This window comes from Cupriavidus sp. CPT47-8839-RL05A (assembly GCF_058792255.1).
In genome coordinates this window covers 226,251-337,230 of the sequence record NZ_JBYTEG010000004.1, presented here as the reverse complement: position 1 = coordinate 337,230, position 110,980 = coordinate 226,251, and the positions used below count along the sequence as shown (strand labels likewise).

Below are 110,980 nucleotides of genomic sequence, written 5' to 3'. Positions count from 1 at the left end.
AGGCCGGCCAGTATGACGGCGACGGTCATTGCCTTGGGGCGTACGCGCAGCACCGCGCCTTCCTGGATGGCTTCAAGCAGCGCGGACAGGCTGGCATCGCCCTGGTTCGCGCGCGCGGTCCATGCCTGCTTGAGGTAGAGCAGCATGATCACGCCGAATTCCGCCGCCACGCCCGCTAGCGCAATAAAGCCGACCACGCCGGCAACCGACAGGTTGTAGCCCAGCAGGTAGAGCAGCCAGAAGCCGCCGATCAGCGCCAGCGGCAGCGTGCCCATGATGAGCAGGGCTTCATCGAGACGGCCGAACACCAGGTACAGCAGCACGAAGATGATCAGCAGCGTGAACGGTACCACCACCTTCAGCTTTGCGGCGGCCCGCTCCAGGTATTCGAACTGCCCGGACCAGCTCAGCGAATAGCCGGCCGGCATCGGCACCGCTTTCGCGACGGCAGCCTGCATGTCCCGGACGGCCGAGCGCAGGTCACGCCCGCGGATGTCGACATACACCCAGCCCGACAGGCGCGCGTTTTCGCTGCGCAGCATCGGCGCTCCCTGCACCACCTGGATGCGCGCCACGTCGGACAGCACGATCTGCTGGCCCTTGTCGGTGACGATGGGCAGGCTGCGCAGTTGCTCCACCGAGTCGCGGTAGTCGCGCGGGTAGCGTACGTTGATCGGGAAGCGCGCCAGCCCGTCGACGACCTCGCCCACATTGTCGCCGCCGATGGCCGACGACACCACGCTCTGCACATCCGCGATGTTCAGCCCGTAGCGGCCCGCCGCCACGCGATCGATGTCGATATCGACATAGCGCCCGCCGCTCAGCCGCTCGGCCAGCGCCGACGTCACTCCCGGCACTGTCCTGACGGTTTCCTCGATGCGCGTTGCCAGGCGGTCGATTTCCTTCAGGTCCGCGCCCGCCACCTTGATGCCGACCGGGCTCTTGATGCCCGTGGCAAGCATGTCGATGCGGTTGCGGATCGGCGGCACCCAGATGTTGGACAGGCCCGGCACCTTGACCACGCGATCGAGCTCTTCCACCAGCTTGTCGGTGGTCATGCCGGCACGCCACTGGTCGCGCGGCTTGAACTGGATGGTGGTCTCGAACATCTCGAGGGGTGCCGGATCGGTCGCGGTATCGGCGCGGCCGGCCTTGCCGAACACGGTCGCCACCTCGGGCACGGTCCTGATCAGGCGGTCGGTCTGCTGCAGCAGCTGCGCCGCCTTGCCGGCGGAAAGGCCTGGCAATGCCGACGGCATATAGAGCAGGTCGCCCTCGTCGAGCGGCGGCATGAATTCGGCGCCGGTACGCAGCATCGGCCACGCCGTCGCGGCCAGCAGCACCGCGGCGATCGCAAGGGTGGTCTTCGGGTAGGCCAGCACCCGTGCCAGCACCGGCCGATAGGCGCGGATCAGCCATCGGTTCAGGGGGTTGGACTTCTCCGAAGGAATCCTGCCGCGGATCAGATAGCCCATCAGCACCGGCACCAGCGTCACCGACAGGCCCGCCGCCGCGGCCATGGAATAGGTCTTGGTAAAGGCCAGCGGCGAGAACAGCCGGCCCTCCTGCGCCTCCAGCGTAAAGACCGGGATAAACGACAGCGTGATGATCAGCAGCGAGAAGAACAGCGCCGGCCCGACCTCGGTGGCGGCCCGGCCGATCACGCCCCAGCGCTCGTCCCCTGCCAGCGCCCGGCCGGGGTTGTCGGCATGCCAGTGTTCCAGCTGCTTGTGCGCGTTCTCGATCATCACGACCGCGGCATCGACCATGGCGCCAATGGCGATGGCAATGCCGCCCAGCGACATGATGTTGGCATTGATGCCCTGGTAGCGCATCACCAAAAAGGCGGCCAGCACGCCCAGCGGCAGCGACACGATCGCCACCAGCGCGGAACGCAGGTGGAACAGGAACAGCAGGCACACCAGCGCGACCACGGCGAACTCTTCGGCCAACTTGTGCGTCAGGTTTTCCACCGCGCGCTTGATCAGCGCGGAGCGGTCGTAGGTGGTGACGATCTGCACACCGGCAGGCAGGCTCTTCTGCAGCGTGGCTAGCTTTGCCTTGACCGCCTCGATGGTTTCCAGCGCGTTCTTGCCTGAGCGCATCACGATCACGCCGCCGGTAACCTCGCCCTGGCCGTCAAGTTCGGCGATGCCGCGCCGCATCTCCGGCCCAAGCTGCACGACTGCGACATCGCCCAGCCGCACCGGAATGCCGGCATCGCTGGTCACCAGCGAGATCTGCCGGAAATCGTCGAGCGTCTTCAGGTAGCCGCTGGCGCGCACCATATACTCTGCCTCGCCCATTTCCAGCACCGACCCGCCGGCTTCCTGGTTGGCGCCCCTGAGCGCCGCCAGCACCTTGCCCTGCGACAGGTTGTAGGCGCGCATCCGGTCCGGCAGCAGCACCACCTGGTACTGCTTCACCATGCCGCCCAGCGAAGCGACCTCGGCCACATTGGGCAGCGATTTCAGTTCGAAGCGCAGGAACCAGTCCTGCAGCGCGCGCAACTGGCCGAGGTCATGCTGGCCGGTCTTGTCCACCAGCGCGTACTCGTAGATCCAGCCGACGCCGGTGGCATCCGGGCCCAGCGCCGGCCTGGCCGCGGCGGGCAGGCGGGACTGCACCTGGTTCAGGTATTCCAGCACGCGCGAGCGCGCCCAGTACAGGTCGGTGCCATCCTCGAACAGCACATAGACGAACGAATCGCCAAAGAAAGAGTAACCCCGGACCGTCCTGGCGCCGGGCACCGACAGCATGGTGGTGGTCAGCGGATACGTGACCTGGTTCTCGACGATCTGCGGCGCCTGGCCGGGGAAGGGCGTGCGGATGATCACCTGCACATCGGACAGGTCGGGCAGGGCGTCGAGCGGCGTGCTCCGCACCGCCCACAGGCCCCATGCGGTCAGCATCACCGTGGCCAGCAGGACCAGGATGCGGTGGCGGATCGAGGCGAGGATCAGGCGCGCGATCATGGCCTGGCTCCCTGGGCGGTGCCGGCGGGCTCGACTGACGACAGCATGGCCGCGCCGTCGCGGTCCAGGCGGAAGCGGAAGCGGATGCGGTCGCCAGGCTTCAGTCCCTTGGGCAGGCCTGTCGGCGGCGCGGCGAAATCCATGGTCATCGCACCCCACTGTGCCGACGGGATCGGGCCGTGCGAGATGGTCAGGCTCTCGCTGCCGTGCACGGCTTCGATGCGGCCTGTGCCTTCATGCTCGGTCGATGGTGCGGCAGGTGCGGAGGCCGCAGGCGGGGCGGACATGCGTTGCGCGCTGCCGCGCAGGCTGGCTTCCGAGTCGATCAGGAACTGGCCGGACGTGACCACTTTCTGTCCCGGCGCCAGTCCGTCCAGCACCTCGACCATGCCATCGGCCTCGCGGCCGGTCTTGATCTCGGTGGCAACGAACCCTGCCTGGCCGGCATCGACCATGACGATACTGCGCTGACCGGTGCGGATGACCGACTCCGACGGGATCAGCAACGCTTCCTTCTGCGCGCCACTGTCGAAGCCGACCGTGACAAACATGCCCGGCAGCAGGCGCCTGCCTGGGTTTGGCAGCACGATGCGGGCCTTGACGGTGCGGGTCGCCGGGTTGACGTCGGGAAGGATGGCGTCGACCTTGCCGCCAAGGGGGCTGGCCGTGCCGCCCTGCAGTACCGTGGCCGCCGCGCCGGGCCGGATGGTGCCGGCCTGGCCCTCTGGTACCTCGGCAATCACCCACACCTGGCTGAGATCAGCCAGGCGGAACAGCGTCATGCCCGGCGACACGGTCATGCCCTCGCGCACCGCCACCTCGGTCACGAGGCCATCGACCGGGCTGGCGATGGCAACACCGGGCTGCAGCTTGCCGGATCTTTCGACCGCACTGACCTGGCCCGGTGTCATGCCCGCCTGCAGCATGCGATTCCTGGCAGCACTGCGCAGGTCGCCCAGATGCTCGCTTGCTGCCATGCGCGACACGGCCAGGTATTCCTCTTGCGCCGCGATCCAGTCGGGCGAGTACAGGGTGACCAGCGCCTGTCCGCGCCGGACCGGGTCAAGGGTCGCGCGGACCGCGACGTGCTGCACAAAGGCGTTGGTGCGCGCCTGGATGACCTGCACGCTGCGTTCGTCGATGGCGACATTGCCGGGCACCTGCAGCATCGCGGCCAGCCGCCCAGGCTTTGCTTCGGCGGTGCGAATGCCGAGGTTTTGCGCGACATGGCTGTCGACGGTGACATTGCCGCCGCCGCCATCGTCCGCGTAGACCGGCACCAGTTGCATCTCCATGAAGGGCGACTTGCCCGGCTTGTCGAAGCGCTGGCCCGGCACCATGGGATCGTGCCAGTACAGGATCTTCCTGCCTGTCTTCGGGTCGATGTCGCCGGCCTTGAGCATGGTGGATTGCGCGCCAGCCGTGCTCGACGGTTGCGCAGTCTGTGTGCCGCGCGTGAACCCGAAGTGGTAAGCGCCGTAGAGGGCGATGCCGGCGACGACCAGCCCGGCTGCTGCTGCAATGATGTGCTTCTTCATTTTGCCTCCCTCACTGCGGCTTCGGTCTGGGCGGTCGGCAATGGCACCAGGTAGTTCAGGTCCGCCCACAGCTTCGCGGTCTTTGCCTCAAGCAGCAGGCGATCCATGGCGGTGTCGATGGCGCGATGGTTGGCTTCGGCGACGGCCGCCAAGCTGCCCGTGCTGGCGCGGTAAGCCGTCAGTGCCGCATCCGCCTGTGCCCGCGCGAGCGGCAAGGTCTTGTCGTCGTAGCGCCGCAGCCGGTCAAGGTTGCGCTGCAGCTCGGCCAGCCTGGCGCCGACCATGGCCTGGGTATTGCGCCGGATCACTTCCAGCCTGGCCCGCGCGTCGTTGGCCTGCGCCAGCCGCGCGCTGATTTCACGGTCCTGGCGGTTGCCCCGGTCCCACGGCAGCGGGAAGCTGACGTTGAGCGAGCCCATGTTCGAGTAGGCCGAGCCGCGCTGGCTGTACATCAGCTCGACCGTCACGTCCGGCTTGCGGGCTTCGGTTGCCACCTGGATTTCCGATTCGGCCAGCGCCACGTCGCGCTGCGCAGCCGACAGTTCGGGCACGGCCTCGAACTCGCCCCGGGCGAGTTGCCGGGCGCCTGGCGGCACTTCAAGCGGTGGCCGCTCCGACAGCGGGCGCCGCGCAGCGGCGCCGACCCAGCGCTCCAGGTTCAGCGTGGCCGTTGCCAGCGCGGCGCGGTTCTCGTCCTCGCGGTCGTGCAGCTTCTGGATTTCCAGCTCCATCGCCAGTACCTCCGCACGCGAGCCGCGCCCGCTGCGGTAGGCCGCGGTGGCGGCCTGCAGCGCCAGTTCAAGCGGATCGCCGTGATGGCCGAGCAGCACGCCGGCCTGCTCCGCATACCACCGGTCGAGCCAGGCATTGACCGCATTGCGCTGCACGCCTGCCAGCCCCAGCGCGCGCTGCGCGTCGGCAGCGGCGGCTTCGGCTTCGAAGCGCGCGGCCCTGGCGCGGCGCTTGTCCGCGCGCGTGAATTCCTGCATCACCGAGATCGAGCGCATGGTCATGGAATCCCGGCTCAGCGAGAACGCGTCCGAGCCGTTGACCGGCACGTTGTTGACGCCGAGCTTGACCACGGGATCCGGCAGGCGGCCGGCGGCGACCGCCATTTGCCCCGCGGCCTCCACGGCGCCGCGCGACGATTCGGCGTCGCCGGCATGGGCGCTCGCGATCGCGACGGCTTCCTCAAGGGAGAGGGACGGGGCGGATGGTCCGGGCGCGCCTTGCGGCGCAGCCAGGCCGATTGCGGGCGCGCTGAGCAGCGCCACGGTCAGGTGACGTAAAAAAAGCATAAAACCTCCAGGGACGACGACTGCTGCCCGCATGGAAGCAGGCAGCACCAGGTGACGTCGAGCCGGAGGCTAAGTCTGGAAACTGCAGTGAAGGACGGTGAGGGGAGGCGGTGCGCGCGCCTCAGCCTCGGCGCGCAGCGCAACGCGAACCTCCGCCAGGACCACGCGCGTTGGCTCAAGCACGCGCATCAGCACCGGCATGAAGGCCGGAAGCTGCGGCGAAGCATGGTCGGCGTTCTTGGAATCGGCCTGGCAATGCGCCAGGCAAAGCCCGCCCTGGTCAATGCCCTGCTGGGTGTCGCTGGCGGCCATATCGGCGCAGGATTCGGTCATCGCCGCCATCGTGCCGCTGTGTTCCGCCTGGTAGCGGCTGCCGGTACAGGCGTACGCCGCCACTGCCAGCTGGGCTGCCAGGAAGACAACGAGGAGGAAGCCGGCGAACCATGGCCGGCGATGCGATTTGCCCACGAGAGCGGTGCCTGTTTTGGCGACAATATATCAGTGTTCGGCGCCACCAGGCAGCATCGCTACTGCGGCAGCTTGCCGCACAGGTGGGCCGTTCGCGAACATAGCGAACGGCCTGATGCTGCACTTTCGCATGTTTGCCTGCAGCGGCAACGTTGCCGTCCTGTGACACGTCACGGTGCCGAAATATTCGTCGTGCATCCTCCCGCCAAAACCAACGGGGAGGAAATATGAGGCGTCTTTCAATACTGGCAGCCCCGCTGCTGGCGCTGGCCGTGGCGTCGTGCGGCAGCGATGATGACAACAATGCGCCGGTCACGCAGCCGCCGGCTGCCGGCAGCACCGCGCCCACGAAGAACGTCGTGTTCTTCCTTGGCGACGGCATGGGCATGACGACCATGACCGCGGCGCGGATCTACAAGGTCGGCGAGGATGGGGACCTGACCATGGACACGCTCCCCGAGAGCGGGTTTATCCGGACCTATTCGAACAACGCGCAGGTGACCGACAGCGCGCCGTCGATGGCGGCCTACATGACCGGCGTCAAAATGAACAACGAAGTCATCTCGATGACGCCGGAGACCAATGCCTTCGACGCCAGCGGCAAGGACTACCTGTCCGGCGCGGACAGCACCTGTCCGGCTTCCGGCAACGGCCAGAGCGTGCCGACGCTGCTCGAGCAGATGAAGGCGGCAGGCTACGGCACCGGCGTGGTCACCACCACCCGCATCACGCACGCAACCCCCGCCACGACCTACGCGCACGTGTGCCACCGCGACGCCGAGAACACCATCGCCGCGCAACTGGTGCCGAACGGCGCCGGCTACAACAGCGCGCTTGGCGATGGCGTCGATGTGATCTTCGGCGGCGGCCGCAAGCACTTCCAGAACAAGGCCGCGGGCGGCGCCCGCACCGACGGCCGCGACCTGGTTGGCGAACTGACCAAGGCCGGCTATACCTACGCTTCCAGCAAGGCCGAGTTCGACAAGATCGACGCCGCCAGCGCGAAGAAGGTGGCAGGGCTGTTCACGTCCAGCCATATGGCCTACGACCTGGACCGCGTGCCCGGCGATGAACCGAGCCTGGCGGAGATGACCGGCAAGGCCATCGACGTGCTTGCCGCGAAGAAGAAGGGCTTCTTCCTGATGGTGGAAGGCGGCCGCATCGACCACGCATTGCATGAAACCACCGCGCGCAAGGCGCTGCAGGACACCGTGGCCTTCGACACCGCGATCAAGACTGCGATCGACAAGCTCAACGTGATCGACCCGGGCCTGAAGAACACGCTGATCGTCGTCACCGCCGACCATGACCACACGCTGGTGCTGAACGGCTACGCCAAGCGCACCGGCCCCACCAGCGACAGCAACCCCGGCGTGCTGGGCCTGCTGAAGAACTACGTGACCGGCGCACTGTCCACGGACTCCGGCGGCAATCCCTTCACCATCATCGGTTTCGGCACCGGCGAGAACCGCCCGGCCACGCGCACCGCGCTGACCGATGCACAGGTCTACGACAAGAGCTATCACCAGGAAGCGGCGATCCCGATGGCGGCGGGTGGCGAGACCCATGGCGGCACCGATGTCTTTATCGGCGCACTGGGCAACGGCGCCGAATCCTTCACCGGTGTGATGGACAACACCGACGTGTTCGGCCTGATCAAGACGGCCATCGGCCTCTAAGCCACTATCGCTGACGGAATAACGCCATGAAACTCATCATTCGTACCGGCCTGTCCGCAGCCGCGGCTGCCTGCGCCTGCATTGCCTTCCCTGCGCAAGCCGCGGGCGAGGCCAAGAATGTCATCTTCTTCCTGGGCGACGGCATGGGCCCGACCACCGTCACCGCTTCGCGCATCTACAAGTATGGCGAGACCGGCAAGCTCAACATGGAGTCGCTCAAGCGCACCGCGCGCGTGAAGACGTATTCGAACGACGCGCAGACCACCGACAGCGCGCCGTCGATGGCGGCCTACATGACCGGCGTGAAGATGAACAACGAAGTCATCTCGATGTCGGCCGATACCAAGGCCAGCGACGGCACCGGCAAGGCCTATGTGACCAGCGCCGGTGACAGCACCTGTCCCAGCGGCAACGGCGCGCCGGTCGTGACCGTGCTGGAACTGGCCAAGGCCGCCGGCAAGTCGGTCGGCGCGGTGACCACCACGCGCGTGACCCACGCAACGCCGGCGGCCACTTTCTCGCACGTCTGCCACCGCGACGGCGAGAACAATATCGCCGCGCAGGCAACGCCCGGCAACGCCGGCTACAACACCGCGCTCAAGGACGGCCTGGACGTGCTGCTTGGCGGCGGCCGCCGCCAGTTCCTGCCCAGCGCCTCGGGTGGCAAGCGCACCGATGGCGTCGACCTGACCACGCAGTTCCCGGGCTACACCTACGTGACCACCGGCACCGCGTTCAAGGCCGTGGACCCGGCATCGACCAACAAGCTGCTCGGCCTGTTCAACATGGACCACCTCAACTACGAGCTGGACCGCGTCAAGAACAATGTCGACGAGCCCAGCCTGGCCGACATGACCGAGAAGGCCATCCGTATCCTGCAGAAGAACGGCAACGGCTATTTCCTGATGGTGGAGGGCGGCCGGATCGACCATGCGCTGCATGGCACCAACGCCAAGCGCGCGCTGGAAGACACGATCGCGTTTGACGATGCCATCAAGCGTGCGCTGTCGATGGTGGACCTGTCGAACACGATGATCGTGGTCACTGCCGACCACGACCATACGATGACGATCAACGGCTACTCGCATCGCGGCAACCCGATCCTGGGCACGGCAACGGACATCAAGACCAGGCAGCCGGCCACGGCGGCCGACGGCCTGCCTTACACCACGCTGGTGTTCGGCAACGGCGGCGGTCCGCGCAAGACCCCGCGCGACAACCCCGCGCTGGTGGACACCACGGCCGACGGCTACCTGCAGGAAGTTGGCGTCAACCTTGGCTCGCCGGGCTCGGAAACCCACGGCGGCGGCGATGTGATGCTGTTCTCGACGGGGCCGGGCAACGCCGCGCTCAAGGGCACCATCGACAACACCAAGGTGTTCAGCGTCGTGAAGTCCGCGCTGGGCCTGTGATGCCGGCCGCGGCCTTGCTGCACGACTGAGCACAGGGTCTTTTGATGCCATGCGCGCGCCGGTTGCCGGCGTGCGCATTTTCGCTTTCTGAACGGATTTCATGAAAACCAAGCAAGCCACTCCCGTCCTCGCACTGCTGCTGGTCTCGGCAGCTTTCACCGCCGTGGCGGCAGAGCCGTCCAGGGCCTCCGGCCCGCTGGCGCTGCGCGTGCAGCATGAGTTGTCGGCGCTCGGGGCCGACGGCGTGCGCCGCGACATCTACTTCACCGAACGTGTCTACCGCGAGGGCGGCACGGTCTGGATCGAGCGCGAGATCCCGCACGGGGCGCATGACGAAGCCGAACACGCCAAGGCAGACAAGGGCCACAAGCACATGGACATGTCGGCCGCGGCACGCTGGATCGAGCGGCAGCCGTCCGGCAAGCTGTCGGTGCGGCTGGTCAGCGACGCCATGCGCAAGACCTTCGAAGTCAGCCCGGCCGAATACGGCAACATCGGCTTCGACGGCTCATGGGCGACCGCCTACCACCTGCTGGATCCGGCAGCGCTCAAGACCATGAGCGTGAGCGGTCCTGCGCGCGGCGGTGTGCAGGAGTACCGCGCAAAGCGCGGCGATGAACAGGTGACGGTCCAGTGGGACGTGGCCGGCCAGTATCCGCGCCTGGTCCAGTCGCGCAATGCCAGCGGCACGCAGAAGAAGATCACGCGCGTGACCGCCGCTGCCTTGCCGCAACCCGCTCCGTGGAACCGCACCCGGCCCTATGCGAAAGGTGAGTACACGGATCTGATGGACTAGGACGCCGATGGCGACCTATCCCGCCTCGACCCGCGCGCAGTACGCCTCGATGGTCCGCTTCCATGCGGGCCGAGCCAGGCACCGGTCCCGATACGACGCGACTCCCGGATACGGCGCGATCAATCCCTGGTCCTTGATGCCAGAGAGGAGCACGTGCGCCATCAGGATGTCGGCAACAGTGAAATCCTTGGTCGCGACGAAGTCGCGGTCATCGAACCAGCGCTCCAGGTTCGTCAGCACCCGATTCACCCAGCCGACCAGGAACTCGCGGTGCTTGCCGCAGCTGCCATCCGCCGTCCAGTCGAGCACCATCAGGCTGAGCAGCGGCGGCTCGACCGAGTTCATCGCGGCGAAGCACCAGCGCACCACCTGCGCCTCGCCGGCGCGGTCGGCGGGGATCAGGCGGCCGGACTTCTTCGCCAGGTAGACGAGGATGGCGGCGGATTCGGACAGCACCAAGCCGTCGTCGTCGATCGACGGGATCTGTTCGAACGGGCTGAGCCGGCGATAGGCGTCGGTGCTCAGGTCGTGTGCAGGATGGTCCATGCCGGCCAGCTCGAACGGCAGTTGCATCTCTTCGAGCGCCCACAGCACGCGCAGGTCGCGGGTGTGGCCGCGCGCGCCAGCATTGACCTTCGAAAAGCCGTAGAGCTTGAGCATGGAGACGCTCCTTGGTTGAAGCTGCCGTGCTGCGAAGAGTTGCGACATTCTAACGCGGTGCCGGCAGCGCTTCGCAGGATCAGGCATTGCATCAATCCCATATTCCAGTATTGTAGAAATATGGAAGAGAATGATGTTGTCCGCTCCCTTGCTGCATTGGCCCACGGGCTGCGTCTCCAGGTCTTTCGGATGCTGGTCGTCGCCGGCCCGGGTGGCATGACACCCGGCGCGATGGTCGAGCGGCTGGGCGTGCCTGCGGCCACCTTGTCGTTCCACCTGAAGGAACTGGCGCACGCCGGCCTGGTGACGCAGGAGCGCGACGGACGCAACCTGATCTACCGCGCCGCTTTCGCGCATATGAATGCATTGCTCGGCTACCTGACCGCCAATTGCTGCGAAGGCGTCGAGGAAGCCGCGGTTTCCTGTCACTGCTGATGGAGATGTTCCGATGAAGCGCTTTCACGTTCACGTCCATGTCGACGACCTAGGCAAGAGTATTGCCTTCTATTCGAAGCTCTTTGCCGCTGAACCGACGCGAGTCGAGAGCGACTACGCCAAATGGATGCTCGAGGATCCGCGCATCAACTTCGCGATCTCCACGCGCGGCCAGGGGACGGGCGTCGACCATCTCGGTTTCCAGACCGATGACGCCGCCGAGCTTGCCGAACTGAAAGCGCGCGCCGAGGCGGCCGACATGGCGCTGCTGGACCAGGGTGAAACCACCTGCTGCTATGCGCGCAGCGAAAAGCACTGGGTCACCGATCCGCAGGGCATTGCCTGGGAGCACTTCCATACGCTGGGCAATGTCCCGGTATTCGGCGAAGGCAAGGCCGAAGCGGCGTCCGCCGAAGGCTCCGCCTGCTGTGCCCCGCGTGCCGCGCGCGGCAAGCCGATCGGGATTGCGGTGAACTCCAACTCGTCGTGCTGCTGAGCACGCTCTCTCCATGACCACCAACGTTCTGATCCTTTGCACCCATAACTCCGCCCGCAGCGTGCTGAGCGAAGGGATGCTCAACCATTGGGCCAGCAAGCTCGGCAAGGATGTGCGCGCCTTCAGCGCCGGCAGCGCACCGAGCGGGCGCCTGAACCCGTTCGCACTGGAAGCGCTGACCAATGCCGGCGTCGACGTGAGCGGCTATCGCAGCAAGAGCTGGGACGAATTTGTCGGCGACAACGCGCCGGAAATGCGGATCGTGATCACGGTCTGCGACAGCGCCGCGGCGGAACAGTGCCCGTATTGGCCGGGCAGCCCGGTCAAGGTGCACTGGGGCTATGCCGATCCGTCCAACGCCCTGGGCGGCGACGAAGGCAAGCGGCTGGCATTCGAGCTGACGCGCGAGGCCATTGGCTACCGCATGCTGCAACTGCTGGCGTTGCCGCTGCAAGGCATGAGCAATGCGCAGCTGCAGGACGCGCTCAACGCGATCGCGAAGAACTGAAGGCGCCGGAACTCCAATGAATCAGAACGCAACCACCCACGCCCCCATTTCGACGAAGCCCGCCATTGGCTTCTTTGAACGCTACCTGACCATCTGGGTGGCCCTGTGCATCGTCGTCGGGATTGCGCTGGGGCAGGCGATGCCGGGCGCGTTCCAGGCGATCGGCAGCATGGAGTACGCCCAGGTGAACCTGCCGGTCGGCATCCTCATCTGGATCATGATTATCCCGATGCTGCTGAAGATCGACTTCAGCGCACTGGGCCAGGTGAAATCCCACTGGCGCGGCATCGGTGTGACGCTGTTCATCAACTGGGCGGTCAAGCCGTTCTCGATGGCGCTGCTGGGCTGGCTGTTCGTGCGGCACCTGTTTGCGCCCATGCTGCCCGCCGAGCAGCTCGACAGCTATATCGCCGGGCTGATCCTGCTGGCTGCGGCGCCGTGCACGGCTATGGTGTTCGTGTGGAGCCAGCTCTGCAAGGGTGACCCGTATTTCACGCTGTCGCAGGTGGCGCTGAACGATGCCATCATGGTGGTGGCGTTCGCGCCGGTGGTGGCGTTGCTGCTTGGCCTGTCGTCGATCACGGTGCCGTGGGATACGCTGCTGACGTCGGTGGCGCTGTATATCGTGGTGCCGGTGGCGATTTCGCAGGTGCTGCGCAAGCTGCTGCTGAGCAAGGGCGTGGCGCATTTCCAGCGGGTCGTGGGCAAGCTCGGACCGTATTCAATCGCCGCGCTGCTGCTGACACTGGTGCTGCTGTTCGCCTTCCAGGGCCAGGCCATCATCGAGCAACCGCTGGTGATCGCGCTGCTGGCCGTGCCCATCCTGATCCAGGTGTTCCTGAACTCCGGCCTGGCGTATCTGCTGAACCGGAAACTGGGTGTGGCGCATTGCGTGGCGGGCCCGTCCTCGCTGATCGGCGCCAGCAATTTCTTCGAGCTGGCCGTGGCGACGGCCATCAGCCTGTTCGGCTTCAAGTCCGGGGCGGCGCTGGCAACGGTGGTCGGCGTGCTGATTGAAGTGCCGGTCATGCTGCTGGTGGTCAGCATCGTCAATCGGACCCAAGGCTGGTATGAAGCGGGGCGCAAGGCCTGACGCCCGCCCCAAGGCGCTCCGATCCCAGCGGCCGTGATGCTCAGGCCGCCATGGCTCAGGCCGCTTCGGACGAGACGCCGCGGCGTCTGGTGGCCGCCGGCTTGCATGCCACTTCCGGCACGCCGCAGCCCTGCGGATTGCCTTGGCAGCAATGTTCCGTCAGGAAGGCAATGAGCGCGTTCATCGTCTCGAATTGCGCCCGATAGATCACGAACTTGCCTTCCTGCGTATTCTTGATGAGACCCGCGTGGACCAGTTCTTTCAGATGGAAGGACAGCGTCGCGGGTGCGACACCCAGCGCTTCGCGGATTCGGCCCGCGCTGACGCCGCCCGGGCCGGCCTGGACCAGCAAGCGGAAGATCGCCAATCGGGAATCCTGGGCAAGTGCAGCGAGCGCTGCTACGGCGGTTTCATTCTTCATGGTTCGAACTGTAGAGGTACCGGCACGGCCCGCGCAAGTCAGGTGCTGCCGAATTCAACTATTCTGATTGGATCCTGCTTCCGGCGCCCGCCGCCGCCGCGGCTCCCGCTTCGGGGTCTTGTGGCGCCAACGATTCCTTCAAGGAGAACCACAATGCGTGTCATGGTGATGGTGAAGGCCACGAGCGAATCAGAATGCGGCAAGATGCCAAGCACGGAGTTGCTTGCGGCAATGGGCAAGTTCAATGAAGAACTCGTCAAGGCGGGCGTCATGCTTGCGGGCGAGGGCTTGCACCCTAGCGCAAGGGGAAAGCGGGTGCGCTTTTCGGGCGATCAGCGGACTGTGACGGACGGGCCGTTCCCGCAGACCAACGAACTCGTTGCCGGATTCTGGTTGTGGCAAGTCGAGTCAATGGATGAGGCTGTCGAATGGGTCAGGCGCTGCCCCAACCCCATGGAAAGCGAGTCCGAAATCGAAATTCGCCCGCTGTTCGAGGTCGAGGACTTCGGTGCTGAACTCACGCCAGAACTGCGGGAGCAGGACGAGCGGCTGCGCGCTGAAGTTGAAGGGCTTGCGAACAAGGCGCGCTGACGGCAGCACAAACGCACAGGGCGAGGCGGTTGCCTCGCCGCCCAACGCTGGTTCTTTCGGCGTTGTCCATCTCCACGGCATGGCGCACCGTAGACCTGGGTGTCCTCTTGCGGGGCGCGCCGAATGCAAAAGGTGTGCGCGTCCATCGACCCTAGTCATCTCTTCGGCGGCTGACCTCGCCCCTGAAGGCGACTTCTCATTGGCGGCCAACTGATCCTGGACCCAGGCGCGTTGGCCTTTGAGAACAGTCCCGTTGCTTTCTTGGCCTTGACCTTCCAACGATGGGAACCTCTAAGCTGGGGTCATCAGGCGTGACATGGACGTCCCACCGCGAATGGCCGTCGTCTTCGCATCATGAGCGTGTCATGAAGGTAAAAGGCACGCCGGATGACGCAGTGGATGCCCGGCCGGCAACTGAAGGAAGCAGCCAGGATGAACAGGACAAGCAACGAACGCGATGCAACCGAGCCTGGCCGCCACAGCGCCGGTGCACATGGCTCGACTCAGGACCAGTCCGGTCCTGTTCATCACGAGCATGCGCATCACCATGACCATGTTCATGAACCGGCTGGCACTGGCGCCGGGGCGGCGCAGCCAGCTGCCGAGGGAGCGATTTATACCTGTCCCATGCACCCGGAGATCCGCCAGGATCATCCGGGCAACTGCCCCAAGTGCGGCATGGCGCTGGAACCGTTGTTGCCGGAACTGGATGAAGGCGAGAATCCCGAGCTGGTGGATTTCCGTCACCGCTTCTGGTGGACGCTACCGCTCACCGGTGTGGTGTTCGTCATGGCCATGTTCGGGCATCGCCTTGGCTGGATGGAGGTGTCGACCCAGAGCTGGGTCGAGCTTGCGCTGGCTACGCCTGTGGTGCTGTGGGCGGGCTGGCCGTTCTTCGTGCGGTGTTTCCAGTCGATCGTCAACCGTAGTCCGAACATGTGGACGCTGATCGGAATCGGAACAGGTGCGGCCTATGTCTACAGCGTCATCGCGACCGTCATACCTGGCGCATTTCCGCAGGTGTTCGCCGAGCATGGCCGTATCGGTGTCTACTTCGAGGCAGCGGCGGTGATCATTTCCCTCACGCTGCTGGGTCAGTTGCTTGAACTCAAGGCCCGCTCCCAGACTTCCGCCGCCATCAAGTCGCTGCTGGGACTGGCGCCCAAGACGGCGCGGCGTATCGGTCCCGACGGCGCCGAAGAGGACGTGCCGCTCGCCAATGTCCACGTGGGCGACCTGCTGCGCGTGCGGCCCGGCGAGAAGGTGCCGGTCGATGGCGTGGTAACGGAAGGCACCAGCGCGGTCGACGAATCGATGATCACTGGCGAGCCCATTCCGACCACCAAGCGCGTCGGCGACCGCGTCATCGGCGCCACGATGAACACTTCGGGCAGCCTTGTCATCCAATCCGAAAAGGTCGGCTCCCAGACCGTGCTGTCCCAGATTGTCCAGATGGTGGCGCAAGCGCAGCGATCGAAGGCACCGATGCAGCGGATGGCCGACCAGGTTGCCGGCGTCTTCGTCGTCGGTGTCATCGGCATTGCGGTGCTGACCTTTGTCGCGTGGGGACTCTTCGGCCCCGAGCCGAGCTGGGTGTTCGGGCTGATCAATGCGGTCGCGGTGTTGATCATCGCATGTCCGTGCGCGCTGGGTCTCGCCACGCCGATGTCCATCATGGTTGCAAGCGGGAAGGGCGCTTCCAACGGCGTGCTGTTCCGCGACGCCGCTGCAATCGAGAACCTGCGCAAGGTCGATACCCTGATTGTCGACAAGACCGGGACGCTCACCGAGGGTCGGCCGGCTCTTGAGCGCGCGATCGGCACCAATGGCCATGCCGAGGAGGACGTGCTGCGGTTGGCTGCCAGCCTGGATCAGGGCAGCGAACATCCTCTGGCTGCCGCGATTGTTGCAGCAGCCCGTGAGCGCGGCCTGCAGTTGGAAAAGCCGGAGGGCTTCGAATCGAGTTCCGGGATCGGGGTAAGAGGCAAGCTGGGCGGCAGGAAGGTCGCGATCGGAAACACGGCGCTCATGGAAGCCGAAGGCGTTCCCATCGATCGGCAAGTGGCGCAGGCTGATGCGCTGCGTGCGCAAGGCGCCAGCGTCATGTATCTCGCCATCGAAGGCAAGCTTGCCGGCCTGCTCGCCGTCTCGGATCCGGTCAAGGCCACCACGCCGGAGGCGCTGGCGCATCTCAGGGAAGAAGGTATCCGTGTGGTGATGGCGACCGGCGACGGGATTGCGACGGCGAAGGCGGTGGCCGGGAAACTTGGCATTGACGAGTTCCACGGCGAGGTGAAGCCGGCGGACAAGCTTGAACTTGTCAGTTCGCTGCAACAGGCAGGCGCGGTGGTGGCGATGGCGGGCGACGGCATTAACGACGCGCCGGCGCTGGCGAAGGCGGACGTCGGTATTGCCATGGGCACGGGCACCGATGTCGCGATGAACAGCGCTCAGGTCACGCTGGTCAAGGGGGATTTGCGCGGCATTGCCCGTGCCCGGAAACTCTCGCAAGCGACCATTCGAAACATGAAGCAGAACCTCGGTTTTGCGTTCGCTTATAACGCCTTGGGCGTTCCGCTGGCGGCGGGCGTTCTGTATCCAATGACAGGCCTGTTGTTGTCGCCCATGATTGCGGCGCTGGCGATGAGCCTGAGTTCTGCCTCGGTCATTACCAATGCGCTGCGGCTCAGGAAGGCTGCTACGTGAGGCGTGCCGGCAGTTCTGGGGTGAAGTGGGCCCTACACATGTCATGCAAATGTCATGCATTGCAACATTTCTGCGTAAGCACATGTAAATATAGAGGCGTATAAAGCACTTTTATTGTCATGTTTTAAAGACTTTTTGGGTATGTACCTAGGGATTGAATTAGAAGAAAGCCTCTAGGATTCGCACTCGGATGCTGCGCTGCAGGATTGGTGGCGCTGCCAATCCGGAAGCCAAACCGAGGCGGATTCACGTTGCAAACCTGTTGCGCGAATCCGTTCGATCAATCCACAGGAGATTTTGCATGTCCCCTTTTATGCCCGAGCAATTTGCTGCAGCGCAAAAGTCCAGTCTGAACCAACTGTTCGCGCTGACGAACATGGCTTTTGACGGCTTCCAGAAGTTGACCGAGTTGAACCTGCAGGCAGTCCGGACGACGCTTGCCGAAGGCCAGGGCAATATCGAAGCGGTGCTGGCCGGAAAGGACCTGCGTGAAGTGTTCGCCGTGCAGGGCAATCTGGCACAGCCTGCCGCGGAGAAGGCGGTTGCATATGCACGCCATGTGTACGAAATCGCATCGACCACGCAGGTGGAACTGACCAAGGCAGTCGAGGGCCAGTACGAACAGCACAACCGCAATGTGCAAGCCTTCGTTGACAACTTCGTGAAGAACGCGCCGGCCGGGTCTGAAGCGATCACCGCGCTGCTGCAATCGAGCGTTGCAGCCGCCAGCAGCACCTTTCAATCCTTCCAGGACGCCGCCAAGCAGACGGCTGAAGCCGCCAAGGCCAACTTTGCCAAGACCGCCGCAGCCGCCTCCGGCGCGGCCCAGCAGGCGGCGCCCCGCGCTTCCAAGCAGTAACGGCGTGCGGCTGGCCAAGCAGGCCAGGCCAGCGCGCTGAACATAGATCGCAGGCTTGCAGGCCAGGGGCATCAGCTGTCCTGGCTTGCAGCACTGCGACGCCAATCTTCCCGCATCGGCATACAAGCTGGGCCCGGAGTCATCCAGCCCGGCTCGCCCTCGCTTTGTTCGCGCCAGGGCAGCGGGAATGTGCTCGGGACAATCAGGCAAGAGCCCGTCCCGGCAAGGCAGGGGTCTTTCAACTTTACGAGAATGAAGCAGGCAGGATGATGAAGAGAATTGCACTGGTAACAGGTGGTATGGGTGGGCTGGGAGAAGCCATCAGCATCAAGCTGCACGACGCAGGCTATGCGGTGGTGGTGACGCACTCGCCGGGCAATGCGACCGCCCAGGACTGGCTTGCCGCGATGGCCGCCAGCGGCCGCGAGATGCGCGCCTACGAGGTGGATGTATCCGACTACGATGCCTGCCAGGCTTGCGCCGCGCAGATCCTGGCTGACGTAGGCCGCGTGGATATCCTGGTGAACAACGCCGGCATTACCCGCGACATGGCCTTCAAGAAGATGGACAAGCCGAACTGGGACGCCGTGATGCGGACCAATCTCGACTCGGTATTCAATCTCACCAAGCCGCTTTGCGAAGGCATGGTCGAACGCGGCTGGGGACGCATCATCAACATCTCGTCGGTCAACGCATCCAAGGGCGCCTTCGGACAGACCAACTATGCCGCCGCCAAGGCCGGGATGCACGGCTTCACCAAGTCGCTGGCGCTGGAAGTGGCAAGGAAGGGAGTGACCGTCAACACCGTCTCTCCGGGCTACCTTGCCACCAAGATGGTCAACGCCGTGCCCAAGGAAATCATGGAGACCAAGATCCTGCCGCAGATTCCGGTCGGCCGCGTCGGCAAGCCGGAAGAAGTCGCAGCGCTGGTTGCCTACCTGTGCTCGGAGGAAGCGGCCTACGTGACCGGGTCCAATATCGCCATCAACGGCGGGCAGCACATGCAGTAAGGGCGCTGGGCCAGGCGCCGCCAGGTGAATGCGCGGCCGTAGGCCCCCGCCCCCCGGTAACTGAGGCTTATGCCTCAGTTACTTCTTCTCCGGCATGGCTGACGAGTGATGGCTTGTAATCAGCCATTGCTTGCCATCCCAGTGATAGGTGTAGGTATAGCGGGCCTTCACCACGGTTCCCGTTCGTGCGAAGGTGAAGGTGTAGAGCTCGGAATCCACGGCGGAATTGCATCTCAGTTCAATGCTGCGGAAGTCGATCTTCCCGGATGGACCGTCTTGCAGGAAGTGATGGAAATAGTCTTCTTTCTCCGCGACGGTCAAGCGGGGCTTGTTGGATACCGTCGGCAGAAGAATGGACCGTTGCGCATAGTTGGCCACCACCTTGTGTGGATCGCCTGTCTGCAGTGACCGGTTCCATCGATCAAACAACGCCGCAATCTCCTGCTCCGACGTCACCTTGCAGCTTTCCGTGCGCGATGCCTGCGCCGTGCCTGGCGTGCCCTGGTTCATGGCGCATCCCGCAAGCACGAACGCCAGGGCAGCAATGCGAAATAGCTTCATGGCAGGGCTCCTCAGGTTAGGGGGCGCGAGAGCCAGGGGACACTGCCTGAAGTATGGTACATCCCGCAAGCGTTACCTACCCCGCTTGCTTGCGGAATGCCCAGCGCCCGGCCAGCACCGTGAAACTTGCCACCAGCGCCACCAGTACCCAAAAGCCGTGCGGGTGTTCGGCCAGCGGAATGCCGCCCACATTCATGCCGAAAAAACCGGCCACGATATTGATCGGAAGCGCCAGTACTGTCACCAGCGTCAGCGTGAACAGCGTGCGGTTGGTTTGCTCGTTGAGCTTGGCGGCAATTTCTTCCTGCAACAGCTTGATGCGTTCGACCAGCGCCGCCAGGTCGTTGAGCACCAGCGAGAATTCCTCGGTCGATTCACGCAACTCCTGCAGGTCCGATTCCTGCAGCCAGGCCGGCGGCCGGTTCAGTAGCCGGAACAGGGCGCCGGGCTCGGGCGCCAGCAGCCGTTGCAGCCGCACCAGCCCGCGCCGCATCGAACCCAGGTCGGCGCGGTTGCCTTGCAGGCGCTGCGACAGCAACTGGTCTTCGATCTGGTCGACGTTCACACCGGTCTCGCGCACGATCTGCACCAGCACGTCGGCCTGGTCACGCAGCAGGTGCACCACAAGGTCCAGTGGCGAGCGGAAGGCCTCGCCGCGCCGCACCGCCTCGCGCAGCCGGTCCACGGAACGCAGCGGCCTGGCGCGGGCCGTCACCAGCAGGCGGTGGTCGGCATGGGCCCAGAGCGTGGAGATATCCGTCGAGGTGACGCCGAAGTTGTAGATCACGTCGTTGACCACGGCCAGCAGGGCGGCGTCGAGGCGCTCGATCCGCGTCGAGCGCGAACCTTGCCGCAGGGCCTCGAAGAATTCGTCAGGCAGGGCCAGCTGGCCCTTCATCCAGCGCTCGCACGCGCTGTGCGACAGGTTGAAATGCAGCCACAGGAACGGGCGATGGTGCACGGCGTCCGGCGGTTCTGACGGCATCTGCTGCAGCCATGCCGCCGCGGCACGGGAATCGATCTCGCGCACCGGCCCGCCGGGTTCGAACAAGAAACCGCTGACCAGACCGACCGGGTCCGACCCATAGCCGGCCTCGACAATGCCCGCTTGCATGCAAACGCCCTCCACATCAAATGTGCCTTGCGCGACGTTAGCACAGCACGATGATAGTAGAGGGCCGCCGGATGCCTACCAGCCAAAACGATAGTCCCTGGTCGGATGCAGCCACCACTTTCCGTTCCCGGGCAGTTCCAGCACCTGGTGGTGGAATTTCAGCAGCGTGGGCCGGTGGCTGACGCTGACAAGCGTCGACTGCATGTCGGCGAGCAGCTGGTACATGGCTTCCTCATTGCTGATATCCAGGGCACTGGTCGCTTCGTCCAGCATGACATAGCGCGGCTTTGACAGCAGTACGCGGGCGATGGTCAGCCGCTGCTGCTCGCCAAGGGACAGGACTTTGCCCCAGTCCACTTCCGTGTCCAGGCCGCCAAAGCGGCCAGCGAGGTCCTTCAGGTTGACCGTTTCCAGCAACTTCAGAAGCTCCTCGTCAGGGATTCGCTGGCCAATGTGGTTCGGGTACAGCAACTGGCTGCGCAGGCTGCCGACCACCATGTAAGGATGCTGCGGCAGGAACAGCATTTCCTGCGGCATTGGCCGCACGATGCATCCCGTGCCGTTGTTCCACAATCCGGCGATCGCGCGCATCAGCGAACTCTTGCCGCCGCCGCTGGCGCCGACGATAAGCAGGCCCTCTCCCGGGTTGACCGACAGCGTCAGGTCGGTGACCAGCGTCCGCTCCTGATTCGGCGTGCGCAAGGTCACATGTTCCAGCGCCAGGCGGGAGTCATGGAAGGACTCGATCGTGGTGGCCGGCTTCACGGAGGCTGCTGCCGTACCGGTCAGCGAGATGGAGAATGTGTCCAGTCGATCCAGCCCCGCCACGAAGCGGCTCAGGTCTTCAAAGTTGTCGACGATCACGGTCAGCGCGTTCAGGATGGCGGCGAACGCGCCGGCCGCCTGGATGGCGCTGCCGACTTCAAGCTCGCCGGAAAGCACGCGTGAAGCGACGATGGCGCTGGGCAGCAGGATGGTCAGGAAGCCATAGGCATACTGGAACATGTTCAGGCTCAGCTGCCACTTGATGAGCCGGTCGAAATTCTGGAAGGCCTTGCCAAAACGGCCGCTCACATGGGATGACTCCAGCGCCTCGCCGCGATAGAACGCAATGGACTCGGCGTTCTCACGCACCCGGATCAGGCTGAAGCGGAAATCCGCCTCCCGCCTTAGCTGGAAGAAGTTCAGGCCGATCAGGACGCGGCCGAAGAAGAAGATGGAGATAAATGTACCGGCGATGGCATAAATGACAAGAAAGTAGACCAGCTCTCTTGAGATCGACCACAGGACGGCGCTGAAGGCGATGAGCTGCAGCAGCGCGCCGATACCGATTGAAAGGAAGAACAGGGATTGCCGCGTGAAGGTATTGATGTCTTCGGCGATGCGCTGGTCCGGATTGTCGATCGCGGCATCTGAATTGAGCTTGTAGTAGACCCGGCCCTTGAAATACCCGTCCAGATAGTGATACGTCAGCCAGCGTCTCCAGAGCAGGCCCAGCTTGTTCCTCAGGTAGTAATAGACCGCGTAGATGGGGACTGCCACCATCAGGATATAGAGACACTTCCTGATCGAGGCCCAGAAACGATCCGCGTCTTGCGCTGCCAGGGCCGAGGTGAATTCACCGGTTTGCTGGACGATCAGTACCTCGGACTGGGTCTGGCCCAACAGCAGCAGGATCAGCAGGACCAGCAAGCCGGAGGCTTTCCATTTTTCCCGCGAGAACCAGTAAAGTTTTGCAATGGCCCAGTATCGGGTCCACACATGCCGGGTGGAAGTGACGGGACGTTTCCCTGGGGCCGAAGTGGTGCCGGTGACCCGCGACTCAGGAACGGCGCTCATATCCCATCTCCCAGCACTAACCGGATTGCATACTCGCCACATGCCCGGCGCGGGACACGTGGGAGAACGGCAGAAGACTATTAATAAAATATAGGCTAGCAGAATCGATGCCTGGCTGATTCGTGGTCCCTGCCCGCAGTCAAGGACCCGACCCCGGACAGGCGAGCGGAGATCTGGCTTGACGCGCGCCCGGAACCTGATTCCAATCCGGAAGTGACCTTTCCGCTATGACAGCCCCTCCGCATGGACCGCTTCGACGCGCTGCAACTCTTTACCCGGATCGTGGAACTGGGCTCCTTCACCGGCGCCGCCAGCGCGCTGGACATGCCACGCGCCACCGCCACGCACGCCATCAAGGAACTTGAGGCCCGCGTCGGCGCGCGCCTGCTGGAGCGCACCACGCGCCAGGTGCGCCCCACGCTGGACGGGCAGGCGTTCTATGAGCGCAGCAAGCGCGTGCTGCAGGACCTGGAAGACGCCGAGACCTCGCTCAGCACGCAGGTGGCCAACCCGCGCGGCCCGCTGCGGCTGGACCTGCATGGCACCCACGCCACCATGATCATCCTGCCGCGCATCGGCGAGTTCCGGGAGCGCTATCCGCATATCGACCTGATCGTCAGCAGCGGCGACCGGCTGGTCGACCTGGTCGGGGAGGGCATCGATTGCGTGGTGCGTGCCGGGCGGCCGCGCGATTCCTCGCTGGTGGCCCGGCGGCTGGCGGATATGCCGGAGGTGCTGTGCGCCAGCCCCGCATACCTGGCCGCGCACGGCACGCCGCAACACCCGTCTGAGCTGGCGCAGCACATCGGCGTGGGGTTCTTCTCGCGCAACCATGACCACCGTTATCCCTTCACGCTGACCGTCGATGGCGAGGTGCGGGAGTTCAAGGCGCGCGGCTGGATCTCGGTAAGCGATGCCGAGTGCTATACCAGCGCGGCGCTGGCCGGCTGCGGCCTGATCCAGGTGCCGCGCTTCCGCGTGGAAGAGCACCTGCGCGCGGGACGGCTGGTGCCGGTGCTTGAGGCCTGGCCGTGCCCGGACTTGCCGGTGTCGGCGCTGTATCCGTTCCACCGGCAGCTGGCACCGCGGGTGCGGGTGTTTGTCGATTGGGTGGCGGGGTTGTACGTGGAGCGGTTCGGGCCGCTCCGGGGCGCGGCCTGAGGCACCAACGCGCCGCAATCAGGCCGCCGCGGGGCGCGGCACGGGCCGTGCCGGCGCGGGTGCGGCTTGCGCCGGCTCGCTGACCGGCAGTGTCATGCCGATCCGGATCGCGTCCGCCTGCACCTGCGCGAACACGCTGCCGCCGTGCATGGTGGCGATTGCCTTGACGATGGCCAGAGCGGCTCGCCTTGCAGCGCGCTGGTGAGCCGCTGCGACCACGCATACAGTTCGGCGGTTTCGTTGCCCTTGAGCACGTACTGGTACTGGGCACGCGGCTGTCCGGCGCCGATATTGATGTCCTGCGCTGCGCGCAGGTAGCGCTGGATGCCCGGCACCGCGGCCAGCCTGGGCCGCAGGCGGTCGATCAGGCCGCTGGCCGAGACGTCGCGGTCGGAACGGTCCTTGAGCACGATCCAGAAGCGGCCGTTGGCCAGGGTCTGGCTGCCGCCGGTCATGCCGACCGAATGGTTGACCGTCAGCACGGCCGGGTCGGCAGCGATGATGTCGGCGAGGGCGCGATGCTTGGCGACCGTGTCCGCATTGGGGATATCCGCCGCCGCCTGCGAGGTGCCCAGCACGAATGCGGTGTCCTGCAGCGGGAAGAAGCCCTTGGGGATCAGCACGAAGCCGGCCTGACGCGGAACACATTAGGCTGGTCCTGTTCGCCGTAGCGCAGCACGGCGGGCCGCGCCGCCAGCGCATCGCGCAGCAGCCCGGTCTGCAGCCGCACCGCGACAAACTGGCCCGGCCACAGCTCGCCGGCGCGGTTGTCGAACTCGGCCTTGACCCGGACCGCGCCATTGCCGGTGCCCACGCGGCTGTCGATCACCCCAGCAGGCGCCCCTGCGCCAGCGGCGCGCCGCCGTCGCGTGCATGCGCGTGCACGGCCGCGTTCGCGCCGCCGGCGCTCAGGTGTTGCAGCACCGGCAGCGCCGACTGCGGCATGGTGAATTCCACGGTGATGGGCGACAGCTGCGTGACGGTGAAGATCCCGTCGGCATCGCCGACCCGCACCAGGTTGTGGCTGCGCCGGACCAGGCCGAGCGTGCCGAGCGCGAGCACGCAGAGCGCCGCGGCTGCAAACCACAACCGTCGGGCATAAGGGCCGAGCGCCGTGAGCAGATAGGAGGTGAGGGAGAACGCAGGCATGGCAGTCGGACCCGCCGGATCCACAAGCCATTGGCATGCTGGTTTATAGCCAACGGAGGCGGTTGGAACGGTGACGCCAGCCTGTCAGGGCTGTCAGGAAGGCCGCGGCGCGCGCGTGCGGTAGTCGCGGCGTGTTTGCTGACGGCTTTGCCGGTTGCGCATGGTGGAAAACCCGGGCCTGTCCCGCGGCGAAACAGCCTCTAACATGAAGTACCCGCCGCCAGCGCGGCGTACAACGATAACGCGGAGACTTCATACATGGATCGTCGACAGTTCCTGAGCGCCGCGGCCATCGCGGCGGCCGCCGGCGTCGCGCCGCACGCCATCGCGCAGCAGTGGCCGGCGCGCGCCATCCGGCTGGTCGTGGCCTATCCGCCTGGTGGCGGCACCGACGTGGTGGCACGCTTGTTTGCCGACTACCTGACGCGCGTGACCGGGCAGTCGGTGGTGGTGGAGAACAAGCCTGGCGGGGCCACCATTCCCGCCACGCAGGATGTGATCCGCGCCAAGAATGACGGGCAGACGCTGCTGGTGACGCTGGGTTCCTCGGCCACCTCGGGCGCGCATATCAATCGCGTTCCTTACGACCCGTTGACCGACCTCACCGCGCTGGCGGAACTTGGCCGCGCCCCGGTGCTGCTGGCGGCCAACAAGGATGCGCCGTACTCCACGCTGAAGGAACTGATCGCCTATTCCAAGGCGAACCCGACCAAGCCGATCCACTCGGCCTCGTACGGTCCGGGCACGTCGTCGCACTTCGGTCCGCTGCTGTTCAACCGGCTGGCCGGCACCAACCTAGAACCGGTGCTGTACAAGGGCTCGGCGCCGGCCACGCAGGACCTCGTGGGCGGCGTGGTGCCGCTGATGATCGACGGCCTGACCACCGGCGTGCCGCTATACCAGGCCGGCAAGACCAAGGCGCTGGCCACCACCATCCCGGAACGCTCTGATCTGGCGCCCGGGGCGCCTACCTTCCGTGAGCAGGGCTTTCCTGAGATGGAGCAGCTCAGCGGCTATTTCGCGCTGTTCGGCCCCAAGGCCATGCCCAAGGCCACGGTCGATGCGGTCTCTGCTGCGGTGCGCAAGGTGCTGGCCGACCCGGCCTACCAGAAGCGGCTGGCAGGCGTTGGCGTGCTGCCGCCGCAGGCGGTCACGCCTGAGGCCTTCGCCGCGCAGATCCGGACCGATCATGCGCGCTGGGGGCAGTTCATCAAGGATATCGGCTTCAAGATCGATGGGTGAGGGGCGCCGCGGCTGCGTTGGCGTGCGCAGAGGCATCGGCGTGGGTGGCGAGAGGCGGATTCTTGTCCATACTGAACTTTGACTGGCGGGCTGTCGCTGCCCGCCGGGATCAATCGCCCAAGGAGAAGAATCGTGTTCAAGCACATCTTGCTGGCCACCGATGGCTCGGAGCTATCAAAAATGGCAATGGATGCGGCCATTGGCTTTGTCAAAGCCGGCGGCGCCAGGCTGACGGCCTATACGTGCATGGAAGAGTATCCGTATGTGGCGTCAGGCGATGCCGGCCATCCCAGGCGCAAGGCCTTCGAAGAGCAAGAGGCCGCCCATGCAAGCGCCAGGCTGGAAGCGGTTGTCGCTGCGGCCAGGGCCGCGGGAGTCACATGCGAAACGGATATGACGACCTCGGTGCCCTACAAGGGCATCATCGATGCGGCGGCAAGGCACGGGTGTGACGTGATCTTCATGGCCTCGCACGGCCGCAGGGGCCTGGAGGGCTTGCTGGTCGGCAGTGAAACCCAGAAGGTACTTACCCACTGCCGGGTTCCTGTCCTCGTCTACCGCTAGACACTGCGCGACGTGCCCCGCGGGTGCTGGCGTACTGTCGAATCCACCTCACGGAGGAACCTGCCATGACGGAAATCGAACAGGAGAAAGTCGTCGCTGTGCTGGATCGAATACTCGAAGCCGAGCTCGCCGGGGTTGTGCGCTACACGCACTATTCGTTCCTGATATTCGGCTTCGGCCGCATTCCCATCGTGTCGTGGCTGCGTGAGCAGGCGAATGAGTCGCTGCTGCACGCGCACCAGGCCGGCGAATGGATCACGACCCTCGGCGCCTATCCCTCGCTTGGCATCGGCGAGCTGCTGGACAGCCACACGACCGATATCGGCGCGATCCTGCGTGAATCGCTTGCGACCGAGATGCAGGCCCTGGACCTGTACCGTGAGCTGCTAAGCCTGGTCGAGGGGCGCTCAGTCGCGCTGGAGGAGTATGCGCGGCAGTTGATCCAGCTGGAGGAACTGCATGCGGGAGAGGTCGAGAAAATGCTGCGCAAGCCCGGCCTTGCGGCGACGGTGCAGCCGCGGCAGGGCTGACCTGGGCCGGCCCGCTGCCTTCTCGTGCGTGCAAAAGCGCGCGTGCCACAAGGTTTCGCCCCCATTGCTTTCGTCCCCGACGCCGGGAGCGCGGCCCAGGCCGCGTCACCGCGCCGGCCATCTACCCCCATCGCGCACCGTACCGACCGAGCCGGTCGCCAGCGCCAATGTCGCTGCGGCGGCGAGCGCCCCGTTATAAGCGTCGGCTGACGCGTTCCGTGCCAGCAGCAACTGGTTCTGCGCCAGGTTGGCTTCGGTGAGGTTCGCATGCGGGCGGCTATGGCAAATGCTTGCCGGGGAGCGCGGGTGCATGCCCGCGCGTGCTGACCGGGCGCGCGCCACGCGGGTCGGCGGCTTGCCGGCCTGGCTTCGCCGTATTGTCCCTGCGCCCGGTGGGCGTGCCGCGATTGCTGTCGGTGCGGTGCGTCGGACCGGAGAACGCGCCGATCCTGACTTCCTCGCCCATCCCCCCGACGACATGCTGCGCAAAGGCGGCCCCCGAGGTGGTAGTCAGCATGGCGATTGCCATCAGCGGGTACGCGTGGATCTTCCTCATGTTTGCTGTTTTTCGTGTAGTGGGCCCCGGGCGGGGCAAGGTTCAGGCAGCGGAGGGTAAATCAAGCGGATGTCCGTGTATGTAAGCTATTGTTAAAACGCCGGCAGCCGGGCAGGGATGCCCGATTGGGGCGAGGTGCTCCAACCATCAGGGATTGGAGAAAAGTGCTCGATATTGCACGCATGGATCGAGGGGTACGTCATGAATCCCAGCAAGCTAATCGTGGCGGCGGCACTTGCCGCGGCAACTCTTCCGGCGCTGGCACAGCCCGAGACGCGCGTGGACACGGTGTCGGGCGTCGGGGCTACCAGGACCACCGGCACGGTCAAGGCTACCGCCACGGTGGTGGCCATCGATGCCGCCACGCGCACCATTTCGCTCAAGAACAAGCAGGGCAAGATCACGGACGTACAGGTCGGCGAGGACGTGCGCAACTTCGAGCAGCTCCGCGTGGGCGACATGGTCACCGTCGAGTACACGCAGGCCTTGTCAGTGGCTCTCGCCAAGCAGAGCGGCATGCGCTCCAGCACCGAACGCGAGACCGCCGACCGGGCCGTTCCTGGCGCCAAGCCCGGCGGCACGGTCGGGCGCGAGGTGACGGTCACTGCCGATGTGGTGGCCGTCAACGCCAAGACCGGCATGGTGACGCTCAAGGGCCCAAGAGGCAAGACGGTGGACGTGCATGTCGAGGATCCGAAGCAGCTGAAGGCGGTTCGACGCGGTGACCAGGTGCAGGCCGTCTACACCGAAGCCCTTGCCATATCCGTCACGCCCAAGCAGGCCCGCTGAGCAAGGCGGACGCCGGGTGGGAGCATGCCGATGGGTTTTCTGCGGTGGTTGCACCGGCGCAATGCGCAAGTCCATGCGCACGGCAAGCAGGAGATTGCCGAGCTGGCCGAGCGCGTGACCCGGATCTATCCGCGCTTGCGGCTGGTGTCACGCTACCAGCAGCGGCTTCGGCCTGCGCTCGAGCAAGCGCAGGACTACGTGCGCGAACTCGTCCAGGGGCTTCCCGCGCCGCGGGAAGCCAGCATGCAGGCATGGGGTGACGATCCCTATGTTCACGCCTTCTTCGGCACGGCGCGTGACGTGCAGCTGGCCTTCAGCCGCTCTCCTGAACTGCGAGCGTTCTTCGAACAGTCGCCCGATGCGCCGCAGGCGTTTGCGGTGCTGGGGATGGCGATGACCGAGCGGCGCACGCTGGGGGTTGCGCTGGAAGGGGATGTCATGCGCACGGAAGTGCCGCAAACCACCGTCAGTTTCGGCGATCACAAGGTCAGGATCATCGCTCGCAGCGAGGCCGCGCTGCGCGAGGAAATTGTCCGGCGCATGTTCGATCAGTTCAGCATGGAGGGTCTCGCCCGTTTCGCTGCCGGCAAGTCACGCCGCGACGTGCTCGCGCGCGAGCAGGCGCTGCTGGTGGCGCGCCTGCGCCTGCTCCAGCAGCAAGGCACTGGCATGCGTTCGGTGCTCGGCGGCGATGCCGACGCAAGTCCCGGCGAGCAGGCCGCCCTGGGCGGGCAGATTGCCGCGAACGAGCAGGAACTTGCGCAGCTCGGCCCCGAAACCGGGGCGCTTGACCGTCAACTGGAATGCCTGGCCGAAGTCCTGGCGGATGCACGCTCCTGCTTTTCCATCGAGCAAAGATACTTGCGGCTTAGTGCCATGAACGTGCTGCTCGCGGCGGACAGCGCGGGGCCGGCATACGACATCGACCTGCTCACTGCCCAGGTCCCGGGCGATCCGCCGCTGGTGCGATCCATCGCACCGGTGCGTTTCGCGCGTGGCGACATGCTGTCGCCCACCGCCCTGATCGAGGAGGCGGAGCGGCTGCTGTGACAGCGGGGATGGTTCTCTTGCGCAGGCCCGGACCCTGCAGTCGCTCCACGTAGGCTACGCGGGCGACGCCCGCAAACCTCCTGATGGCTCCCCCGCAGACCACAGCCCTATAATGCTTCGTTCCCAATGCAAAGCGCTGCCGGGGTGATCAGGCCGGCGCAACCCACACATGTCTTCGCATCATTCAGAGCAGATTGCCGGTACCAAGCTGGTGCCCCCGCGCCTTGCACGGCGGCCGTTGGTCCGCGATGCGTTGGCCGAACGCCTGCTTGAAGCGCGGCATCGGCGTTGTGTGGTGGTCCAGGGGCCGGCCGGATGCGGAAAGACCTCGACGCTCGTGACCTGGCGCAAGGCACTGGTTTCGGTCGGCTTTGAGGTTGCGTGGCTGTCGGTGGCCGAAGAGGACAATGAACCTGCGCGCTTCTTCGACTGCCTGCTCGCCAGCATTGCGCTGGTCGACGCCGATATCGCGGCCAAGGCCGCCGATCTGACCGGGGACGGCAGCGACGCTTCCCGGGTAGAGCATTGGGTGGTGACGCTGATCGAGGCGATTGCCAGCCAACCGCGCGACCTGGTCCTGATGCTTGACGACGTCCACCATATCGAGGATGGCCGCATCTGGCAGGCGCTGCAATGGCTGCTTGACTACGCGCCGCCGCAGCTGCACCTGGTGCTGTGCTCGCGCGGCCAGTTGCCGCTGTCGCTGGCGCGCATGCAGTCGCAAGGGCTGCTTGCCGTCTTCGATTTGCGTGACCTGCGCTTCAGCCTCGAGGAATCGGAGGCCTACCTGCGCGAGCAACTGGGCGAGGTCAGCCCGCGCGACGCCCGGCGGCTGCATGAGCTGACCGAAGGCTGGGTCGCCGGGCTGCAACTGTTTGCCCTGGATATCAAGGCCAAGCACGGCGCCGGCTTCGCGCCGATTGCGCTGCGCGATGCGAGCGCCTTCGCCCAGTATTTCGAACGCGAGGTACTGTGCCAGCTCGACGCCGACGACCAGAAGCTGCTGACCTGCGTGGCCATTTGCAGCCGCTTCAGCGCGCACTTGTGCGCAACGCTGGTGGGCGAGCCGCGCGCGGTGGCGCGCATGATCACACGGCTGGTCAGGCTCGACAGCAGCAATCTGTTCCTGATCCACGTGAGTGGCCACGACCACGAGAGCTGGTATCGCCTCCACCCCTTGCTGCGCGAAGTGTTGCTTGCGCGTGTTGCGGCCATGTCCCGCGCGCAGCAGCAAGCGCTGCACGCGGCTGCCTGGCGCTGGTTCGCGCAGCGCGAGTACGTTGACGAAGCGGTCCGGCACGCGGTGCTCGCCGGCGAGGAAGATGCTGCCGCGGACGCGATCCAGGCCCGCGCGTCCGAACTGCTGGCGCGCGACGGTCTTGGCCGGCTTACCAGCCTGCTGCGCTTGCTCCCCGCCAGGCAGGTCGAGTCGCGCTTTGCGCTGCAAATGATGCAAGCGCACATCGACCTGCGCGCCTGCCATCTCGACGCAGCGGCTGAAGCGATCGGACGGCTGGCGACGCAAGCCGCCGCGCTGGGCGAGCGCGAGCGCTACGCGGTCACGGTGCTGCGCGGCGGCATGGCGCTGATGCGGGATGACATCGGCGCGGCGGCGGCCTTGCTGCCTGAACTGGAAGTGCGTGCCCGCTGATGCGGGCGACTTCACGCTTGACTGATCGCTGTCGCCAGGCGGGGGCGCCCCCTCCCCGTTCCGGGGAGGCCGCGCCTGGCCGGACGGCTGCTAGCCTCCGAGGCTCCAACGTACTGTACGGAAGACCTTCACTTTCATGCTGAATCAGGGGGATCGTTCATGCTTTCCTGTGTAAAAGTTGTCGAGATTTGCGGGATCGGTCCAGGCCCGTTCTGCGCCATGCACCTCGCCGATCTCGGCGCCGATGTGATCGCTGTGGAACGCGCGGCACCGGCCAATGATGCAGCGCTATCCACCGAAGGCTACGTGCTGAACCGGGGCAAGCGCTCGGTGGTTGCCGACCTGAAGACGGCCGAAGGGCGTGAGCTGGTGCTGGCACTGATCCAGGATGCCGACGCGCTGATCGAAGGCATGCGCCCCGGCGTCATGGAGCGCCTGGGGCTGGGCCCGGATGTCTGCCTGCAACGCAATCCCCGCCTGGTCTACGGGCGCATGACAGGGTGGGGGCAGAGCGGCCCGATGGCGCAGGCCGCGGGGCATGACAACAACTACATCTCGCTTTCCGGCGCGCTGTACTACCACGGCACACCGGCAGAGCCGCCATCGTCGGCCATTACCGTGGTGGGCGACGTCGGCGGTGGCGCGCTTTACCTGGCGGTGGGGCTGCTGTCAGGCATCCTCAACGCCCGCGCCACCGGAAAGGGAACCGTGGTGGATGCATCCATCGTGGATGGCTCGGCCCATATGCTGCAGCTGTTGCTGTCCACGCGCCGCAAGGGCTTCATCATCGGCGAGCGCGGCAACAATATCCACGATGCCTCTCATTTCTATTCGACCTACCGCTGCGCGGACGGGAAGTTCGTCACGCTCGGCTCGATCGAGCCCCAGTTCTACGCGCTGCTGCTGGAAAAGCTGGGCCTGACCGAGGATCCGCGTTTCGCCCGGCAATGGGACCGCGAGCGTTGGCCGGACCTGCATCGGCACTTCGAAGAACTCTTTGCCACCAGGACTCGCGCGCAATGGTGCGCTCTGCTGGAAAACACCGACGTGTGTTTCGGCCCGGTGCTGAGCCCGGAAGAGGCCGCCGGGCATCCGCACCTTGCCGCGCGGGGCGTCTACTTCGAAGCGGAGGGCCATCTGCAGGCCGCGCCCGCGCCGCGCTTCGATGGCAAGGCCGTGGCGGCGGGCGCGATTCCACGGCGCGGCCAGCACACTGGCGAAGATTATGGCGGTACTGAAATCCGGCCAGCCCGGCGCATTCTGGACAACTGACTGAGGGTTGATGCGGGGGCGAGGGCCGGGTCCCGCCGCAGCGATTGAGCTTCGGCCATCCGTCGAAGCGCCTTTCTTTCTGTTGACTGCTGCGGCGGCCTCGGCAATGCCGCTCCGCAAAAAAATCCCCCGAGGCTGTGACTCGGGGGAGGTGCGGGTCTGTGGCCGGAGACGCTGAGTCCCGGCCACGAATTTTTTGAGGGGGACACTCTTTTCTGTAGGTCCTTACATGCTGTGGTCAACGAGTCCATCGCGGTTGGTGATTCTCGCGCCATCGGTGTACACGTCGCGCCTATCCGAGACTTTCGCCCCGTCTGAATAGACGTCAAACTTTGTGGTCTTGCCCCCATCGGAATATGGGTCTCGCGGCCCCATCACGCTGGCGCCGTCAGTGTAGACATCCCGCGTCCCGATGCCGGCATAGGCAATTCCGGCACTAAGCGCCGCACCCGCCGCAGCGAGCAGTATGACTGTCTTTACCATTTTTCTTACCTCCACTTCAGGTCGTTGCAAAAACACCGAAACGATTCTTCTTTCGCTTCAGTTTGAGGGTCGCAACTTCGCACAAGTGCAATGAAATGTAGGCCCTGGCGGCAAGCATATGAATCGGGCTTTTTTCCGAAAAGAGGCTAGGGGATTGCCCTAGCCGGTGGGCAGGCAGATTCAGTCCTGCATTACTGCACGGTAGCAATCGAATCCATCCGGCAACTCTTACCGCGCAAGGGAGTTCTGGCGTAGATTCATACGTAGTGTTGTGGCACCATGGTTTTGCAGCGCTTCGCCTTGCATCGATTCGGTGCAGGCTCGTGATTTGCCGCAGGTGCATGGAACATTCACTTTCGCAAGAGTGTCGTCATTCCGTTTAACCATAGAAATGACTGGATGTGACAGTGTCTGTTCCCGGGGGGTTGAAGCGAACCATGTTTATTGTCTCGCGCAACTTAAGGCTCAGACTTTTCGTCCATACCGGATTTGTCGCTTTGGCGTATTTCGCAAGTGCAAAACTGGGACTGGCTTATGCAGTAGTGGGCGGTGCGGTGTCTCTGGTGTGGCCTGCCAGCGGCGTGGCCCTCGTTGCGCTCCTTGTCATGGGTTTCGCAGCTGCCCCGGGAATTGCCATTGGCTCCTTTCTTGCCAATATGTCGGTCGGCGTGCCACTGCCAATGGCCGCGCTGATTGGCTTCGGCGCAACGGCTGCAGCCTTGACGGCCACGTTGCTGTTGACGCGCGTGGCCCGGTTCCGGATCAGCCTCGACCGCATCAGGGACGTATTGGCCTTCATCATCCTGGCCGCGACAGTCAGCACAGCAGTGAGTGCCCTGATTGGTGCGACTGCTCTCCTTGGCGCGGGCCGGGTGTCGGCTTCCGAGTACGGCAACGCAGTCCTGGAATGGTGGCTCGGTGACATGATGGGGGTGCTGGTGGTGGCCCCGCCCCTGCTCAGCCTGCTTGCGAGTCCCGAGCCTGTGCGCTCCGCAAGGCAGGCCATGGAAGCGTGCGGACTGACCGTTGCCATCCTCTGGGCAAGCTACCTCATCTTCGGCGCCCCCGAGCTTGCCGGGCACGGCTACTATCCTTCAGCCCTGGCGATTCTTCCGTTCATCATCTGGGCGGCTCTGCGCTTCGATCACCTGGGCACCACCTTCGCAACCTTGCTGGTCTCGATCGTAGCCATCTGGGGCACCACCAACGGCACCGGTCCCTTTGCCGCAGTGTCTCCAGTGGATAGCCTTGTGAGATGGTGCGCCTTCGCGAACGTCGTGGCAGTCACCGGGCTGCTGCTGGTGGCGGCACATGCCCAGGAGAAGCGCGTCCATAGCCTGCTGCAGGCATCGCACGTCGAACTGGAGCGGCGCGTGCAGGAACGAACCCGGGACCTGCAGCGGGCAAACCATGAACTGAAGCAGGAGATGGCGCGGCGTCGCCTGCTGGAAGCGGAGCTGATCCGGATCGGCGACCAGCAGCAGAGACTCATCGGCCGGGAGCTGCATGACGGCCTCGGGCAGCACCTCACCAGCCTGGGCTTCTACTGCACGACCCTGAATCAAACACTGCAGAAGGCTGGCCACCCGGCCGCGGCGGACGCGGCTACCATCGTCGGACTGGTGAAGCAGGCGTCCTTGATGACTCGCAAGATTGCCCACGGCCTGGACCCGGTCGCCATGGAATCCGGTGGCCTTGCGCTCGCCCTGCAGAGGCTGGCGCAGACGACCTGCGCGCTGGATGGCATTGACTGCACGCTGCGCATCGGGTCGGACGTGGACTTGCTCGATCCGCCGATGCAGATCAACCTTTACCGTGCGGCGCAGGAAGCCGTGAACAACGCGCTGAAATACAGCCAGGGACACCACATCGGGATCGACCTTGAGCGCGAAGGCGGGATGCAGCGGCTTTCCATCAGTGACGACGGGGTGGGGGTGGACCCGGAGCAAATGGAGCGTGCCTCGGGACTGGGACTTCACAACCTGCGTCACCGGGCGAGCCTCCTGGGCGGCTCCTGCACGATCACCCGCAATGCTCTGGGCGGCACCACGGTTGCCATCAGCTATCCGATACCAGAGAGTCCGGGCCATGCAACAGCAGCCATCTAGCCCGGGCCGCGCAACCCAGATCCTGATCGTGGATGACCACCCCATCATCCGGGAGGGGTTAAGCCAAATGCTGAATCTGCATGAGGACCTGCACGTCTGCTGTGCGGCCGGCAGTGCCGAAGATGCTCTGGCGTTGATGGCCTGCCAGCCTGACGTGGCCGTTGTCGACCTCAGCCTGCACTCGAACTCCGGCCTGGATCTTGTCAGGACGCTGCGGCAACACTATCCAAAGCTGGCAATCCTTGTCCTCAGCATGCATGACGAAACACTGTTTGCCGAACGCGCGCTGCGGGCAGGCGCCAACGGGTATCTGATGAAACTCGAGGCCACGGAGCATATTGTGAATGCCATCCGCGAGGTGCTGGCCGGCAATGTCTACCTGAGCGCCGCCATGCATGACAAGCTGGCGCGGGCCCTGAAGGCTCCTCAAAGAAGCCGCGCGGGCTCGATCGCGAGCCTGTCGGAACGGGAGTTCGAAGTCCTGCACCTGATCGGGCTTGGCTTCAGCACCCGCCAGATCGCCGGGAAGCTGAATCGCAGCGTCAAGACCATCGAGGCGCATCAGGCCAACATCAAGGAAAAGCTGGACATTCCCAACGGCAAGGAGCTGATGCGCTTCGCGATTCAGTGGATCGAGAGCCAATAGGCGTTGAGTTGCTTTCGCCTGCTTGAACGCTCGACTGCTCGCCGCCCTGGGCCAGACAGAAGCCTGGTTGCGCGTGTCAAGGGCGGGGAAGGCCACACATAAGCTGCGTTCAGATCGTTTTAGCGGGTCCGGTTTTTTCCCCGAACGGGGCGTTCCGCCCATGGCGGAATTTGCATACACTCGCCCACTTCATGGACCGACGGCCAGCACAGGCATTGCTGTGCGCTCTGGTCATGGTGAGCCATCGGAAGCTGAGATCGGGCCTCACCATCCCGTTGTGGACGCCGGGCATCGACTGGGCCTTCATGACCCTGACCACGGATGCCACCACAGATCTGCGGGCGCTGCGCACGACGCTGGCACCGATGAAATACTTTGCACATTGCCTGCACCATGGCAATGGCGACCATGCCAGCCCCGGCGCGCGAATTGCCTTGGGCGAGAATAGTGAAAGGCCAGGGTGGTGGAGCGGGCACCCTGTGGGATTCCACAGGGGGTGTCGCGGCGCGGGCCCGAGGTTGGGGCGCTTCTGTCCCTTTCCGGTCGATTGATTCGAATCCACGCCTGGCGGCCCGGACGCCGGAAAACAACCTGCTGCGTTTACTTCCCAAACTCACTGAACTTGGCCGCCAGGAACTCCACGAACAGCCGGATCCGGGACGACAACTGGTGCCGCTGCTGGTAGACGGCATAGATGTCCGCCTCCGGCGTCGCGTATTGCGGCAGTACCTGCACCAGGCGGCCACTGCGCAGGAACCGCTCGATGTCCCACTCGGCGCGCATCAGGATGCCGTGGCCTTGCAGCGCCCAGTTGACCGCGATCTCGCCGTCATTGGTGGTGAGGTTGCCGCGCACATGGACCGATTCGGTCCGCGCCTTGGTTCCTTTGCCTGAGGTCAGGCGCCACACGCCATAGGCGTCGCTGCCCTGGCGGATGCCGATGCAATTGTGCTGGCGCAGGTCGGCGGGCGTGTGCGGGGTGCCGTGGCTGCGCAGGTACTTGGGCGAGGCGCATAGCAGGCGCCGGTTCGGCGCCAGCTTCCGGGCCACGATGCGGGCGTCGGGCGGCTGGCCGAAGCGGACGCAGACGTCGAAGGCATCTTCGGTCAGCGGCGGCGGGTCGGCGGACAGCTGGAGCTGGACATCGACCTCGGGGTAGGTGGCGACATACTCGGAAATCACCGGCGCCACATGCATGCGCCCGAACCCCAGCGTGGCATTGACCCGCAGCAGGCCGCTCGGCCGGCCCTTTGAGCGGGTCAGGATCTGGTCCAGGTCGTCGATCTCGCTGAGGATGCGCCGCGCGTGCTCCAGGTAGACCTCGCCCTCCGGCGTCAGGCTCATGCGCCGCGTGGTGCGCGTCACCAGCGGCATGCCGATGCGCGCCTCCATCTGCGCCAGCCGCTTGCTGACCGCGGCGGTAGTGATCCCAAGGTCGCGCGCGGCCGCGCTCAGGCTGCCTGCCGTGGCCACCGACGTGAAGAATCCCAGTTCTGACGGTTGGATGCCGGACGATAGCGCCATTCCATCTTTAATTTGAGGTTAACAATGGTTTAACTCTACAAGCGATCCAAAACCTTGTCCACGGCCCAGAATCCGCCCCATGCACTCAACTCGTATTTGAATCGATCTGGACCAGGAGACACGGATGAAGACGTACTGCATTGCAACGATCCCCGGCGATGGCATTGGCAAGGAGGTGGTGCCGGCCGGCCGTGAAGTGATGGAGGCGCTGGCGGCTGCCGGTGCTGACTTCCGCTTTGAGTTCGAAGACTTCGACTGGGGTGGCGACTACTACCGCCAGCACGGCGTGATGATGCCCGCCGACGGCCTGGATGCGCTGCGCGACAAGGATGCCATCCTGTTCGGCTCCGCCGGCGACCCGCATATTCCGGATCACATCACGCTGTGGGGCCTGCGCCTGAAGATCTGCCAGGGCTTCGATCAGTACGCCAACGTGCGCCCGACGCGCATCCTGCCCGGCATCGATGTGCCGCTCAAGCGCTGTGCCGCGGAAGACCTGAACTGGGTGATCGTGCGCGAGAACTCGGAAGGCGAGTATTCGGGCGTGGGCGGCCGCGTGCACCAGGGCCACCCGATCGAGGCGGCCACCGACGTCAGCATGATGACCCGCGTAGGGGTGGAGCGCGTCTTGCGCTTTGCCTTCAAGCTGGCCCAGTCGCGTCCGCGCAAGCTGCTGACGGTGATCACCAAGTCCAACGCGCAGCGCCACGCCATGGTGATGTGGGACGAGGTGGCCGTGCAGGTGGCCAGGGACTTCCCGGACGTTACCTGGGACAAGGAACTGGTCGATGCGGCCACGGCGCGCATGGTGAACCGTCCGGCCTCGCTGGACACCATCGTCGCCACCAACCTGCATGCCGACATCCTGAGCGACCTGGCGGCGGCGCTGGCCGGCAGCCTGGGCATCGCCCCGACCGGCAATATCGATCCGGAGCGCCGCTACCCGTCGATGTTCGAACCCATCCACGGCTCGGCTTTCGACATCATGGGCAAGGGCCTGGCCAACCCGGTCGGCACCTTCTGGTCGGTGGTCATGCTGCTGGAACACCTGGGCGAGAACGAGGCGGCGCAGCGCGTGATGCAGGCCGTCGAAACCGTCACCGCCAACCCCGCGCTGCATACCGGCGACCTCGGCGGCAAGGCGACTACCGCTGAAGTGACCAGGGCGGTGTGCGACTTGCTTGCCGCTGGCCAGCAAGCGAAGGCCGCCTGAGCGCAAGGGCGGTTTCGTGAGCCTGCAATATTCCGAGCCCAGCGTGTTGCTGCGGCGCATGTTCGAGGCGGCGGTCGCCGCCGCCCAGCCGGCCAGGACCCTGGCGCGGCACCTGCCGCCGCCGCCGCGCGGACGCACCGTCGTCATTGGCGCGGGCAAGGCCTCGGCGGCGATGGCGAGCGCGCTGGAAGCGGCATGGCACGGGCCGCTTGAAGGCCTGGTCGTTACCCGCTACGGCTATGCGGTGCCGTGCTCGCGCATCGAGATCGTGGAGGCCGCTCATCCCGTGCCGGATGATGCCGGGCTGGCCGCTTCGCAGCGCATGCTGGCGATGGTGGCGGGCCTGGGCGAGGACGACCTGGTGATCTGCCTGGTCTCAGGCGGCGGATCGTCGCTGCTGCCGCTGCCGCTTGCCGGCATCACGCTTGACGACAAGCAGCGCGTCAATCGCGCGCTGCTCAAGTCCGGCGCGACGATTTCCGAGATGAATTGCGTGCGCCGGCACCTGTCCGCCATCAAGGGCGGCCGGCTGGCAGCCGCGTGCCATCCGGCGCGCGTGCTGAACCTGCTGATTTCCGATGTGCCGGGCGATGACCCCATCGATATCGCCTCGGGCCCGACCGTGCCTGACCCGACCACGCGCGCCGATGCGTTGGACATCGTCAAACGGTATGCGATTGACCTGCCGCCCAATGTGATGGCCGTGCTGGCGTCCGACGCGGCCGAGACGCTCAAGCCCGGCGACCCGCGCCTGCCGCGCATCCGCACCGAGTTCATCGCCACGCCCCGGCTGGCGCTGGAAGCGGCCGCGCAGGTGGGCCGCGACGCGGGCTTCGCGGTGCACGTCCTGGGCGACGCCATCGAAGGCGAAGCCCGCGATGTCGGCAAGGTCATGGGCGGTATCGCGCTGGCGGCGGCCAGGCATGGCCAGCCGTTTGCGGCACCGTGCGTGCTGCTGTCCGGCGGCGAGACCACGGTCACGGTGCGGGGCGCGGGCCGGGGCGGCAGGAACGTGGAATTCCTGCTGTCGCTGGCGCTGACGCTGCGCGGAGAACCCGGCCTCCATGCGATTGCGGGCGACACCGACGGCGTCGACGGCCAGGAAGAGATCGCCGGTGCGGTGATCGGCCCCGACACGCTGGAACGCGCCTGGCGCGCCGGACTGCGTCCGCAGGATGCGCTCGCCGCCAACGACGGCCATGGATTTTTCGAGGCGCTGGGGGATGCCGTGATCACCGGTCCCACGCTGACCAATGTCAACGACTTCCGCGCGATCTTGCTGACGCGCGCTTCCGGAGCCTCCGCATGAGACGCCTTCGCAATGCCAAGATCGTGGCCACGCTGGGTCCGGCCAGTACCGACCCGGCCATGATCGAGCGCCTCTTTGACGCGGGCGCCGATGTGTTCCGCCTCAACTTCAGCCACGGCACCCAAGCAGACCATCAGCATCGGCTGCAAAGCATCCGCGCCATCGAGCAAGCGCGTGGCCGGCCCATCGGCGTGCTGCTGGACCTGCAAGGGCCCAAGCTGCGCATCGGCACCTTTGCTAACGGCCCGGTGCAACTCGCCGCGCAGGCCGCGTTCCGGCTCGATCTCGATGCCAGCGTGCCGGGCTCCGCGAAGCGGGTCAGCCTGCCGCATGCGGAGATCTTCGCGGCGCTGCAGCCCGGGGGGGAGCTGCTGGTCGACGATGGGCGCGTGCGCCTGCGCGTCGAGCGCTGCGGCCCGGAGTGCGCGGAAACCACCGTGATCAATGGCGGCACCCTGTCCGACCGCAAGGGCGTCAACGTGCCCGGCGTAGTGCTGCCGCTGTCGGCGATGACCGAGAAGGACCGGCGCGACCTGGACTTCGGGCTGTCGCTGGGCGTGGACTGGATTGCACTGTCGTTCGTGCAGCGCGCCGAGGATATCGAGGAGATCCGGCAGATCGTGGACGGCCGCGCCGGCATCGTCGCCAAGCTGGAAAAGCCGGCCGCCATCCAGAGCCTGGAAGCGATCGTGGCGGCATCGGATGCGGTCATGGTCGCGCGCGGCGACCTGGGCGTCGAGATGCCGGCGGAGCAGGTGCCGTCGCTGCAGAAGCGCATCGTGCGCGCCTGCCGCAAGGCCGGCAAGCCGGTGATCGTCGCGACCCAGATGCTGGAGTCGATGGTGGCCGCGCCGGTGCCGACGCGCGCCGAAGCGTCCGATGTGGCAACCGCGATCTACGACGGCGCCGACGCCGTGATGCTGTCCGCGGAATCGGCATCGGGCAGCTATCCGGTGGAGGCGGTGCGGATGATGGACAGCATCATCACGCGCACCGAATCGGATCCGCATTACCACGAAGCCATCCAGGCATCGCACTCGGCCCCGCGCGCGGAAGCTGCCGACGCCATCGGCTATGCCGTCAGGCACGTGGCCAACCTGCTGCGCGTGCCGGCCGCGGTCACCTACACCAGCTCAGGCTACTCCGCGCTGCGGATGGCGCGCGAGCGGCCTGAAGTGCCGATCCTGGGCATGACGCCGCGGATCGGCACCGCGCGCCGGCTGGCGCTGGCCTGGGGTGTGCACGCGGTGCTCTGTCATGAAGTGGTCGATGTGCTGGAGATGACCAACCTGGCGAGCCGTACCGTGCTGAAGGAGCAGTTTGGCGTGGCCGGGCAGCAGATCGTCATCTCGGCCGGCCTGCCGTTCACGGTGGCCGGCACCACCAACCTGCTGCGCATCGCGCAGGTCCAGTAAGGCAGGCATCGGGCAGGGGGACCAAGGAGCCATCAAGGCATCAATCAGCCGAAAAGCGGCTGCAAACATAGAACATTCAGGAGACAAAGCATGCGTGGTACTGAACTCGTGCGTCGTATTTCCGGTGTGGCCGTGCTGGCAGCCGGCTTTATCCTCAGCGGCACTTGCCTGGCACAGGAATGGCCGGCCAAGCCGATCACCCTGGTGGTGCCGTTCCCGTCGGGCGGGACTACCGACGTGCTGGCCCGCGCGCTGGGCGACCAGTTGTCGAAGAGCCTGGGCCAGCCCGTGATCGTCGAGAACCGGCCCGGCGCCGGCGCCACCGTGGGCGCGGACTACGTCGCCAAGGGCAAGCCGGACGGCTACACCCTGCTGATGGGCGCGGTCCACCATACGATTGCCAGCAGCGTCTACAAGAAGCTGCCCTACAGCTTCCAGAAGGACCTGGCGCCCATCGCCACGGTCGCCATGGTGCCCAACGTGCTGGTCATCAATGCCGCCAAGACGCCGGCGAAGGACGTCAGTGAACTGGTGGCCCTGGCGAAGAAGGCAGCGCCGGAGTTTGCCTATGGCTCCAATGGCAACGGCACCGCGCAGCACCTGATCGGCACCCAGTTCCAGGCCGCGACCGGTGCGCCGCTGCTGCACGTGCCTTACAAGGGCAGTGGTCCGCTGACGACGGATCTGCTCGGCGGACAGGTGACGATGTCGTTCGATACTCTGACGCCGGTGCTGCAGCACATCAAGTCGGGCAAGCTGCGCGCCCTTGCAGTGACTACAGCGCGGCGCTCCAGCGTCCTGCCTGATGTGCCGACGCTGGAAGAGGCGGGGCTGAAGGGCTTCGATATCGGCACCTGGTTCGGCGTGCTGGCGCCGGCCGCCACGCCGGCGCCCATCGTGACGCGGCTGAACGCCGAGATCGTCAAGATCGTGAAATCGCCGGACTTCCAGCAGCGCATGGTGGCGGTCGGGGCCGAGCCGATGGCGAGCACGCCGCAGGAGTTTGCCAAGCGGATCCAGGACGAGACGGTCAAGTTCGCCAGGCTGGTGAAGGACGGGAAGGTGACGATCGAGTAGGCGACCCGCCGTCATTCGGTTGCTTGCCTTCTCGCCTATATTGAACTCTGCCCGGCATCGCCTTATGCGTTGCACGGGCGGACTGCGGGTAACGGAGGGAGGGCGCCATGAAGATCGCGAGCATCGAAGCCATCGTCCTGCGCATTCCGTTCACGGTGGGCGGCGTTTCCGCCGCGGGCGTCTGGGGCGGCGCCGGGATGCAGGCCGCCGACTCGCTGCTGCTCAAGGTGACGACCGACGATGGGCTGGTCGGCTGGGGCGAGACCTTCGGCTTCGTGGGGATTCCGGCGGTCAAGGCGGCCATCGAACAGATGCTGGCGCCTGCCTGCATCGGCCGGGACGCAACCCGGATCGATGCCATCGGCCTGGACCTGCAACGCAGGTTCCATGTCTTCGGGCGCAGCGGGGCCATCTTCTACGGGCTGTCCGCGCTCGATATCGCCCTGTGGGACCTTTGCGGCAAAGCGGCCGGGCTGCCCGTTCACCAGCTGCTCGGGGGCGCGCGCCGGGACCGCCTGCCTGCCTATGCCAGCCTGATCCGGTATGCCGATCCCGAAACGATAGCGGTCAATGTCAGGCGCGCCATCGCCGATGGCTACCGGAGCCTGAAGCTGCATGAGGTCGACCTCGCGGTCATCCGCGCCGCCCGCGAAGCGGCGGGCCCGGACATCGAGATCACGCTGGATACGAACTGCCCGTGGCCGCTCCATGAGGCCATCGACATGGCGCGCGCGCTGGAACCCTTGTCGCTACGGTGGCTGGAAGAGCCCCTGTGGCCGCCGGAGAACTACGCCGGACTGGCCGCCCTGCGCCAGCAGTGCGCCATCCCGGTCGCCGCCGGCGAGAATGCCACCACGCTGATGGAGTTCCAGCACCTGCTCAGCGTGGGCGCCGTCGATGTGGTGCAACCCAGCCCGGCCAAGATGGGTGGCATCAGCGCCTTGCGCAACGTCTTTGCGCTGGCCGAGGCGCACAACACGCAAGTGATGGTCCATACCTTCTACGACGGCCCGGGGCTGCTGGCCAGCATGCATGCCACGGCAGCGCTGGGGGATGCCGCGGCCATGATCGAATGGCGCTACTTCGACATGGAGGCGCAGGTGCTTGGCGATGCCGTGGTGCCGCGCGATGGCATGATCGCGGTACCCGCTGGCCCGGGCCTGGGCATCGACCCGGATCCGGAGGTCATCCGGCGCTATCGCGTTGCGTGAGCATCATCCCGGCATCAGAAATCCACCTTCTCCCCCGGCTGCGGCACGATCACGCTTGCCGCGGCGCCAGCGCCCAGCGCCGCCTTGAACGCCTCCGGTGTCCCGCTCAACTGCGGCGAGGTCTGATAGTGGATCGGAATCGCAAAGCGCGGCCGGATCAGGTCGCGCACCGCGATGGCGGCTTCCTGCGGTCCCATGGTGAAATGGCCGCCAATGGGGATCAGCACGAGATCGGGTTTGTAGACCTCGCCGATCAGCCGCATGTCACCGAACAGTCCCGTATCGCCCATGTGCCAGATCTTGAAGCCGTTCTCCAGCTCGATGATGTAGCCGACGGGCTCACCGCCGTAGTGGGTTTCGTCCTTGCCGGTGGCGGGGTTCTTCAGCGCCAGTTCCGACGAGTGCTCGGCATGCACTGCGGTGATTCTGGGGCCGGTCGGGCCAAAGGGCATGACCGTGCCGCTCTTGCCGAAGCGCTGCGCCTGCGCGGCCGGGACCATGCCCAGGCTGACCAGGGCCTGGCCCAGGCCGCCGCCGTTGTAGATCGGCGCGTTGGTCAGCCTGGCCAGGGCGGGGGCATCGCCCAGGTGGTCGCTGTGGGCGTGCGTGACCAGGATCAGGTCGACCTTGCCCAGCGCCGAGAGCTGCTTGAAGCCTGGCGGCGTCTTGGGATTGGTGGTGAGCCATGGGTCGACCACGATGACCTTGCCGCCGGGCGTGGTGATGCGCGTGGCGGCCTGGCCCAGCCACAGCACTTCGGCCTTGCCGGCGGTGGGCTGGCCGGCCGGCATCGGGCGCTGGGCCTCCGCTGGCGGCGTGGGCGCGGCGCAGGCGCCGAGCAGGGCGATGCCGGTGGCGAGGAGAACGGCGCGCAGTCTGGTCATGGTCTTTCTTCCCTGGATGAATTGGCCTGGCAACTTGCAGTACTAGCGGACAAACATGCCCAATCCTTCGTGGTCGTAATACTCCAGCCACACGCGGTCGCTGGAGAACGCCGCCTGCGAGATCGTGCCCGGCGTCGCGTTCTCGCTATTGAGCGTGAAGGTAAAGACGTCGCCGTCCCAGTGGCTCAGCGGCAAGGTGAGAGGGGTGGCGCCCAGCGTCATCACCAGCGTGCCGCCCTGGTCGGTCACCTGCAGCGGACCGTAGTAGTCGTTCTGGTAGGTGCCGGTGTAAGCCGAGAGTGCGCGCGCCGGCAGCGGGTTGGCCGGGGGTGCCTGGCCCACCAGTCGGCCTTCCGGTGCCAGCAGCGGCGCAAGCGCATCGCCGTAGATCTTGCCCCAGTCGCGCCGGATGGCGCCGTACTGCACGAGATCGAAGAATTGTGCGTTCAGGGTTTCCGGGACGCCGATGGGATAGCCATTGGTCAGCGTCACGATGGCCAGGTTCAGCGACGGCACCGCGGTAAAGTTGGTGGCCGCGCCCACCGCGAACGCGCCGGAGTGGCTATAGGAGGTCAGCCCGAGTTCGGTCGTGCCGACATTGAAGCCATAGCCGTAGTAGCCGGCCGGCCGTCCGCTGACGGGCGGACTGCTTTGCATCTGCTGGCCCAGCGCGGGTGCCAGCGCGGCGGCGTCGACGATGCGCTGGCCTGCGAACTCGCCTTTGGCGAGCAGCATCGCCAGCCATTTCGCCATGTCGTTGACGGATGAGCTGACGCCACCGGCGGGCGACTGCGCATCCGGCATCGTGCCCATGCCTTGCACCCAGGCGCCGTTGATCCTGACATGGCCGAGGGCGCGGTTGTCGCGCGCGGCAAAGTCGGCGTAGCGCGAACTGGTGCGCGCCATGCCCAGCGGTTGGTAGATGGCCTGCTCGGACAGCGTGGCCCAGTCGATGCCGGCCGCGGTGGCCACGGCCTCGGCGGCGGCGGTCATGCCAAAGTTGGTGTACGCATAGACCGCCCGGAACGGATGCAGCGGCAGGAAGCGCAGGCGCGTCAGCACCTGCTGGCGGTCGTAGCCCATGTCTTCAAGGCGGTCGCCGGCGTGGTCGGGCAGGCCGGAGCGATGGGCGTAGAGATCGCCAATGGTGACGGCTTCCGTGACTTCCGGTTCCGCGAGCGCGAACCACGGCAGGTGCGCGCGCACCGGCGTATCCCAACTGATGCCGCCGCGGCCGACCTGCCGGGCCACCACGGTTGCCCCGATAGGCTTTGACACCGACGCAAGCTGGAACACAGTGTCGGCATCGACCGGCGCGGGGTCGGTTACCAGCCTGCGGCCAAAGCCTTTGGCGTAAACGGTTTGATTGCCGCGCACCACGGCGACGGCCATGCCCGGCACGCCGGAACTGGCCATCAGGTCAGCGGCCAGCTTGTCGACCTGGGCAATGGCCTGGGTGATCTGGGATTCGGGAACTGGATCGGGCGGTTTGGGCGGATCGTCATCATCCCCGCCGCAGGCGGGCAGGGCAGGGACCAGCAGGCCGCCCAGCGCGGCTCCCAGGAAACGGCGACGCTCTTGCAGTTTGCCCACGGTGGTTCTCCGCAGTTCTTCGGTCAGGCGGCTCGGCCGCGCCCTTGGATAGGAATACTGTAGGCGATAGGGCGGGGAGTGGCGAATGCGAAACGTCTTATCGCAGCACGATGGCGGGAGCGGGAAACTGCAAGCCTCACCGAAGGGTTCGGTGAGCGGGGGTGACAACCCGGCAAAGCAACAATGACCAGGTAAAAAAATCCGCGGGCAGGCCGTTTTCCACGGCGGGCCGGGCGGGGCAGCCTTATGGCTGGCCGGTTTTCCGTCATTGTTGCACCGGCAATGTCACCCCCGTTGTCTGGCCCGCCACCTTCTTCACACTTGGGCAGGCGGGCGTTCTCTAAAGGAGAAAAGCGCGATGCAAATGTCTACTCATCACCCTGCAGATGTCCGGCATATCGTCCCGGCCGGCACCATCGAGTCCTTTGAGCAAATCAGCGCCGGGCTGAGTGCCATCCTGTTGCTGGTTGAAATCGAGAGCGAACGGTCGGAGGGCTGCCACAACGTGTATTCGCTGCTGGCAATGGTGAAGGCGCAGCTGGACCATACGGCGGCAAAGCTGTGCGCGGATGATTGAAGCATTCGCCGCGGCAAAAACAAAAAGCCCGCACTTTCGTACGGGCTTTCTGCTTGAATCTCTGGTGCCCAGGAGAGGACTCGAACCTCCACAGTGTTGCCACCGCTAGGACCTGAACCTAGTGCGTCTACCAATTCCGCCACCTGGGCAAGGTGAGCGCCGGATTTTACAGCGCGCTGCGGATTTTGCAAGCCCCTCGGCCGGCTTTGGCGCAAGAAATCCAGTTGAGCTGCGGTGAGGCCGCTGTTGCTGGTCAATCGGTGGACACGTCAGCGTCGGAAGTGAGGATGTCAAACAGCGCCTTGGCCGCAGGCTGCAACGCCCGGTCGCGACGTCGTATCAGCGCCAGGATACGGTCCACGGCAGGCTCGGTCAGCGCGATGGCGCACAGGCGGGGATGATCGCGTGGCAGTGCCAGGCCCGGCAGCACGGCCATGCCGAGGCGGGCTTCCACCAGCGCCAGCACGCCAACCACGTGGTTGGCTTCGTAATAGATGGTCGGGCGCTGTTCAAGATGGGCGATGGCATTCTCGATCAGGGCGCGATTGCCGCTTTGCCTGGACACGCCGGCCATGCGCTGCCCCGCCAGGTCCGCCCACGCGACCGACTTGCGCTGGGCCCAGGGATGGTCGCGCCGCAACACCAGCCTGTAGGGTTCGATACGGATCGGGCGGAACTCGATATTGGGTTCCTGGGAACCCATGAAGTTGAGCCCGAAGTCCGATTCGCCCGACAGCACGCTGGACAGCACCGCGTTGGCGCTTTCGTCGATCACACGCACGCGCACGCCAGGATGACGGGCGGCAAACACGCTGATGGCTTCGGGCAGCAGATGCACCGCGGCAGACGGTATCGCCGCCACCGTCACCAGCCCGCGCCGGAGCGCGGCTTCGTCACCAAGGCGGAATACGGCGCTGTCGAGAATATCCAGGGCAGTCCGCGCTTCCTCCAGGAACTGCCTGCCGACGTGTGTCATCTCCACGCGGCGGGTGGTGCGCTCCAGCAGGCGTGAGCCGAGCGTCTTTTCAAGCTTGTCGATCCTGCGGCTCAGCGCGGGTTGCGAGATATGCAGGGTCTCGGCGGCCACCCGGAAACTGCCTTTCTCCGCCGTGGCGATAAATGCCTGCAAATCCTCAAGGGCGAAATTGATGCGTGACATGCATGAAACCATCAGAACATTGCAATTCACAGAATAGTGTTACGAGAATACTCTGGCAACGCAGAAGAACGAGGAAGACTGGCGCTCTTGCGGCGCCAGCAACGAGATCACGGAGACGAAAATGAAGCTGACTGCCCTGGCCGCCAGAAAGGCCGCACTGGTTTTCCTGCTATGGCTGGCCGCGCCCGCCTGGGCCGACGATATCCGAGTGATTACCTCGGGTGGTTTCACCGCGGCATACCAGCAACTGGTGCCGCTGTATGAAGCCGCCACGCAGGACCGGATCATCACCGCCTACGGCGCGTCGATGGGCAATGCACCCGATTCCATCCCCAGCCGGCTGGCACGCGGCGAGACCTTCGATGTGGTGATCCTGGCGGACTCGGGTCTCGACAAGCTGATATCGGAGGGCAAGGTGGCAGCGGGCAGCCGGGTGGACCTGGCGCAGTCGCTGATCGGCATGTCGGTCCGCAAGGGCACGCCCAAGCCCGATATCAGCACCGCAGAGGGCTTGAAGCAGACCTTGCTCAACGCTAAATCGATTGCGTATTCAGCCAGCGCCAGCGGAACTTACCTGTCCGGTGAATTGTTCCACCGGCTCGGCGTCGCGGACCAGATCAAGGACAAGGCCCGCAAGATCAACAGCGAGCGCGTCGGCGCCGTGGTGGCCCGTGGCGATGCGGAAATCGGCTTTCAGCAAGTCAGCGAGCTGCTGCCGTTCAGGGAGCTGGATTTCGTCGGCCCGCTGCCAGCCGAACTGCAGCAGCGGGTCTTCTTCTCCGCCGGGATGGTGGCGGGCCACCAGAGCGCGGCGGCTTCGCGGTTTGTTCAGTTCCTGGCGTCCCCGGCGGCAGCCACCATCGTGCGAACGACCGGGCTGGAGCCGGTTGCCACGCCGCTGCCGCCACCGGCGCCGCCGGTTCTGGGGCAGCCGCAAAAACGCTAAGCCGCTTCAATACCGGTTGGCGGCCGCAAAAACAAAAAGCCCGCACTTTCGTGCGGGCTTCTCGCTTTAAAACTTGGTGCCCAGGAGAGGACTCGAACCTCCACAGTGTTGCCACCGCTAGGACCTGAACCTAGTGCGTCTACCAATTCCGCCACCTGGGCAAGGTGAACGGCGCATTTTACCGAAGGTTCACAAATTTGCAAGCACCTCCGGCGGGCACACGCAGCATCGCTGGCCGGACCGCGTTACGGCGATCCGGATGCGCCACGGGCAATCAGAACGACGGCACCATCGCGCCCTTGTACTGGGCCTTCATGAACTGGCGCACGTCTTCAGACTGGTACGCTGCCACCAGCTTCTTGACCCACGGCTTGTCCTTGTCCTGCGTGCGCACGACGATGATGTTGGCGTACGGGCTGTGGATGTCTTCCAGCGCGATCGCGTCCTTGGTCGGCTGCAGGCCGGCGGCGAGCGCATAGTTGGTGTTGATCACGGCGGCGCTGACGTCGGGCAGGGCACGGGCCAGCTGGGCTGCATCCAGTTCCACGAGCTTCAGCTTCTTCGGGTTCTCGGCCACGTCCAGCGGGGTGGCATTGACACCATTGGTGCCGGCGCCCGCCTTCAGCTTGATCACACCTTGCGACTGGAGCAGCAGCAGGGCGCGGTTTTCATTGGACGGGTCGTTGGGCACGGCCACCTTGGCGCCTTGCGGCAGGTCCTTCGGCGACTTCAGGTTCTTCGCGTAGATACCGAGCGGCGAGATATAGGTGTAGCCCACGCTCTGCATCTTGTAGCCGCGCTGCTTGACCTGGCTGTCCAGGTAGGGCTGGTGCTGGAAGCTGTTGGCGTCCAGGTCGCCGGCATCCAGTGCGGCATTGGGCTGCACGTAGTCGTTGAACTCGACGACCTTGACGTTCAGGCCATTGCGCTTGGCCACCTTCTGGACGACTTGCCAGACTTCGGCATCGGGGCCGCTGACGGTGCCGACGCGGATGGTCTGTTCCTGGGCCGAGACGCTGCCGGCGGCGATAAGACCAAGGGCGGACACTGCAACCGCCAGACGCTTGATGAGAGACGTGCTGCGCATAGGAGTTCTGGAAATATTCTGGTTATGTGGCGAGTGAGACAGTCGCCTGGGCAGGGATCGCCTGACCGGGGCGAGGGCCACAGATTAACGCAATTGCGTTCAGATGGCGCAGCGGGAATGAATCTGGCGTCTATTTCTTTTTCATATGCTTATGAATCTAAATGACGCCAGATTGACGGCATTAAATGCTTCTGTGCCACGGCTTAGTCTGCAAAGGCTTCGCGCAATGTCCGCAAGGTGTCTGCCACGAGCCTGTCACTCAGGCCGCCGGCCCGCCTGACCAGCCGGGACTTGTCCACGGTCCGGAGCTGGTCCAGCAGGATCAGGCCAGTTTTGCGCTGAAAAGTTACCGGGACACGAAACGGTGCCGGCCTGCTGCCGGTAGTCATTGGCGCCACGGTGACGGTGCGCAGGTAGTCGTGCATCTCCGGCGGCGAGAGGATGACGCAGGGGCGCGTTTTCTCGATCTCGCTGCCGACGGTCGGGTCAAGCGCAACCAGCCAGACGTCGCCGCGCGCTACCATTTCAGCTCCGCGTCGTCGGTGTTGGGGAAATCGCCCAGTACCAGGCCGTCGTCACCGGCCGCGGCGATGGCCTGGCTGGCTTCCGCCCAGCCTTGCCGCGGTGCTTGCTTGGGGCGCCGGAGCACCAGCGCGTCATTCACGATTTCCATTTCCACTTCATTCTCCAGACCTAGCTGTGCCAGGATTGCCTTGGGGATCAGGACACCTTGTGAGTTGCCCATCTTGCGGATCGTCGCTTTCATGCTTGTCCCTCATGGTGGTGAGCAGTGTTGACGTAAGCACAATGTTATTACAGCGCGGGCGTCAAGGAAACAGGCAAGCGCGATGCCGCATGGAAATGTGACATCCTGGCGACGCCAGGGGAACGCGAATCGTCCGAAGACTCCCGCACCGCCGGCGCCACTGGCTCAGCCGGCCACCGCCCCATATCCCTGGCCCTTCCACTCGATAAAGCACAAGCCATGGCCGAACGGGTCCGACAGCCTTGCCTGCCGTCCCCAGTCAAAATCCTGCGGCCAGTCCTCGATCTCGGCGCCGGCTTCCAGCGCGCGTTCGATGGCCTGTTCCAGGTTGGCCACGACGAAGTCGAGGTGGACCGGGGTCCAGTGGCGGCGGTAGTCGCGCCGGGTATCGGCGCGGGTGGTGGGGCGGGTGCCGGCGGGCTTGGCGAGCAGGTAGATGGGGGTGTTGCCGCCCAGCATTTCGGCAACGGTGCCGTCGAACAGCTTGCGGTTCAGCCTCAGGCCAAGCCCCTGCGCGTAGAAGTCGATGCCGCGCGGCAAATCGTCGACATCGATATTGATCAGCAACTCCATGACAGCCTCCTGGCGGCGTTCCGTGTGAGAGCGGCCGCATTGTGCGCCGGGTCTCCTGACAACTGCTGTCAGGAGTGATGTTTCAGCCGGCCAGGCAGGTGCCAGGAACGGCGCGCTAGCCGCGCAACAGCTCCCGCACCACCGGGCGCAGCGCGTCGCCGAGTGCCAGGTGCGCGTCGGCATCCAGGTGCACGCCGTCGACCTCGCTGCTCTGGATCACGGTGCCGGCGTCGAACTGCGGACAGCCCAGTTGCGTGCAGACCTCGGCCACGGCTTGCGGCAGGCCCGTCCACTTATGTTCGCCGCCGGCAAACTTGGGCGCCAGCGGCCCGCGCGGGGTGCGGATCGGGGGTGGGGTGACGACCAGCACCGGCGGCACCGGCATGCCCGGCTCGATCGGCGCGCTGCGGATCGCCTGCACCAGCGTGGCGATGCCCTGGGCGGCGTGCCAGGCGTTGTGCGGGTGCATCGACTGGAAATCGTTGTTGCCCAGCATCAGGACCACCAGCGCCAGCGGCGCGTGGATTTCAATGCGCTGCGCCAGCCCCTGCAGGCCGTTGCGGCCGGGTTTGAATGGGTCGTCCCAGACCGTGCGGCGGCCGTTCAGGCAGTCTTCGATGACGCGCACCGGGGCGCCGCCGTCGGCGTTCAGGCCCAGCTCCAGCCGGCCGGGCCAGCGCACCGGGAAGGGCAGGCGCCGGCGCGTGCCGGGCACGATGCCCCATGACAGCGAGTCGGCGTAGACAAGGATCTGCAGGGGATCGGTTTCGGCCAGCGGCGCGGCGGTCATGCGGGACTCCAGTTGGCGTGGATATTGGTCGATAAAGGGCAATGGTCCGTGTCAAGCCATGTTGCACCGCGCAGACAAAAAGGTCTCCCGAATACGCGGAGACTTCATAATATCGACTTACTGACGATCGGGAGAATGAAGTTGCGTTTCGAGCACTTGGTTGAGATCAACGATCCAGGCAATCCTCAACTGGATCCGCTGACGCCTGACCAGCTGTGGCAAGGGCTGGTGCTGCGCGCCGAGTCGCCCGAACTCTTCGTGCTGGGGCTGGACCGCGCCGAGGTAGTCGGCCGCGGCGACAACTGGATCGATCGCGTGCTGCATTTTGGCGAGGCGTCGATCCATGACCATGTGGTGTTCGAGCCGCGCCGGCAGGTGCGCTATGAAACCGCGGCCACGGCCGAGCATGCCGGCGGCACGCTGACCATGGCGATCGAGACCCCGGGCCCGGGCGCGCTGCTGCTGCGCTTTGTCTACAACACCACCATGCCGGCGGTCGACGCCAGCGGCGATGACCGCTATGCCGAGATCGTCAAGTCTGCCTACCACGAGGCCGATATCGACACCGTGCGCAAGATCCGCGAGATCGCTGACACCGGACGGCTGGGGTGAGCGAGGGTCCCGCCACGCCGGAGGGTTCCGGCCAGCGGCCGGGTCTGCCGACCCGGCTGGCGCTGCGTGCGCGCTACGGCGAGCGGCTGCGCTGGCTGGTGCTGGTGACGCTGATGCTGGGCACGATCTCGTCGATCGTCTCGTCCACCATCATCAACGTAGCGATTCCGGACCTGAGCCGGCATTTCGTGCTGGGGCAGGAGCGCGCGCAATGGGTGGCGGCCAGCTTCATGATTGCGATGACGCTGTCGATGCTGCTGACGCCCTGGCTGCTGAACCGCTACGGGCTGCGCCGCACCTTCCTGGGGGCCTCGCTGCTGCTGGGCGCGGGCGGGCTCTTTGGCGGCTTTTCACCGACCTACGGAGTGATGATCGCGATGCGCGTGGCCGAAGGCGTCGCCGCGGGCATCATGCAGCCGCTGCCCAATATCCTGATCCTGCGCGTGTTCGAAGAGCGCGAGCAGGGCAAGGCGATCAGCATGTTCGGCTTTGGCGTGGTGCTGGCGCCGGCGCTCGGGCCCAGCCTGGGCGGCTTCCTGGTCGAGGCCTTCGGCTGGCGCTCGATCTTCTTCGTGGTGGTGCCGCTGACGCTGATCGGCGTGCTGATGGCGCGGCGCTTCATGGCGGTGGACTCGATCATGATGGGCGAGCGCCAGCCGCTGGACTGGCGCGGGCTGGGCCTGGCCGGCATTGCCACGGTCAGCCTGCTCAACGGCGTGGTCGAGATGCGCGACAGCGTGCCCGCGGGCCTGGCGCTTTTGGGCTTCGGCGTGCTGATGCTGGCGGCGTTCGTGCTGTGGCAGCTACGCGCGGCGCATCCGCTGATGAATCTGCGGCTCTACAGCTACCGGCAGTTCGCTGCCGGCGCGGTGGTGGCCTTTATCTACGGCGCGGGGCTGTTCGGCTCGACCTACCTGCTGCCGGTCTATATGCAGATGGCGCTGGAATACACGCCGTCGCGCGCGGGCCTGGTGCTGTTCCCGGCGGGCGTGATGCTGGCGCTGACGATTGCCGTATCGGGGCGCTTCACCCACAAGATCGCGCCGCATATCCAGGTGTCGTTCGGGCTGGCGCTGCTGTCGCTGTCGTTCCTGCTGATGGCGCTGGGCTCGCGCTCCACGCCATATCTGGTACTGGTGGCGCTGGCGGTGCTGGGGCGGATCGGGCTGGGCTGCATCCTGCCGTCGCTGACGCTGGGGGCAATGCGGGGAGTGGACTTCACGCTGATCGCGCAGGGCTCGAGCTGCATCAACTTCCTGCGCCAGCTGGGCGGCGCCATCGGCGTGAGCCTGGCGGGCGTGGGCCTGCAATGGCGGCTGGCGGAGCACGGCGCGGTGCTGGGCCAGGCCGGCGACGCCGCCGTGCAGGCGGCGCGCATCCGTGCCTTCGATGAAACCTTCCTGGCCGTGGGCGTGGTGATTGCCAGCGCGATGATCGCGGCGTGGCGGATCCGGCCGCGGCCGGTGCCGGCGGCCTGAGGCCGCCGGGCCTGGCTGCGCCGGCTCAGCTGGCTGCGCCGCTGCGCAGTTCTTCCACCAGTGCGATGTACTGCTCCATCGCCTGTTCGCGCGCGGTGCCGCGCAGGGCTTCCCAGGCTTCAAACTTGTAGCGGCCGACAAAGTCGGTCATGCCGGGCTTGTCGCCGTGGGCATCGCCTTCGCTGCCTTGCTTGAACAGGGCGTACAGGCGCAGCAGGGACATGTTGCTGGGGCGCTCGCTCAGTTGCTTGACGTTGATCTGGGCCTGGTCGAAGCGTGCCTGCAGGTCGCTCATGGGGGTTCCTCCGTGTGTGCTGTCTGGATTGCGAAAGTGCAGGCCGATGATAGCCGCCCGGCGGCGCCGCGCCGTCCGTATAAAACCGAAGAAGCCCTCGATTCCGGGCGTCACCGGATACAATCGCGCCATGTCCTGGATTCTTGCTGTTGAAACTTCTACAGAGTGGTGCTCGGTCGCGCTCGGACGTGCGGTGCCCGGTGCCGGAGTCGAGTGCCTGGTGCGCCATGAGCACACTGGTGCACGCTCGTCGGCACGCGTGCTGCCGGCTGCCGGCGAGCTGCTGGCCGAAGCCGGCATCGCGCTGGCGGACTGCGCCGCGATTGCCTTTGGCGCCGGCCCGGGCTCGTTCACCGGCCTGCGCACCGCCTGCGGCGTGGCGCAGGGGCTGGCCTTCGGCGCCGGGCTGCCGGTGGTTCCGGTCAATACCCTGATGACCTGCGCCGAGCGCGCGCGCGCCGCTACTCCGGCGCTGCCGGACGACACCGCGGTGCTGGTGGCGCTGGATGCGCGCATGGATGAAGCCTATTCCGCTGCTTTCCGCTGGCATGCCAGCGCGCGGGAATGGGCACAAGTCACGCCGATGCAGGTCAGCGCGCCGGAAACCGTGCCGCTGCCCGACGGCGAATACTGGCTGGCCGGCAACGCCTCGACGGTGTTCGGCGAGCGGCTGGCGGGCCTGGCGCGCGCCGCGCGCGTGCTGCCGGAGGCGATGCCCGACGCGCAGCCGATGGTCGCGATTGCACTGCGCGCACTGGCGCGCGGCGAGGCCATCGACGCCGACCAGGCCATGCCGATCTACTTGCGCGACAAGGTCGCCCAGACCATCGCCGAACGCGAAGCCGCCGCTGCCGCCCGTGCCGCGGCCCAGGCCGGGAGCGCATCGTGAGTGCAGCCTATCCGCTCGATCCCCGCAACCACTGGCCGACCGTGCCGGCCATGCCGGTGCTGCCGGACGGCTGGGCGCTGGGCCGCATGAGCGCGCTCGACCTGGCGGCCGTGGCGGGCATCGAGGCACGTGCCTACAGCCATCCGTGGACCCGCGGCAATTTCGAGAACTCGGTCAAGTCCGGGCATCTCGGCCTGACGCTGCGCGACCCGGCCGGCACGCTGGTGGCCTACGCCGTGCTGATGCCGGTGGTCGATGAAATGCACCTGCTCAATATCACCGTCGAGCCGCGGCGCCAGCGCCAGGGGCTGGGGCGGCTGATGCTGGCGGTGGTGCTGGCCACCTCGCACGCGCACCGCATCCATACCATGCTGCTGGAAGTGCGGCCGTCCAATACCGGCGCGATCGCGCTGTACCAGGCGGCGGGGTTTGCCGAGATCGGGCGCCGCAAGGGCTATTACCCGGCCCTGGGCAGCAAGCGCGAGGACGCGCTGGTGCTGCGCCGCAGCTGGCCGGCCGAGTCCGCCGCCAATGAAGGCACGGAGGGCAGGGCATGAGCCGCCGCGCACAGTTCCTGGAAGTCCTGGGCATCCCGACCGAATGGGTGCCGCGCGAGCGCGCGGATGCGCAGGCAGAGGCGGCGCCGGAGGTGGCCGTGGCGCAGGCAGCGATGCCTGTGGCGGAGGCGCCTGTGGCCGAGGTTGCCGCGGTGGTTGCCGCCCCGGCTGCGGAACCCGCCGTGCCGGTGCCGGCGCCAGTGGCGCCGCCGGTCTCCCGGGCGCCGGTTGCGCCTGCTCTGGTTCCCGCTGGCCCGGAACCCGGCTCGGCGCAAGCAGACCGCGAAGCCGTCATCGCCAGCATGGAATGGCCGGCGCTGGACGCCGCCGTGGCCGGCTGCACCGCGTGCGGCCTGTGCCAGAACCGCACCAATACCGTATTCGGCGTGGGCGACCGCCAGGCCGAATGGATGCTGGTGGGCGAAGCCCCCGGCGAGAACGAAGACCTGCAGGGCGAGCCCTTCGTGGGCCAGGCCGGCAAGCTGCTCGACAATATGCTCGGCGCGCTCGGGCTGGCGCGCGGGCGCAATGTGTTTATCGCCAACGTGCTCAAGTGCCGCCCGCCCGGCAACCGCAACCCGGAGCCCGAGGAGGTGGCGCAGTGCGAGCCGTTCCTGCGCCGCCAGATCGCGCTGGTGAAGCCCAGGGTGATCGTGGTCCTGGGCCGCTTTGCGGCGCAGTCGCTGCTGCGCACCGCCACCCCGATCGGCAAGCTGCGCGGCACCGTACATAGCTATGAAGGCATCCCCGTGGTGGTGACCTACCATCCGGCTTACCTGCTGCGCACCCTGACCGACAAGGCGCGCGCCTGGGAAGACCTGTGCCTGGCCAGGGAGGTCCATGACCGTGCGGGAGCTGGGGCCTGATCTCTCCCTGACCAGCGGCGGCGACGGCAACAGGCCGTCGGGCCCGCCACTGTGGCGCCGCGCTGCGTCGGCGCGCACGCGCGACCTGGCCTGGACCACGCTCTCGCCGCCGCTGCTGGCGGCGGTGCCGGGCGCGGCCCCGGCGCGCTGGCCCGCCGGCACGCTGGCCGCCTGGCAACACTGGCTGGAAGCCGCTGACCCCGCCACGCTGCCCGCCACCATCGACGAACTGGCCGACGGCCACGCCGCCCCCTCCGCCGACGATCCCGACCAGGACCCCGCCAGCCGCAGCCTGCGCCTGGGCCGCCATGCCGAGCGGCTGCTGCATTTTGCGCTGCGCCATATGCAGGGGCTGTCGCTGCTGGCCGCCAACGTGCCGGTGCGGCGCGCCGGGCGGCAGGGTATCCGCACGCTGGGCGAACTGGACTTTATCTGGCGCGAGCAGGCGTCGGGCGCGGTGGTCCACTGGGAGATGGCGGCCAAGTTCTACCTGATGGCGCCTGGCGACAGCCAGGTGGCGCGGGCGCAGGATTTCGTCGGCCCGAACCTGGTCGACCGCCTTGGCGACAAGCTGGGCCACATCGTGCACCGCCAGCTCCCCCTTGGCTGCACCGCGGAGGCACAGGCCCTGCTGGGACATATGGTGGACCGCAGCGAGGTCTACCTGCTGGGCTGGCTGTTCTATCGCGATGGCCGGGTGCCGCCGGGGCTGGATGCGCTGGGCATCGCGCCAGACCATTTGCACGGCTGGTGGTCCACGCTCGATGACTGGGCCGCCCGCGCTGCCGCGCGGCCCGGCTTGCGCTGGTGCCGCCTGCCGCGTACCGGCTGGCTGTCGGGCGCGCTGGTGCCCGAATCCGGCACGGAAGAAGTCGGCGCGCTGCGCGCGATGCTGGCGCAGCGCTTTGCCGACCCGCGCCATGACCACGGCTGGCGGCGCGAATCGCCGGTGATGCTGTGCGAACTGGAACCGGCCGGGCCGGAGGCGCCGGGCTGGTGGCGCGAATGCTCGCGCGGGTTCGTGGTGCCACCGGGGTGGGAGGAGCGGGCGCTGGCGCGGGCGGCGGAGCCGCCAAGGCCAGGGCCGCAGGCCGCGCAGGACGCGGCCTGACACTCGCTGCGCCGGCTAGTGGTGCTTGTCCTCGCCGATCATCGCCAGCGAGTTGAAGGTGCGCGCGTTGTACTTGTGCAGCTTGAGCACCAGCGCCATGGTCACGCAGATAAACAGGCCCAGTGCGACGATGACCACGCCGATCGGCACGTTCAGCTTGATCAGCAGCGCATACAGGCACAGCATCAGCAGCACCGAGACGTTCTCATTGAAGTTCTGCACCGCGATGGAGTGGCCGGCCGACAGCAGCACGTGCCCGCGGTGCTGCAGCAGCGCGTTCATCGGCACCACGAAGTAGCCCGACATGGCGCCCACCACCATCAGGAATACATAGGCGATGGCCATGTACAGCGGCATATGCATGCCCAGCACGTCCAGCGTGACATTGGGCATCGCATCCTTGGTGTAGAACGCCATGATCATCACGGTGGCGCCCATGGCCACGCCAAAGGGCAGCACCGACAGCGACTTGCGCAGCGGGATGCGCGCCGCGGCCAGGATCGCGCCCACGGCCACGCCCACGGCCACCACGGCCTGCAGCAGCGCGCCCTGGGACAGGTTCAGGCCCAGCGATTTCTCGGCCCACTTCAGCACGATGAACTGCAGCGTGGCGCCCACGCCCCAGAACAGCGTGGTCACCGCCAGCGAGATCTGGCCCAGCTTGTCGCGCCACAGCGCCACGAAGCAGTCGCCGAACTCGGCGATCAGCCTGATCGGGTTCTTTTCCTGCGCCGGATAGCGGGCGCCGGTATCGGGGATAAACAGGTTGAAGATCGAGGCGACCACGTAGAACAGCATGATCACCACCATCGCGGCCTCGGCCGGGGTGTCGATCCCGGTGTTCAGGAACGGCACATCCAGTTGCAGCAGCATGCCTGACACGTGCACGGAAATCAGCGCGCCGCCGACCACGGTGCCCAGGATGATCGAGCCCACCGTCAGGCCTTCGATCCAGCCGTTGGCCAGCACCAGTTTCTCCGGCGGCAGCAGCTCGGTCAGGATGCCGTACTTGGCCGGCGAGTACGCCGCCGCGCCGAATCCCACCACGCCATACGCCAGCAGCGGGTGCAGCCCGAACATCATGATGGCGCAGCCGACCACCTTGATGGCGTTGGTGATGAGCATCACCCGCCCCTTGGGCATGGAATCGGCAAAGGCGCCGACGAAGGCGGCGAGAACGACGTAGGAAAGAACGAAGAACAGCTTGAGCAGCGGAGTCATCCACTGCGGGGAATGCAATTCGGTGAGAAGGGCGATGGCGGCGATCAGTAAGGCATTGTCGGCCAGCGAAGAAAAAAACTGCGCGGCCATGATGGTGTAAAAACCCTTCTTCATGCTGTCGACTTTTTCTCCATCGCGAGCTCCGCTCAGGTTGGCCAGGCTGGCGCCCACCGGGGAGGCCATGGTTTGCAGGGAACCTTGTGCCGCGGCCGTGTCGAATTGTGTCTGTGGTGCTGCGCTGCGGCGCCTTGAGGCTTGCCTGACAGTCATTGACATAATGCTTCGCTTTTAGAACATGGCCGGAGCGTCCGGCTTTATATCACGAAAACATGACATTCCCGAACCCCGGCAAGGGCTCTTTTTGACAGCGGATTGCCGCGCCGATTCCCCAATGACCCCCGGCAACGGCATCTGAATGTGTTCAAATAACGACTGCGATCGCGACCAGCCGACCGGGTCTTCCCTGATCTGGTGCGTGGTCGAACCGATATGGTGACTGGGATACAAGGGCGTGCCAATTCCGCACATTCCCGCATGCCAGTCGCCGCAACATGCTGCTGCACACCGACAGGTGACGTTTGCGCCATCGATACTGAGACAGAGCCGTCCTTCCAGCGCCCGCGCGGCCGCCCATGCCGTCAGCGCCGCCTGCTTGCTCGTCCGCTTCCTGAGATGTGACTTCCATGCCAAGACCCATCCACGCTGTCATCCACCAACCCGCCCTGGCCAACAATCTCGACATCATCCGCCGCAAGGCGCCGGAGTCGCGCATCTGGGCGGTGGTCAAGGCCAATGCCTACGGCCACGGCATCCGCCGCGTCTTTGCCGCCCTGCGGGGCGCCGACGGTTTCGGCCTGCTGGACCTGAACGAGGCCGTGCTGCTGCGCGACCTTGGCTGGCAGGGCCCGATCCTGCTGCTGGAGGGCTTCTTCCAGCCGCAGGACGTTGCCGTCATCGAACAATACCGCCTGACCACCGCGATCCATTGCGACGAGCAACTGCGCATGCTGGAAAGCGCACGCGCCAAGGGGCCGCTGGCAATCCAGCTCAAGCTCAATACCGGCATGAACCGGCTCGGCTTCCATCCGGCCGCTTACCGTACCGCCTGGGAGCGCGCACGCGCCATGCCCTGCGTGGGCAGTATCGTCCATATGACGCATTTTTCCGATGCGGATAGTGCCCGAGGCATCGCCCACCAGATCGAGGCCTTCGACGCCGCCACGGCCAACCTGCCGGGCGAGGCCAGCCTGTCGAACTCGGCCGCGGTGCTGTGGCACCCGCAGGCGCACCGCGCCTGGGTGCGCCCGGGCATCATCCTGTACGGCGCCTCGCCGACCGGGCGCGATGCCGATATTGCCGGCACCGGCCTGCAGCCCGCCATGTCGCTGCACAGCGAACTGATCTCGGTGCAGGACCTGCAGCCGGGCGATACCGTCGGCTACGGCTCCTTGTTCACCGCCGAGCGGCCGATGCGCATCGGCGTGGTGGCGTGCGGCTATGCCGACGGCTACCCGCGCCATGCGTCGGGCTGGGGCGAGCAGCGCGCGCCGGTGCTGGTCGATGGCGTGCGCACCGAACTGGTCGGGCGCGTGTCGATGGACATGCTGTGCGTGGACCTGACCCCGTGCCCGAAGGCCAGGGTCGGCAGCCCGGTCACGCTGTGGGGCCAGGGCCTGCCGATCGACGAGGTGGCGCAGGCCAGCGGCACGGTGGGCTATGAGCTGATGTGCGCGCTGGCGCCGCGCGTGCCGACCTCGGTGGCGACGATCACGGCCTCGGACAGCGCCGCGCCTGCCGTGGCCTGATCCGGGGCGCTGGTGCGGGCGCAGGCCCGCGCACTTACCATCTGCCGGCCGGGCCACTTGTGGGCCCGGCTCGTTTTTTCCTGCAAGGACATCCGTTGGCCAAGACCAAGACTGTCTATACGTGTACTGAATGCGGCGGCACCACGCCGCGCTGGGCCGGCCAGTGCCCGCATTGCCAGCAGTGGAACACGCTGGTGGAGACGGTGGCCGAGTCCGCCGCGAACAAGCGCTTCCAGCCGCTGGCCGCCTCGGCCACGGTGCGCAAGCTGTCGGAGATCGATGCCGCCGACGTGCCGCGCTTCTCCAGCGGCATCGATGAATTCGACCGCGTGCTGGGCGGCGGCCTGGTGTCGGGCGGGGTGGTGCTGATCGGCGGCGATCCCGGCATCGGCAAGTCCACGCTGCTGCTGCAGGCCCTGGCCAACCTTGCGGGCCAGCGCCGCGTGCTCTACGTCAGCGGCGAAGAATCCGGTGCGCAGATCGCGCTGCGCGCGCAGCGGCTGGGCGTGGAAAGCCCGTCGCTGGGGCTGCTCGCCGAAATCCAGCTGGAGAAGATCCAGGCCACGCTGGAAGTGGAAAAGCCCGAAGTCGCGGTGATCGACTCGATCCAGACGCTGTACTCAGAGGCGTTGACCTCCGCGCCGGGCTCGGTGGCGCAGGTGCGCGAATGCGCGGCGCAGCTGACGCGCATTGCCAAGAGCAGCGGCATCACCATCATCCTGGTCGGCCATGTGACCAAGGAAGGCAGCCTGGCCGGTCCGCGCGTGCTGGAGCATATCGTCGATACGGTGCTGTATTTCGAGGGCGATACCCATTCGTCGCACCGGCTGATCCGCGCCTTCAAGAACCGCTTCGGCGCGGTCAATGAGCTGGGCGTGTTTGCCATGACCGAGCGCGGCCTGCGCGGCATCAGCAATCCGTCGGCGCTGTTCCTGTCGCAGCACGAAGAGACCGTGCCGGGCTCGTGCGTGCTGGTGACGCAGGAGGGCACGCGTCCGCTGCTGGTGGAGATCCAGGCGCTGGTCGATACCGCCCATGTGCCCAACCCGCGCCGGCTGGCGGTGGGCCTTGAGCAGAACCGGCTGGCGCTGCTGCTGGCCGTGCTGCACCGGCACGCGGGCATTGCCTGCTTTGACCAGGATGTGTTCCTGAACGCGGTGGGCGGGGTCAAGATCACCGAGCCTGCCGCCGACCTCGCGGTGCTGCTGTCGATCCATTCCTCGATGCGCAACAAGCCGCTGCCGCGCGGCCTGGTGGTGTTCGGCGAAGTCGGCCTGGCCGGCGAGATCCGGCCCAGCCCGCGCGGGCAGGAGCGGCTGAAGGAAGCCGCCAAGCTGGGCTTTACGATCGCCGTGATTCCCAAGGCGAACGCGCCCAAACAGAGGATCGACGGGCTCGAAGTGATCGCGGTGGAACGCATCGAGCAGGCCATCGACCGCGTGCGCCATCTGGACTGAGCCATGGACGACGGCATCGCCTTCGAGACCGAACGCCTGCGGCTGCGCCAGTGGCGCGAGGCGGACTATGCGCCGTTTGCCGCGCTCAATGCCGATGCGCAGGTGATGCGCTATTTCCCTGCGCCGCTGGCGCGTGCTGAAAGCGATGCGATGGCCGACCGCTGCCGCAGCCTGATCGCAGCGAAGGGATGGGGCGTCTGGGTGGCGGAGCGCAAGGCGGACGGTGTTTTCCTGGGGTTTGTCGGACTGCACGAACCCACCGCGGCGCTGCCGTTCGCGCCTTGCGTGGAGATCGCCTGGCGCCTGGCGCGGCACGCCTGGGGCAGCGGCTACGCGACCGAGGCGGCACGCGGCGCGCTTGCCTGGGGCTTTGAGCGGCTGGGGCTGGATGAGATCGTGTCCTTCACGACACTCGCCAACGCCCGCTCGCGGGCGGTCATGGAAAGGCTCGGCATGCGTGAGGATGCCGTGGGTTTCGAGCATCCCGCGTTGCCGCAAGGGCACCCCTTGCGGCCCCACTGCCTGTACCGTTTGCCGCGCACGGCGTGGCAGGCAGCCGGCGCATAGCACACCTGCGTCAATCCGCCACAGGGCAGGGGGCTTGCGCTGCGTGTGACGCCAACTGCAGGCGCTGCAAAATAGGTAATAATGCGCAGCAATGCCGCGCCATCAACCGACGGCAGCGCTTACCGGATTACCTGATCACCCACTATGCAAGCCAACTCTCGCGCCTATTTCCTGCTGATCGCCCTCGTTTCCTTCGGCCTGGTCGGCGTTGCGCTCTACCTGCAGTTTGAAAAGGGCTACCAGCCTTGCCCGCTCTGCGTGATGCAGCGCTTTGCCTTTATCGGCATCGGCATCTTCTCGCTGCTGGCCGCGGTGGCGCAGAACACGCGCTCGCTGTGGCAGGGCCTGGGCATGCTGTCCGGCATCGCCGGGATTGCGGTGGCGGTCTACCACGTGTCGCTGCTGCTCAATCCCAAGGCCAGCTGCGGCATCGATCCGCTGGAGAACTGGGTCAACGCGCTGCCGACTGCCAAGGCGCTGCCGCAGGTGTTCTACGCGGATGGCCTGTGCACCGCGCCGCTGCCGCCGGTGCTGGGGCTGTCGGTGCCGGCATGGTCGCTGATCTGGCTGTTTATCCTGACGCTGACGCTGGCGGTGGGGTTGATCCGGCGCGAGAAGAATTTCCGCTGAGTGGTGAACTGATAAGGAAACCGGCGCACCAGGCGCCGGTGTTTGTTTGATGCAACGGATTTTCGAGCAGCGCTGGTTTGCTTTGACGTAGTCGGGTAGTACCTGTTGCGCAGGGCCAGCCACAGTAGCTTGATCGCCGCCGCCACGGCCCGGCACTCCTTCCTGCTGGCGTATTCCAGGCTGTTGCGGATCAGATGCACGATGCAGGACTGCAGCCTCGTTTGGGGGAACACGGCGTTCAGGGCCTGTTCCATGCCCTTGAGGCCGTCTGCCACCGCAGTCAGGATATCCCGGGTGCAGTGGTCCGGCTTGCCACTACTCCGTCTCGCTCTTAGCAAGTTGAGAGCGCCTTCTGAAACTATTCGATATTATTTCCCGGGGCCTGAAGTATGCTTTGTCCATGCAGGCCGCTGCCACCACTTCCCTCGACCAGCTCCGAAGGGAGGGCCTGTGACTGGGCGACGGAAATCCTGGTTTCATTCTTGAAGCATCTACTGATGTGCCGTGCCAACTGTGGAGCCGCATATTTTGCGCCATAGATGAAACGCAGAGCAGGCCCAAAGCTCAGCGCGGCGGCCGGCCCAACCACATATAGGTCGCGTACATTGGTTTCGAAATTGCGCGTCAGACTTGGCGAGCCGTCAATGAGTGAAAGCGAATTCAAGAGTTCCTGGGAAATGAAGGAATGTCTGGCCATGTCAACCTTGAACCCCGTCGCGACAACAACATGATCAGCGCTAATGCAGGACGTTTCGTTCCTGGTCGCGACCTGCAGAACTACCTGACCATTCTTGACTTCGGCCTGCCTGATTTCAGTCTGAGTCAAGATATCAATCTTGCCATCCACGCGATTGCGCAGCCACCAGGCACCCGACGGTCCCCACCCAGTCTCTAGAGTTCTCATGCGGCGCTCAAGATTCATCATGTGGAAGACAATAGGGTACTCGGACACCAAGAAGGAAGACAAAAGAGCGCTCGGAGTATTCGACTGCCAACCGCGTCCTATCCCGACGTGCGATCTCAGTAGCCTTGAGATACCCCCGCGGGAGGTACGCGGTTCATTACTCCAATTCACAGTCGCACCGCGCACGAGTAAGCGAACCCGCGCTCCGATCTCGCTCAACAGTGCTGCGAGCCCGATTGCCGACTGACCTCCGCCCACAACGACGATGTTCTTGTTCTTAGCCCATTCCAGACTCCCGAATTCGCTGGAGTGAACCACGTAAGGTGTCGGCATGCCCTGTAGTGCCGGAGGCATTTGCGAAAATCCCTTCAGACCCAAAGCCATTACCACGCGCCGCGCCGCCAGGGAACTGCCGTCGCCCAGGGCCAGCCGGAAGAATGCATCCTTGCGGTGCATATCGACAACTTCCACTGCGCGAACATGACTGACCAACTGCGACTGAAACCAAAGCCCGTATTCCACGAAGAGCTCGAGCGGCAGGTGCATACCAATCGGTTTATATTCAATACGATTGCGACGGCAATATTCTTCAATCGTATAGCCTTCCCGCGGCGCATAGAGATTCGAGGCAAATCCTTCCGAGCGCAACAGCATGCCTGGAGGCATGAAATTCCTCCAGGCATGCATTGGTTTCCCAAGAATTTGATGAGGCACGCCAGCTGAGGTCAGGTAGGCCGAAACCGATAAGCCATAGGGACCAGCTCCGATGATAACCGTATCCGTCGACGAGATCATTATTGCTCTTCCCCTTAAACTTGCCTGGCTTGCGGAGCCGCGCAGTACGGACCACCGCATGATGCTGCGGTGCAGAAAATCATTCTTGAATCATTTTTCCGGTGCTGTCATGTCTTCGATAAAATCATGCCACTGAAAGTGCGAACCAAATAACCACAGGCATGGCGCGACCATAGTGCGGCGCCTTGAGAGATCAACCGCACTATTGACTTCACGATTGACCATCGGGCGCGCCAATCCAAGCAATTGAACAGTTGCGATCGCCCTATTCAGCGTGTCCAATAGATCAGCGTGGCGTGCTGCACAGCGATTTCCGATTGCTTCTATCGTGCCGTCCAGCCAGATTAAGGCAATCCAGAACCAGGCCGCCGTGTCATCTGTACGGGCGCGCACACTCGCTTTCTTGATTCTCTTTCGGGTGGCCGGACACGGCTTGCGCGCAGGCGCAGGTCGTCAGAGCCATGTATGCCATGGCGGACATAGTCGAATTCCTGGCGATGCAACCGTTCCAGCACCGGTGGCGCGGCGCAACGTGGCCTCGACCACATTTTGGTCCTTCACACGGAGGCTCGGCTTTGGTTAGATAGACGCCGGAGCGGAAATCCATTGTCTGTCAGGGGATGGCCATGAATGCCGCTGCGGGACGAACTGGGCGGATCGATCATGAAGCGTTTGTTCGACATAGTTTTCGCCTCCATGGCATTGCTCGTGCTGGCCATTCCGTTGCTGATCCTGGCTGGCGCAGTGCGATGGAAGCTGGGCAGTCCGGTGCTGTTTCGTGCAACACGTGCAGGCCTGGGTGCCAGGCCATTCGAAGTCGTGAAGTTCCGAACCATGACGGAAGAGCGAGGCCCTGATGACGAGCTCTTGCCGGATGATGACAGGCTCACGCCGTTCGGCAATTTTCTGCGCCGCTCCAGTCTCGATGAGCTGCCTCAGTTCTGGTGCGTTCTGGTGGGCGACATGAGTGTCATTGGTCCACGGCCTTTGCCGATGAAGTACCTGCCGTTCTACTCACCGGACCAGGCACGTCGTCATCTGGTCCGTCCCGGCATTTCCGGCTGGGCGCAGGTGAACGGGCGGAACTCTCTGAGCTGGGAAGATAAGTTTCACTTCGACACCTGGTATGTGGACCACTGCTCTTTCTGGCTGGATCTGAAGATCCTCTGGCTCACGGTGGGCACTGTCATGGACCGCCAGGGCATCAACGCCGCGGGGGATCTGACCGTGCCTTCATTTACAGGCAGCCCAGGCACCCAGTACGTCGCCAGCGAGTCCGAGGCCGCGCAGAAAGAAGAAGTTCCGATTCGCACGGCATGACGAGTGTTCATGCTGAATACCGCATGTTCTCCTTGTGACCATGCTTCTCTCGCGAAGAGATCGATGCCGTATCGTGGCAGTTCAGCTCGAACAAGACAAACTACCGGACCAGGAGGGGACGGCCGTTGGTGAGAGGCTGTGCCGGTGGGTGCTCAAAGGCGTGTTGCCACTACGTGAATTGGCGCACGTATCGTGCTTCTTTCCTGCCGGTGATTCTGATTAGATGGTACGTGGTACGGTTGGGCGCAGGACAATGGCCGCAGTTCTGGCGGGACGGCTTCGCGCGATCGGTGAACCCAGGTTCAAGGACTGCAAGGAAGAAAGTGCCGGCGCTCCAGCCGCAGGGCCGAAATCCGGTCCGACGAAAGCATCGAAAGACCTGTGAGGCTATGGCAGGGTCATTTTGATTGGAATGACATTGGGGTGAAGATGAACGTTCTTTTGACCTGCATAGGTAGACGGCGCTATCTGGTGGAGTATTTCAAGTCGGAGCTAAGCGGGACCGGCATGGTGCTTGGGGTGGACATGCAACGCGGCGCGCCGGCCGCGAGCGCATGCGACATGTTCTTGGTAGGCCCCGACGTCTTAGCGGATAACTACATCGACTTCCTGATCGATGTATGCAGGGTGCATCGGGTCTCGGCCCTCCTGTCGCTGAATGACTTGGAGCTCCCGCTCATTGCAGAGCACGCTCAACGGTTTCGGGAAATCGGAACGATACCGGTCATCTCGTCGGCAGGGGTCATTAACCTTTGCGCGGACAAGTTCCTGACTGCGCAGTTCGCCGAATCAATCGGGCTGTGCACGCCGCGCAGCTATGCGACCCTCGAAAGCGCAGAGCATGCCATTGCGACGGGCTCGGTAGCCTTCCCTCTGATTGTCAAGCCCCGCTGGGGCAGCGCAAGTTTTGGCATCTTCGTGGTCGAGGACCTGAACGAGCTTCGCTTCGCCCGTGCGTACTGCCAGCGGATCCTGCTGAAATCGATTTTCGCAAAGATGGGACAGCCAGGGATGGAGGTGCTGATCCAGGAAGTGATCTCGGGCCAGGAGTACGGGCTCGATATCTTCAACGATCTTGAGGCGAGGCCGATCGGGTTTGCGGTCCGCAAGAAGCTGTCGATGCGGGCGGGGGAGACGGACCGGGCGATCACTGTCGAAAGCGCGCCATTCAACGACCTGGCCACGCGAATCAGTCGCGAATTGCGGCACATCGGCAATGTCGACTGCGATGTGATCGAGCGCGACGGGCGTCAGTACCTGCTGGAGATGAATCCAAGATTCGGAGGAGGCTATCCCTTTACCCATATAGCGGGAGCCAACCTGGTGCGGATACTGCTGAATTGCGTGCGCGGCGGGCAGCAAGGGCAGGAAGTCCGCTATCAGGCCGGTATCGAACTGGCCAAGTGCGACTACCCGGTCGGCGTGGGAGCATGGGTTGAGGAGGGATAAAGGCAGGCGATAACGAGCAATGCAACAGGACGGAGCAGCCACACTCGTCCGAGATGGATCTTGAACCAGACTGTCGGCAAATCGCGGCGATTTCCGTGAGCGGTTGCGCGCTCATTTCCATGGCGCGCCGGGTCAATTCGGCAGCGCTGCTCGGTGTGAGCACAGCGAGGCAGATGCCCGGGAGCCGCCAGGCGACAGGTGCCGGCCAAATGCGTCCCCTCGTGAAGAGCGTCATCGGTCAGATGCTTGCCGACGCGCCATACACTGGACCTTTTTGACATTCCGATGTGCGAAACCAGACATTGTGCGGTTTGCACACCCGATAGATTGAGGGCTCGCGACCCGCCCGCCCCGGGCCGTCCACATTTCGCCACTCTTTGCAGGAGGCATATTGTGAACACTTCAAGCATACCGACCAAGCCTTTGCGCACTGTGTTGATGCAACGGCTGAAACAACGGCTCAAGCCGTACACGCCAGCCTGGTTGCTGAAATACCACCACGACCGGACCATCCGCAAAGACCGCGCCCTGTATCAGGGAAAGGCGCTTCGCGAGGTGTTTTCCCATGTCTACGAAACCGGGGGGTGGGGCGTGGCGAAGGACCACTCCGGGTTCTACAGCGGGAGCAGTTCTCATGATCCGGCGATCGTCGACACCTATGTCGAAGCCGTAACGGCCTACCTCGGCTCGTTGCCATACCGGCCAGACGTGGTTGACCTCGGTTGCGGCGATTTCAATGTCGGCAGCCGTATCCGGCCGGCTTGCGCACGCTACATTGCTTGCGACGTGGTCGAGGCAGTCATCCAGTCGAACCGCACCAGGTTCTCCAGTCTTGATGTGGACTTCCGGTGCCTCGACATCACAAGCGAGCCCTGGCCGAGAGGTGACGTCGTTTTCCTGCGCCAGGTGCTCGATCATCTGGACAACGCACGCATTGCCGGCGTGCTTGCCAGCCTGACGCCATACAAGAGCCTGATTCTGACTGAGTACTTGCCTCTGGCACCCGATTTCCCGCCAAATCTCGACAAGCCGATCGGTCCTGGTCTCCGGATTTGGGGGGCTATACCAAGCGGGATCGTGGTGACGGAGCCGCCGTTCGAGCTGAAAGCCTTGTCGACGCGGATACTCTGCGAGGTGCAGGACAACGTAGGCGTCATTCGTACCATCGCGTACGAACTGCCTCGGCAAACCTAACTGAACCTCTGCCAAGATGTAACGTGCCGTCCTTGACGGTGGCAAGGGATTTTGACGTAGGAGACCAGGGCCGGTTCGAGGGCCGGCAGCTCGGCAGCGACGGCCCAGGCGGCAGTTCGGGTCCGGTTAATTGGATGATCGGCGATGCGGCCCAGCACTTGGCGCGGGTAGTCTCGGTGCTGAGGCCGCTGAGCTGGCTGTGCCGATGAGCGTGTACCCACTGCGCCCGAAAAGAGGCGGTCACTGTTACGATACCTGGAGGTGGGATCGGCTCGGTAAAGTTTCAGGTCCTGCCAGTTGCGAATCCGCGGCATCAGCTTGATGCCAAGCAGGTAGGTAAAGGCGAAAACGGCGGCCGACTGCGCCTGGGTGTCGGCATGCACGGTGCCGGCCTCCACGCTCAAGCCTGTCTTGAGCGGGCCCTCGATGAGGTAGGCCTCCCACACGCCGACGCCGGGCGATGTAGTTGTCGGCAACATGGCGGTAGGCCACCGCTCCCATCTTGCGGTGGCGCAAGTGGTAACCCGCCGGCAGAGAATAATGTTGGCCAGAACGTCCATGGCCGTTCCCGTGACAAGCAGCGCCAAACTCCTGCCCCCCCAGACCGCGAGGCATCGCGCATCAGTGCTATCGTCCCCTCACGCAATCTGCTCGATCTGCTCCTGCAACTCCAGCCACTTCTCCTCCAGCGTCTCCAGCTCGCCATTGACCTCACCCTGGCGCTTGAGCATCTCCATCAACTTCGTCTTGTTGGCTTCGGCATAGCTGCTTTCATCGGCCATGAACTGGTCGATCTCCTCCTTGGCGGTCTGCAGTACCGCCATGCGCTTTTCCACCTTTTCCAGTTCCTTCGTCAACGGCTTGCGCAGTGCTGACAACCGCTGGCGCTCGTCGGCCTCGGCGCGGCGCTGGTCCTTGCGGTTGACCGCCGACGCGGCATCGCCGGCGTTCTCTGCCAGGTGCGCGGCAGTGGCGGCATTGCGCTTGGCCGCGGCCTGTTGCAGCAGCCAGTCGCGGTAGTCGTCCAGGTCGCCGTCGAACGGCTTGATGGTGCCGTCGGCCACCAGCATGAACTGGTCGGCGGTCGCGCGCAGCAGATGCCGGTCGTGCGACACCAGGATCAGCGTGCCTTCGAACTGTGCCAGCGCCATGGTCAGCGCCTCGCGGGTGTCGAGGTCCAGGTGGTTGGTCGGTTCGTCGAGCAGCAGCAGGTTGGGCTTCTGCCAGACGATCAGCGCCAGCGCCAGCCGCGCTTTCTCGCCGCCTGAGAACGGTTCGATCGGCGAAGTGGCCATGTCGCCGCGGAAGTTGAAGCTGCCGAGGAAGTCGCGCAGTTCCTGCTCGCGGGTATCGGGTGCCAGCCGCGCCAGGTGCTGCAGCGGCGAGTCGTGGTCGCGCAGCGTCTCCAGCTGGTGCTGGGCGAAGTAGCCGATCTGCAGGCCCTTGCCCAGGCGCAGGTTGCCCTTGAGCGGATCCTGCGTGCCCGCCAGCGTCTTGACCAGCGTCGACTTGCCCTGGCCGTTGGCGCCGAGCAGGCCGATGCGCTGGCCGTTCTGGATCGACAGCGCCAGGTTGTGCAGGATGGTGACGGGCGGCTCGGCCTCGGCATAGCCGCAGTCGACACCGTCGAGCACCATCATCGGGTTGGGCGCGGCGTCGGGTTCGCGGAACTCGAAGGCGAAGCCGGCGGCCACGTGCACCGGCGCCAGCCGCTCCATCTTTTCCAGCGCCTTGACGCGGCTCTGCGCCTGGCGCGCCTTGGTCGCCTTGGCCTTGAAGCGCGTGATGAACGATTCCAGGTGCGCGATTTCCTTCTGCTGGCGCACGTAGGCGGATTGCTGCTGTGCCATCTGCTGCAGGCGCAGGGTCTCGAACAGCGTGTAGTTGCCGCCGTAGCGGCGCAGTTGCTGGTTCTCGATATGCACGGTGACGTTGCAGATCGCATCGAGGAATTCGCGGTCGTGCGAAATCATCACCAGCGTGCCGGGATAGCGCGCCAGCCAGTCTTCCAGCCAGACGATGGCGTCCAGGTCCAGGTGGTTGGTCGGTTCGTCAAGCAGCAGCAGGTCGGACGGGCACATCAGCGCTTGCGCCAGGTTCAGGCGCATGCGCCAGCCGCCGGAGAACGAGGCCACCGGCTGCGACACCTGCGCCAGCGTGAAACCCAGGCCCAGTAGCAGGGCCTCGGCGCGCGCCGGGGCGGTGTAGCCGTCGGCGTCGGCAAAGGCGGCGTGGGCTTCGCCCTCGGCACTCCCGTCGCCGCTGGCCTGTGCGGCGGCGATGGCGGCTTCGATCTCGCGCAGGCGGGTGTCGCCATCGATCACGTAATCCACGGCGGTGCGGCTGACCGCAGGCGTTTCCTGCGCCACGTGCGCGACGCGCCACTGCGCCGGCACGATGACGTCGCCCCCGTCCGGATGCAGCTCGCCGCGCAGCAGCGCGAACAGCGTCGACTTGCCGCTGCCGTTGGCGCCGACGAGGCCCACGCGCTCGCCCGGGTTGAGCGTCACGCTGGTGTGGTCGAACAGCACCTTGGTGCCGCGCTGGAGGACTAGCTGGTCGATTCGGATCACGGGAGGGGGAAATGCCTGAGTGAAAAACAGAAAAAGCGCGCAGAAAGCGGGCAACCGCCGGGCCTGGTGCGCTGGCCGGCATTGTAGCGTTTCCGGTGCGCCGCACGCCTTGACGGTGCAAAACAGCTCGGCAACGTGCACCGCCAATGTGCCTTCGTGCCGCGGCGATTCAGGGATTACCCTTGGTCTCGCAAAACTCTATTTTCTTGTTCGTGCGTTGCGTGTAAATTCATTTTCACGAAAACGGCGTGCACCAGACGACGTCCAGACCAACCGCTTCCACCATGCAAAAAGGCCACTCGATCTCAGACCGCATTGCGCGCAGCCTGCCGACGCTGACGCCGGCGCACCGCCGCATGGCGGAATACGTGTTGGCCAATCTGTTCCGCGCGGCGACCATGCGCATCGACGAATTTGCCGCGGCGGTGGAGGTGTCGGTGGCCACGGCCAACCGCTTTGCGCGGGCGCTGGGGTTCGACGGCTATCCGCAGTTCCGGGCCGAGCTGGTGCGCGGCTTCGAGGCCACGCTGGCTCCGGTGGAGCGGTTGCGCAGCGAGCTGGAGCGGCCAGCGACCGCGGCCGAAGTCTTTGCCGCCTCGCTCGAAGATGCCGCGGCCAACGCCGAAGCCACGCGGCGCGGCATCGACCCGGAGGCCTGCGAGCGCGCGGTCTCGGCGATCCTGGCGGCGCAGCGTGTCTACGTGGCCGGCTTCGGTGCCAGCGGTTTCCTGGCTGGCCTGCTGCAGCACGGGCTGGAAATGCACTGCCGCATGGTGACCTCGGTGGCGGGCGCCGGCGGCGCCTCGCATGCGGCGCGGCAGCTGTTCAAGCAGCAGCCGAGCGACCTGCTGATCGTGATTGCCTTCCCGCGCTACGTCACGGACACCATCGAACTGGCCGAGCGGGCCAAGTCGCGCGGCGGCCAGGTGCTGGCGCTGACCGACGGGCCGACCTCGCCGCTGGCGCCGCTCGCTGATATCGCGCTTTACGCGCAGGCCGGCAACCGGCTCTCGGCCAACTCCGATGCCACCGTGCTGGCGCTGATCGAGGCGCTGTGCGGCGCGGTGGCGCACCGGGCCGAGCGCCCGGTCAAGGCCGCCGCCGAAATGACCGAATTCCTGCTGCCGTGGCTGTACGGCGCGCCGGCCGCGGAGTCCGCCGGCCGTGCCGCGCCCGGCACCGCGCAGCCCACCGAACCCACGGCCGGCGCCAAGCGCGGCCGATCCTCCAACACCCGCAAGTCCTGAGCATTCACATGCAACCAGCAGTCATTGCCATCCACGGCGGCGCCGGCACCATCACCCGCGCGGCGATGGACGCCGCCCGCGAACGCGAATACATCGAAGCGCTGCAACACGTGCTGCAAGCCGGCCAGCGCATCCTGGCCGAGGGCGGCAGCGCGCTCGATGCGGTCACCGAGGCCGTGCGCCTGCTGGAAGAATGCCCGCTGTTCAACGCCGGCAAGGGTGCCGTGCTGACCCATGCCGGCACCTATGAGCTCGATGCCGCGGTGATGGACGGCGCCACGCTGGAAGCCGGCGCCGTGGCCTGCGTCACGCGCCTGCGCAACCCGGTGCTGGCCGCGCGCGCGGTGCTGGACCACAGCGAACACGTGCTCTTTGCCGGCGCCGGCGCCGAGGCCTTTGCGCAGGCGCAGGGGCTGGAACTGGTGGGCCCGGACTACTACTTCACGCAGGCCCGCCATGACCAGTGGCAGCGTGCGCTTGGCAACGCCGGCATGGCGCTGCTGGACCACGATGCCGCTGCGCTGGTGGCGCAAGGCAAGCCGCTGGCGCGCGACCCGATCGATCCGGACAGCAAGTTCGGCACTGTCGGCGCGGTGGCCTGCGACGGCCGCGGCAACCTGGCTGCGGCCACCTCCACCGGCGGCGTGACCAACAAGCAGGTGGGGCGCGTGGGCGATACCCCGGTGATCGGCGCGGGCTGCTATGCGGACGACGTGGCGGCCGTGTCTGCCACCGGCACCGGCGAGATGTTTATCCGCACCGTGGCCGCGCACGACGTGGCCGCGCAGATGCGCTATGCGGGCCTGTCGCTCGAGGAATCGGCGCGGCGCGTGGTGATGGAGAAGCTGCCGGCCATCAACGGCCGCGGCGGCCTGATCGCGGTGGACCGCGCCGGCAACGTCACGCTGCCTTTCAACACCGAAGGCATGTACCGCGGTTTCGCCCGGGTGGGCGAGGCCGTGAACGTGTCGATCTACGGCTGAGCGCCATCCCCCTGCATCACCCGGTAATACAAGGAGTTCCAGTGGCCACTTCCCCTATGCAAGCCTCCCAGTCCGGCATCGTGCTGCCACCGCAGCGCGTGGTCTCGGTGAACGGGCTGACCGTGCGCTTTGCCACGTCCGAGCGCACCGTCGAGGCCGTGCGCAACCTGTCCTTCCATGTCGACCGCGGCGAGACGCTGGCGGTGGTGGGTGAGTCGGGGTCGGGCAAGTCGGTGACGTCGCTGGCGCTGATGCGCCTGGTCGAGCATGGCGGCGGCAAGATCGCCTCCGGCAGCATGGCGCTGCGCCGGCGCGGCGGCGAGGTGATCGAGCTGGCGCGCGCGGATAACGCCACCCTGCGCAGCGTGCGCGGCGCCGACGTGGCGATGATCTTCCAGGAGCCGATGACCTCGCTCAACCCGGTGTTCCCGGTGGGCGAGCAGATCGCTGAATCGATCCGCCTGCACCAGGGCAAGAGCCGCGCCGCGGCGCGCGCCGAAGCGCTGCGCATGCTGGAGCTGGTGCGCATCCCCGAGGTGCGCCGCGTGCTGGAGCGCTATCCGCACCAGCTCTCCGGCGGCATGCGCCAGCGCGTGATGATCGCGATGGCGCTGTCGTGCAAGCCGGCGCTGCTGATCGCCGACGAGCCCACCACGGCGCTGGACGTGACCATCCAGGCCGAGATCCTCCAGCTGATCCGCGGCCTGCAGGCCGAGATGCACATGGGCGTGGTCTTCATCACCCACGACATGGGCGTGGTGGCCGAGGTCGCCGACCGCGTGCTGGTGATGTACCGCGGCGAGAAGGTGGAAGAGGGCACCTCGGACGATGTGTTCCGTGCCCCCGCCCATCCGTACACACGCGCGCTGCTGTCGGCGGTGCCGCGCCTTGGCGCCATGAGCGGCACCGACCTGCCGGCCAAGTTCCCGTTGCTGCAGCTGGGCAGCGCCAACCCTGAACCGGTCGCAGCGCAGGACACCGTTACCCCGGGCGTGGCGCCGATCCTGCGCGTGCAGGACCTGGTGACGCGCTTCGACGTCCCCGGCGGCCTGTTCGGCCGCGTCACGCGGCGCGTGCATGCGGTCGAGAAGGTCAGCTTCGACCTCTATCCCGGCGAGACGCTGGCGCTGGTGGGCGAGTCCGGCTGCGGCAAGTCCACCACGGGCCGCTCGCTGCTGCGCCTGGTGGAAAGCCAGAGCGGCACCATCGAGTTTGCCGGGCAGAACATCAGCAAGATGGAAGGGCCGGCGCTGCAGACCCTGCGCCGCAATATCCAGTTCATCTTTCAGGACCCGTTCGCCTCGCTCGATCCGCGCGTGCCGGTGGGTTACTCGATCATGGAGCCGCTGCTGGTGCACAAGGTCGCCAGCGGCAAGGAGGCAGAGCAGCGCGTGGCCTGGCTGCTCGACAAGGTCGGGCTGGATGCATCGCACGCGGCGCGCTATCCGCACGAGTTCTCCGGCGGCCAGCGCCAGCGCATCTGCATTGCGCGCGCGCTGGCGCTGAACCCCAAGGTGGTGGTGGCCGATGAGTCGGTGTCGGCGCTGGACGTGTCGATCCAGGCGCAGATCGTCAACCTGATGCTGGACCTGCAGCGCGAGCTTGGCATCGCCTTCCTGTTTATCTCGCACGACATGGCGGTGGTGGAGCGCGTGAGCCATCGCGTGGCGGTGATGTACCTGGGCCAGATCGTCGAGATCGGGCCGCGCCGCGCGATCTTCGAGAATCCGCAGCATCCGTACACCAAGAAGCTGATGTCGGCGGTGCCGATCGCCGACCCGGCGCGGCGCCACCTGCGGCGCGAGCCGCTCAACGACGAGATCCCCAGCCCGATCCGCGCGGTTGGCGACGAGCCGGTGGTGCAACCGCTGGTGCAGGTCGCCGGCAGCGGATCGCTCGGCCACTATGTCGCCCGGCATGCCGTCGGCGGCGCCTATTGAAGTCCTGGAAGTCACCAAGTTACCAAGGAGAATCGACGATGTCTGCACGTATGGTTTCGCCCCGATGGGTGGCCGGCGCCTTTGCCGCCGGCACGCTGGGCATGTTGGCTTCGGCCCCGGCCTTCGCCGCCAAGGATGCCGTGATGGCGGTGAGTTCGACCTTCACCTCGCTGGATCCGTACGATTCGAACGACACGCTGTCGCAGGCGGTTGGGAAGAGCTTCTACCAGGGCCTGTTCGGCCTGGACAAGGACATGAAGCTGGTCAATGTGCTGGCAGACAGCTACGACGTCAGCAAGGACGGCCTCACGTATACGATCAAGCTGAAGAAGGGCATCAAGTTCCACGACGGCACCACCTTCGATGCCGGCGCCGTCAAGGCCAACCTGGACCGCGTCACCAACCCGGTCAACAAGCTCAAGCGGTACACGCTGTTCAACCGTGTCGCCAGGACTGACGTGGTCGATGCCAATACGGTCAAGGTCACGCTGAAAGAGCCGTTCTCGCCGTTCATCAACGTGCTGGCGCACCCGTCGGCGGTGATGATCTCGCCGGCAGCGCTGCAGAAGTACGGCAAGGAAATCTCCTTCCACCCGGTCGGCACGGGCCCCTTCGAATTTGTCGAATGGAAGCAGCCCGACCACCTGAAGGGCAAGAAATTCGCAGGCTTCTGGAAGACCGGCTACCCGAAGATCGACACCATTACCTGGAAGCCGGTGGTCGACAACAACACCCGCGCCGCGATCATGCAGACCGGCGAGGCTGACTTTGCCTTCAGCATCCCATTCGAGCAGGCCGCGGTGCTGAAGAACAGCGCCAAGGTGGATCTGATCGCCTCGCCGTCGATCATCCAGCGCTACCTGTCGCTGAACACCATGGTCAAGCCGTTCAACGACCCCAAGGTGCGCCAGGCCATCAACTATGCCATCAACAAGGACGCGCTGGCCAAGGTCGCCTTCGCTGGCTACGCGGTGCCGGCAGAAGGCGTGGTGCCGCCGGGCGTGGACTATGCCGAGAAGCTGGGCCCGTGGCCGTATGACCCGCCCAAGGCGCGCGCGCTGCTGAAGGAAGCCGGCTATCCGAACGGCTTCGAGACCACGCTGTGGTCGGCCTACAACCACACCACCGCGCAGAAGGTGATCCAGTTCGTGCAGCAGCAGCTGCAGCAGGTCGGCATCAAGGCCTCGGTGCAGGCGCTCGAGGCCGGCCAGCGCGTGGAAAAGGTCGAGAGCGTGCCCAAGCCGGAAGATGCCGGCGTGCGCATCTACTACGTGGGCTGGTCGTCGTCGACCGGTGAATCGGACTGGGCGCTGCGTCCGCTGCTGGCTTCGGAGTCGATGCCGCCCAAGCTGCTGAATACCGCGTACTACAAGAACGACCAGGTCGACGCCGATATCGCCGGCGCGCTGCGCACCACCGATCGTGGCGAAAAGGCGCGCCTGTACAAGGACGCCCAGGAACGCATCTGGAAGGATGCGCCGTGGGCCTTCCTGGTGACCGAGAAGGTGCTGTTTGCGCGCAGCAAGCGGTTGACCGGTGCGTATGTGATGCCGGATGGGTCGTTCAATTTTGAAGAGATCGATATCAAGCAGTGATAAGAGACCCCCAGCGGCGCTTCTCCCGCTGGTGGTTTGCTCCCCTCTCCCGCGAGCGGGAGAGGGGCGGGGGTGAGGGCGGGCGCGTGCAGGACCAATGCCAGCCGCTTTGCCTTCTCCACTCAATGAGCAGTAAGCAGTAAAGCAGTAAGCCGAGGTGGCCGCCTTGCCCGCGTCGCGGGGTCGCAGGGCGGGCGGCCTGCGGCCTCTGCTGCTGCATTTCCTTCTGGTGTGTCATGCTGAATTACTTCCTCAAACGTGTGCTGGGCGTGATCCCCACGCTGCTGATCGTGGCAGTGCTGGTGTTCCTGTTCGTCCATCTGCTGCCGGGTGATCCGGCGCGGCTGGCGGCGGGCCCGGAGGCCGATTCGGCCACGGTCGAACTGGTGCGCAAGGACCTTGGGCTGGACCGGCCCATGCACGAGCAGTTCGTCAACTTCTTCTCCAATGCGGTCCGCGGCGAGTTCGGCCATTCGCTGCGCACCAAGCGCCCGGTCAGCGAGGAGATCGGCGACCGCTTCATGCCCACGCTGCTGCTGACGGTGGCGTCGATGGCCTGGGCGGTGGTGTTCGGCATGGCGATCGGCATCGGCTCGGCCGTGTGGCGCAACCGCTGGCCGGACCGGTTCGGCATGACGCTGGCGGTGTCGGGCATTTCGTTCCCGGCCTTTGCGCTGGGCATGCTGCTGATGGAAGTGTTCTCGGTGCAGCTGGGCTGGCTGCCGTCGATCGGAGCCGACAGCTGGAAGCACTACGTGTTGCCGTCGATCACGCTGGGTGCGGCGGTGGCCGCGGTGATGGCGCGTTTTACGCGGGCCTCGTTCGTCGAGGTGCTGCAAGAAGATTTCATCCGCACCGCGCGTGCCAAGGGTGTGCGCGAGACGCTGGTGGTGGCCAAGCACGGCCTGCGCAACGCCATGATCCCGGTGGTGACCATGATGGGCCTGCAGTTCGGCTTCCTGCTGGGCGGCTCGATCGTGGTCGAGAAGGTGTTCAACTGGCCGGGCCTGGGGCGCCTGCTGGTCGATGCCGTCGAGATGCGCGACTACCCGGTGATACAGGCCGAGGTGCTGCTGTTCTCGCTCGAATTCATTCTGATCAACCTGGTGGTGGACATGCTCTACACCGTGATCAACCCAACCATCCGCTACAAGTGAGGCCGGCATGACTGAGCTTTCCACGCCCGCCGCAGCGCAAGCGGCACCCGCCACCGCCCCCGTGCCGGAGGCCGTGCGCACGCCCTGGACCGAGTTCTGGCGCAAATTCCGCAAGCAGCACCTGGCGCTGGGCGCCGGCGCCTTCGTGCTGGTGCTGGTGGTGATTGCCATCGTGGCGCCGCATATCGTGCCGTACGACCCGGAGAACTACTTCGACTACGACGCGCTCAACGCCGGCCCGTCGGCCGCGCACTGGATGGGCGTCGATTCGCTCGGACGCGATATCTTCAGCCGCATCCTGGCGGGCGCGCGCATCTCGCTGGCGGCGGGTTTCCTGTCGGTGATCATCGGCGCGCTGATCGGCACCGTGCTGGGCCTGCTGGCGGGCTACTACGAAGGCTGGTGGGACCGCATCGTGATGCGCATTTCCGACGTGCTCTTCGCCTTCCCGGGCATCCTGCTGGCGATCGGCATCGTGGCCATCCTCGGCAACGGCATGACCAACGTGATCTTCGCCGTGGCCATCTTCAGCATCCCGGCGTTCGCGCGGCTGGTGCGCGGCAATACGCTGATGCTCAAGCGTCTGACCTATATCGAGGCGGCGCGCAGCATCGGCGCATCGGACTGGACCATCCTGATGCGGCATATCCTGCCGGGCACGGTGTCGTCGATCGTGGTGTATTTTTCGATGCGTATCGGCACCTCGATCATCACCGCGGCCAGCCTGTCGTTCCTGGGACTGGGCGCGCAGCCGCCCACGCCGGAATGGGGCGCGATGCTCAACGAAGCCCGCGCCGACATGGTGACGGCGCCGCATGTGGCGATCTTCCCAAGCCTGGCGATCTTCCTGACGGTGCTGGCCTTCAACCTGCTGGGCGACGGCCTGCGCGACGCGCTCGACCCCAAGATCGACCGCCGTTGAACCCTGAGCCGCTGAACATGACCGCATCGACAACGGGCGTGCCGCGTGTCGGCAGCCTGCCGGCAGGTCCGCTGGACAGCATTGCCGACGTGGCCGGCGTGACCGTCGGCCATTGCACGCTGGCGGATGGCGCCGTGCAGACCGGCGTCACCGTGATCCGTCCGCATGGCGGCGATCCGTACCGCGACAAGGTGCCCGCCGCGGCCACCGTGCTCAACGGCTTTGGCAAGAGCATCGGGCTGGTGCAGGTGGCCGAACTGGGCGTGCTGGAAACGCCGCTGGCGCTGACCAATACCTTTTCGGTCGGCGCGGTCGCGCAGGCGCAGATCCGTGCGGCGGTGGCGGCCAATCCGGAAATCGGCCGCGCGCTGCCGACCGTCAATGCGCTGGTGTTCGAGTGCAATGACGGCTACCTGAACGATATCCAGCGCATGGCGGTGGAGGGCAGCCACTATGAGGCGGCCCTGGCCGGTGCCGGCCAGGAGGTTGCGCAGGGCGCGGTCGGCGCCGGACGCGGCATGTCGGCATTCGGCGTCAAGGGTGGTATCGGCACCGCTTCACGCCTGGCCGGTGGCTATCGCGTGGGCGCGCTGGTGCTGGCCAATTTCGGCACGCCGGAATCGTTGACCGTTGCCGGCCGCCTGGTCGGTCCGGAACTGGTCCAGCGCCTGGCGCAGCCCGACACAGCGGCGCAACCGGAAAAGGGATCGATCATCATGATCCTCGCCACCGACGCCCCGCTGGACGCGCGCCAGTTGCGCCGGCTGTCGCTGCGCGCCGGCGCCGGGCTGGCGCGTACCGGCTCGGTGTTCGGGCATGGCTCGGGCGATATCGCAGTCGCGTTCTCGAGCGCGTATACCGTGCCGCACGACACCGCCCGGCCGATGCCGGCCGTCGCCATGCTGCATGAAACCCATCTCGACCCGCTGTTCCGCGCCGCGGCCGACAGCGTCGAGCAAGCCATCCTGCATGCCCTGTGGCATGCCGCACCGGTGCAGGGCCGCGACGGCCACGGCCGGCGCGCACTGCTGGACGTGATGCCCGAACTGGGCCAAACCGCCTGATGAAGATCCTTGTTTCCACCGATATCGAAGGCGTGGCTGGCGTCTTCCACGCCGAACAGACCCGCCCCGGCAACGGCGAATACGAACGCGCCCGCGCCTGGATGACCGGCGAAGCCAATGCCGCGGTCGAAGGCGCCTTTGCCGGCGGTGCGACTGAAGTACTGGTCAACGATTCGCACGGCGGCTTCCGCAACCTGCTGCCGGACCAGCTCGATCCGCGCGCGCGGGTGGTGCTGGGCAAGCCGCGCTACCTTGGCATGATGGCCGGCGTCGAGGCCGGAGTCGACGGCGTGCTGATGATCGGCTACCACGGCCGCGCCCAGAGCCGCGGCGTGCTGGCGCACACCATCAACAGCGGCGCCTTCGCGCGGGTCTGGCTCAACGGCAAGGAACTGGGCGAGGCGGGCCTGTACGCCGCGCTGGCCGGCGAGTTCGGCGCGCCGGTGCTGATGGCCAGCGGCGACGATGTCTTCGTGCAGGAAACCCATGCGCTGATGCCGTGGGTGCGCTATGTCGAGACCAAGTCAGCGGACGGCTTCGGCAGCGGCACCTCGCTGTCGCCGGCGGCGGCGCGCGAGGCCATTGCCGCAGCGGCTGCAACCGCGGTGCGCGAACGCGCGCAGGCGCAATGCCTGCGCATCGCCGCGCCGGTGACTTGCACCCTGCAGACCCTGACGCCCGCGCACGCGGACCTGTTCTGCCAGTGGCCGGCGCTGGAGCGCCGCGACGGCGTGACGCTGTCCTTCCAGGCCGATTCGGTCCAGGCGGCGGTGCGCATGCTGAACTGCCTGTCGGCGATGTCGTTCATGCTGAAGTAGGGCCGGGCAGATTCGCCGGGGCGAGCGCGCAGATCGGCGACAATGGCGGGTCTAGCAATTCAGGCATGAGCCGCAACGCATGACCCAGGCACACGACGGGGGCTGGATCCCCGTGCGCAAGGACTTCGTCGACCCCGCCACGCGCTGCCATGCGCGGGGCGCGAGCCGCCGCCACCATGGCTTTCCGGCCGGGCAGGCTTATATCCTGCGCGACGCCGCAGGGCATGAATATCCCTTTGGCGATGACTGCGCGCGTGCCGCGGTGCCGCATCCGGGCCTGCTGCTGCAGGTGCCGGACTACACCGAGCGCGATGTGGTGCCGCGCACGGCCTTGCCCGAGGCGGCGCCCCCGGCCCGCCGGCGCGATCCCGCCCAGGCACAGGCCGCCGAGCGCGCCGCCGCGATCCGCTACCTGGTGCTGCGCATGGAGAAGGTGGCCGCGGTGCCGCGCGTGCAGCCGACAGTGCGCTTCCCGGCGCTTGAGGGCGTCTACGAGCAGTACCAGCGCACCGGCGACATCGGCATGGCGCAGGTGCGCCGCATCGTGGCGATCGAACGCAGCCCGTCCACCCCGCCGCGGCTGCGCGCCACCAACCTGCTCGACGTCTATACCGCGCATATCAAGCTGGAATGGCTGATCGCGGGGTCCAACAGCGTCGACAACATCCGCTTCCTGCGCAGCCTGCACGACTGGCTGGCCCGTCACCTGGTGCTGACCGCCGGCCAGCTGGCCGCGGGCGGGATCGAGATGCATCCGCAGGCGTTCACTTCGCCTGGTATCTGGGGGCCGGGGACGGAGCCCGCGCCGGCGCCCGGGTATGCGTCCGGGTCGCTGTTCTAGCAGCGGGTGGCAAGACCTGCGGATTTGGCGTCTAATGCCTGCATCGCATCCGCCGGTCACGCCATGAGCCATTTTTCTCGCAGCTACGCCGAAGCCCGCCAGAAGTTCCTTGACGCCGCGCGCACGGCCGGGGCCGCGCTGGCCCAGTTCCCGCACCCCACCAAGCGCGGCAGTGCCGGCGAGGACCTCGCGATCGACGTGGCGCTGGCCGGCCCGGCCGAGGCCCGCCGCTGCCTGATGGTGACCTCGGGCACGCACGGCGCCGAAGGCTTTGCCGGCTCCGGCGCGCAGGTGACGATGCTGCACGACGCCGCGCTGCTTGCCGATTGCGCCGCCGCCGACACCAGCCTGCTGCTGGTGCATGCGATCAATCCCTACGGTTTTTCCCACCTGCGCCGGGTCAACGAGGACAACGTCGACCTGAACCGCAATTTCATGGACTTCACCCAGCCGCTGCCGTACAACGAGGCCTATGCCGAGATCGCGCCGCTGCTGGTGCCGGCGCAATGGCCGCCGTCCGACACCGACCAGGCGCAACTGATGAAGGCCGTGGCCGAGCGCGGCATGCCGTGGTACCAGGCCGCGGTCAGCCGCGGCCAGTACCAGGACCCGGGCGGCATGTTCTACGGCGGCGACAAGGCTGCCTGGAGCAACTACACGCTGTGCCGCATCCTGGCGCGCTTCGGCGCCGGGCGCGAGGCGCTGCGCTGGATCGACGTCCATACCGGGCTGGGCCCCTGGGGCTATGGCGAGCCCATCCACATGGGCCCGGACACGCCGGAATCGCTCACGCGCACGCGCGCGATCTGGGGCGCGCGCGTGACCTCGATCTACGATGGCTCGTCGACCTCGGCCAACCTCACCGGCCTGGCCTGGCACGCGGTGCTGCAGACCCTGCCCACCATGGACTATGCCGGCATCGCGCTTGAGTTCGGCACGCTGCCGGTGGGCGAGGTGCTGGACGCGCTGCGCGGCGACCACTGGCTGCACCAGCACCCGGAAGCCGACGAAAACCAGCGCGCGCTGGTCCGCCAGGCGATGTGGCGTGCCTTCTATGGCGATACCGATGACTGGCGCGAGGGCGTGGTGGCGCAGGTGACCGACGCAGTGCGGGACACCATTGCCTCGGCCTAGCCGGTTCTGGCCGCAAGCGCCTTCTGGTAATGTCTCGACGTTGGCGGTAGAGTGCTGAGCCAGGCACTGCCGCCATGCCTTGGCCGGCACGAGCAGCAGCCGCGCCGCGGTCAGAAAACTACCAGAAACAAGACGGAAGAGGTCGGGCAGGCCCGGGCGCATGACCTTGCGCGTCGCCGCGGCCTGGCGCACGGCGTCGCTTCCGGCATCAGCTCGGCAGGGAGGCCGGTGCGATGACCCTCCATGAACTGAAGCCCAGGTTCCAGGCCCGGTTGCGCCCCATGGTGCAAGACCTGGCGCAGCGCGGCGTGACTGCCAACCAGGTGACGCTGGCCGCCGCGGCCGGCTCCCTGGCGGTGGGGGTGCTGGCCACGCTGGGCATGCTGGTGGCCGAAACCCCGGCGCTGTTCCTGCTGTTTCCCCTATGGTTGTTCCTGCGCATGGCGCTCAACGCCGTCGACGGCATGCTGGCGCGCGAGCACGGCCAGCAGAGCGTGCTGGGTGCCTACCTGAACGAGCTTGGCGACATTGCCTCGGACCTGGCGCTGATCCTGCCGCTGGCCGCGCTGCCGGGCTTCAGCCTGGGCCAGGTCGGCACCTTCGCGCTACTGGCGGTGATCGTCGAGGCCGCCGGGTTGATCGGCCCGCTGGCCGGGGCCAGCCGGCGCTACGACGGCCCGCTGGGCAAGAGCGACCGCGCCTTCGCGGTCGGCGCGATCGCGCTGTGGGCCGGTGTTGGCCTGGGCTTTGGCGCGGCCGCCAGCTGGCTGTGGCTGGTGCTGTCGCTGCTGTCGCTGTTCACGATTGCCAACCGGGTGCGCCGCGGTGTCGCCGAGGCCCAGTCCCGCACAGCGGAGTAGCGAGATGGACCGACCGTCGACGCGCCAGCCGCAAGAGCGGCAATTCGAGACCCACGACCGCCAGACGCTGTTCTATCGGCACTGGCCGGCGGTGGAGGGCCCGGCGCGCGGCGCCGTGGTGCTGTTCCATCGCGGCCATGAGCATTCCGGCCGGGTCGCCCACCTGGCCGACGAACTGAACCTGCCCGGCTACGAGATCTTTGCCTGGGATGCGCGCGGCCACGGCCGTTCGCCCGGCGAGCGCGGCTACAGCCCCAGCCTGGTGGACTCGGTGCGCGATATCCAGACCTTCACCACCCATATCGCCGAGGTCCACGGCATCCCGCTGGAACGCACCGCGGTGATCGCGCAGAGCGTGGGCGCGGTGCTGGCCGCCACCTGGGTGCACGACTACGCTCCGCCGATCCGCGCGCTGGTGCTGGCCTCGCCCGCGTTCAAGGTCAAGCTCTACGTGCCCTTTGCGCGGCCGGGGCTGAAGCTGATGCAGCGCCTGCGCGGCAAGTTCTTCGTCAACAGCTACGTCAAGGCCAAGTTCCTCACGCACGATCCCGAGCGCATCGCCAGCTACGACAGCGATCCGCTGATCACGCGCCCGATCGCGGTCAATATCCTGCTGGACCTGTACGACACGGCGGAGCGCATCGTCGCCGATGCCGCGGCGATCACGGTGCCGACGCAGCTGCTGATCTCCGGCGCCGACTGGGTCGTGCATCGCGGGCCGCAGGACCGCTTCTATGAGCGCCTGGGTTCGCGCACCAAGGAGCGCATCGTGCTGGACGGCTTCTATCACGACACGCTCGGTGAGCGCGACCGCAAGCTGGCGGTCGATGCCGCGCGCCGCTTTATCCTGCGCGAATTCGACACGCCGTCGGCGCCGCGCTCGCTGCTCGATGCCGACCAGATCGGCCCGTTCCGCGAGGAATCCGACCGCCTGGCGTCGGCGCCTGCCGGGCTGGCTGCCTGGTACTGGCGCGCGGCGCGGGCCAACCTGAAGCTGGGCGGAATACTGTCGGACGGGGTGCGGCTGGGCCATGAGACCGGCTTCGACTCGGGCTCGACGCTCGACTATGTTTACCGCAACGCCCCCTCGGGCCGCGGCAAGCTGGGCCGGCTGGCCGATCAGCAGTACCTGGACGCGATCGGCTGGCGCGGCATCCGCCAGCGCAAGGTCCACGCCGAGGCCCTGATCGCCGAGGCCGTGCGGCGGCTGCGCGCGGCCGGCATGCCGGTGCGGATCGTCGACATCGCCGCCGGGCACGGGCGCTATGTGCTTGAGGCGCTGGGCGCGCTGGATGGCGGCGCCGCGGCGGTCGAGTCGATCCTGTTGCGCGACTACAGCCCGCTGAACGTCGAGCAGGGCCGCGCCCTGATCGCCGCCAAGGATCTGGCGGACGTGGCCCGCTTCGAGCAGGGCGATGCCTTCGACGGCGACAGCCTGGCGGCGCTGGCACCGGCGCCGACACTGGCGGTGGTTTCCGGCCTGTACGAACTGTTCCCCGACAACGCGATGGTGCGGCGCTCGCTCGAGGGCCTGGCGCGCGCGGTGCCGCCCGGCGGCTACCTGGTCTACACCGGCCAGCCCTGGCATCCGCAGCTGGAATTCATCGCGCGCGCGCTCACCAGCCACCGCGCCGGCGCCGCCTGGGTGATGCGCCGCCGCTCGCAGGCCGAGATGGACGAACTGGTGCGGGCCGCTGGCTTTGACAAGGTGACCCAGCGCATCGACCCGTGGGGCATCTTCACCGTCAGCCTGGCGCGCAGGCGCGGCGCATGAGCACGGTGCCGACGGAGGTTGGCGCCGGGGCGCATTCGCAGCTGCCTGCAGGCAACCGGCCCTGGGGGCTGGCCTGCCTGCTGCTGGCGCTGGCCGGCGCGTTCTTTTTCTCCAGCTACGGCTTTGCCAACTGGCTGGCGAGCCAGCGCGCCAACGTGCCGGCGGTCTATTTCGAATGGGAGCAGGGGATCCCGTTCCTGCCGTGGACCATCGTGCCGTACTGGTCGATCGACCTGCTGTACGGCATCTCCTTCTTCCTGTGGCGCACGCGCGCGGCGCTGCTCACGCACGTCAAGCGGTTGGTACTGGCGCAGCTGGTGTCGGTGGCGTGCTTTATCGCCTTCCCGCTGCGCTTCAGCTTTGCCCGGCCGGAGGCCGACGGCCTGCCGGGCCAGCTGTTCACGCTGCTGGGCGGTTTCGACCTGCCGTTCAACCAGGCGCCGTCGCTGCATATCAGCCTGCTGGTGATCCTGTGGGTCGCCTTTGCGGCGCACCTGCGCGGCGGCTGGCGCTGGCTGCTGCACGGCTGGTTTGCGCTGATCGGGGTCTCGGTGCTGACCACCTGGCAGCACCACCTGATCGATGTGCCCACCGGCGCGCTGGTGGGCTGGCTGTGCGTTTACCTGTTCCCGATGCAACGGCCCGCTGCCGGTGCGCCGGATGCGCGCACGCGCCAGCTGTCGCGCCGCTACACCGTGGGCGCGCTGGTGGGGTTGCTGTGCGCGGTGCTGGCGGTGGGTGCGTCGGTGACGCTGGCGTTGCTGCTGCTGTGGGCCGCGCTGGCGCTGGCCTGCGTCGCCCGGATCTACGCGCTGGCCGCGCCGGCGTGGTTCCAGAAGGACGGCGATGGGATGATGGCCCCGGCCGCGCGCTGGGTGCTGGCGCCGTACCTGCTGGGCGCCTTCCTCAATTCGCGCTGGTGGACGCGGCGCGCGCCGCAGCCCAGTGCCATCGCGGACGGCATCTGGGTTGGCCGCTTCCCGACCCGCGCCGGACTGCGCGCGATCGGGGCGGACGCAGTCCTCGACCTGACCGCCGAACTGCCGCGCGCAGCCACCGACCCGGCGCTTGCGTATCGTTGCGTGCCGGTGCTGGACCTGACCGTGCCGACGCCGGAACAGTTGGACCAGGCCGTGGCTCAACTCGACGCCTGGCAGCGGCAGGGCCGCCGCGTGCTGGTCAGCTGCGCGCTCGGCTATTCGCGCAGCGCGCTGGTTGCCGCCGCATGGCTGGCGCGCCGGCAGGGACTGCGCGACGCCGGCGCTGCGCTGGCGTTGCTGCGCGAGCATCGCCCGGCGGTGGTGCTCGGGCGCGAACATGCGCAGGCGCTGCAACGCTGGCTGGACCGTCCCGCCATGCCGGAGCCCGATGATGGACGCTGAGTTCACGCAAGGCACTGATGCCTGGATCGCACACGCCGTCACCGGCGCGCTGTCGGGCGCCGTGTGGATCGGCGCGGCCGGGCTGGCTTTCGGCGTGGCCACGGCATGGCTGGGGGTGGCCACGCCGGTCCCGCGCGTGCTGGCGGCCGCTTCGCTGCTGCTGGCGCTGCCCCAGCTCTGGCTGCTGCTGCGCGTTGCCATCGACCGCCGCTTGTTCGATGCGCTCGCGGCCGGGCGGCAGGACCAGCCCGACCTGGCCGGATTGGACGCCGCGCTGCTCGAACTGGGCTGGATGCCGGCGCAACGCGCCGGCCGTCCGCTGCCGGACCGCGCCCGCGGCGCGCTGCGGCTGGTGCGCGCCAGCGCCGCGCTGACTGTGTGCCAGCTGGCGCTGGCCTTGCTGACCGTGATCCTGAGGTAACCAACCATGTGGCTTGCCCGCGCGACCGCGCGCGCCATCATCGTCTTCGCCCGGCTGCTGACCGGCATGCGCGCCAACTGGCAGGGCTGCATCCCCGCCGCGGTGCAGCGCGTCTACTTTGCCAACCACAGCAGCCACGGCGATTTCGTGCTGATCTGGGGCTGCCTGCCGCCCGACCTGCGCACCGTCACGCGCCCGGTGGCCGGTGCCGACTACTGGGAGCGCTCGCCGCTGCGGCGCTTTATCGGCCGCGACGTATTCCACGCGCTGCTGATCGACCGCACCCGCAGCGAACCGGGCAGCGACCCGGTGGCGCTGATGCACGGCGCGCTGGCATCCGGCGACTCGCTGATCCTGTTTCCCGAAGGCACGCGCAATACCACCGACGCGCGCCTGCTGCCGTTCAAGAGCGGCATCTACCACCTGGCGCGGGCCTGCCCCGGGGTGGAGTTCGTGCCGGTGTGGATCGACAACCTCAACCGCGTGATGCCCAAGGGCGAAGTCGTGCCGGTGCCGCTGCTGTGCACCGTCACCTTTGGCCAGCCGGTGCTGCTGGCCGCCGAGGACAGCAAGGAAGCCTTCCTTGCGCGCTGCCGCGACGGCCTGCTCGCGCTTGCCCCGGAGCTGGAATGACCGCCATGCCCACTTTGCACTGGAGCCCCGAGACCTGGCTGCTGTTCGGTGGCCTGTTCGGCGTGCTGCTGCTGGCCTCCACCGTGACCGCGCTGCTGCGCTGGCGGGTGGCGGGCGGCGGCCAGCACGCGGTGATCGACAACCTGGCGCAGCGTGTCTGGGCCTGGTGGTGGATGATCGGCATCATGGGCGTGGCCTTTGCACTGGGCCGCACCGCGGTGATCGTGCTGTTCTACCTGCTCTCGTTCTTCGCGCTGCGCGAGTTCGTCACCATCATCACCACGCGGCGCGGTGACCATCACGCCATCGTCGCCGCCTTTTTCGTGTTCCTGCCGCTGCAGTACATGCTGGTCTATATCGGCTGGTACGGCATGTTCTCGATCCTGATCCCGGTCTATGCCTTCCTGATCCTGCCGATCCTGGCGGCGCTGTCGTCCGAGACCACGCGCTTCCTGGAGCGCTGCGCCGGAGTGCAGTGGGCGGTGATGGTGTGCGTGTTCTGCATCTCGCACGTGCCGGCGCTGCTGACGCTGCCGATCCCGGGCTTCGAAGGCCGCAACCTGCTGCTGATCGCCTTCCTGGTGATCGTGGTGCAGGGCAGCGACGTGCTGCAGTATGTGTGGGGCAAGCTGTGCGGCAAGCGCAAGATCGCGCCGCTGCTGTCGCCGTCCAAGACCGTCGAGGGCTTTGTCGGCGGCGTGGCCAGTGCCACCGCGCTGGGCGCGGCGCTGTGGTGGATCACGCCGTTCTCGCCGTGGCAGGCCGGCGCGATTGCGCTGGTGATTGCGCTGATGGGCTTCCTGGGCGGGCTGGTGATGTCGGCGATCAAGCGCGACCGCGGCATCAAGGACTGGGGCCATATGATCCAGGGCCACGGCGGCATGCTGGACCGGCTGGACTCAGTGGTGTTCGCCGCGCCGGTGTTCTTCCATATCACCCGCTACTGGTGGGTGCCCTGAGCACCCCGGCCCTCACAGCTCCATCTCTTCGCACCACGCCACCACCGCATCGCGGAAGTCCTGGCAGATCGGCGACAGGTAGCCATCGGCGCGCCACAGCACGGCCAGCTCATGCTGCCACGACATGCCCGGCGCCTCGATCGCGGCCAGCCCCTGGCCCTCGGCCTGGTGCAGCATGCGCGGCGGCATGATGCCGAGCAGGTCCGAGTGCCGCAGCAGCTCGCCGAAGGCCACCGGCGACGCCGTGCTTTCCACCGCCACGCGCGGCGGCGGCAGCCCGACCGAGGTAAACCGTTCCTCCAGCCACTGGCGCAGGTAGAGCGAACTGGCCGGCACTACCCAGCGCTCGCCGCTCAGGTCGGCCAGCGTGCGGAAGCCCTCGCGGCGCGGATGGCCGGTGCGGGACACGATCTGCATGGTCAGCGGACCGAGCGGCAGCCAGGCAATGTCCGGCGGCAGGCTGGTCGGGCGCGCGCCCAGGATCAGGTCGGCCTCGCCATTCTGCAGCATCGCCATCAGGCGCGCGCTCAGGTGGGTCTCGATCGAGAACGTGGCCAGCGGCCGGCTCAGGAAGAAGCGGGCCAGCAGCGGCGACAGCAGCGACGGCAGCAGGTAGGGGATGGCGCCCAGGCGCACCGTGCCCGCGCGCGCCGCGCGCTGCTCGGCCAGTTCGTTGCGCATGTCGCCCGCGGCCAGCGCGATCCTGCGCGCATGGGCGGCCAGGGTGCGGCCCACGCTGGTCGGCACCAGCCCGCGCGGGGTGCGCTCGAACAAGGGCATGCCGGCTTCGCCCTCCAGCCGCGCCAGCGTCTTGGACAGGCCGGACTGGGTCATGCCGAGGGTGTCGGCGGCGCGGTGCAGGTTGCCTTGCTCGATGACAACCAGGAAGGCTTCAAGATCCTCGAATCGCATGGGGCGTGATGGCGCTGGGGTCGGTGCGGGCCATTGTAGCGCCGCACCTCCCCCGCGCCGGTCACGCAGGGCTTACTGCGGCTCAGGCCATTGCCGCTGGGGTTCCGAGGCGCGCTCGAACCAGTGCGCCAGCTGCAGCACGCCCAGGTCGTCAAAGCGCCGGCCGGAGATCTGCAGCCCGATGGGCAGGCCGTCGCGCGACATGCCGCAGGGGACCGATGCCGCGGGCTGTTCGGAGTGGTTGAACACCGCTGTGAAGTGAGAGTCCTTGAGCGGCAAGTCGCCGCCGCTGTTGATGGCATCGGCGGCGAAGGGCAGCACCGGTGACACCGGCGAGATCACGAAGTCATAGGGCTGGGTCGCGGCCACGGTGGCCTCGCGCAGTTGCTGCATGCGCGTGAAGGCCTGGAAGGTCTGCTCCGGCGTGAGCGTGCCGGCAAACACGGCGGCCTTGCGGATGTAGCCTGCCGCCAGGCTGGCGCGCTCCGGCGGCATCCCGGCCAGGTCGACCCGGCAGCGCATGGTGAAGAAGTGCGCCATGCCGATGCGCATGTCCATGGTGGTCCAGTCGCGCACGGGTTCGACCACGGCACCGCCTTGCTCGAACAGGCGCGCTGCCGCCAGCACCGCCGCGCGGACTTCGGCATCGACCTGCCAGTCGCCGGTCGGGTCCAGCCACAGGCCGATGCGCAGCCCGCGGATATCGCGCTCAAGCTGCTGCCAGGCGATGTCCTGCGGCGGCAGGCTCATGTAGTCGCGGGCATCGGGGCGCGAGATGGCCTGCATCGCCAGCGCGGCGTCGGCCACGGTGCGCGTCAGCGGGCCGACCACGCGCGCGGCGGCTGGCGGGTGTACCGGCACGCGGCCATGGCTGGGCTTCAGGCCGAATACGCCGCAGAAGCTGGCGGGAATACGCACCGAGCCGCCGATATCCGTGCCCAGGTGGATCGGGCCGTAGCCCGCCGCGGCCGCGGCGCCGGCGCCGGAACTGGAGCCGCCGGTGTTGCGGTCGAGCTTCCACGGGTTGCGCGTGAGCGGATGGAAGCTGGACGGCGCCGCGCCCAGGAAGCCGAAATCCGGCATGGTGGTCTTGCCGACCACGATCGCGCCGGCCTCGAGCAGGCGCGCCGCGGCCGGCGCATCGGCCGGCGCCGGCGCCAGCACGGTGGCGGCGCTACCGAGCGGCACCGGCGTGCCGCGCGTGGCGATGTTCTCCTTCAGCGTCACCGGCACGCCGTCGAGCGGGCCGTTCGGGGTGCCTGCCAGCCAGCGCGCCTCGGCGCTGCGCGCGGCGGCCAGCGCTTGCTCGGCATGCACCACGTACATCGCACGGATGCCGGGCTCCCAGTGTTCGATGCGGTCCAGCACCGACTGCATGACTTCGACCGGGGAGAGTTCGCGCTGGCGGTAGTTGCTGAGCAGGTCGGCGGCGCTGAGTGCGTAGAGCGGAGTTTTCATGGTTTTGTCCAAGAGGGTTGGCTGGCGCTTGGGAATCTGCATGGCCGGCGTTACTGCACACCGAACGGGTAATGGCGTCCCGGCGCGGCGGTCAGTAGCGCGCGGGTGTAGTCCTGGCGCGGTGACAGCACGACGTCGCGCGTGGCGCCTTGCTCGACCACGCGGCCCTTGTGCATGACGATCAGGCGGTCGCACACCTGGCTGGCCACGCGCAGGTCGTGGGTGATGAAGAGGATGCCGATGGCAAGCCGCTGCTGGATATCGGCCAGCAGCTTCAGGATCTGCGCCTGCACCGAGACGTCCAGTGCCGACACCGCTTCATCGGCGATCAGCACGCGTGGCTCGCACGCCAGCGCGCGGGCGATGCAGATGCGCTGGCGCTGGCCGCCGGAGAACTCGCTGGGGTAGCGGTGCAGCGCGTCGGGCCGCAGCCGCACCAGTTCCATCAGCGACTCGGCGCGTTGCCACGCCTGCGCAGGCGTCGCGCCGAAATTGACCGCGCCTTCGACGATGGACTGGCCCACCGTGCGGCGCGGATTGAGCGAGCGGTTGGGGTCCTGGAACACCACCTGCACCATGCGCCGGAACGCGGACAGCTGCGCGCGGCGCGGCAGTTGCTGCGCCGCTTCGGGCAGCAACTGGATATTGCCCGCGGACGGTTCGATCAGCCGCGCGATGCAGCGCGCCACCGTGGACTTGCCCGAGCCGGACTCGCCCACGATGCCGACGGTCTCGCCCGCCCGCACCTGCAATGACACATCGGTGGCCGCCTCGACCATACGGCGCCGGCCCGGCCAGGCTCCTGAGACATAGGTCTTGCCGATGCCGCTGGCGTCGAGCAGCAACGGCCGCTGCGCCACCGACGGACGCTGCGCGGGCTCCAGTCCCGGCACGGCATTGAGCAGCATGCGGGTGTAGTCCGCCTCGGGCTGGCGCAAGACCCGGTCTTTCGGCCCGCTTTCCACCTGGCGGCCAAGCTCCAGCACCACCACCCGGTCGGCAATGTCGGCGACCACGCCGAAGTCGTGCGTGATGAACAGCACCGCGGTCTGGTTCTCGTGCTGCAGTTCGCGCACCAGTGCCAGGATCTCGGCCTGCGTGGTCACGTCCAGCGCGGTGGTGGGCTCATCGCACACCAGCAGGGCCGGGCGCAGGATCAGCGCCATGGCGATGACGATGCGCTGGCGCTGCCCGCCGGACAGCTGGTGCGGATAGGCGTCGTAGATCCGCTCGGGATCCGGCAGCCGCACGCGCGCAAAGATCGACAGCACGCGCTCGCGCCGCTGCGCGGCGCCCAGGCTGGTGTGCTGCGCCAGCATTTCCTCGACCTGCCGGCCGCAGCGCATGACCGGGTTCAGCGCGGTCATGGGTTCCTGGAACACCATGGCCACGCCGGTGCCGCGCAGTTCGCGCCGGCGTGCTGGGGAGGCTGCCAGCAGGTCTTCGCCGGACAGGGCGATGCCGCCACCCGAGACCTTCAGGCCTTCGGGCAGCAAGCCCATCACCGCGCGCGCGACCACGGACTTGCCTGAGCCCGATTCGCCCAACAGGCAGACCACTTCGCCGGGCATGACGTCGAAGGACACCCCCTGGACCGCATGCGGCCGGTCGGCGCCGGGCGGCAGGTCGATGCGCAGGTCGCGCACGCGCAGGCAGGGCGTGGCCGAGTCCGCGGCCGCGGTCGTGTTCATTGGCATCATCAGGCGCTCCGCTTGCTGAACCTGGGGTCGAGAGTGTCGCGCAGGCCGTCGCCGAGCATGTTGACGGCCAGCACCGTTACCGCCAGGAAGGCGCCGGGCAGCAGTACGCTGTGCGGATGCGCGGTGAAGTGGGCGCGCCCCTCGGCCATGATGTTTCCCCAGGTGGGGATGTCGGTGGGCAGGCCGATGCCGAGGAAGGACATCACCGCTTCCACCAGCATCGCGCCGGCGCAGATAAAGGTGCCCTGCACCAGCAGCGGCGCGATGGTGTTCGGCAGGATGTGGCGCAGCATCAGTTTCCAGGTCGGCGTATCGAGCGCAATGGCGGCCTCGACATAAGGCTCTTCACGCACCGACAGCACCACCGACCTGACCAGGCGCGCCACGCGCGGCGTGTCGGGCACGGTCATGGCCACGATCACCGTCAGCAGGCTGGGCCGCCAGGCGGCCACCAGCACGATGGCGAAGAGAATGCCGGGAATGGCCATCATGCCGTCCATCACGCGCATGATGAAGCCGTCCAGCCAGCGCACATAGCCCGATACCAGCCCGACCACCAGCCCCAGCAGCACCGAGGCCAGCGCCACCGACACCCCGACCGCCAGCGAGACCCGCGCGCCGTACAGCGTGCGGCTCCAGATGTCGCGGCCCAGGCTGTCGGTGCCCAGCGGGAACAGGCGTTCGAAGGCATCGCCGGCCAGGGTTACGATCTCGGCGCGCGTGAAGGGGGGCAACTGGCCGCTGGCGGGGTCCATGGTGTTGGGATCGATGGTGTAGAGCCAGGGCGCGGCCACGGCAAGGAACAGCATCAGGCCGAGGATGGCGCCGCCGGCGCGCACGGCACCGTTGGCCAGCACCGGGCGCAGCCGAGAGGGACGGGCGCCGGTGCCGGGCGGGGCGGATTCGATGGCAGTGGTGAGTGAGGTCATGGGGTTCTCAGTAGCGAATGCGGGGATCGAGCAGCAGATAGCTCGCGTCCACCAGCAGGTTGATGACCACGTACGAGACCGAGAAGAACAGCGTGATGCCCTGGATCAGCGGGTAGTCGCGCGAGAGCACGGCATCCACCGTGAGTTGGCCGACACCGGGAATGGCGTAGATGCTCTCGGTCACGACCACGCCGCCGATCAGGCCGGCCACGCTCAGCCCGATCACGGTGGCGATCGGCACCGCGGCATTGGCCAGCGCATGGCGCGTCAGCATGCGCCACTCTGGAATGCCCTTGGCGCGCGCGGTCTGCACGAAGTCCTCGGTCAGCGCTTCGGACACGGCGGCGCGGGTGGTGCGCGCCACCAGCGCGCACGACATCACCGACAGCGTGACGCAGGGCAGGGCCAGGTTGCGCAGCCATGGCCAGATGCCGTCGGCCAGGCGGCTGTAGCCCTGCGACGGCAGCCAGCCCAGGTGCAGCGAGAACACCCAGATCATCAGGTAGCCGGCCACGAAGATCGGCACCGAGAAGCCCAGCACGGAGCCGCCCATCACCAGGCGGTCGAGCCAGCGGCCGCGCCGGTAGGCCGCCAGCGTGCCCAGCGGCACCGCCGTCAGCACGGTCAGCACGATGGTCAGCGCCGCCACCGAGAGCGTGGGTTCCAGCCGCTGCGCGATCAGCGTGGTCACGGGCATCTTGTAGAAGAAGGAATAGCCCAGGTCGCCGCCCAGCACGTGGCCGAGCCAGCCGATGAACTGGCGCGGCAGCGCTTGATCCAGCCCGAGCTGGGTGCGGATGCGGGCGATGTCTTCCACGCTGGCGGCGTCGCCGGCAATGGCCGCGGCCGGGTCGCCGGGCGTGAGCCGCAGCAGCGTGAAGACGATGACAGCCACCACCGCCAGCACTGGCACGGTGGCCAGGCTGCGGCGGAGCAGGAAATTCATCATGGCACTACCTCGTTGGGGGAAAGGGAGGTCAGCAGGCTGGCGGCACGGCAGCCGGGACCGCGGGTGGCGATCCCGCGCGAGGGCGGGACCGCGGGCGCCGTAGCGGGCTATTGCTTGCGCACGTTCCAGTACAGCACCGCCGGTGCCGGCAGCAGGCCGCTGATCGCGCCGCTGCGCACCACGGTGGGCGCCTTGCCTTCGCCGACGGGCGCCAGGATGCCGTTTTCGATGGCGCGCAGCTGGATCCTGGTGGCGATGTCCTTGCGTTGCGCGGCGTCCGCGGTTTCGATGAAGCGGGTCTTGAGGGTTTCCAGCTCGGCGTCTTCCGGCCAGCCGAAGTAGCCGCGGTCGCCGTTGCCGGTCAGCGGGCTGTAGGTGATGGGGCTGCTGGCGTCGACGCCGCCCCAGAAGGTGATATAGGCATTCCAGCCGCCTTTCTCGGGCGGTTCCTTCCTGGTGCGGCGCGTGATCAGGGTGCTCCAGTCGGTAGCCTGCACGTCGACATTGAAGCCCACCTGCTTGAGCAGCTGGCCGTAGACCACCGGCAGTCGGCTCAGCGCGGGGGCATCGCCCGGCAGCATGATTACCACTGGCTTGCCGTCATAGCCGGACTCCTTGAGCAGCTTGCGCGCCTGTTCGAACTGCGGCTTGCCGGTGAAGAAGCCGGTCTGGTCGCTGGCATAGGGCGAGCCGCACAGGTAGATCGAGGCGCACGGCTTGTAGAAGTCGCGGTAGGTGGCCTGCGCGCGCAGCATCGCTTCCTGGTTGATCGCCAGCATCGCCGCCTTGCGCACCCTGGCGTCATTGAACGGCGGCACCTTGTGGTTGTAGATCACGGTGAAGGGGCCGGCGGGCATGATGTCGAACATCTGCACCCGCTTGTCGGTGCGCAGTTGCGGATAGTGCGATGCCGGCACGACCTCGAGGATATCCACCTCGCCGTTGAGCAGCGCGTTCACCTGGGTCTGGGTATCGCGCAGGAACACCCATTCGACGCGGTCGACGTGCACGGCCTTGCCGCCGGCCAGGCCGGACGGCGCATCCTTGCGCGGCACATAGTCGGGATTGCGGCGGTAGACCACGCGGTCGCCGGGCCGGAAGTCCTCCTTCTTCAGCGTGAAGGGGCCGGAGCCGGTCAGGTCGTCGATCTGCTTGTCGGCAGGCGTTTCAGCAACGCGCCTGGGCATGATGAACGGCACCAGCGGGCTGGGCTTGCCCAGCGCATCCAGCACTGCGCCGAAGGGCTGGCGGAAGGTCATGCGCACCGTGGCCGGGCCTTCGGCGGTGATGCCGGCCATGGCTTCATACATGCGCTGGCCCAGCACGTCACGCTTGCCCCAGCGCGCCAGCGAGGCGATTACGTCCTGCGCGGTGACCGGGGTGCCGTCATGGAACTTGAGCCCTGGCCGCAGCGTGAAGGTCCAGGTCTTGTTGTCGGCGCTGGTGGTGGTCTTGTCCACCATCTGCGGCCGGATCACGCCCTTCTCGTCCATGCCGAACAGGGTGTCGTAGATCATGAGGCCATGGTTGCGCGTGATGTTCGCGGTGGTCCAGACCGGGTCCAGGATCTTCAGGTCGGACGACGGCACGGTGCGCAGCACGGTCTCGGCGATTGCACTGCCGGCGGACATGCATGCCAGGGCGCACAACGCGACGGCACCGGCACGGCGAAGCGGGATTGCAGACGTCATGGTCATCATCTCTCGGGCAGGGTGGGTGGCAAAGGTGCCGGTCAGGGCGTGGTGGTGCCGCGCTCGCGCAGCTTCTGGAGATACCGCTCGAAGGACTCGCGCGAGGCCGCCTCGGCTTCGATCAGCTTGACCAGCGTGGCGCGCAGCGCGTCGATCTCGGCCGGCGTCAGGCAGTGCAGGAAGCCCGCTTCCAGCTCGATGCCGAGCGGCTCGGCGCGCCGCACCAGGTCGACGCCGGCCTCGCTCAGGAACAGGCACACCTGGCGCGCGTCTTCCGTGCTGATCTCGCGCTGCACCAGGTCGCGCTTGACCAGCGCCCCAACCAGCTTGGACGCCAGCGTCTTCTCGATCGCCGACTGCTGCACCAGCTGGCCCATGGTGATGCCAGGCGCCGATCCGATCATCCGCAACAGGCGGATGTCCCGCAGCGAGACCCCGAACTTCTCTTCGTACACGCGCGAGCCGCGTTCGCGCGTGCGCTCGGCGGCCATGTCGAGCAGGATGTTGATGTAGTCGGACTTGAGCCGGAGGGCGCGTGGCATGGATAGATGAAAAATTCGATAGTTGAAAATTTCAATAAATAATAGTGACCGGGGCGGGGGCTGGGCCATGAGGGATTTCCCGGGGTAGGGCAATGCGGCGCTGCGCCATGCCTGGCAGGACTTGACCCGCGCCGCGCGGGAATCACGCCGGGCGGGGTGCTGGCCTAGACTGCGTTGGCATCCCTCGCGCGCCGCACTCCCGCGGGCACCACAGAAGGGAGCCAGGACAGGAGACACACCGATGCAACACCGTTCCGCACGGCTGCGCGCAGCCGTGGCAGCCATGCTGCTGGCGGCCATCCCGGCGGCAGTCTGCGCCGCCGATCCCGCCTCTGCCGAACCCTACCCGTCGCGCCCGCTGACCATCGTGGTGCCGTCCGTGGCGGGCAATGTGAACGATGCCGTGGCGCGGCTGATCGGGCAGGAGCTGACCAGGAGCTGGGGCCAGCCAGTCATCGTCGACAACAAGCCGGGCGCCGGCACTACTACGGGCACCAAGTACGTCGCCCGCGCGGCAAAGGACGGTTACACCGCACTGCTCACCTTCACCGCGCACGTGCAGAATCCGTCGTTGTATCGGGGTATCGGCTATGACCCGATCGCGGACTTCACGCCGGTCAGCGAGGTGGCGATCTCGTCCACCATCCTGGCGGTGTCGCCGGACTTCCCGGCGCGCACGCTGCCGGAGGTGGTGGCGCTGCTCAAGGCCAATCCCGGCAAGTATCCATACGGATCGTATGGCGCGGGAACGACCGGCCATATCCTGGGTGAGTTGCTCAAGCGCGAGGCCGGGCTGCAGATGGAGCACGTCGCCTACAAGGGCGGCGCGCCGCTGGCCACCGACCTGGCGGCCGGCCATGTGAAGCTGGGCTTTATTGCCGTGGGCACGGCCATGCCGCTGCTGCAGGGCGGCAAGCTGGTGCCGGTGGCGATCGCCGGCGCGGAGCGTTCGGCGCTGCTGCCCAAGGTGCCGACCTTCCGGGAGACCGGCTACAAGGGCTTCGAGCCCGATGCGTGGATGGGCCTGCTGTTCCCCGCCGGCGTGCCCAAGGCACGGGTCGATGCCTTGTCGCGCGAGGTCGCGCGCATCGTGCGCCTGCCGGAGATCGCGAAGAAGATGCAGGACCTGAACCTGGTGCCGGTCGGCAGCACGCCGGAAGCCTTCGCCACGGTGATGAAGAACGACCGCGACAAATGGAGCCGGATCATCAGCGATGTCGGCATCACGCTCGAATGACAGGAGTCCCGATGCAAGAGACCGATTACCTTGGGCTGGTCTGCTCCCGCTGGTGCCACTGGAGCGAGCTGGAACTGCAACGCCTCCCGCGCCAGCCGCTGGCGCCGGGCCAGGTGCGCATCCGCGTGCGCCATGCCGGGGTGGGCTTTGCGCTGAGCCTGTTTGTGTCCGGCAAGTACCAGCGCAAGCCGCCGCTGCCGTTCACGCCCGGCACCGAGGCCGCGGGCGAGATCATCGAGGGGGCGCCTGATGTCACCCGCCTGCACCCGGGCCAGCGCGTGGCCGCGGCGCTGGACTGGGGCGGCTTCGCCGAGGAGGCGGTGGCCACTGCGGACACGGTCTATCCGGTGCCTGACGGGCTGGAACTGGCCCAGGCGGCGGCGCTGCCCGTCACCTTTGGCACGGTCTGGGCGGCGCTGGCGTGGCGCGCCGCGCTGCAGCCGGGCGAGACCATGCTGGTCCATGGCGCCAGCGGCGCGCTGGGCACGGCCGCGGTGCAGGTGGGCCGGCTGATGGGCGCGCGCGTGATCGCCACCGCCAGCACCGAGGCCAAGCGCGAGGCGGCGCTGCGCAACGGCGCCGCGCATGCGCTGCCGTCCGACGCGGCCACGCTGGCGGCAGCGGTCAAGGCGTTGTGCCCCGCGGGCGGGGCCGACGTGGTGTTCGATCCGGTCGGCGGCGATCTCTTCGACGCCTCGCTGCGCTGCGCGGCGCCGGGCGCGCGGCTGCTGTCGATCGGCTATGCCAGCGGGCGCATCCCGGAGGTGCCGGCCAACCTGCTGCTGGTGAAGAACCTGACCCTGATCGGCTTCAACTACGGCTACTACATCGGCTGGGGCCTGACCGACGAGCGCCGGCGCTTTGCGCAGCCGGTGCAGGCGATGGTGGCCGAGATCATGCAGGCGGCAGCCAGCGGCAAGCTGGCGCCGCCCGTGCTGCAGCACTTCCCGCTGGGCGACTGGCTCAACGCCGTCGACACCACGATGTCGCGTCGCGCCATCGGCAAGGTCATGCTGGATATCTGAACGGAGAGCACGACATGCACCATGCACAAGCGGCAACGGAGGATGCCATGTTCGAGGGCCTGACCGTGCTCGACCTGAGCCAGGGCATCGCCGGCCCGTATTGCGGCCTGATCCTGCGCCAGCAGGGCGCGCGCGTGATCAAGGTGGAGCCGCCGGGCGGCGACTGGTCGCGGCAGATGGGGCGCATCCGCGCCGGCCAGACCGCGATCGCGGTCGCCTGCAACGCGGGCAAGGAGAGCGTGCTGCTGGACGCGCGCAGCGACAGCGGCCGGGCCGCCATCGCCAGGCTGGCGCAGCAGGCCGACGTGGTGATCCAGAACTTCCGCCCCGGCGTGGCCGAGCGCATGGGCGTTGGCTACGAGGCGCTGGCCGCGCGCAACCCGGCGCTGGTCTATGTCTCGATCTCGGGCTACGGCCATGCCGGCCCGATGGCGAACATGCCGGCGGTGGACACCACCATGCAGGCCTTCAGCGGCCTGATGCACCTGAACCGCGACAGCGCCGGCCAGCCGCGCCGCATCGCCTTTTACATGGTCGACCTGAGCACCGGGCTCTATGCGGCCCAGCATGCGTCGGCAGCGCTGTACAAGGCCGCGCGCAACGGCCGCGGCCGGCACGTGCGGCTGTCGCTGCTGGAGACCAGTGCCGCGCTGCAGTCCTACCTGATGGTGGATGACGCGATGTTCCCCGATGCGGAGCTGGCCGTGGCCAATGCGCCCACCGGGCTGTTCGATGCGGCCGATGGCCGGCTGTACCTGAGCATGCTCAACGACGCCATGTTCGTGCGGCTGGCAACGCTGCTGGGTTTCGACGACTGGCTGGCCGATATCACGCTGCACACCAGCGCCGGCCGTCTGCCGCGCGCGGCGGAGCTGGGGCGGCGCGTGGCGCAGGCCATTGCCGCACAGCCGCTGGCGCACTGGGAGGCGCTGCTGACCGAGCACGATGTGCTGTTCGCGCGCGTGGGCCATGCACGGGACCTGCTGCAGAGCGCGCAATGCGCGCAGGCAGGCGTGTTCGGCCGGCTGCGGCTGGCAGGGATCGGCGAAGTGCCGTGGGCCAACCTGCCAGGCATGGCAGGATCGGAACGGCCGGCAGGGAATGCGCCGGCGCTGGGCCAGCATACCGAAGCGGTGCTGGCGGAGTTCGGCATCGGCACCTGAAAGCGGCGCCGGAAAAGAAAAACGGACGGTGCGCAATGCGTACCGTCCGTGTTCCGTTGTGCGTTGGTAGGCTCGATTGGACTCGAACCAACGACCCCCACCATGTCAAGGTGGTGCTCTAACCAGCTGAGCTACGAGCCTAGCGAAGGCGCGAATTATAGAGACGCCTTTTCGATTGCGCAAGCACCCCCGCGAACTTTTTGCGTGGATGCCTGCGCTTGTGCCGTGCGCGGCGCGTCAGGCGCCGGTGATGCGGTCGCGCAGTTCGCGCTTGAGCACCTTGCCGATGGCGCTGCGCGGCAGGCTCTCCACCTCATGGATCGCGGCCAGCCGCTGGGTCTTGCCCAGGTGCTGGTTGGCCCAGGCCAGCACGTCCTGCGCCGTGGCGCCGCCGCCGGCGCGCAGCGCGACGAAGGCCACCGGGGTCTCGCCCCAGCGCTCCGACGGCACGCCCACCACCGACACGTCGGCCACCGCCGGGTGTTCGCGCACCACCGCCTCGAGATCGCTCGGGTAGATGTTGAAGCCGCCCGAGATGATCATGTCCTTCTTGCGGTCCATCAGCACCAGGAAGCCGTCTTCGTCAAAGCGGCCGATGTCGCCGGTGCGGATAAAGCGCTGGCCCTGCGCGTCGTGCCACTCGGTCTCGGCGGTTTTTTCCGGCTGGTTGTGGTAGCCGTTCATCATCGCCGCCGAGCGGCCCACCACTTCCCCGGTGCTGCCGGGCGGCAGCTCGCGGCCCTCGTCGTCGATGATGCGCACGTCGGCACCGGTGGCGGGGCGCCCCACGGTATGCAGCTTGTCGGGGAACTGGTCGGCGAACAGCAGGCAGCCGCCGCCGCCTTCGGTCATGCCGTACAGCTCGGTCAGTGCGCCCGGCCAGCGCCGCAGCACTTCGGCCTTCAGGGCGGGGCTGAACGGCGCGCTGGTGCAGAACTTCTGCTGGAAGGACGACAGGTCATGGCGGTCGAACTCCGGATGCGCCAGCAGCCGCTGGTACTGCACCGGCACCAGCATGGTGTGCGTGGCGCGGTGCTGCTGCGCCAGCGCCAGGTACTGGCCCGCATCGAACTTGGCCATCAGGATCGCCGTGCCGCCCAGGCCGATGGTCGGGAAGAAGCTGGCCAGCGTGGTGTTGGAGTACAGCGGCGTCGACAGCAGCGTGATGGCATGCGTGCCGTAGCCGGTGGCGGCGCCGCGCGACACATGGGCCCAGCGCATGCCGTGCGACTGCACGATGCCCTTGGGGGTGCCGGTGGTGCCCGAGGAATAGATGATGTTGAGCGGCATCTCCGGGCGGATCACGGGCTCGGTCACCGGTGTGCCGGCGGGTGCCAGCCAGGCCTGGTACGGCTGGCCTGCGTCGCTGCCGTCCAGCGTGACGATGGGCGTGGCGGCCAGCTGGTCGCGCACCGGTTGCAGCACGTCGGCCACGCTGGCGTCCGTGAACAGGATGCGCGCGCCCGCGTCGGCAACCATGCCGGCCAGGCTGTCCGGCGTGGATGACGGTGCCAGCGGCGCCACCACTACGCCGGCGCGCACCGCGCCCAGGTACACCGCGGCGTATTCGATCGAGGACGACGCGCAGATGGCGATGGCCTCGCCGGGGCGCACGCCGTCGCGGGCCAGCGCCGCGGCAATGCGGTCCATGGCGGCATCGAGGCCGGCATAGTCGAGCACGCGCTCGCCATGCATCAGGGCGCGCTGCGTGGGGCGCTGCGTGGCGTGCTCGCGCACGAGCACGGACATGGTGGTAAAGGGGCGTTGGAGCGGGGTCGGTTGGATCATGTTCGGCAAGGGAATGCGGACGCCGGCCTGGCGGCGCCCGATAAGCAATGATGGAGCGAAGCAGGCTTACTGGATCTGTGCGCCGGAGTCCTTCACCACCTTGCTCCAGCGGTTGATCTCGGCGTCGATATGGGTGCGCAGCGCGGCGGGCGTCGAGCCCACCGGCTCATAGCCGTTGGCGGCCAGCGTCGCCTTCAGTTCGGGCTGGCGCAGCACCGTGGCAATCTCGGTGCTGAGCCGGTCGATCACGGGCTGCGGCGTGCCGGCCGGTGCCAGCATCGCGTACCAGCCGGTGATGCTGATGCCCGGCACGCCGGCCTCGGCCAGCGTCGGCACCTCGGGCGCGACCGCGGCGCGATGGCTGCCGGTCACGGCCAGTGCGCGCAGCTTGCCGCTCTTCACATGCGGCAGGGTGGTGGAGATGCTGTCGAAGGTCAGCTGGACCTCGCCCGACAGCATTGCCGTCACCACCTGAGCGCTGCCTTTGTACGGAACGTGGGTCATCTTGATACCCGCGACCGAATCGAACAGTTCGCCCGCCAGGTGGCCGGTATTGCCGTTGCCGGCCGAGGCGAAGGTCAGCTTGCCGGGCGCGGCCTTGGCCTCGGCAATCAGCTCTTTCACGTTGGTGGCCTGCAGCGAGGGGCTCCCGGCCAGGATCATCGGCAGGTTGGCCACCAGCGAGACCGGCGCGAAGTCCTTGCGCGTGTCATAGGGCAGCTTCGGATACAGGCTGGCATTGATGGCATGGGCGGCCAGCACCATGATCAGGGTGTAGCCGTCGGGCTTGGCCCGGGCCAGCGCCTGGCTGGCGATGGTGCCGCCGGCGCCGGGCCGGTAGTCCAGCACCACGGGCTGGCCCAGGCGCTCCTGCAGCCTGGCTGCGACCGGGCGGGCCAACAGGTCGGCGCTGCCGCCCGGCGGGTAGGGGATCAGCAGCTGGATCGGGCGCGATGGCCAGGTCTCGGCGCTGGCGCCGGACGGCAAGGCGGTTGCGGCCGCGGTGGCCAGCATGCCGGCCAGCCATGCGCGGCGGCCCCAGGCGCGGCGGCGGGATGCGATCAGGGATGCCATCAGCTTGTCTCCTCGTTATGCCGGCCGCGGGCGCAGCCGTTGTCCCTTGTCGCCAGGTCGGGCTGGGATGTTGGTGTCACAAACGGTAAAGGCGTAAGCGCGCCAGCGGAATTCTTAAATCGATAAGTCTGGCTTTTTGCAGGCGAAGCGGTAGGGCGGCCTGCAATAATCTTTGTGAATGAGGAGATTTTTCCGGTTGGCCGTGTCCAGAGGCTAGAATCTTTGCAATCAGGGAGATTTCTTGATTTTCCCGCCTGGAAACACTAAAGTCTTTGCAATCAAGGAGATTTTTGTGCCAGTGACCCTCACCGAACCCGGCGATATCGGCGCCTTCGTACGCGCTGCCCGCAAGGCGCAAGGCCTGCGCCAGGACGATGCCGCAGGCGCCATCGGCGTCAGCGAGAACTTCATGGTGCGCGTAGAGAACGGCGCCGAAGGCATCCAGTGGGGCAAGCTGTTCCAGGTGCTGGAAGGACTTGGCCTGCGCGTGGTGGTGGATATGCCGGAGGCAGCGGCCCCGCTGGTAGCGGCTGAACTTGCCAAGCTCAGGCAACGCCAGGCGCGCAGCCGCAACCGGCGCGCAGCGGTCAAGGGAGGCGGCCAGCATGGCTGAGCGCGTACTGGTCGCCAGCATCAACGGTACGCCGGTGGGCGAGCTGCATGAGGCCAGCGATGCCTGGTCGTTCCGCTATGACGCGGCGTGGCTGGGCAACCCGCACGCCTTCGCCCTGAGCCCGGCGCTGCCGCTGCAGCCGGAGGCGCTCGCCGATGGCAGCACGCTGCGGCCGGTGCAGTGGTACTTCGACAACCTGCTGCCCGAGGACGGCCAGCGTGCGCTGCTGGCACGCGATGCCAGCATCCGCAACGAGGCCGATGCCTTTGCCCTGCTGGCCCACTATGGGGCGGAATCGGCGGGCTCGCTGACGCTGTTGCCGCCCGGCCGCGGGCCCGCCACCGCGCCGGCCCTGCGCCCCTTGAGCGACGCCGCGCTCGACGCCCGCATCCACAGCCTGCCCAGCGTGCCGCTTACACATGGCGCGGTCAAGCGCATGTCGCTGGCCGGTGCCCAGCACAAGCTGGCGGTGGTGCTGCGGGACGGCGCGCTGTTCGAGCCCGGCGCGGATACGCCGTCCACGCATATCCTGAAGCCGACCCGCCAGATGCAGGAGATCTATCCGCATTCGGTCATCAACGAGTGGTTCGTGATGTCGCTGGCCGCGCGGCTGAAGCTGGAGGTGCCGCCGGTGCACCGGCGCTATGTGCCGTCGCCGGTCTACCTGATCGACCGTTTCGATCGCCATCTTACGCAGCAAGGGCAGTGGCAGCGGCTGCATGCGATCGATGCCTGCCAGCTGCTGAACCTGCCGCGCACCTTCAAGTACGACCAGGGCAGCGTCGAGCGGCTGGCGCAGCTGGCAACGCTGTGCCGCGCGCCGGCGGTGGCGCGGGCACGGCTGTTCGACTGGCTGGTGTTCAACATCCTGGTGGGCAATTCGGACGTGCACCTGAAGAACCTGAGCTTCCTGGTGTCCGATGCCGGCATTGCGCTGGCGCCGTTCTACGACCTGCTCAGCGAGGCGGCTTACGCCACCCGCACCTATGACAAGACCGGCTGGCCGCAGGCGCACCGCTTTGCCTGGCCGGTGCTGGGGGTGGAGTTCTACAGCGATTTCTCGCGCGCGCTGGTGCTGGAGGCAGGGCGCGCGCTGGGCCTGACCGGCGTGACCGCCGAGCGGCGGCTGGACGCCATGCTGCGCGGCATCGGGGCGGCCGCGCAGGCGCTCTACGAGCAGGCCGAGCAACAGAACGCGGCCATGGCGCGGGAGCGCCCGGCGCTCACCGGCGGGTTTGCCGGCGAACTGGCCTGCCTGCGCGTGATCCGCTTCACCATCATCGCCGACATGGTCAGGGCGCTTGCGGCGGCCTGAGTCTGGCTAATGACTGGTGGGATGCGGCTGGCTGAAGAAGTAGGGCACCAGCGCGGCGGCAATCAGCAGGCCCGCGGACAGGAAGATCGCCGCATAGGTGGAAGGCAGCGGCCAGCCGCGCACATGGCCGGCATTGGCGATCAGCCCGTAGCCCCATGACGTCAGCGCCGATCCCAGGAACACAAAGGTGTTGAGCAGGCCCAGCCCGCGCCCGCGCCGCGACGGCGTGATCAGCCCGCGGCCCTGCGCCATCACCAGCGGGTGCAGCATGCCGATGGTCGACAGCAGCGCCATCATCGCCACACCGTAGCCGATGCCGCTGTCCGGCCATAGCGCCAGCAGGAACGAGCCCGACATGGCAAAGCACGACCAGCCGGCGATGGCGGTCTTGAGCGTGTTGCGGCGGACCAGCACCGGCAGCAGGAAGGCGGTCAGGAAGCCGGCCAGGCTCAGCAGCGCCAGCGCCACCCCGCGCGGCGCCGAGCCCAGCCCGAACACGTCGGCCAGGTAGGGGCCGCTCCAGGCATTGCGGAAGGCGGTGCCGGCGGACATCGCCACGCACAGCGGAATCAGCGTCCACAGCGGCGCCAGCTTCAGCAGCTGCAGGCTTTCCGACAGCATCGCCGGCCACGACGCGCTGCGGGCCTCGGCATGGCCCTGGTCGCGCACGAAGCGCCACACGCCATAGCAGGCCGCGACCATGCCCAGGGCCGATACCGCCATCGACGGGCGCCAGCCGATCAGCGAGATGGCCCAGCCCAGCGGCGCCGTGGCACACAGCGCGCCGATCATGCCCATGGCATTGGAGCGGCTGACCACGCGGGTGTAGTCGCGCTCGGACAGCTGCTCGGAGGCGAAATGCAGCAGGCCCATGAAGACCGGCGCGCATGCCAGCCCCAGCCCTACCTGCGCCAGCGTGGCGGCCGCGCCGTTGGGCGCCAGCACGAACAGGATCGACGACACCGCGCCCACCGCCAGCAGCAGCGCGGTCGGCCGGCCCACGCCGTAGCGGTCGAAGGCAATGCCCACCGGGATCTGCGCCACGGCAAAGGCCAGGAAGAACGACGAAGACAGTGCGCCAAAGCCCGCCGGCGACAGCCCGAAATCATGCTGCAGTTCGGGCGCCATCACCGCCAGGCAGGAGCGGAAGAACTGGCTGAGCGCAAAGGCGAACGTCAGCAGGGCGATACCGCGCGCGGCGTGCGCTGCCGGGGCATGGGCGGGCAGGGCGTCGGGCGATGCGGGGAGGCGGGTGTTGCTGGGGGTCACGGCTTCAGGCCTTGCCGCCGCACTGGCTGCGGGGCGAAGGCGCTAATGGTTGGGGTGGAATGCCCTGGCGGGTACTTCAGGAACTGAGGTGGTATCTGTAGCGAGTGTAGGGCGGGCGCGGTATTCATGGCCGGGGGATGGCCGGTGTTCGCCCAGTTTGCGCGTGCTGGCAGTTGAGTGGCTGGTCCAAGGCGGCGTGGCATCACAGGCCACAGGCCGGGTCCCTCTCCCCTCAGCGGGCGAGGGTTGGGGAGAGGGGTGGTCTAGCAAGGCGCCACGCATCCGGAAGCTCCTGCCCTCTCCCCCAGCCCCTCTCCCGCAAGCGGGAGAGGGGAGCAAACAATGGCCCGGATCAATTACCCCGGCAGCGCGTCATACGTCAGCAAAAACACCTGCTCATCCCCAGCACTGACCGGCAGCCAGACGATTTCCAGTTCAGGGAACGCGGCTTCCACGTTGGCGTGCTCGTTGCCGATCTCCACCACCAGCACGCCGCCCGGATTCAGGTGCGCCTTGGCGCCGGCGACGATCCGGCGCACCACGTCCATGCCGTCGTCGCCGCCGGCCAGGGCGATGCGCGGCTCGGCCAGGTATTCCGGCGGCAGCGCCTGCATCGAGCCTTCGTTGACGTAGGGCGGGTTGGTCAGGATCACGTCGTAGGTGGCGCCGTGCGGCAGCGGCGCGTACAGGTCGCCCTCATACAGCCGGATGCGGTCGTCCATCTTGTAGTCGGCCACGTTGCGGCGCGCCACGGCGAGTGCGTCGGGCGAGATGTCGACGGCGTCGATCTTCGCGTTCGGCCACACGTGCGCGGCCACGATCGGCAGGCAGCCGGAACCGGTGCACAGCTCCAGCACCGGGCCGATGCTGTCGGTCTCGCCGACCCACGGCTCCAGCCCGTCCTGCAGCAGTTCGCCGATAAAGCTGCGCGGCACGATCACGCGTGAATCGACGTAGAAGCGCAGGCCGTGCATAAAGGCCTCGTGCGTGATGTAGGCGGCCGGCACGCGCTCATTGACGCGGCGCTCGATGACCTTGAGCACGGCATCGACTTCCTCGGGCAGCAGGCGCGCGTCCAGGAAGGGGTCGAGCGTGTCGAGCGGCAGGTTCAGCGTATGCAGCACCAGGTAGGCGGCTTCGTCATAGGCATTGGCGCTGCCGTGGCCGAAGGACAGGCGCGCGGCGGTAAAGCGCGAGACTGCGAGACGCAGCAGGTCGCGCACGGTGCGCAGGGGAGAGGGCGTTGCCATGTATGGGTGTCTTCCGGCGAAAAAATCAGGCGACGAGACGTTCCAGCACGCCGCGGTAAACGTTCTTCAGCGGCTCGATGAAGCGCACTTCAACGTGCTCGTCGATCTTGTGGATGCTGGCGTTGGGCGGCCCGAACTCGATCACCTGCGGGCAGATCTTGGCGATAAAGCGCCCGTCCGAGGTGCCGCCGGTGGTCGACAGCTCGGTCTTGACGCCGGTCTCGGCCTCGATCGCCGACGACAGCGCGTCGGACAGCTCGCCGCGCGGGGTCAGGAAGGGCTCGCCGCCCAGGGTCCAGTCCAGCGCGTATTCCAGCTGGTGGCGGTCCAGGATCGCATGCACGCGCGCCTTCAGGCCTTCGGGCGTGCTGGCGGTCGAGAAGCGGAAATTGAAGTCGATGGTGACGTGGCCCGGGATCACGTTGGTGGCGCCGGTGCCGCCGTGGATGTTCGACATCTGCCAGTTGGTCGGCGGGAAGTACTCGTTGCCCTGGTCCCAGACCTCGGCGGCCAGCTCGGCCAGCGCCGGCGCGGCTTCATGGATCGGGTTGCGGCCCAGGTGCGGGTAGGCGATATGGCACTGGATGCCCTTGACCGTGAGCTTGCCCGAGAGCGAGCCGCGGCGGCCGTTCTTGACCATGTCGCCGAGCGTGTCGACCGAGGTCGGCTCGCCGATCACGCAGTAGTCCAGGCGCTCGCCGCGCGCGGACAGGGCCTCGACCACCTTGATGGTGCCGTCGTGCGCCGGGCCTTCCTCGTCGCTGGTGATCAGGAAGGCGATCGAGCCGGCATGCGCGGGGTGCGCCTTGACGAACTCTTCCACCGCCACCACGAAGCCGGCGATCGAGGTCTTCATGTCGGCGGCGCCGCGGCCGTACAGCTTGCCGTCGCGGTGCGTCGGCGCGAACGGGTCCGAATGCCATTGCTCCAGCGGGCCGGTCGGCACCACGTCGGTATGGCCGGCAAAGACCAGCAGCTTGCCGTCCTTGCCCTGCGTGCCGCGCCTGACCGCCCACAGGTTGGTCACGCGGAAATCGTCGGGGCCGCTGACGAGCGCTTCGCAGTCGAAGCCGAGCGCCTTCAGGCGGGTTTCCAGGATGGCCTGGCAGCCTTCGTCGGCGGGCGTGACGGAGCGGCGGCGGATCAGGTCTTCGGTAAGGGCGAGGGTGGCGGTCATCGGACTACGGAAATGGAAATCAGAACTGGCCGGCGTACTGGTCGGCGGAGAAGCCGACCATCACCTTGCCATCGTGGGCCAGCACCGGGCGCTTGATCAGCGACGGGCTTTGCTGCATCAGCGCGATTGCGCCGGCTTCCTGCTCGGCGCGGGCCTTGTCGGCGTCCGACAGCGCGCGCCAGGTGGTGCCCTTGCGGTTGAGCAGCGTGGCCAGCGGTACATGCTTCAGCCAGCCGCGCAGCATGGCTTCATCCACGCCCTGCTTCTTGAAGTCGTGGAAGCTGTAGGCCACGCCGTTGGCATCCAGCCAGGTGCGGGCTTTCTTGACGGTATCGCAGTTGGGAATGCCGTAGAGCAGGACGGTCATGGCTAGTCTTGATGGATTGGATTCAGCGGAACAGCAGGTTCAGCGCGATCACCAGGCCGCCCAGGCCCAGCGCCACGCCGCCCATGGCCACCGCGGTCATCAGGCGCAGGCGGCGGTCCAGCCGGGCGGCTTCCTTGCGCAGCGCGTCGATGGTGATGGCATGTTGCTCGGCCAGCAGCTTGACGGCCTCGGCCTGCTGCACGGCAGCGGCTTCCAGCTCGGCGATGCGGGCGGCGGGATCGCGCGTGTCGGCCACCGCGCCTTCCGGCGTGCCGTCCTTGCGCTTGTTCTTCTTCAGTTTCTCGATGGTCTTGTTGGCCTGCTCGAGAATGGTGGGAAGCAGGGAGAGCACGGTACTGACGGTGGTGGGATCCAGGGCCATGAGTCGCTTGCGGAGGGAAGGCATGTTCAGCCTGGCCAGGCGGGGTGACAACGGAAATACTGCCCCGGGGCCGGGCCCCGGAGCGGGGCGGCGCAGCCGTTGCGGGCTGCGCCAGGCGCGCTCAGTCGCCGCGCAGCAGGTCGTTCAGGCTGGTCTTGGCGCGGGTCTGCGCGTCGACCTTCTTCACGATCACGGCGCAGTACAGGCTGTACTTGCCGTCCTTGGACGGCAGGTTGCCCGCCACCACCACCGAGCCGGCCGGCACGCGGCCATAGTGGATCTCGCCGGTTTCGCGGTCGTAGATCTTGGTCGACTGGCCCAGGTACACGCCCATCGAGATCACCGAGTTCTCTTCCACGATCACGCCTTCGACCACTTCCGAGCGCGCGCCGATAAAGCAGTTGTCTTCGATGATCACCGGGTTGGCCTGCAGCGGCTCCAGCACGCCGCCGATGCCCACGCCGCCCGACAGGTGCACGTTCTTGCCGATCTGCGCGCACGAACCGACCGTGGCCCAGGTGTCGACCATGGTGCCTTCATCGACGTAGGCGCCGATGTTGACGTACGACGGCATCAGCACCGCGTTCTTGGCGATGAACGAGCCGCGGCGGGCCACGGCCGGCGGCACCACGCGGAAGCCAGCCTTGGCGAAGTCGTCGGCGCTCCAGTTGGCGAACTTGGTCGGCACCTTGTCGTAGAACTGGGCAAAGCCGCCGGCGCTCATCGGGGCGTTGTCTTCCAGGCGGAACGACAGCAGCACGGCCTTCTTGATCCACTGGTTGACGATCCAGTCCTTGCCTTGCTTCTCGGCCACGCGCAGCGCGCCGGCATCCAGCTGGCTGATGACGTTGGCGACGGCTTCGCGGATGTCGTTGGGGGCGGACTTGGGCGACAGGCTGGTG

The 110,980-nt window shown here is 66.7% G+C and carries 104 protein-coding genes, 3 tRNA genes and 2 pseudogenes (2 of these 109 only partly in view); 62 read left to right on the top strand and 47 right to left on the bottom strand.

The window, feature by feature from the left end:
* From AC3WVS_RS06825 to AC3WVS_RS06810, 4 genes are all read right to left on the bottom strand, one after another.
* Positions 1-2,975 carry the 5' portion of an efflux RND transporter permease subunit gene (locus AC3WVS_RS06825; RefSeq protein ID WP_492317930.1) on the bottom strand. It extends 196 nt beyond the left edge of the window, so the window shows 2,975 of its 3,171 coding nt (coding positions 1-2,975); its start codon is at positions 2,973-2,975; its stop codon lies beyond the left edge, outside the window.
* Positions 2,972-4,513 carry an efflux RND transporter periplasmic adaptor subunit gene (locus AC3WVS_RS06820; protein WP_492317929.1) on the bottom strand — a complete coding sequence of 514 codons (1,542 nt, stop codon included), beginning with the start codon at positions 4,511-4,513 and terminating at the stop codon, positions 2,972-2,974. The genes AC3WVS_RS06825 and AC3WVS_RS06820 overlap by 4 nt, the downstream gene beginning before the upstream one ends.
* A complete protein-coding gene (locus tag AC3WVS_RS06815) occupies positions 4,510-5,811 on the bottom strand; it encodes a TolC family protein (protein ID WP_492317928.1) in 1,302 nt (433 codons plus the stop codon). Before AC3WVS_RS06815 ends, AC3WVS_RS06820 begins: the two co-directional genes overlap by 4 nt.
* A gap of 69 nt (positions 5,812-5,880) precedes the next feature.
* Positions 5,881-6,279, bottom strand: a complete 399-nt coding sequence (locus AC3WVS_RS06810; RefSeq protein ID WP_492317927.1) for a hypothetical protein — start codon at positions 6,277-6,279, stop codon at positions 5,881-5,883.
* 227 nt (positions 6,280-6,506) lie between these two features.
* Here AC3WVS_RS06810 and AC3WVS_RS06805 point away from each other — a divergent pair, with 227 nt between their 5' ends.
* The 3 genes from AC3WVS_RS06805 (at position 6,507) to AC3WVS_RS06795 (ending at position 10,166) form a co-directional block, all read left to right on the top strand.
* The gene (locus AC3WVS_RS06805; protein ID WP_492317926.1) at positions 6,507-7,958 is read left to right on the top strand and encodes an alkaline phosphatase; all 1,452 of its coding nucleotides are present in this window, start codon (positions 6,507-6,509) and stop codon (positions 7,956-7,958) included.
* A gap of 26 nt (positions 7,959-7,984) precedes the next feature.
* Positions 7,985-9,370 (top strand): alkaline phosphatase, encoded by a 1,386-nt coding sequence (locus AC3WVS_RS06800; protein ID WP_492317925.1) that lies wholly within the window; start codon positions 7,985-7,987, stop codon positions 9,368-9,370.
* Positions 9,371-9,470: 100 nt separating this feature from the next.
* Positions 9,471-10,166 carry a hypothetical protein gene (locus AC3WVS_RS06795; RefSeq protein WP_492317924.1) on the top strand — a complete coding sequence of 232 codons (696 nt, stop codon included), beginning with the start codon at positions 9,471-9,473 and terminating at the stop codon, positions 10,164-10,166.
* A gap of 15 nt (positions 10,167-10,181) precedes the next feature.
* Here AC3WVS_RS06795 and AC3WVS_RS06790 read toward each other — a convergent pair whose 3' ends face one another.
* Positions 10,182-10,826, bottom strand: coding sequence for a glutathione S-transferase family protein (locus AC3WVS_RS06790; protein WP_492317923.1), 645 nt, complete (start codon positions 10,824-10,826; stop codon positions 10,182-10,184).
* Positions 10,827-10,946: 120 nt separating this feature from the next.
* Between AC3WVS_RS06790 and AC3WVS_RS06785 the strand changes: the two genes are divergently transcribed.
* Genes AC3WVS_RS06785 through arsB form a run of 4 tightly spaced genes read left to right on the top strand, consistent with a single transcriptional unit; the run spans position 10,947 to position 13,358 of the window.
* Complete coding sequence (locus tag AC3WVS_RS06785; RefSeq protein WP_013957060.1) at positions 10,947-11,261, top strand: ArsR/SmtB family transcription factor; 315 nt, start codon at positions 10,947-10,949, stop codon at positions 11,259-11,261.
* A gap of 13 nt (positions 11,262-11,274) precedes the next feature.
* Positions 11,275-11,757: an ArsI/CadI family heavy metal resistance metalloenzyme gene (locus AC3WVS_RS06780; RefSeq protein WP_492317922.1), complete on the top strand. Its 483-nt coding sequence runs from the start codon at positions 11,275-11,277 to the stop codon at positions 11,755-11,757.
* A 13-nt stretch (positions 11,758-11,770) separates the two neighbouring features.
* Positions 11,771-12,265 (top strand): arsenate reductase ArsC, encoded by a 495-nt coding sequence (locus tag AC3WVS_RS06775; protein WP_492317921.1) that lies wholly within the window; start codon positions 11,771-11,773, stop codon positions 12,263-12,265.
* A 16-nt stretch (positions 12,266-12,281) separates the two neighbouring features.
* Positions 12,282-13,358, top strand: a complete 1,077-nt coding sequence (gene arsB / locus AC3WVS_RS06770; protein WP_492317920.1) for an ACR3 family arsenite efflux transporter — start codon at positions 12,282-12,284, stop codon at positions 13,356-13,358.
* 55 nt (positions 13,359-13,413) lie between these two features.
* Here arsB and AC3WVS_RS06765 read toward each other — a convergent pair whose 3' ends face one another.
* A complete protein-coding gene (locus tag AC3WVS_RS06765) occupies positions 13,414-13,779 on the bottom strand; it encodes an ArsR/SmtB family transcription factor (RefSeq protein WP_492317919.1) in 366 nt (121 codons plus the stop codon).
* Between the two features lie 153 nt (positions 13,780-13,932).
* On the opposite strand from AC3WVS_RS06765, the gene AC3WVS_RS06760 reads away from it, so the two are divergent.
* From AC3WVS_RS06760 to phbB, 4 genes are all read left to right on the top strand, one after another.
* Positions 13,933-14,370, top strand: coding sequence for a YciI family protein (locus tag AC3WVS_RS06760; RefSeq protein ID WP_492317918.1), 438 nt, complete (start codon positions 13,933-13,935; stop codon positions 14,368-14,370).
* Positions 14,371-14,997: 627 nt separating this feature from the next.
* Complete coding sequence (locus AC3WVS_RS06755; RefSeq protein WP_492317950.1) at positions 14,998-17,076, top strand: copper-transporting P-type ATPase; 2,079 nt, start codon at positions 14,998-15,000, stop codon at positions 17,074-17,076.
* A gap of 301 nt (positions 17,077-17,377) precedes the next feature.
* Positions 17,378-17,935: a TIGR01841 family phasin PhaP3 gene (gene phaP3, locus AC3WVS_RS06750; protein WP_492317949.1), complete on the top strand. Its 558-nt coding sequence runs from the start codon at positions 17,378-17,380 to the stop codon at positions 17,933-17,935.
* A gap of 266 nt (positions 17,936-18,201) precedes the next feature.
* Complete coding sequence (phbB, locus tag AC3WVS_RS06745; protein ID WP_035828351.1) at positions 18,202-18,945, top strand: acetoacetyl-CoA reductase; 744 nt, start codon at positions 18,202-18,204, stop codon at positions 18,943-18,945.
* Between the two features lie 78 nt (positions 18,946-19,023).
* Here the strand turns inward: phbB and AC3WVS_RS06740 are convergent, their stop codons facing one another.
* From AC3WVS_RS06740 to AC3WVS_RS06730, 3 genes are all read right to left on the bottom strand, one after another.
* A complete protein-coding gene (locus AC3WVS_RS06740) occupies positions 19,024-19,506 on the bottom strand; it encodes a DUF4440 domain-containing protein (protein WP_492317917.1) in 483 nt (160 codons plus the stop codon).
* Between the two features lie 76 nt (positions 19,507-19,582).
* A complete protein-coding gene (locus AC3WVS_RS06735) occupies positions 19,583-20,620 on the bottom strand; it encodes a transporter (RefSeq protein WP_492317916.1) in 1,038 nt (345 codons plus the stop codon).
* 75 nt (positions 20,621-20,695) lie between these two features.
* On the bottom strand, positions 20,696-22,459 hold the full coding sequence (locus AC3WVS_RS06730) for an ABC transporter ATP-binding protein/permease (protein WP_492317915.1): 1,764 nt from the start codon (positions 22,457-22,459) through the stop codon (positions 20,696-20,698).
* Positions 22,460-22,702: 243 nt separating this feature from the next.
* On the opposite strand from AC3WVS_RS06730, the gene AC3WVS_RS06725 reads away from it, so the two are divergent.
* Positions 22,703-23,620 (top strand): LysR family transcriptional regulator, encoded by a 918-nt coding sequence (locus tag AC3WVS_RS06725; protein ID WP_492317914.1) that lies wholly within the window; start codon positions 22,703-22,705, stop codon positions 23,618-23,620.
* Positions 23,621-23,712: 92 nt separating this feature from the next.
* On the opposite strand, the gene AC3WVS_RS06720 is transcribed toward AC3WVS_RS06725, so the two are convergent.
* From AC3WVS_RS06720 to AC3WVS_RS06710, 3 genes are read right to left on the bottom strand one after another with little or no spacing between them, the layout of a single operon-like run.
* On the bottom strand, positions 23,713-24,243 hold the full coding sequence (locus AC3WVS_RS06720) for an efflux RND transporter permease subunit (RefSeq protein ID WP_492317913.1): 531 nt from the start codon (positions 24,241-24,243) through the stop codon (positions 23,713-23,715).
* Positions 24,237-24,449 (bottom strand): hypothetical protein, encoded by a 213-nt coding sequence (locus AC3WVS_RS06715; RefSeq protein ID WP_492317912.1) that lies wholly within the window; start codon positions 24,447-24,449, stop codon positions 24,237-24,239. The genes AC3WVS_RS06720 and AC3WVS_RS06715 overlap by 7 nt, the downstream gene beginning before the upstream one ends.
* The gene (locus tag AC3WVS_RS06710; protein ID WP_492317911.1) at positions 24,446-24,769 is read right to left on the bottom strand and encodes a hypothetical protein; all 324 of its coding nucleotides are present in this window, start codon (positions 24,767-24,769) and stop codon (positions 24,446-24,448) included. The genes AC3WVS_RS06715 and AC3WVS_RS06710 overlap by 4 nt, the downstream gene beginning before the upstream one ends.
* Positions 24,770-25,027: 258 nt before the next feature.
* On the opposite strand from AC3WVS_RS06710, the gene AC3WVS_RS06705 reads away from it, so the two are divergent.
* The 3 genes from AC3WVS_RS06705 (at position 25,028) to AC3WVS_RS06695 (ending at position 27,105) form a co-directional block, all read left to right on the top strand.
* On the top strand, positions 25,028-26,011 hold the full coding sequence (locus AC3WVS_RS06705) for a Bug family tripartite tricarboxylate transporter substrate binding protein (protein ID WP_492317910.1): 984 nt from the start codon (positions 25,028-25,030) through the stop codon (positions 26,009-26,011).
* 132 nt (positions 26,012-26,143) lie between these two features.
* Positions 26,144-26,575 carry a universal stress protein gene (locus tag AC3WVS_RS06700; RefSeq protein WP_010810581.1) on the top strand — a complete coding sequence of 144 codons (432 nt, stop codon included), beginning with the start codon at positions 26,144-26,146 and terminating at the stop codon, positions 26,573-26,575.
* 65 nt (positions 26,576-26,640) lie between these two features.
* Entirely contained in the window at positions 26,641-27,105 is a 465-nt protein-coding gene (locus tag AC3WVS_RS06695) for a ferritin-like domain-containing protein (protein ID WP_492317909.1), read from the top strand.
* 277 nt (positions 27,106-27,382) lie between these two features.
* Here AC3WVS_RS06695 and AC3WVS_RS06690 read toward each other — a convergent pair whose 3' ends face one another.
* The gene (locus tag AC3WVS_RS06690; RefSeq protein WP_492317908.1) at positions 27,383-27,661 is read right to left on the bottom strand and encodes a hypothetical protein; all 279 of its coding nucleotides are present in this window, start codon (positions 27,659-27,661) and stop codon (positions 27,383-27,385) included.
* A gap of 201 nt (positions 27,662-27,862) precedes the next feature.
* On the opposite strand from AC3WVS_RS06690, the gene AC3WVS_RS06685 reads away from it, so the two are divergent.
* From AC3WVS_RS06685 to AC3WVS_RS06660, 6 genes are all read left to right on the top strand, one after another.
* Complete coding sequence (locus AC3WVS_RS06685) at positions 27,863-28,450, top strand: hypothetical protein (RefSeq protein ID WP_492317907.1); 588 nt, start codon at positions 27,863-27,865, stop codon at positions 28,448-28,450.
* 30 nt (positions 28,451-28,480) lie between these two features.
* Positions 28,481-29,500 (top strand): hypothetical protein, encoded by a 1,020-nt coding sequence (locus AC3WVS_RS06680; protein ID WP_492317906.1) that lies wholly within the window; start codon positions 28,481-28,483, stop codon positions 29,498-29,500.
* Between the two features lie 169 nt (positions 29,501-29,669).
* The gene (locus AC3WVS_RS06675) at positions 29,670-31,151 is read left to right on the top strand and encodes a winged helix-turn-helix domain-containing protein (protein WP_492317905.1); all 1,482 of its coding nucleotides are present in this window, start codon (positions 29,670-29,672) and stop codon (positions 31,149-31,151) included.
* Positions 31,152-31,310: 159 nt separating this feature from the next.
* On the top strand, positions 31,311-32,423 hold the full coding sequence (locus AC3WVS_RS06670; protein WP_492317904.1) for a CaiB/BaiF CoA transferase family protein: 1,113 nt from the start codon (positions 31,311-31,313) through the stop codon (positions 32,421-32,423).
* A 920-nt stretch (positions 32,424-33,343) separates the two neighbouring features.
* Complete coding sequence (locus AC3WVS_RS06665; RefSeq protein ID WP_492317903.1) at positions 33,344-35,014, top strand: MASE1 domain-containing protein; 1,671 nt, start codon at positions 33,344-33,346, stop codon at positions 35,012-35,014.
* Positions 34,995-35,660 carry a response regulator gene (locus tag AC3WVS_RS06660; RefSeq protein ID WP_492317902.1) on the top strand — a complete coding sequence of 222 codons (666 nt, stop codon included), beginning with the start codon at positions 34,995-34,997 and terminating at the stop codon, positions 35,658-35,660. Before AC3WVS_RS06665 ends, AC3WVS_RS06660 begins: the two co-directional genes overlap by 20 nt.
* Positions 35,661-36,260: 600 nt before the next feature.
* On the opposite strand, the gene AC3WVS_RS06655 is transcribed toward AC3WVS_RS06660, so the two are convergent.
* Complete coding sequence (locus AC3WVS_RS06655; protein WP_492317901.1) at positions 36,261-37,184, bottom strand: LysR family transcriptional regulator; 924 nt, start codon at positions 37,182-37,184, stop codon at positions 36,261-36,263.
* Between the two features lie 124 nt (positions 37,185-37,308).
* Here AC3WVS_RS06655 and AC3WVS_RS06650 point away from each other — a divergent pair, with 124 nt between their 5' ends.
* From AC3WVS_RS06650 to AC3WVS_RS06630, 5 genes are all read left to right on the top strand, one after another.
* Complete coding sequence (locus AC3WVS_RS06650) at positions 37,309-38,397, top strand: tartrate dehydrogenase (RefSeq protein ID WP_492317900.1); 1,089 nt, start codon at positions 37,309-37,311, stop codon at positions 38,395-38,397.
* Between the two features lie 58 nt (positions 38,398-38,455).
* Complete coding sequence (locus tag AC3WVS_RS06645; RefSeq protein ID WP_492317948.1) at positions 38,456-39,706, top strand: glycerate kinase type-2 family protein; 1,251 nt, start codon at positions 38,456-38,458, stop codon at positions 39,704-39,706.
* Entirely contained in the window at positions 39,703-41,121 is a 1,419-nt protein-coding gene (gene pyk / locus AC3WVS_RS06640; protein WP_492317899.1) for a pyruvate kinase, read from the top strand. The genes AC3WVS_RS06645 and pyk overlap by 4 nt, the downstream gene beginning before the upstream one ends.
* A 90-nt stretch (positions 41,122-41,211) precedes the next feature.
* The gene (locus AC3WVS_RS06635) at positions 41,212-42,198 is read left to right on the top strand and encodes a tripartite tricarboxylate transporter substrate binding protein (protein ID WP_492317898.1); all 987 of its coding nucleotides are present in this window, start codon (positions 41,212-41,214) and stop codon (positions 42,196-42,198) included.
* Positions 42,199-42,305: 107 nt separating this feature from the next.
* Positions 42,306-43,409, top strand: coding sequence for a mandelate racemase/muconate lactonizing enzyme family protein (locus tag AC3WVS_RS06630; protein WP_492317897.1), 1,104 nt, complete (start codon positions 42,306-42,308; stop codon positions 43,407-43,409).
* Between the two features lie 14 nt (positions 43,410-43,423).
* Here AC3WVS_RS06630 and AC3WVS_RS06625 read toward each other — a convergent pair whose 3' ends face one another.
* Positions 43,424-44,293, bottom strand: a complete 870-nt coding sequence (locus AC3WVS_RS06625) for a metal-dependent hydrolase (protein WP_492317896.1) — start codon at positions 44,291-44,293, stop codon at positions 43,424-43,426.
* A 42-nt stretch (positions 44,294-44,335) separates the two neighbouring features.
* The gene (locus AC3WVS_RS06620) at positions 44,336-45,886 is read right to left on the bottom strand and encodes a serine hydrolase (protein WP_492317895.1); all 1,551 of its coding nucleotides are present in this window, start codon (positions 45,884-45,886) and stop codon (positions 44,336-44,338) included.
* A 364-nt stretch (positions 45,887-46,250) separates the two neighbouring features.
* On the opposite strand from AC3WVS_RS06620, the gene AC3WVS_RS06615 reads away from it, so the two are divergent.
* Positions 46,251-46,463: a hypothetical protein gene (locus AC3WVS_RS06615; protein WP_492317894.1), complete on the top strand. Its 213-nt coding sequence runs from the start codon at positions 46,251-46,253 to the stop codon at positions 46,461-46,463.
* 62 nt (positions 46,464-46,525) lie between these two features.
* Here AC3WVS_RS06615 and AC3WVS_RS06610 read toward each other — a convergent pair.
* Positions 46,526-46,612 (bottom strand) — tRNA-Leu (locus tag AC3WVS_RS06610).
* Between the two features lie 104 nt (positions 46,613-46,716).
* Complete coding sequence (locus AC3WVS_RS06605; protein ID WP_492317893.1) at positions 46,717-47,622, bottom strand: LysR family transcriptional regulator; 906 nt, start codon at positions 47,620-47,622, stop codon at positions 46,717-46,719.
* 121 nt (positions 47,623-47,743) lie between these two features.
* On the opposite strand from AC3WVS_RS06605, the gene AC3WVS_RS06600 reads away from it, so the two are divergent.
* Positions 47,744-48,568, top strand: a complete 825-nt coding sequence (locus AC3WVS_RS06600; protein ID WP_492317892.1) for a substrate-binding domain-containing protein — start codon at positions 47,744-47,746, stop codon at positions 48,566-48,568.
* Between the two features lie 74 nt (positions 48,569-48,642).
* Here the strand turns inward: AC3WVS_RS06600 and AC3WVS_RS06595 are convergent.
* The 6 genes from AC3WVS_RS06595 to AC3WVS_RS06570 all read right to left on the bottom strand — a co-directional run bounded on the left by AC3WVS_RS06595 (position 48,643) and on the right by AC3WVS_RS06570 (position 51,784).
* Positions 48,643-48,729: transfer RNA gene (locus AC3WVS_RS06595), tRNA-Leu, on the bottom strand.
* 113 nt (positions 48,730-48,842) lie between these two features.
* On the bottom strand, positions 48,843-49,655 hold the full coding sequence (locus tag AC3WVS_RS06590) for a MetQ/NlpA family ABC transporter substrate-binding protein (protein WP_492317891.1): 813 nt from the start codon (positions 49,653-49,655) through the stop codon (positions 48,843-48,845).
* 203 nt (positions 49,656-49,858) lie between these two features.
* On the bottom strand, positions 49,859-50,179 hold the full coding sequence (locus AC3WVS_RS06585) for a type II toxin-antitoxin system PemK/MazF family toxin (protein ID WP_492317890.1): 321 nt from the start codon (positions 50,177-50,179) through the stop codon (positions 49,859-49,861).
* Positions 50,173-50,421: an AbrB/MazE/SpoVT family DNA-binding domain-containing protein gene (locus tag AC3WVS_RS06580; RefSeq protein WP_492317889.1), complete on the bottom strand. Its 249-nt coding sequence runs from the start codon at positions 50,419-50,421 to the stop codon at positions 50,173-50,175. Before AC3WVS_RS06580 ends, AC3WVS_RS06585 begins: the two co-directional genes overlap by 7 nt.
* Positions 50,422-50,586: 165 nt before the next feature.
* Positions 50,587-50,994: a VOC family protein gene (locus AC3WVS_RS06575; protein WP_010810622.1), complete on the bottom strand. Its 408-nt coding sequence runs from the start codon at positions 50,992-50,994 to the stop codon at positions 50,587-50,589.
* 115 nt (positions 50,995-51,109) lie between these two features.
* On the bottom strand, positions 51,110-51,784 hold the full coding sequence (locus AC3WVS_RS06570) for an SGNH/GDSL hydrolase family protein (RefSeq protein ID WP_492317888.1): 675 nt from the start codon (positions 51,782-51,784) through the stop codon (positions 51,110-51,112).
* Positions 51,785-51,919: 135 nt separating this feature from the next.
* Between AC3WVS_RS06570 and AC3WVS_RS06565 the strand changes: the two genes are divergently transcribed.
* Both AC3WVS_RS06565 and AC3WVS_RS06560 read left to right on the top strand, forming a co-directional pair.
* On the top strand, positions 51,920-52,396 hold the full coding sequence (locus tag AC3WVS_RS06565) for an SRPBCC family protein (RefSeq protein ID WP_010810624.1): 477 nt from the start codon (positions 51,920-51,922) through the stop codon (positions 52,394-52,396).
* Entirely contained in the window at positions 52,393-53,874 is a 1,482-nt protein-coding gene (locus AC3WVS_RS06560) for a DHA2 family efflux MFS transporter permease subunit (RefSeq protein WP_492317887.1), read from the top strand. The genes AC3WVS_RS06565 and AC3WVS_RS06560 overlap by 4 nt, the downstream gene beginning before the upstream one ends.
* Before the next feature lie 25 nt (positions 53,875-53,899).
* On the opposite strand, the gene AC3WVS_RS06555 is transcribed toward AC3WVS_RS06560, so the two are convergent.
* Complete coding sequence (locus AC3WVS_RS06555; protein ID WP_492317886.1) at positions 53,900-54,169, bottom strand: acyl-CoA-binding protein; 270 nt, start codon at positions 54,167-54,169, stop codon at positions 53,900-53,902.
* A gap of 130 nt (positions 54,170-54,299) precedes the next feature.
* Between AC3WVS_RS06555 and tsaB the strand changes: the two genes are divergently transcribed.
* The 4 genes from tsaB to AC3WVS_RS06535 are packed head-to-tail and all read left to right on the top strand — an operon-like array spanning position 54,300 to position 57,592.
* Positions 54,300-55,058, top strand: a complete 759-nt coding sequence (gene tsaB, locus AC3WVS_RS06550; protein ID WP_492317885.1) for a tRNA (adenosine(37)-N6)-threonylcarbamoyltransferase complex dimerization subunit type 1 TsaB — start codon at positions 54,300-54,302, stop codon at positions 55,056-55,058.
* Positions 55,055-55,615 (top strand): ribosomal protein S18-alanine N-acetyltransferase, encoded by a 561-nt coding sequence (gene rimI, locus AC3WVS_RS06545; protein WP_492317884.1) that lies wholly within the window; start codon positions 55,055-55,057, stop codon positions 55,613-55,615. The genes tsaB and rimI overlap by 4 nt, the downstream gene beginning before the upstream one ends.
* Entirely contained in the window at positions 55,612-56,481 is an 870-nt protein-coding gene (locus tag AC3WVS_RS06540) for a uracil-DNA glycosylase (RefSeq protein ID WP_492317883.1), read from the top strand. The genes rimI and AC3WVS_RS06540 overlap by 4 nt, the downstream gene beginning before the upstream one ends.
* The gene (locus AC3WVS_RS06535; protein ID WP_492317882.1) at positions 56,456-57,592 is read left to right on the top strand and encodes a DUF1853 family protein; all 1,137 of its coding nucleotides are present in this window, start codon (positions 56,456-56,458) and stop codon (positions 57,590-57,592) included. Before AC3WVS_RS06540 ends, AC3WVS_RS06535 begins: the two co-directional genes overlap by 26 nt.
* A gap of 15 nt (positions 57,593-57,607) precedes the next feature.
* On the opposite strand, the gene lplT is transcribed toward AC3WVS_RS06535, so the two are convergent.
* Positions 57,608-58,927 (bottom strand): lysophospholipid transporter LplT, encoded by a 1,320-nt coding sequence (lplT, locus tag AC3WVS_RS06530; RefSeq protein WP_492317881.1) that lies wholly within the window; start codon positions 58,925-58,927, stop codon positions 57,608-57,610.
* 569 nt (positions 58,928-59,496) lie between these two features.
* Here lplT and alr point away from each other — a divergent pair.
* The 4 genes from alr (at position 59,497) to AC3WVS_RS06510 (ending at position 63,272) form a co-directional block, all read left to right on the top strand.
* The gene (gene alr / locus AC3WVS_RS06525) at positions 59,497-60,618 is read left to right on the top strand and encodes an alanine racemase (RefSeq protein ID WP_492317880.1); all 1,122 of its coding nucleotides are present in this window, start codon (positions 59,497-59,499) and stop codon (positions 60,616-60,618) included.
* A 95-nt stretch (positions 60,619-60,713) separates the two neighbouring features.
* Positions 60,714-62,075 carry a DNA repair protein RadA gene (radA, locus tag AC3WVS_RS06520; RefSeq protein WP_492317879.1) on the top strand — a complete coding sequence of 454 codons (1,362 nt, stop codon included), beginning with the start codon at positions 60,714-60,716 and terminating at the stop codon, positions 62,073-62,075.
* A 3-nt stretch (positions 62,076-62,078) separates the two neighbouring features.
* Positions 62,079-62,642, top strand: a complete 564-nt coding sequence (locus AC3WVS_RS06515; protein WP_492317878.1) for a GNAT family N-acetyltransferase — start codon at positions 62,079-62,081, stop codon at positions 62,640-62,642.
* Positions 62,643-62,786: 144 nt separating this feature from the next.
* Positions 62,787-63,272: a disulfide bond formation protein B gene (locus tag AC3WVS_RS06510; RefSeq protein ID WP_010810635.1), complete on the top strand. Its 486-nt coding sequence runs from the start codon at positions 62,787-62,789 to the stop codon at positions 63,270-63,272.
* A 113-nt stretch (positions 63,273-63,385) separates the two neighbouring features.
* Here AC3WVS_RS06510 and AC3WVS_RS06505 read toward each other — a convergent pair.
* The 3 genes and pseudogenes from AC3WVS_RS06505 to AC3WVS_RS06495 form a co-directional block, all read right to left on the bottom strand.
* Positions 63,386-63,562: pseudogene (locus tag AC3WVS_RS06505) on the bottom strand (transposase); the annotation flags it as partial.
* Positions 63,563-63,630: 68 nt separating this feature from the next.
* Positions 63,631-64,971, bottom strand: coding sequence for an NAD(P)-binding domain-containing protein (locus AC3WVS_RS06500; protein WP_492317877.1), 1,341 nt, complete (start codon positions 64,969-64,971; stop codon positions 63,631-63,633).
* Between the two features lie 90 nt (positions 64,972-65,061).
* Positions 65,062-65,364, bottom strand: a complete 303-nt coding sequence (locus AC3WVS_RS06495; protein WP_492317876.1) for a hypothetical protein — start codon at positions 65,362-65,364, stop codon at positions 65,062-65,064.
* 270 nt (positions 65,365-65,634) lie between these two features.
* On the opposite strand from AC3WVS_RS06495, the gene AC3WVS_RS06490 reads away from it, so the two are divergent.
* The 3 genes from AC3WVS_RS06490 (at position 65,635) to AC3WVS_RS06480 (ending at position 68,934) form a co-directional block, all read left to right on the top strand.
* Positions 65,635-66,291, top strand: coding sequence for a sugar transferase (locus tag AC3WVS_RS06490; RefSeq protein ID WP_492317875.1), 657 nt, complete (start codon positions 65,635-65,637; stop codon positions 66,289-66,291).
* A 429-nt stretch (positions 66,292-66,720) separates the two neighbouring features.
* Positions 66,721-67,740, top strand: coding sequence for an ATP-grasp domain-containing protein (locus AC3WVS_RS06485; protein ID WP_492317947.1), 1,020 nt, complete (start codon positions 66,721-66,723; stop codon positions 67,738-67,740).
* A 393-nt stretch (positions 67,741-68,133) separates the two neighbouring features.
* Entirely contained in the window at positions 68,134-68,934 is an 801-nt protein-coding gene (locus tag AC3WVS_RS06480) for a class I SAM-dependent methyltransferase (protein ID WP_492317874.1), read from the top strand.
* A gap of 227 nt (positions 68,935-69,161) precedes the next feature.
* On the opposite strand, the pseudogene AC3WVS_RS06475 reads toward AC3WVS_RS06480, so the two are convergent.
* Positions 69,162-69,471: pseudogene (locus AC3WVS_RS06475) on the bottom strand (Tn3 family transposase); the annotation flags it as partial.
* A 101-nt stretch (positions 69,472-69,572) separates the two neighbouring features.
* On the bottom strand, positions 69,573-71,507 hold the full coding sequence (locus AC3WVS_RS06470) for an ATP-binding cassette domain-containing protein (protein ID WP_492317873.1): 1,935 nt from the start codon (positions 71,505-71,507) through the stop codon (positions 69,573-69,575).
* 284 nt (positions 71,508-71,791) lie between these two features.
* Here AC3WVS_RS06470 and AC3WVS_RS06465 point away from each other — a divergent pair, with 284 nt between their 5' ends.
* From AC3WVS_RS06465 to AC3WVS_RS06390, 16 genes are all read left to right on the top strand, one after another.
* Complete coding sequence (locus tag AC3WVS_RS06465; RefSeq protein ID WP_492317872.1) at positions 71,792-72,754, top strand: MurR/RpiR family transcriptional regulator; 963 nt, start codon at positions 71,792-71,794, stop codon at positions 72,752-72,754.
* An 8-nt stretch (positions 72,755-72,762) separates the two neighbouring features.
* The gene (locus tag AC3WVS_RS06460; protein WP_492317871.1) at positions 72,763-73,737 is read left to right on the top strand and encodes an isoaspartyl peptidase/L-asparaginase family protein; all 975 of its coding nucleotides are present in this window, start codon (positions 72,763-72,765) and stop codon (positions 73,735-73,737) included.
* A 56-nt stretch (positions 73,738-73,793) separates the two neighbouring features.
* Positions 73,794-75,677, top strand: coding sequence for a dipeptide ABC transporter ATP-binding protein (locus AC3WVS_RS06455; RefSeq protein WP_492317946.1), 1,884 nt, complete (start codon positions 73,794-73,796; stop codon positions 75,675-75,677).
* A gap of 38 nt (positions 75,678-75,715) precedes the next feature.
* Positions 75,716-77,272, top strand: coding sequence for a glutathione ABC transporter substrate-binding protein GsiB (gene gsiB, locus AC3WVS_RS06450; protein ID WP_492317870.1), 1,557 nt, complete (start codon positions 75,716-75,718; stop codon positions 77,270-77,272).
* A 236-nt stretch (positions 77,273-77,508) separates the two neighbouring features.
* Positions 77,509-78,429 carry a glutathione ABC transporter permease GsiC gene (gsiC, locus tag AC3WVS_RS06445; RefSeq protein ID WP_010814211.1) on the top strand — a complete coding sequence of 307 codons (921 nt, stop codon included), beginning with the start codon at positions 77,509-77,511 and terminating at the stop codon, positions 78,427-78,429.
* 7 nt (positions 78,430-78,436) lie between these two features.
* Positions 78,437-79,351 (top strand): glutathione ABC transporter permease GsiD, encoded by a 915-nt coding sequence (gene gsiD, locus AC3WVS_RS06440; protein ID WP_010814210.1) that lies wholly within the window; start codon positions 78,437-78,439, stop codon positions 79,349-79,351.
* A gap of 17 nt (positions 79,352-79,368) precedes the next feature.
* Positions 79,369-80,415 (top strand): DmpA family aminopeptidase, encoded by a 1,047-nt coding sequence (locus tag AC3WVS_RS06435; protein ID WP_492317869.1) that lies wholly within the window; start codon positions 79,369-79,371, stop codon positions 80,413-80,415.
* Positions 80,415-81,233: a M55 family metallopeptidase gene (locus AC3WVS_RS06430; protein ID WP_492317868.1), complete on the top strand. Its 819-nt coding sequence runs from the start codon at positions 80,415-80,417 to the stop codon at positions 81,231-81,233. Before AC3WVS_RS06435 ends, AC3WVS_RS06430 begins: the two co-directional genes overlap by 1 nt.
* Positions 81,234-81,312: 79 nt before the next feature.
* Positions 81,313-82,074 (top strand): hypothetical protein, encoded by a 762-nt coding sequence (locus tag AC3WVS_RS06425; protein ID WP_492317867.1) that lies wholly within the window; start codon positions 81,313-81,315, stop codon positions 82,072-82,074.
* 63 nt (positions 82,075-82,137) lie between these two features.
* Positions 82,138-83,208 (top strand): M14 family metallopeptidase, encoded by a 1,071-nt coding sequence (locus AC3WVS_RS06420; protein ID WP_492317866.1) that lies wholly within the window; start codon positions 82,138-82,140, stop codon positions 83,206-83,208.
* 233 nt (positions 83,209-83,441) lie between these two features.
* Entirely contained in the window at positions 83,442-84,068 is a 627-nt protein-coding gene (locus AC3WVS_RS06415; RefSeq protein ID WP_492317865.1) for a CDP-alcohol phosphatidyltransferase family protein, read from the top strand.
* Between the two features lie 4 nt (positions 84,069-84,072).
* Positions 84,073-85,842, top strand: coding sequence for a bifunctional alpha/beta hydrolase/class I SAM-dependent methyltransferase (locus AC3WVS_RS06410; protein WP_492317864.1), 1,770 nt, complete (start codon positions 84,073-84,075; stop codon positions 85,840-85,842).
* Complete coding sequence (locus tag AC3WVS_RS06405) at positions 85,839-87,224, top strand: phosphatase PAP2/dual specificity phosphatase family protein (RefSeq protein ID WP_492317863.1); 1,386 nt, start codon at positions 85,839-85,841, stop codon at positions 87,222-87,224. The genes AC3WVS_RS06410 and AC3WVS_RS06405 overlap by 4 nt, the downstream gene beginning before the upstream one ends.
* Positions 87,211-87,645 (top strand): hypothetical protein, encoded by a 435-nt coding sequence (locus AC3WVS_RS06400; RefSeq protein WP_492317862.1) that lies wholly within the window; start codon positions 87,211-87,213, stop codon positions 87,643-87,645. The genes AC3WVS_RS06405 and AC3WVS_RS06400 overlap by 14 nt, the downstream gene beginning before the upstream one ends.
* A 6-nt stretch (positions 87,646-87,651) precedes the next feature.
* The gene (locus AC3WVS_RS06395; RefSeq protein WP_316149908.1) at positions 87,652-88,278 is read left to right on the top strand and encodes a lysophospholipid acyltransferase family protein; all 627 of its coding nucleotides are present in this window, start codon (positions 87,652-87,654) and stop codon (positions 88,276-88,278) included.
* Positions 88,275-89,237, top strand: a complete 963-nt coding sequence (locus AC3WVS_RS06390) for a phosphatidate cytidylyltransferase (protein ID WP_492317861.1) — start codon at positions 88,275-88,277, stop codon at positions 89,235-89,237. Before AC3WVS_RS06395 ends, AC3WVS_RS06390 begins: the two co-directional genes overlap by 4 nt.
* A 12-nt stretch (positions 89,238-89,249) precedes the next feature.
* On the opposite strand, the gene AC3WVS_RS06385 is transcribed toward AC3WVS_RS06390, so the two are convergent.
* The 7 genes from AC3WVS_RS06385 to AC3WVS_RS06355 all read right to left on the bottom strand — a co-directional run bounded on the left by AC3WVS_RS06385 (position 89,250) and on the right by AC3WVS_RS06355 (position 97,418).
* Positions 89,250-90,149 carry a LysR family transcriptional regulator gene (locus tag AC3WVS_RS06385; RefSeq protein ID WP_010814199.1) on the bottom strand — a complete coding sequence of 300 codons (900 nt, stop codon included), beginning with the start codon at positions 90,147-90,149 and terminating at the stop codon, positions 89,250-89,252.
* 72 nt (positions 90,150-90,221) lie between these two features.
* The gene (locus AC3WVS_RS06380; protein WP_492317860.1) at positions 90,222-91,607 is read right to left on the bottom strand and encodes an amidase; all 1,386 of its coding nucleotides are present in this window, start codon (positions 91,605-91,607) and stop codon (positions 90,222-90,224) included.
* Positions 91,608-91,657: 50 nt separating this feature from the next.
* Positions 91,658-93,307, bottom strand: coding sequence for a dipeptide ABC transporter ATP-binding protein (locus AC3WVS_RS06375; protein WP_492317859.1), 1,650 nt, complete (start codon positions 93,305-93,307; stop codon positions 91,658-91,660).
* Positions 93,307-94,236, bottom strand: coding sequence for an ABC transporter permease (locus AC3WVS_RS06370; RefSeq protein ID WP_492317858.1), 930 nt, complete (start codon positions 94,234-94,236; stop codon positions 93,307-93,309). The genes AC3WVS_RS06375 and AC3WVS_RS06370 overlap by 1 nt, the downstream gene beginning before the upstream one ends.
* A 7-nt stretch (positions 94,237-94,243) precedes the next feature.
* The gene (locus AC3WVS_RS06365) at positions 94,244-95,185 is read right to left on the bottom strand and encodes an ABC transporter permease (protein WP_492317857.1); all 942 of its coding nucleotides are present in this window, start codon (positions 95,183-95,185) and stop codon (positions 94,244-94,246) included.
* 107 nt (positions 95,186-95,292) lie between these two features.
* Positions 95,293-96,876, bottom strand: a complete 1,584-nt coding sequence (locus tag AC3WVS_RS06360; protein WP_492317856.1) for an ABC transporter substrate-binding protein — start codon at positions 96,874-96,876, stop codon at positions 95,293-95,295.
* A gap of 41 nt (positions 96,877-96,917) precedes the next feature.
* The gene (locus AC3WVS_RS06355) at positions 96,918-97,418 is read right to left on the bottom strand and encodes a MarR family winged helix-turn-helix transcriptional regulator (RefSeq protein ID WP_010814193.1); all 501 of its coding nucleotides are present in this window, start codon (positions 97,416-97,418) and stop codon (positions 96,918-96,920) included.
* A 241-nt stretch (positions 97,419-97,659) separates the two neighbouring features.
* Here AC3WVS_RS06355 and AC3WVS_RS06350 point away from each other — a divergent pair, with 241 nt between their 5' ends.
* From AC3WVS_RS06350 to AC3WVS_RS06340, 3 genes are read left to right on the top strand one after another with little or no spacing between them, the layout of a single operon-like run.
* Entirely contained in the window at positions 97,660-98,655 is a 996-nt protein-coding gene (locus AC3WVS_RS06350) for a Bug family tripartite tricarboxylate transporter substrate binding protein (RefSeq protein WP_492317855.1), read from the top strand.
* A gap of 11 nt (positions 98,656-98,666) precedes the next feature.
* Positions 98,667-99,680, top strand: coding sequence for an NADPH:quinone oxidoreductase family protein (locus tag AC3WVS_RS06345; protein WP_492317854.1), 1,014 nt, complete (start codon positions 98,667-98,669; stop codon positions 99,678-99,680).
* Between the two features lie 14 nt (positions 99,681-99,694).
* Positions 99,695-100,843, top strand: coding sequence for a CaiB/BaiF CoA transferase family protein (locus tag AC3WVS_RS06340; RefSeq protein WP_492317853.1), 1,149 nt, complete (start codon positions 99,695-99,697; stop codon positions 100,841-100,843).
* Between the two features lie 64 nt (positions 100,844-100,907).
* Here the strand turns inward: AC3WVS_RS06340 and AC3WVS_RS06335 are convergent.
* The 3 genes from AC3WVS_RS06335 to AC3WVS_RS06325 all read right to left on the bottom strand — a co-directional run bounded on the left by AC3WVS_RS06335 (position 100,908) and on the right by AC3WVS_RS06325 (position 103,705).
* A tRNA-Val gene (locus tag AC3WVS_RS06335) sits at positions 100,908-100,984 on the bottom strand.
* 96 nt (positions 100,985-101,080) lie between these two features.
* On the bottom strand, positions 101,081-102,631 hold the full coding sequence (locus AC3WVS_RS06330) for a class I adenylate-forming enzyme family protein (protein WP_492317852.1): 1,551 nt from the start codon (positions 102,629-102,631) through the stop codon (positions 101,081-101,083).
* Between the two features lie 66 nt (positions 102,632-102,697).
* The gene (locus AC3WVS_RS06325) at positions 102,698-103,705 is read right to left on the bottom strand and encodes a tripartite tricarboxylate transporter substrate binding protein (RefSeq protein WP_492317851.1); all 1,008 of its coding nucleotides are present in this window, start codon (positions 103,703-103,705) and stop codon (positions 102,698-102,700) included.
* Between the two features lie 292 nt (positions 103,706-103,997).
* Here AC3WVS_RS06325 and AC3WVS_RS06320 point away from each other — a divergent pair, with 292 nt between their 5' ends.
* Positions 103,998-104,318, top strand: a complete 321-nt coding sequence (locus tag AC3WVS_RS06320; RefSeq protein ID WP_114130968.1) for a helix-turn-helix domain-containing protein — start codon at positions 103,998-104,000, stop codon at positions 104,316-104,318.
* A complete protein-coding gene (locus AC3WVS_RS06315) occupies positions 104,311-105,633 on the top strand; it encodes a HipA domain-containing protein (RefSeq protein ID WP_492317850.1) in 1,323 nt (440 codons plus the stop codon). Before AC3WVS_RS06320 ends, AC3WVS_RS06315 begins: the two co-directional genes overlap by 8 nt.
* A gap of 6 nt (positions 105,634-105,639) precedes the next feature.
* Here AC3WVS_RS06315 and AC3WVS_RS06310 read toward each other — a convergent pair whose 3' ends face one another.
* The 6 genes from AC3WVS_RS06310 to dapD form a co-directional block, all read right to left on the bottom strand.
* On the bottom strand, positions 105,640-106,902 hold the full coding sequence (locus AC3WVS_RS06310) for an MFS transporter (RefSeq protein WP_492317849.1): 1,263 nt from the start codon (positions 106,900-106,902) through the stop codon (positions 105,640-105,642).
* A 356-nt stretch (positions 106,903-107,258) separates the two neighbouring features.
* On the bottom strand, positions 107,259-108,152 hold the full coding sequence (gene prmB, locus AC3WVS_RS06305) for a 50S ribosomal protein L3 N(5)-glutamine methyltransferase (RefSeq protein ID WP_492317848.1): 894 nt from the start codon (positions 108,150-108,152) through the stop codon (positions 107,259-107,261).
* Positions 108,153-108,177: 25 nt separating this feature from the next.
* Positions 108,178-109,329 carry a succinyl-diaminopimelate desuccinylase gene (gene dapE, locus AC3WVS_RS06300; protein ID WP_492317847.1) on the bottom strand — a complete coding sequence of 384 codons (1,152 nt, stop codon included), beginning with the start codon at positions 109,327-109,329 and terminating at the stop codon, positions 108,178-108,180.
* 19 nt (positions 109,330-109,348) lie between these two features.
* Positions 109,349-109,696 (bottom strand): ArsC family reductase, encoded by a 348-nt coding sequence (locus AC3WVS_RS06295; protein WP_436221894.1) that lies wholly within the window; start codon positions 109,694-109,696, stop codon positions 109,349-109,351.
* Between the two features lie 22 nt (positions 109,697-109,718).
* Positions 109,719-110,102, bottom strand: coding sequence for a hypothetical protein (locus AC3WVS_RS06290; protein WP_011615476.1), 384 nt, complete (start codon positions 110,100-110,102; stop codon positions 109,719-109,721).
* A gap of 97 nt (positions 110,103-110,199) precedes the next feature.
* Positions 110,200-110,980, bottom strand: partial view of a 2,3,4,5-tetrahydropyridine-2,6-dicarboxylate N-succinyltransferase gene (gene dapD / locus AC3WVS_RS06285; RefSeq protein WP_492317846.1) — the 3' portion only. 47 nt of this gene lie beyond the right edge of the window; the window shows 781 of its 828 coding nt (coding positions 48-828); its start codon lies off the right edge, out of view — the gene reads right to left on this strand; its stop codon occupies positions 110,200-110,202.

Bases quoted from the DNA above. Each gene is read 5' to 3' on its own strand.
- AC3WVS_RS06645 (WP_492317948.1), top strand. From the start codon at position 38,456: ATGTTCGAGGCGGCGGTCGCCGCCGCCCAGCCGGCCAGGACCCTGGCG.
- AC3WVS_RS06705 (WP_492317910.1), top strand. From the start codon at position 25,028: ATGGATCGTCGACAGTTCCTGAGCGCCGCGGCCATCGCGGCGGCCGCC.
- AC3WVS_RS06690 (WP_492317908.1), bottom strand. From the start codon at position 27,661: ATGAGGAAGATCCACGCGTACCCGCTGATGGCAATCGCCATGCTGACT.
- AC3WVS_RS06755 (WP_492317950.1), top strand. From the start codon at position 14,998: ATGCACCCGGAGATCCGCCAGGATCATCCGGGCAACTGCCCCAAGTGC.
- AC3WVS_RS06740 (WP_492317917.1), bottom strand. From the start codon at position 19,506: ATGAAGCTATTTCGCATTGCTGCCCTGGCGTTCGTGCTTGCGGGATGC.
- alr (WP_492317880.1), top strand. From the start codon at position 59,497: ATGCCAAGACCCATCCACGCTGTCATCCACCAACCCGCCCTGGCCAAC.
- prmB (WP_492317848.1), bottom strand. From the start codon at position 108,152: ATGGCAACGCCCTCTCCCCTGCGCACCGTGCGCGACCTGCTGCGTCTC.
- lplT (WP_492317881.1), bottom strand. From the start codon at position 58,927: ATGAAGAAGGGTTTTTACACCATCATGGCCGCGCAGTTTTTTTCTTCG.
- dapE (WP_492317847.1), bottom strand. From the start codon at position 109,329: ATGACCGCCACCCTCGCCCTTACCGAAGACCTGATCCGCCGCCGCTCC.
- AC3WVS_RS06325 (WP_492317851.1), bottom strand. From the start codon at position 103,705: ATGGCATCCCTGATCGCATCCCGCCGCCGCGCCTGGGGCCGCCGCGCA.
- AC3WVS_RS06650 (WP_492317900.1), top strand. From the start codon at position 37,309: ATGAAGACGTACTGCATTGCAACGATCCCCGGCGATGGCATTGGCAAG.
- tsaB (WP_492317885.1), top strand. From the start codon at position 54,300: ATGTCCTGGATTCTTGCTGTTGAAACTTCTACAGAGTGGTGCTCGGTC.
- AC3WVS_RS06290 (WP_011615476.1), bottom strand. From the start codon at position 110,102: ATGCCTTCCCTCCGCAAGCGACTCATGGCCCTGGATCCCACCACCGTC.
- AC3WVS_RS06485 (WP_492317947.1), top strand. From the start codon at position 66,721: ATGAACGTTCTTTTGACCTGCATAGGTAGACGGCGCTATCTGGTGGAG.
- pyk (WP_492317899.1), top strand. From the start codon at position 39,703: ATGAGACGCCTTCGCAATGCCAAGATCGTGGCCACGCTGGGTCCGGCC.
- AC3WVS_RS06345 (WP_492317854.1), top strand. From the start codon at position 98,667: ATGCAAGAGACCGATTACCTTGGGCTGGTCTGCTCCCGCTGGTGCCAC.
- AC3WVS_RS06380 (WP_492317860.1), bottom strand. From the start codon at position 91,607: ATGAAAACTCCGCTCTACGCACTCAGCGCCGCCGACCTGCTCAGCAAC.
- AC3WVS_RS06605 (WP_492317893.1), bottom strand. From the start codon at position 47,622: ATGTCACGCATCAATTTCGCCCTTGAGGATTTGCAGGCATTTATCGCC.
- AC3WVS_RS06805 (WP_492317926.1), top strand. From the start codon at position 6,507: ATGAGGCGTCTTTCAATACTGGCAGCCCCGCTGCTGGCGCTGGCCGTG.
- AC3WVS_RS06670 (WP_492317904.1), top strand. From the start codon at position 31,311: ATGCTTTCCTGTGTAAAAGTTGTCGAGATTTGCGGGATCGGTCCAGGC.
- AC3WVS_RS06370 (WP_492317858.1), bottom strand. From the start codon at position 94,236: ATGACCTCACTCACCACTGCCATCGAATCCGCCCCGCCCGGCACCGGC.
- AC3WVS_RS06375 (WP_492317859.1), bottom strand. From the start codon at position 93,307: ATGATGCCAATGAACACGACCGCGGCCGCGGACTCGGCCACGCCCTGC.
- AC3WVS_RS06790 (WP_492317923.1), bottom strand. From the start codon at position 10,826: ATGCTCAAGCTCTACGGCTTTTCGAAGGTCAATGCTGGCGCGCGCGGC.
- AC3WVS_RS06540 (WP_492317883.1), top strand. From the start codon at position 55,612: ATGAGCCGCCGCGCACAGTTCCTGGAAGTCCTGGGCATCCCGACCGAA.
- AC3WVS_RS06685 (WP_492317907.1), top strand. From the start codon at position 27,863: ATGAATCCCAGCAAGCTAATCGTGGCGGCGGCACTTGCCGCGGCAACT.
- AC3WVS_RS06660 (WP_492317902.1), top strand. From the start codon at position 34,995: ATGCAACAGCAGCCATCTAGCCCGGGCCGCGCAACCCAGATCCTGATC.
- AC3WVS_RS06795 (WP_492317924.1), top strand. From the start codon at position 9,471: ATGAAAACCAAGCAAGCCACTCCCGTCCTCGCACTGCTGCTGGTCTCG.
- AC3WVS_RS06535 (WP_492317882.1), top strand. From the start codon at position 56,456: ATGACCGTGCGGGAGCTGGGGCCTGATCTCTCCCTGACCAGCGGCGGC.
- AC3WVS_RS06565 (WP_010810624.1), top strand. From the start codon at position 51,920: ATGAAGTTGCGTTTCGAGCACTTGGTTGAGATCAACGATCCAGGCAAT.
- AC3WVS_RS06820 (WP_492317929.1), bottom strand. From the start codon at position 4,513: ATGAAGAAGCACATCATTGCAGCAGCAGCCGGGCTGGTCGTCGCCGGC.
- AC3WVS_RS06500 (WP_492317877.1), bottom strand. From the start codon at position 64,971: ATGATCTCGTCGACGGATACGGTTATCATCGGAGCTGGTCCCTATGGC.
- AC3WVS_RS06680 (WP_492317906.1), top strand. From the start codon at position 28,481: ATGGGTTTTCTGCGGTGGTTGCACCGGCGCAATGCGCAAGTCCATGCG.
- AC3WVS_RS06360 (WP_492317856.1), bottom strand. From the start codon at position 96,876: ATGACGTCTGCAATCCCGCTTCGCCGTGCCGGTGCCGTCGCGTTGTGC.
- AC3WVS_RS06410 (WP_492317864.1), top strand. From the start codon at position 84,073: ATGGACCGACCGTCGACGCGCCAGCCGCAAGAGCGGCAATTCGAGACC.
- phbB (WP_035828351.1), top strand. From the start codon at position 18,202: ATGATGAAGAGAATTGCACTGGTAACAGGTGGTATGGGTGGGCTGGGA.
- AC3WVS_RS06665 (WP_492317903.1), top strand. From the start codon at position 33,344: ATGTTTATTGTCTCGCGCAACTTAAGGCTCAGACTTTTCGTCCATACC.
- AC3WVS_RS06635 (WP_492317898.1), top strand. From the start codon at position 41,212: ATGCGTGGTACTGAACTCGTGCGTCGTATTTCCGGTGTGGCCGTGCTG.
- AC3WVS_RS06630 (WP_492317897.1), top strand. From the start codon at position 42,306: ATGAAGATCGCGAGCATCGAAGCCATCGTCCTGCGCATTCCGTTCACG.
- gsiD (WP_010814210.1), top strand. From the start codon at position 78,437: ATGACTGAGCTTTCCACGCCCGCCGCAGCGCAAGCGGCACCCGCCACC.
- AC3WVS_RS06435 (WP_492317869.1), top strand. From the start codon at position 79,369: ATGACCGCATCGACAACGGGCGTGCCGCGTGTCGGCAGCCTGCCGGCA.
- AC3WVS_RS06420 (WP_492317866.1), top strand. From the start codon at position 82,138: ATGAGCCATTTTTCTCGCAGCTACGCCGAAGCCCGCCAGAAGTTCCTT.
- AC3WVS_RS06340 (WP_492317853.1), top strand. From the start codon at position 99,695: ATGCACCATGCACAAGCGGCAACGGAGGATGCCATGTTCGAGGGCCTG.
- AC3WVS_RS06350 (WP_492317855.1), top strand. From the start codon at position 97,660: ATGCAACACCGTTCCGCACGGCTGCGCGCAGCCGTGGCAGCCATGCTG.
- AC3WVS_RS06330 (WP_492317852.1), bottom strand. From the start codon at position 102,631: ATGATCCAACCGACCCCGCTCCAACGCCCCTTTACCACCATGTCCGTG.
- AC3WVS_RS06465 (WP_492317872.1), top strand. From the start codon at position 71,792: ATGCAAAAAGGCCACTCGATCTCAGACCGCATTGCGCGCAGCCTGCCG.
- gsiB (WP_492317870.1), top strand. From the start codon at position 75,716: ATGTCTGCACGTATGGTTTCGCCCCGATGGGTGGCCGGCGCCTTTGCC.
- AC3WVS_RS06315 (WP_492317850.1), top strand. From the start codon at position 104,311: ATGGCTGAGCGCGTACTGGTCGCCAGCATCAACGGTACGCCGGTGGGC.
- AC3WVS_RS06355 (WP_010814193.1), bottom strand. From the start codon at position 97,418: ATGCCACGCGCCCTCCGGCTCAAGTCCGACTACATCAACATCCTGCTC.
- AC3WVS_RS06800 (WP_492317925.1), top strand. From the start codon at position 7,985: ATGAAACTCATCATTCGTACCGGCCTGTCCGCAGCCGCGGCTGCCTGC.
- AC3WVS_RS06490 (WP_492317875.1), top strand. From the start codon at position 65,635: ATGAAGCGTTTGTTCGACATAGTTTTCGCCTCCATGGCATTGCTCGTG.
- AC3WVS_RS06710 (WP_492317911.1), bottom strand. From the start codon at position 24,769: ATGCCTGCGTTCTCCCTCACCTCCTATCTGCTCACGGCGCTCGGCCCT.
- AC3WVS_RS06295 (WP_436221894.1), bottom strand. From the start codon at position 109,696: ATGACCGTCCTGCTCTACGGCATTCCCAACTGCGATACCGTCAAGAAA.
- AC3WVS_RS06695 (WP_492317909.1), top strand. From the start codon at position 26,641: ATGACGGAAATCGAACAGGAGAAAGTCGTCGCTGTGCTGGATCGAATA.
- AC3WVS_RS06580 (WP_492317889.1), bottom strand. From the start codon at position 50,421: ATGAAAGCGACGATCCGCAAGATGGGCAACTCACAAGGTGTCCTGATC.
- AC3WVS_RS06425 (WP_492317867.1), top strand. From the start codon at position 81,313: ATGACCCAGGCACACGACGGGGGCTGGATCCCCGTGCGCAAGGACTTC.
- AC3WVS_RS06430 (WP_492317868.1), top strand. From the start codon at position 80,415: ATGAAGATCCTTGTTTCCACCGATATCGAAGGCGTGGCTGGCGTCTTC.
- AC3WVS_RS06600 (WP_492317892.1), top strand. From the start codon at position 47,744: ATGAAGCTGACTGCCCTGGCCGCCAGAAAGGCCGCACTGGTTTTCCTG.
- phaP3 (WP_492317949.1), top strand. From the start codon at position 17,378: ATGTCCCCTTTTATGCCCGAGCAATTTGCTGCAGCGCAAAAGTCCAGT.
- AC3WVS_RS06515 (WP_492317878.1), top strand. From the start codon at position 62,079: ATGGACGACGGCATCGCCTTCGAGACCGAACGCCTGCGGCTGCGCCAG.
- arsB (WP_492317920.1), top strand. From the start codon at position 12,282: ATGAATCAGAACGCAACCACCCACGCCCCCATTTCGACGAAGCCCGCC.
- AC3WVS_RS06555 (WP_492317886.1), bottom strand. From the start codon at position 54,169: ATGAGCGACCTGCAGGCACGCTTCGACCAGGCCCAGATCAACGTCAAG.
- AC3WVS_RS06730 (WP_492317915.1), bottom strand. From the start codon at position 22,459: ATGAGCGCCGTTCCTGAGTCGCGGGTCACCGGCACCACTTCGGCCCCA.
- AC3WVS_RS06760 (WP_492317918.1), top strand. From the start codon at position 13,933: ATGCGTGTCATGGTGATGGTGAAGGCCACGAGCGAATCAGAATGCGGC.
- AC3WVS_RS06775 (WP_492317921.1), top strand. From the start codon at position 11,771: ATGACCACCAACGTTCTGATCCTTTGCACCCATAACTCCGCCCGCAGC.
- AC3WVS_RS06725 (WP_492317914.1), top strand. From the start codon at position 22,703: ATGGACCGCTTCGACGCGCTGCAACTCTTTACCCGGATCGTGGAACTG.
- AC3WVS_RS06455 (WP_492317946.1), top strand. From the start codon at position 73,794: ATGCAAGCCTCCCAGTCCGGCATCGTGCTGCCACCGCAGCGCGTGGTC.
- AC3WVS_RS06675 (WP_492317905.1), top strand. From the start codon at position 29,670: ATGTCTTCGCATCATTCAGAGCAGATTGCCGGTACCAAGCTGGTGCCC.
- AC3WVS_RS06785 (WP_013957060.1), top strand. From the start codon at position 10,947: ATGGAAGAGAATGATGTTGTCCGCTCCCTTGCTGCATTGGCCCACGGG.
- AC3WVS_RS06615 (WP_492317894.1), top strand. From the start codon at position 46,251: ATGTCTACTCATCACCCTGCAGATGTCCGGCATATCGTCCCGGCCGGC.
- AC3WVS_RS06815 (WP_492317928.1), bottom strand. From the start codon at position 5,811: ATGCTTTTTTTACGTCACCTGACCGTGGCGCTGCTCAGCGCGCCCGCA.
- AC3WVS_RS06570 (WP_492317888.1), bottom strand. From the start codon at position 51,784: ATGACCGCCGCGCCGCTGGCCGAAACCGATCCCCTGCAGATCCTTGTC.
- AC3WVS_RS06590 (WP_492317891.1), bottom strand. From the start codon at position 49,655: ATGCGCAGCACGTCTCTCATCAAGCGTCTGGCGGTTGCAGTGTCCGCC.
- AC3WVS_RS06575 (WP_010810622.1), bottom strand. From the start codon at position 50,994: ATGGAGTTGCTGATCAATATCGATGTCGACGATTTGCCGCGCGGCATC.
- AC3WVS_RS06365 (WP_492317857.1), bottom strand. From the start codon at position 95,185: ATGATGAATTTCCTGCTCCGCCGCAGCCTGGCCACCGTGCCAGTGCTG.
- AC3WVS_RS06585 (WP_492317890.1), bottom strand. From the start codon at position 50,179: ATGGTAGCGCGCGGCGACGTCTGGCTGGTTGCGCTTGACCCGACCGTC.
- AC3WVS_RS06395 (WP_316149908.1), top strand. From the start codon at position 87,652: ATGTGGCTTGCCCGCGCGACCGCGCGCGCCATCATCGTCTTCGCCCGG.
- AC3WVS_RS06625 (WP_492317896.1), bottom strand. From the start codon at position 44,293: ATGACCAGACTGCGCGCCGTTCTCCTCGCCACCGGCATCGCCCTGCTC.
- AC3WVS_RS06405 (WP_492317863.1), top strand. From the start codon at position 85,839: ATGAGCACGGTGCCGACGGAGGTTGGCGCCGGGGCGCATTCGCAGCTG.
- AC3WVS_RS06385 (WP_010814199.1), bottom strand. From the start codon at position 90,149: ATGCGATTCGAGGATCTTGAAGCCTTCCTGGTTGTCATCGAGCAAGGC.
- AC3WVS_RS06460 (WP_492317871.1), top strand. From the start codon at position 72,763: ATGCAACCAGCAGTCATTGCCATCCACGGCGGCGCCGGCACCATCACC.
- AC3WVS_RS06655 (WP_492317901.1), bottom strand. From the start codon at position 37,184: ATGGCGCTATCGTCCGGCATCCAACCGTCAGAACTGGGATTCTTCACG.
- gsiC (WP_010814211.1), top strand. From the start codon at position 77,509: ATGCTGAATTACTTCCTCAAACGTGTGCTGGGCGTGATCCCCACGCTG.
- AC3WVS_RS06735 (WP_492317916.1), bottom strand. From the start codon at position 20,620: ATGCAAGCGGGCATTGTCGAGGCCGGCTATGGGTCGGACCCGGTCGGT.
- AC3WVS_RS06780 (WP_492317922.1), top strand. From the start codon at position 11,275: ATGAAGCGCTTTCACGTTCACGTCCATGTCGACGACCTAGGCAAGAGT.
- AC3WVS_RS06415 (WP_492317865.1), top strand. From the start codon at position 83,442: ATGACCCTCCATGAACTGAAGCCCAGGTTCCAGGCCCGGTTGCGCCCC.
- AC3WVS_RS06510 (WP_010810635.1), top strand. From the start codon at position 62,787: ATGCAAGCCAACTCTCGCGCCTATTTCCTGCTGATCGCCCTCGTTTCC.
- AC3WVS_RS06400 (WP_492317862.1), top strand. From the start codon at position 87,211: ATGATGGACGCTGAGTTCACGCAAGGCACTGATGCCTGGATCGCACAC.
- AC3WVS_RS06390 (WP_492317861.1), top strand. From the start codon at position 88,275: ATGACCGCCATGCCCACTTTGCACTGGAGCCCCGAGACCTGGCTGCTG.
- AC3WVS_RS06765 (WP_492317919.1), bottom strand. From the start codon at position 13,779: ATGAAGAATGAAACCGCCGTAGCAGCGCTCGCTGCACTTGCCCAGGAT.